General features: G+C 66.5%; 108 protein-coding genes, 1 pseudogene and 1 riboswitch (1 of these 110 only partly in view). Of the genes and pseudogenes, 64 read left to right on the top strand and 45 right to left on the bottom strand.

The features are described from left to right. From tolA to BUB20358_RS03480, 5 genes are all read right to left on the bottom strand, one after another. A protein-coding gene (gene tolA, locus BUB20358_RS03500; RefSeq protein ID WP_035972983.1) for a cell envelope integrity protein TolA crosses the window boundary here: on the bottom strand, positions 1 to 103 show its start. It extends 944 nt beyond the left edge of the window; the window shows 103 of its 1047 coding nt (coding positions 1-103); its start codon is at positions 101 to 103; its stop codon lies off the left edge, out of view. Continuing rightward, positions 100 to 549, bottom strand: a complete 450-nt coding sequence (gene tolR, locus BUB20358_RS03495) for a protein TolR (protein ID WP_006401570.1) — start codon at positions 547 to 549, stop codon at positions 100 to 102. Before tolR ends, tolA begins: the two co-directional genes overlap by 4 nt. Positions 550 to 559: 10 nt before the next feature. Beyond that, complete coding sequence (gene tolQ / locus BUB20358_RS03490; RefSeq protein ID WP_006401569.1) at positions 560 to 1237, bottom strand: protein TolQ; 678 nt, start codon at positions 1235 to 1237, stop codon at positions 560 to 562. A 129-nt stretch (positions 1238 to 1366) separates the two neighbouring features. Then, on the bottom strand, positions 1367 to 1852 hold the full coding sequence (gene ybgC, locus BUB20358_RS03485) for a tol-pal system-associated acyl-CoA thioesterase (protein WP_006765074.1): 486 nt from the start codon (positions 1850 to 1852) through the stop codon (positions 1367 to 1369). A 108-nt stretch (positions 1853 to 1960) separates the two neighbouring features. After that, positions 1961 to 2707, bottom strand: a complete 747-nt coding sequence (locus tag BUB20358_RS03480; RefSeq protein WP_006765073.1) for an SDR family NAD(P)-dependent oxidoreductase — start codon at positions 2705 to 2707, stop codon at positions 1961 to 1963. A 180-nt stretch (positions 2708 to 2887) separates the two neighbouring features. Further along, positions 2888 to 2988, top strand: a riboswitch (ZMP/ZTP riboswitch). Between the two features lie 137 nt (positions 2989 to 3125). Between BUB20358_RS03480 and glyA the strand changes: the two genes are divergently transcribed. The 7 genes from glyA to BUB20358_RS03445 all read left to right on the top strand — a co-directional run bounded on the left by glyA (position 3126) and on the right by BUB20358_RS03445 (position 7914). Further along, positions 3126 to 4373, top strand: coding sequence for a serine hydroxymethyltransferase (glyA, locus tag BUB20358_RS03475; RefSeq protein ID WP_035972982.1), 1248 nt, complete (start codon positions 3126 to 3128; stop codon positions 4371 to 4373). Positions 4374 to 4379: 6 nt separating this feature from the next. After that, on the top strand, positions 4380 to 4859 hold the full coding sequence (gene nrdR / locus BUB20358_RS03470) for a transcriptional regulator NrdR (protein WP_006765071.1): 480 nt from the start codon (positions 4380 to 4382) through the stop codon (positions 4857 to 4859). Positions 4860 to 5012: 153 nt separating this feature from the next. Further along, a complete protein-coding gene (locus tag BUB20358_RS03465) occupies positions 5013 to 5576 on the top strand; it encodes a GspH/FimT family pseudopilin (RefSeq protein WP_035972980.1) in 564 nt (187 codons plus the stop codon). A gap of 5 nt (positions 5577 to 5581) precedes the next feature. After that, positions 5582 to 5989: a type IV pilus modification PilV family protein gene (locus tag BUB20358_RS03460; RefSeq protein WP_035972978.1), complete on the top strand. Its 408-nt coding sequence runs from the start codon at positions 5582 to 5584 to the stop codon at positions 5987 to 5989. Then, a complete protein-coding gene (locus BUB20358_RS03455) occupies positions 5979 to 6815 on the top strand; it encodes a PilW family protein (RefSeq protein ID WP_035972977.1) in 837 nt (278 codons plus the stop codon). The genes BUB20358_RS03460 and BUB20358_RS03455 overlap by 11 nt, the downstream gene beginning before the upstream one ends. 194 nt (positions 6816 to 7009) lie before the next feature. After that, complete coding sequence (locus BUB20358_RS03450; protein ID WP_035973417.1) at positions 7010 to 7468, top strand: pilus assembly protein; 459 nt, start codon at positions 7010 to 7012, stop codon at positions 7466 to 7468. Then, the gene (locus tag BUB20358_RS03445; protein WP_006765067.1) at positions 7468 to 7914 is read left to right on the top strand and encodes a type IV pilin protein; all 447 of its coding nucleotides are present in this window, start codon (positions 7468 to 7470) and stop codon (positions 7912 to 7914) included. Before BUB20358_RS03450 ends, BUB20358_RS03445 begins: the two co-directional genes overlap by 1 nt. Positions 7915 to 7976: 62 nt before the next feature. Here the strand turns inward: BUB20358_RS03445 and BUB20358_RS03440 are convergent, their stop codons facing one another. The 3 genes from BUB20358_RS03440 to BUB20358_RS03430 form a co-directional block, all read right to left on the bottom strand. Further along, the gene (locus tag BUB20358_RS03440) at positions 7977 to 8420 is read right to left on the bottom strand and encodes a DUF3318 domain-containing protein (RefSeq protein ID WP_006765066.1); all 444 of its coding nucleotides are present in this window, start codon (positions 8418 to 8420) and stop codon (positions 7977 to 7979) included. Between the two features lie 43 nt (positions 8421 to 8463). Then, positions 8464 to 8853: a phage holin family protein gene (locus BUB20358_RS03435; protein ID WP_006765065.1), complete on the bottom strand. Its 390-nt coding sequence runs from the start codon at positions 8851 to 8853 to the stop codon at positions 8464 to 8466. A 119-nt stretch (positions 8854 to 8972) separates the two neighbouring features. Then, positions 8973 to 9275 (bottom strand): ElaB/YgaM/YqjD family protein, encoded by a 303-nt coding sequence (locus BUB20358_RS03430; RefSeq protein WP_035973416.1) that lies wholly within the window; start codon positions 9273 to 9275, stop codon positions 8973 to 8975. Between the two features lie 315 nt (positions 9276 to 9590). Here BUB20358_RS03430 and BUB20358_RS03425 point away from each other — a divergent pair, with 315 nt between their 5' ends. Beyond that, the gene (locus BUB20358_RS03425) at positions 9591 to 10229 is read left to right on the top strand and encodes a peroxiredoxin (protein WP_006765063.1); all 639 of its coding nucleotides are present in this window, start codon (positions 9591 to 9593) and stop codon (positions 10227 to 10229) included. Between the two features lie 111 nt (positions 10230 to 10340). Here the strand turns inward: BUB20358_RS03425 and BUB20358_RS03420 are convergent, their stop codons facing one another. After that, the gene (locus BUB20358_RS03420; RefSeq protein WP_006765062.1) at positions 10341 to 11528 is read right to left on the bottom strand and encodes an acyl-CoA dehydrogenase; all 1188 of its coding nucleotides are present in this window, start codon (positions 11526 to 11528) and stop codon (positions 10341 to 10343) included. 125 nt (positions 11529 to 11653) lie between these two features. Here BUB20358_RS03420 and BUB20358_RS03415 point away from each other — a divergent pair, with 125 nt between their 5' ends. Both BUB20358_RS03415 and BUB20358_RS03410 read left to right on the top strand, forming a co-directional pair. Further along, positions 11654 to 12445, top strand: a complete 792-nt coding sequence (locus BUB20358_RS03415) for an IclR family transcriptional regulator (RefSeq protein WP_006765061.1) — start codon at positions 11654 to 11656, stop codon at positions 12443 to 12445. 168 nt (positions 12446 to 12613) lie between these two features. Next, entirely contained in the window at positions 12614 to 13024 is a 411-nt protein-coding gene (locus tag BUB20358_RS03410) for a GFA family protein (RefSeq protein ID WP_006765060.1), read from the top strand. 203 nt (positions 13025 to 13227) lie between these two features. On the opposite strand, the gene BUB20358_RS03405 is transcribed toward BUB20358_RS03410, so the two are convergent. After that, complete coding sequence (locus BUB20358_RS03405) at positions 13228 to 14031, bottom strand: EAL domain-containing protein (protein ID WP_006765059.1); 804 nt, start codon at positions 14029 to 14031, stop codon at positions 13228 to 13230. A gap of 327 nt (positions 14032 to 14358) precedes the next feature. On the opposite strand from BUB20358_RS03405, the gene BUB20358_RS03400 reads away from it, so the two are divergent. Genes BUB20358_RS03400 through fahA form a run of 5 tightly spaced genes read left to right on the top strand, consistent with a single transcriptional unit; the run spans position 14359 to position 20304 of the window. Then, on the top strand, positions 14359 to 16026 hold the full coding sequence (locus BUB20358_RS03400) for an FAD-dependent oxidoreductase (RefSeq protein ID WP_035972974.1): 1668 nt from the start codon (positions 14359 to 14361) through the stop codon (positions 16024 to 16026). 33 nt (positions 16027 to 16059) lie between these two features. After that, positions 16060 to 16290, top strand: coding sequence for a DUF2783 domain-containing protein (locus tag BUB20358_RS03395; protein WP_006765057.1), 231 nt, complete (start codon positions 16060 to 16062; stop codon positions 16288 to 16290). After that, positions 16287 to 17642: an MFS transporter gene (locus tag BUB20358_RS03390; RefSeq protein ID WP_006765056.1), complete on the top strand. Its 1356-nt coding sequence runs from the start codon at positions 16287 to 16289 to the stop codon at positions 17640 to 17642. The genes BUB20358_RS03395 and BUB20358_RS03390 overlap by 4 nt, the downstream gene beginning before the upstream one ends. A 20-nt stretch (positions 17643 to 17662) precedes the next feature. Continuing rightward, entirely contained in the window at positions 17663 to 18997 is a 1335-nt protein-coding gene (hmgA, locus tag BUB20358_RS03385) for a homogentisate 1,2-dioxygenase (RefSeq protein ID WP_006765055.1), read from the top strand. Continuing rightward, entirely contained in the window at positions 18994 to 20304 is a 1311-nt protein-coding gene (gene fahA, locus BUB20358_RS03380) for a fumarylacetoacetase (protein WP_035972973.1), read from the top strand. Before hmgA ends, fahA begins: the two co-directional genes overlap by 4 nt. 126 nt (positions 20305 to 20430) lie before the next feature. Here fahA and BUB20358_RS03375 read toward each other — a convergent pair whose 3' ends face one another. The 5 genes from BUB20358_RS03375 to BUB20358_RS03355 form a co-directional block, all read right to left on the bottom strand. Then, positions 20431 to 21591, bottom strand: a complete 1161-nt coding sequence (locus BUB20358_RS03375) for an MFS transporter (protein WP_006765053.1) — start codon at positions 21589 to 21591, stop codon at positions 20431 to 20433. Positions 21592 to 21694: 103 nt separating this feature from the next. Beyond that, entirely contained in the window at positions 21695 to 22864 is a 1170-nt protein-coding gene (locus tag BUB20358_RS03370; protein WP_006765052.1) for an MFS transporter, read from the bottom strand. Between the two features lie 203 nt (positions 22865 to 23067). Continuing rightward, complete coding sequence (bluB, locus tag BUB20358_RS03365) at positions 23068 to 23772, bottom strand: 5,6-dimethylbenzimidazole synthase (protein ID WP_035972972.1); 705 nt, start codon at positions 23770 to 23772, stop codon at positions 23068 to 23070. Between the two features lie 141 nt (positions 23773 to 23913). Then, a complete protein-coding gene (locus BUB20358_RS03360; protein ID WP_006765050.1) occupies positions 23914 to 24912 on the bottom strand; it encodes a 2-hydroxyacid dehydrogenase in 999 nt (332 codons plus the stop codon). Between the two features lie 31 nt (positions 24913 to 24943). Next, positions 24944 to 25927 (bottom strand): LysR family transcriptional regulator, encoded by a 984-nt coding sequence (locus BUB20358_RS03355; RefSeq protein ID WP_006765049.1) that lies wholly within the window; start codon positions 25925 to 25927, stop codon positions 24944 to 24946. Positions 25928 to 26264: 337 nt separating this feature from the next. On the opposite strand from BUB20358_RS03355, the gene BUB20358_RS03350 reads away from it, so the two are divergent. Together BUB20358_RS03350 and BUB20358_RS03345 are read left to right on the top strand one after the other, a co-directional pair. Continuing rightward, positions 26265 to 26753, top strand: a complete 489-nt coding sequence (locus BUB20358_RS03350) for a hypothetical protein (protein WP_123806793.1) — start codon at positions 26265 to 26267, stop codon at positions 26751 to 26753. Continuing rightward, positions 26675 to 27886 (top strand): pyridoxal-phosphate-dependent aminotransferase family protein, encoded by a 1212-nt coding sequence (locus BUB20358_RS03345; protein WP_006765048.1) that lies wholly within the window; start codon positions 26675 to 26677, stop codon positions 27884 to 27886. Before BUB20358_RS03350 ends, BUB20358_RS03345 begins: the two co-directional genes overlap by 79 nt. Before the next feature lie 111 nt (positions 27887 to 27997). Here BUB20358_RS03345 and BUB20358_RS03340 read toward each other — a convergent pair whose 3' ends face one another. Next, entirely contained in the window at positions 27998 to 28933 is a 936-nt protein-coding gene (locus BUB20358_RS03340) for a helix-turn-helix domain-containing protein (RefSeq protein WP_035972967.1), read from the bottom strand. Between the two features lie 132 nt (positions 28934 to 29065). Between BUB20358_RS03340 and BUB20358_RS03335 the strand changes: the two genes are divergently transcribed. Then, positions 29066 to 29956, top strand: a complete 891-nt coding sequence (locus tag BUB20358_RS03335; protein WP_006765046.1) for a DMT family transporter — start codon at positions 29066 to 29068, stop codon at positions 29954 to 29956. A 131-nt stretch (positions 29957 to 30087) separates the two neighbouring features. Here the strand turns inward: BUB20358_RS03335 and BUB20358_RS03330 are convergent, their stop codons facing one another. Beyond that, positions 30088 to 31302 carry an MFS transporter gene (locus tag BUB20358_RS03330; RefSeq protein ID WP_006765045.1) on the bottom strand — a complete coding sequence of 405 codons (1215 nt, stop codon included), beginning with the start codon at positions 31300 to 31302 and terminating at the stop codon, positions 30088 to 30090. 326 nt (positions 31303 to 31628) lie between these two features. Here BUB20358_RS03330 and xdhA point away from each other — a divergent pair, with 326 nt between their 5' ends. From xdhA to BUB20358_RS03310, 4 genes are all read left to right on the top strand, one after another. After that, positions 31629 to 33227: a xanthine dehydrogenase small subunit gene (gene xdhA, locus BUB20358_RS03325; RefSeq protein WP_006765044.1), complete on the top strand. Its 1599-nt coding sequence runs from the start codon at positions 31629 to 31631 to the stop codon at positions 33225 to 33227. Positions 33228 to 33244: 17 nt separating this feature from the next. Beyond that, entirely contained in the window at positions 33245 to 35599 is a 2355-nt protein-coding gene (xdhB, locus tag BUB20358_RS03320; protein ID WP_006765043.1) for a xanthine dehydrogenase molybdopterin binding subunit, read from the top strand. Between the two features lies 1 nt (position 35600). Beyond that, positions 35601 to 36308 (top strand): xanthine dehydrogenase accessory protein XdhC, encoded by a 708-nt coding sequence (gene xdhC, locus BUB20358_RS03315; RefSeq protein WP_045552537.1) that lies wholly within the window; start codon positions 35601 to 35603, stop codon positions 36306 to 36308. A 90-nt stretch (positions 36309 to 36398) separates the two neighbouring features. Continuing rightward, positions 36399 to 36809, top strand: coding sequence for a hypothetical protein (locus tag BUB20358_RS03310; protein ID WP_006765042.1), 411 nt, complete (start codon positions 36399 to 36401; stop codon positions 36807 to 36809). Positions 36810 to 36855: 46 nt separating this feature from the next. Here the strand turns inward: BUB20358_RS03310 and BUB20358_RS03305 are convergent, their stop codons facing one another. From BUB20358_RS03305 to BUB20358_RS03295, 3 genes are all read right to left on the bottom strand, one after another. Then, complete coding sequence (locus BUB20358_RS03305; RefSeq protein WP_006765041.1) at positions 36856 to 37803, bottom strand: LysR family transcriptional regulator; 948 nt, start codon at positions 37801 to 37803, stop codon at positions 36856 to 36858. Between the two features lie 141 nt (positions 37804 to 37944). After that, positions 37945 to 38583 carry a DsbA family protein gene (locus BUB20358_RS03300; protein ID WP_035972964.1) on the bottom strand — a complete coding sequence of 213 codons (639 nt, stop codon included), beginning with the start codon at positions 38581 to 38583 and terminating at the stop codon, positions 37945 to 37947. 94 nt (positions 38584 to 38677) lie between these two features. Further along, positions 38678 to 40132 (bottom strand): TAXI family TRAP transporter solute-binding subunit, encoded by a 1455-nt coding sequence (locus BUB20358_RS03295; RefSeq protein ID WP_006765039.1) that lies wholly within the window; start codon positions 40130 to 40132, stop codon positions 38678 to 38680. Positions 40133 to 40552: 420 nt separating this feature from the next. On the opposite strand from BUB20358_RS03295, the gene BUB20358_RS03290 reads away from it, so the two are divergent. Next, on the top strand, positions 40553 to 40912 hold the full coding sequence (locus BUB20358_RS03290; protein WP_035972963.1) for a BON domain-containing protein: 360 nt from the start codon (positions 40553 to 40555) through the stop codon (positions 40910 to 40912). Between the two features lie 145 nt (positions 40913 to 41057). Next, positions 41058 to 43148 (top strand): D-(-)-3-hydroxybutyrate oligomer hydrolase, encoded by a 2091-nt coding sequence (locus BUB20358_RS03285; RefSeq protein ID WP_035972961.1) that lies wholly within the window; start codon positions 41058 to 41060, stop codon positions 43146 to 43148. A 217-nt stretch (positions 43149 to 43365) separates the two neighbouring features. Here the strand turns inward: BUB20358_RS03285 and BUB20358_RS03280 are convergent, their stop codons facing one another. The 5 genes from BUB20358_RS03280 to BUB20358_RS03260 all read right to left on the bottom strand — a co-directional run bounded on the left by BUB20358_RS03280 (position 43366) and on the right by BUB20358_RS03260 (position 48690). Then, on the bottom strand, positions 43366 to 44154 hold the full coding sequence (locus tag BUB20358_RS03280) for a sulfite exporter TauE/SafE family protein (RefSeq protein WP_006765036.1): 789 nt from the start codon (positions 44152 to 44154) through the stop codon (positions 43366 to 43368). A gap of 291 nt (positions 44155 to 44445) precedes the next feature. Continuing rightward, complete coding sequence (locus BUB20358_RS03275; protein WP_006765035.1) at positions 44446 to 45885, bottom strand: DHA2 family efflux MFS transporter permease subunit; 1440 nt, start codon at positions 45883 to 45885, stop codon at positions 44446 to 44448. 174 nt (positions 45886 to 46059) lie between these two features. Further along, positions 46060 to 46803 carry a DsbA family oxidoreductase gene (locus BUB20358_RS03270; protein ID WP_006765034.1) on the bottom strand — a complete coding sequence of 248 codons (744 nt, stop codon included), beginning with the start codon at positions 46801 to 46803 and terminating at the stop codon, positions 46060 to 46062. Positions 46804 to 46924: 121 nt separating this feature from the next. Then, positions 46925 to 47719: a helix-turn-helix transcriptional regulator gene (locus tag BUB20358_RS03265; protein WP_006765033.1), complete on the bottom strand. Its 795-nt coding sequence runs from the start codon at positions 47717 to 47719 to the stop codon at positions 46925 to 46927. Next, positions 47716 to 48690, bottom strand: a complete 975-nt coding sequence (locus tag BUB20358_RS03260; RefSeq protein ID WP_006765032.1) for an ornithine cyclodeaminase family protein — start codon at positions 48688 to 48690, stop codon at positions 47716 to 47718. Before BUB20358_RS03260 ends, BUB20358_RS03265 begins: the two co-directional genes overlap by 4 nt. 326 nt (positions 48691 to 49016) lie before the next feature. Here BUB20358_RS03260 and BUB20358_RS03255 point away from each other — a divergent pair, with 326 nt between their 5' ends. The 11 genes from BUB20358_RS03255 (at position 49017) to groL (ending at position 57113) form a co-directional block, all read left to right on the top strand. Then, the gene (locus BUB20358_RS03255) at positions 49017 to 49796 is read left to right on the top strand and encodes an ABC transporter substrate-binding protein (RefSeq protein WP_006765031.1); all 780 of its coding nucleotides are present in this window, start codon (positions 49017 to 49019) and stop codon (positions 49794 to 49796) included. A gap of 75 nt (positions 49797 to 49871) precedes the next feature. Beyond that, the gene (locus BUB20358_RS03250) at positions 49872 to 51116 is read left to right on the top strand and encodes an NAD(P)/FAD-dependent oxidoreductase (RefSeq protein ID WP_006765030.1); all 1245 of its coding nucleotides are present in this window, start codon (positions 49872 to 49874) and stop codon (positions 51114 to 51116) included. Between the two features lie 20 nt (positions 51117 to 51136). Next, positions 51137 to 51445, top strand: a complete 309-nt coding sequence (locus BUB20358_RS03245) for a hypothetical protein (RefSeq protein ID WP_123806792.1) — start codon at positions 51137 to 51139, stop codon at positions 51443 to 51445. After that, complete coding sequence (locus BUB20358_RS03240) at positions 51442 to 51801, top strand: COG4315 family predicted lipoprotein (protein WP_006765029.1); 360 nt, start codon at positions 51442 to 51444, stop codon at positions 51799 to 51801. The genes BUB20358_RS03245 and BUB20358_RS03240 overlap by 4 nt, the downstream gene beginning before the upstream one ends. 27 nt (positions 51802 to 51828) lie before the next feature. Beyond that, positions 51829 to 52344 (top strand): sigma-70 family RNA polymerase sigma factor, encoded by a 516-nt coding sequence (locus BUB20358_RS03235; protein WP_006765028.1) that lies wholly within the window; start codon positions 51829 to 51831, stop codon positions 52342 to 52344. After that, the gene (locus BUB20358_RS03230) at positions 52341 to 53123 is read left to right on the top strand and encodes an anti-sigma factor family protein (protein WP_035972959.1); all 783 of its coding nucleotides are present in this window, start codon (positions 52341 to 52343) and stop codon (positions 53121 to 53123) included. Before BUB20358_RS03235 ends, BUB20358_RS03230 begins: the two co-directional genes overlap by 4 nt. Before the next feature lie 45 nt (positions 53124 to 53168). Continuing rightward, the gene (locus tag BUB20358_RS03225) at positions 53169 to 53582 is read left to right on the top strand and encodes a quinol oxidase (protein WP_035972958.1); all 414 of its coding nucleotides are present in this window, start codon (positions 53169 to 53171) and stop codon (positions 53580 to 53582) included. After that, on the top strand, positions 53579 to 54211 hold the full coding sequence (locus BUB20358_RS03220; protein WP_035972957.1) for a LolA family protein: 633 nt from the start codon (positions 53579 to 53581) through the stop codon (positions 54209 to 54211). The genes BUB20358_RS03225 and BUB20358_RS03220 overlap by 4 nt, the downstream gene beginning before the upstream one ends. 33 nt (positions 54212 to 54244) lie before the next feature. Next, complete coding sequence (locus tag BUB20358_RS03215; protein ID WP_006765024.1) at positions 54245 to 54754, top strand: SRPBCC family protein; 510 nt, start codon at positions 54245 to 54247, stop codon at positions 54752 to 54754. 378 nt (positions 54755 to 55132) lie between these two features. Next, a complete protein-coding gene (groES, locus tag BUB20358_RS03210; RefSeq protein WP_006400974.1) occupies positions 55133 to 55426 on the top strand; it encodes a co-chaperone GroES in 294 nt (97 codons plus the stop codon). A gap of 46 nt (positions 55427 to 55472) precedes the next feature. Next, positions 55473 to 57113 (top strand): chaperonin GroEL, encoded by a 1641-nt coding sequence (gene groL / locus BUB20358_RS03205; RefSeq protein WP_006400973.1) that lies wholly within the window; start codon positions 55473 to 55475, stop codon positions 57111 to 57113. Between the two features lie 250 nt (positions 57114 to 57363). Here groL and BUB20358_RS03200 read toward each other — a convergent pair whose 3' ends face one another. Next, complete coding sequence (locus BUB20358_RS03200; RefSeq protein WP_035972956.1) at positions 57364 to 58230, bottom strand: hydroxymethylpyrimidine/phosphomethylpyrimidine kinase; 867 nt, start codon at positions 58228 to 58230, stop codon at positions 57364 to 57366. Between the two features lie 255 nt (positions 58231 to 58485). Here BUB20358_RS03200 and BUB20358_RS03195 point away from each other — a divergent pair, with 255 nt between their 5' ends. The 8 genes from BUB20358_RS03195 to BUB20358_RS03160 all read left to right on the top strand — a co-directional run bounded on the left by BUB20358_RS03195 (position 58486) and on the right by BUB20358_RS03160 (position 65087). Further along, on the top strand, positions 58486 to 58656 hold the full coding sequence (locus tag BUB20358_RS03195; RefSeq protein ID WP_006765022.1) for a rubredoxin: 171 nt from the start codon (positions 58486 to 58488) through the stop codon (positions 58654 to 58656). A 101-nt stretch (positions 58657 to 58757) separates the two neighbouring features. After that, a complete protein-coding gene (locus BUB20358_RS03190) occupies positions 58758 to 60059 on the top strand; it encodes a FimL-related protein (RefSeq protein WP_035972955.1) in 1302 nt (433 codons plus the stop codon). Positions 60060 to 60243: 184 nt separating this feature from the next. Beyond that, complete coding sequence (locus BUB20358_RS03185; protein ID WP_035972954.1) at positions 60244 to 60822, top strand: YqgE/AlgH family protein; 579 nt, start codon at positions 60244 to 60246, stop codon at positions 60820 to 60822. Beyond that, entirely contained in the window at positions 60819 to 61268 is a 450-nt protein-coding gene (gene ruvX, locus BUB20358_RS03180) for a Holliday junction resolvase RuvX (RefSeq protein WP_006765020.1), read from the top strand. The genes BUB20358_RS03185 and ruvX overlap by 4 nt, the downstream gene beginning before the upstream one ends. Next, complete coding sequence (gene pyrR, locus BUB20358_RS03175) at positions 61255 to 61767, top strand: bifunctional pyr operon transcriptional regulator/uracil phosphoribosyltransferase PyrR (RefSeq protein ID WP_006765019.1); 513 nt, start codon at positions 61255 to 61257, stop codon at positions 61765 to 61767. Before ruvX ends, pyrR begins: the two co-directional genes overlap by 14 nt. 73 nt (positions 61768 to 61840) lie before the next feature. Then, a complete protein-coding gene (locus tag BUB20358_RS03170; RefSeq protein ID WP_006765018.1) occupies positions 61841 to 62872 on the top strand; it encodes an aspartate carbamoyltransferase catalytic subunit in 1032 nt (343 codons plus the stop codon). A 49-nt stretch (positions 62873 to 62921) separates the two neighbouring features. Beyond that, positions 62922 to 64211 (top strand): dihydroorotase, encoded by a 1290-nt coding sequence (locus BUB20358_RS03165; protein ID WP_006765017.1) that lies wholly within the window; start codon positions 62922 to 62924, stop codon positions 64209 to 64211. An 18-nt stretch (positions 64212 to 64229) separates the two neighbouring features. Next, entirely contained in the window at positions 64230 to 65087 is an 858-nt protein-coding gene (locus tag BUB20358_RS03160) for a lysophospholipid acyltransferase family protein (RefSeq protein WP_006765016.1), read from the top strand. Positions 65088 to 65145: 58 nt separating this feature from the next. Here the strand turns inward: BUB20358_RS03160 and BUB20358_RS03155 are convergent, their stop codons facing one another. Beyond that, on the bottom strand, positions 65146 to 65985 hold the full coding sequence (locus BUB20358_RS03155; RefSeq protein ID WP_006765015.1) for a symmetrical bis(5'-nucleosyl)-tetraphosphatase: 840 nt from the start codon (positions 65983 to 65985) through the stop codon (positions 65146 to 65148). Positions 65986 to 66471: 486 nt separating this feature from the next. Here BUB20358_RS03155 and BUB20358_RS03150 point away from each other — a divergent pair, with 486 nt between their 5' ends. Then, entirely contained in the window at positions 66472 to 67254 is a 783-nt protein-coding gene (locus tag BUB20358_RS03150; protein ID WP_035972952.1) for an ABC transporter permease, read from the top strand. A 10-nt stretch (positions 67255 to 67264) separates the two neighbouring features. Continuing rightward, positions 67265 to 68014 carry an ABC transporter ATP-binding protein gene (locus BUB20358_RS03145; RefSeq protein ID WP_006765013.1) on the top strand — a complete coding sequence of 250 codons (750 nt, stop codon included), beginning with the start codon at positions 67265 to 67267 and terminating at the stop codon, positions 68012 to 68014. A 63-nt stretch (positions 68015 to 68077) separates the two neighbouring features. On the opposite strand, the gene BUB20358_RS03140 is transcribed toward BUB20358_RS03145, so the two are convergent. From BUB20358_RS03140 to BUB20358_RS03115, 6 genes are read right to left on the bottom strand one after another with little or no spacing between them, the layout of a single operon-like run. Beyond that, complete coding sequence (locus BUB20358_RS03140; RefSeq protein ID WP_035972950.1) at positions 68078 to 69382, bottom strand: glycosyltransferase; 1305 nt, start codon at positions 69380 to 69382, stop codon at positions 68078 to 68080. Between the two features lie 47 nt (positions 69383 to 69429). Next, positions 69430 to 70467, bottom strand: a complete 1038-nt coding sequence (locus BUB20358_RS03135; protein WP_006765011.1) for a glycosyltransferase family 4 protein — start codon at positions 70465 to 70467, stop codon at positions 69430 to 69432. Then, positions 70464 to 71498 carry a glycosyltransferase family 4 protein gene (locus BUB20358_RS03130; RefSeq protein ID WP_035972948.1) on the bottom strand — a complete coding sequence of 345 codons (1035 nt, stop codon included), beginning with the start codon at positions 71496 to 71498 and terminating at the stop codon, positions 70464 to 70466. Before BUB20358_RS03130 ends, BUB20358_RS03135 begins: the two co-directional genes overlap by 4 nt. After that, complete coding sequence (locus BUB20358_RS03125) at positions 71498 to 72589, bottom strand: DegT/DnrJ/EryC1/StrS family aminotransferase (protein ID WP_223473313.1); 1092 nt, start codon at positions 72587 to 72589, stop codon at positions 71498 to 71500. Before BUB20358_RS03125 ends, BUB20358_RS03130 begins: the two co-directional genes overlap by 1 nt. Positions 72590 to 72615: 26 nt before the next feature. Beyond that, the gene (locus BUB20358_RS03120; protein ID WP_035973415.1) at positions 72616 to 73239 is read right to left on the bottom strand and encodes an acetyltransferase; all 624 of its coding nucleotides are present in this window, start codon (positions 73237 to 73239) and stop codon (positions 72616 to 72618) included. After that, complete coding sequence (locus BUB20358_RS03115; protein WP_081293608.1) at positions 73236 to 74588, bottom strand: FkbM family methyltransferase; 1353 nt, start codon at positions 74586 to 74588, stop codon at positions 73236 to 73238. Before BUB20358_RS03115 ends, BUB20358_RS03120 begins: the two co-directional genes overlap by 4 nt. 496 nt (positions 74589 to 75084) lie before the next feature. On the opposite strand from BUB20358_RS03115, the gene rfbB reads away from it, so the two are divergent. The 12 genes from rfbB (at position 75085) to BUB20358_RS28180 (ending at position 89845) form a co-directional block, all read left to right on the top strand. After that, positions 75085 to 76146, top strand: a complete 1062-nt coding sequence (rfbB, locus tag BUB20358_RS03110; RefSeq protein ID WP_006765010.1) for a dTDP-glucose 4,6-dehydratase — start codon at positions 75085 to 75087, stop codon at positions 76144 to 76146. Positions 76147 to 76157: 11 nt separating this feature from the next. Then, positions 76158 to 77051, top strand: coding sequence for a glucose-1-phosphate thymidylyltransferase RfbA (rfbA, locus tag BUB20358_RS03105; RefSeq protein ID WP_035972943.1), 894 nt, complete (start codon positions 76158 to 76160; stop codon positions 77049 to 77051). Then, the gene (gene rfbC, locus BUB20358_RS03100; RefSeq protein ID WP_035972942.1) at positions 77036 to 77587 is read left to right on the top strand and encodes a dTDP-4-dehydrorhamnose 3,5-epimerase; all 552 of its coding nucleotides are present in this window, start codon (positions 77036 to 77038) and stop codon (positions 77585 to 77587) included. Before rfbA ends, rfbC begins: the two co-directional genes overlap by 16 nt. Beyond that, positions 77584 to 78474 (top strand): dTDP-4-dehydrorhamnose reductase, encoded by an 891-nt coding sequence (rfbD, locus tag BUB20358_RS03095; protein WP_035972940.1) that lies wholly within the window; start codon positions 77584 to 77586, stop codon positions 78472 to 78474. The genes rfbC and rfbD overlap by 4 nt, the downstream gene beginning before the upstream one ends. A 222-nt stretch (positions 78475 to 78696) precedes the next feature. Further along, on the top strand, positions 78697 to 80142 hold the full coding sequence (locus tag BUB20358_RS03090) for a mannose-1-phosphate guanylyltransferase/mannose-6-phosphate isomerase (RefSeq protein WP_006765006.1): 1446 nt from the start codon (positions 78697 to 78699) through the stop codon (positions 80140 to 80142). Positions 80143 to 80484: 342 nt separating this feature from the next. Next, entirely contained in the window at positions 80485 to 81813 is a 1329-nt protein-coding gene (locus tag BUB20358_RS03085; protein WP_045552536.1) for a class I SAM-dependent methyltransferase, read from the top strand. Beyond that, complete coding sequence (locus BUB20358_RS03080; protein WP_035972937.1) at positions 81814 to 85539, top strand: glycosyltransferase; 3726 nt, start codon at positions 81814 to 81816, stop codon at positions 85537 to 85539. A 12-nt stretch (positions 85540 to 85551) separates the two neighbouring features. After that, complete coding sequence (gene gmd / locus BUB20358_RS03075) at positions 85552 to 86592, top strand: GDP-mannose 4,6-dehydratase (protein WP_006765003.1); 1041 nt, start codon at positions 85552 to 85554, stop codon at positions 86590 to 86592. Next, the gene (locus BUB20358_RS03070; protein WP_006765002.1) at positions 86570 to 87487 is read left to right on the top strand and encodes an NAD-dependent epimerase/dehydratase family protein; all 918 of its coding nucleotides are present in this window, start codon (positions 86570 to 86572) and stop codon (positions 87485 to 87487) included. Before gmd ends, BUB20358_RS03070 begins: the two co-directional genes overlap by 23 nt. A gap of 67 nt (positions 87488 to 87554) precedes the next feature. Further along, entirely contained in the window at positions 87555 to 88631 is a 1077-nt protein-coding gene (locus BUB20358_RS03065; protein WP_035973413.1) for a glycosyltransferase family 4 protein, read from the top strand. Next, positions 88628 to 89338, top strand: coding sequence for a hypothetical protein (locus BUB20358_RS28185; protein ID WP_223473314.1), 711 nt, complete (start codon positions 88628 to 88630; stop codon positions 89336 to 89338). The genes BUB20358_RS03065 and BUB20358_RS28185 overlap by 4 nt, the downstream gene beginning before the upstream one ends. Positions 89339 to 89341: 3 nt before the next feature. Then, entirely contained in the window at positions 89342 to 89845 is a 504-nt protein-coding gene (locus tag BUB20358_RS28180) for a glycosyltransferase family 4 protein (protein ID WP_223473315.1), read from the top strand. A gap of 17 nt (positions 89846 to 89862) precedes the next feature. Here BUB20358_RS28180 and BUB20358_RS03055 read toward each other — a convergent pair whose 3' ends face one another. From BUB20358_RS03055 to BUB20358_RS03025, 7 genes and pseudogenes are all read right to left on the bottom strand, one after another. Next, a complete protein-coding gene (locus BUB20358_RS03055; protein WP_035972935.1) occupies positions 89863 to 90297 on the bottom strand; it encodes a GtrA family protein in 435 nt (144 codons plus the stop codon). Continuing rightward, positions 90294 to 91577, bottom strand: a complete 1284-nt coding sequence (locus tag BUB20358_RS03050; RefSeq protein ID WP_006764998.1) for an NAD(P)/FAD-dependent oxidoreductase — start codon at positions 91575 to 91577, stop codon at positions 90294 to 90296. The genes BUB20358_RS03055 and BUB20358_RS03050 overlap by 4 nt, the downstream gene beginning before the upstream one ends. 3 nt (positions 91578 to 91580) lie before the next feature. After that, positions 91581 to 92519: an NAD-dependent epimerase/dehydratase family protein gene (locus BUB20358_RS03045; RefSeq protein WP_006764997.1), complete on the bottom strand. Its 939-nt coding sequence runs from the start codon at positions 92517 to 92519 to the stop codon at positions 91581 to 91583. A 44-nt stretch (positions 92520 to 92563) separates the two neighbouring features. Next, a complete protein-coding gene (locus BUB20358_RS03040; RefSeq protein WP_006764996.1) occupies positions 92564 to 93319 on the bottom strand; it encodes an SDR family oxidoreductase in 756 nt (251 codons plus the stop codon). Next, a complete protein-coding gene (locus tag BUB20358_RS03035; RefSeq protein WP_006764995.1) occupies positions 93316 to 94632 on the bottom strand; it encodes an FAD-binding oxidoreductase in 1317 nt (438 codons plus the stop codon). Before BUB20358_RS03035 ends, BUB20358_RS03040 begins: the two co-directional genes overlap by 4 nt. 3 nt (positions 94633 to 94635) lie before the next feature. After that, positions 94636 to 96097: pseudogene (locus tag BUB20358_RS03030) on the bottom strand (UbiA family prenyltransferase). A 33-nt stretch (positions 96098 to 96130) separates the two neighbouring features. Continuing rightward, a complete protein-coding gene (locus BUB20358_RS03025) occupies positions 96131 to 98134 on the bottom strand; it encodes a hypothetical protein (RefSeq protein WP_123806790.1) in 2004 nt (667 codons plus the stop codon). A gap of 326 nt (positions 98135 to 98460) precedes the next feature. On the opposite strand from BUB20358_RS03025, the gene BUB20358_RS03020 reads away from it, so the two are divergent. From BUB20358_RS03020 to BUB20358_RS03010, 3 genes are read left to right on the top strand one after another with little or no spacing between them, the layout of a single operon-like run. Next, entirely contained in the window at positions 98461 to 99429 is a 969-nt protein-coding gene (locus BUB20358_RS03020; RefSeq protein WP_035973410.1) for a UDP-glucose 4-epimerase family protein, read from the top strand. A gap of 5 nt (positions 99430 to 99434) precedes the next feature. Beyond that, complete coding sequence (locus BUB20358_RS03015; RefSeq protein ID WP_006764992.1) at positions 99435 to 100451, top strand: MraY family glycosyltransferase; 1017 nt, start codon at positions 99435 to 99437, stop codon at positions 100449 to 100451. Positions 100452 to 100463: 12 nt separating this feature from the next. Then, positions 100464 to 102350, top strand: coding sequence for a polysaccharide biosynthesis protein (locus tag BUB20358_RS03010; RefSeq protein ID WP_006764991.1), 1887 nt, complete (start codon positions 100464 to 100466; stop codon positions 102348 to 102350). Positions 102351 to 102435: 85 nt separating this feature from the next. On the opposite strand, the gene BUB20358_RS03005 is transcribed toward BUB20358_RS03010, so the two are convergent. From BUB20358_RS03005 to BUB20358_RS02985, 5 genes are read right to left on the bottom strand one after another with little or no spacing between them, the layout of a single operon-like run. Then, positions 102436 to 103542 carry an MraY family glycosyltransferase gene (locus BUB20358_RS03005; RefSeq protein WP_006764990.1) on the bottom strand — a complete coding sequence of 369 codons (1107 nt, stop codon included), beginning with the start codon at positions 103540 to 103542 and terminating at the stop codon, positions 102436 to 102438. A 27-nt stretch (positions 103543 to 103569) separates the two neighbouring features. Next, complete coding sequence (gene galE / locus BUB20358_RS03000; RefSeq protein ID WP_006764989.1) at positions 103570 to 104592, bottom strand: UDP-glucose 4-epimerase GalE; 1023 nt, start codon at positions 104590 to 104592, stop codon at positions 103570 to 103572. A gap of 15 nt (positions 104593 to 104607) precedes the next feature. Further along, positions 104608 to 105744, bottom strand: coding sequence for a glycosyltransferase family 4 protein (locus BUB20358_RS02995; RefSeq protein ID WP_006764988.1), 1137 nt, complete (start codon positions 105742 to 105744; stop codon positions 104608 to 104610). Between the two features lie 40 nt (positions 105745 to 105784). Next, entirely contained in the window at positions 105785 to 106609 is an 825-nt protein-coding gene (locus BUB20358_RS02990) for a glycosyltransferase (RefSeq protein WP_035972928.1), read from the bottom strand. Beyond that, on the bottom strand, positions 106606 to 107862 hold the full coding sequence (locus tag BUB20358_RS02985) for an oligosaccharide flippase family protein (protein ID WP_035973409.1): 1257 nt from the start codon (positions 107860 to 107862) through the stop codon (positions 106606 to 106608). Before BUB20358_RS02985 ends, BUB20358_RS02990 begins: the two co-directional genes overlap by 4 nt. A gap of 243 nt (positions 107863 to 108105) precedes the next feature. Here BUB20358_RS02985 and BUB20358_RS02980 point away from each other — a divergent pair, with 243 nt between their 5' ends. From BUB20358_RS02980 to waaA, 4 genes are all read left to right on the top strand, one after another. Continuing rightward, on the top strand, positions 108106 to 109500 hold the full coding sequence (locus tag BUB20358_RS02980; protein WP_006764985.1) for a phosphomannomutase/phosphoglucomutase: 1395 nt from the start codon (positions 108106 to 108108) through the stop codon (positions 109498 to 109500). Positions 109501 to 109672: 172 nt separating this feature from the next. Continuing rightward, positions 109673 to 110668, top strand: coding sequence for a lipopolysaccharide heptosyltransferase I (waaC, locus tag BUB20358_RS02975; RefSeq protein WP_035972926.1), 996 nt, complete (start codon positions 109673 to 109675; stop codon positions 110666 to 110668). Between the two features lie 25 nt (positions 110669 to 110693). Further along, positions 110694 to 111578: a Kdo hydroxylase KdoO gene (gene kdoO, locus BUB20358_RS02970; protein ID WP_006764983.1), complete on the top strand. Its 885-nt coding sequence runs from the start codon at positions 110694 to 110696 to the stop codon at positions 111576 to 111578. A 37-nt stretch (positions 111579 to 111615) separates the two neighbouring features. Continuing rightward, the coding region (gene waaA, locus BUB20358_RS02965) for a lipid IV(A) 3-deoxy-D-manno-octulosonic acid transferase (RefSeq protein WP_174905057.1) at positions 111616 to 112911 on the top strand (1296 nt) is incomplete at its 3' end.

The raw sequence follows: 112911 nt of genomic DNA, 5'->3' as shown, positions 1-112911 counted from the left end.
GCAGCACGTGCATCAGCGCGGCGAGCGCAAATGCGCGCCACGTGCCGCGTTCGCGAGGCGGCCGGGGCGGATAGGCGGTGCTGCGCGGGGATTGCCGGTTCATTGCGATTTGACGAGGAGGCCGACGCGCTTGACGCCGCGCGCTTTCAGGTCGGACATCACGGTCATGACTGCATCGTACTGCACGGTCTTGTCGGCCGCGATCACGACCGGCTGGTCGGGATGGTCGGCCTGCCGGGCCGAGATGAAGCTGTCGAGCTCGGCCTTCGTCATCGTGTCTTCCTGCGTCGCGCCCGAGTCGCCCTTGTACTTGACGCTCATCGTGCGGTCGGCCTTGATGTTGACGACGACAGGCGGCGTCTGCTCCTGCGGTGCGGCGTTGCCGACGGTCGGCAGGTTGATGATCGACGGCGCGACGAGCGGCGCCGTCACCATGAAGATCACGAGCAGCACCAGCATCACGTCGATGTACGGCACGACGTTGATGTCGGCCATCGCGCGCCGCGAGCGGCCGCCGCGCATGCTGGATCGGATGGGGGTTCCTGCCATGGCGCGCTCCTTACTGGGCCTGACGCTGCAGGATGTTCGAGAATTCCTCGATGAAGGTCTCGAAGCGGATCGCGAGGCGATCGATGTCGTGCGCGTAGCGGTTGTACGCGACCACGGCCGGAATCGCGGCGAACAGGCCGATCGCGGTGGCGACGAGCGCCTCGGCAATGCCCGGGGCGACGTTGGCGAGCGTGGCCTGCTGCACGTTCGCGAGCCCGCGGAACGAGTTCATGATCCCCCACACCGTGCCGAACAGACCGATATACGGGCTCACCGAGCCGACCGATGCGAGGAACGCGAGGTTCGATTCGAGTACGTCCATCTCGCGCTGGAACGACGCGCGCATCGCGCGCCGTGCGCCGTCGAGCACGAGGCCCGGATCGCTGAGACGCTTTTCCTTCGCCTTCAGGAACTCGCGCATCCCCGATTCGAAAATCCGCTCGAGTGCGCCGATCGTGTGGCGGTTGTTGGCCGCGCTCTGGTAAAGCGCCTGCAGATCGCCGCCCGACCAGAAATCCCGCTCAAAGCGCTCGGTCTGGGCGCGCGCGCGGCGGATCGCGAACCACTTGCGGAAGATGAAGGTCCACGACATCAGCGACAGCAACAGCAGCAGCCCCATCACCGCCTGGGCCAGCACGCTCGCGTTGAGAACGAGGGAAATGATCGACAGGTCTTGAGAAGTATTCATAGAGGTTTGAGTAACGTCCCTTCGGGGCGCCGGCATGCGTGTGGCGCGGTGCGCCGGTGCTGCCTGGCGCTGAACCTTGCTTAGTATCGATTCAGGAAGGCAAGTTCATGGGCTTCGTCTAAACGGTGCTCACGCGAGCTTCGTTGACAACACGGCACGCGCAGCGTCGCCGGCAGGCCCGCGTTGCAGCGCGTCCAGCACGGCCGGCGGGATCGCCGCGGGCCGGATGCCGGTCCGGTCGACGCAGCCGATGCGGATATGGCCGGCGACGAGCAGCGTGTCGCCCCGCCACGCTTCCTGCAAGAACTCCACCGATGCGCGGCCGATGCGTACGGGCCGGCTCGTGATCGTCAGCGTATCGTCGAGTCGCGCCGGCGCGCGGTAGTCGACGGACGTGCTGCGGACGATGAAGATCGTGCCTGTGTCGTCGGCGAGCCGACGCTGGTCGACCCCGCACGCGCGAAGCCACTCGGTCCGGGCGCGCTCGAAGAATTTCAGGTAGTTCGCGTAGAAGACGATGCCGCCTGCATCGGTATCCTCGTAGTACACGCGAACCGGCCACGTAAAGCCGGCGGGCGCTTCCGGGGAGCGGGTAGGCTGAGTCATGGCGCGCATTCTACCGGAAGGCCGGAGCCGGGTTCGTAACCGATTCGTAACGGAATGTAGTACGCGAACGCATGCCGCCGGCCTGCGCGACGCGGGCCGGCGGCTGCGCCGGGCGCGTCAGCCGCGATGGACCGCGAGGCCTGCCGGCGCCTGCGCGACCGGCATCATCTCGATCGTGTTGATGTTGACGTGCGCGGGCCGCGTCGCGATCCAGTAGATCGTGTCGGCGATGTCCTCGGGCGTGAGCGGCTGGACGTTCTGGTACACGTTCGCGGCCTTCGCGTCGTCGCCGCGGTAGCGGACGTTCGAGAATTCGGTGCCGCCGCACAGGCCCGGCTCGATGTCGGTGACGCGCAGCGGCGTGCCGATCAGGTCGGCGCGCAGGTTCAGACTGAATTGTCTGACGAACGCTTTGGTTGCGCCGTAGACGTTTCCGCCCGGGTACGGATAGGTGCCGGCCACCGAACCGAGATTGAAGATATGGCCGCGGCCGCGCGCGATCATCCCGGGCAGCAACGTGTGCGTGACGGTTACGAGGCCCGAGCAGTTCGTATCGATCATGGTCTGCCACTCGTCCAGGCTCGCCTTGTGCGCCGGCTCGACGCCGAGCGCGAGCCCGGCGTTGTTGACGAGCACGTCGAGCGCCGCAAACTCGGCAGGCAGCGAGGCAGGCACGGCCTCCACGGCCGCGCGGTCGCGCACGTCGAGTTCGAGCGGCAGCAGCGCGTCGCCGAGCTCGGCCGCGAGTGCGTCGAGACGATCCTTGCGACGCGCGGTCGCGACGACGCGGTGGCCGCCCTTCACGAATACACGGGCGATGGCGGCGCCGAAGCCGGCGGACGCGCCTGTGACGAACACGATCATTGCTGCTCCTGGTCGGTAACAAAGTGGCGGATAGTATCCCGCAAGCCTACTGAGATTGCCGCACCGCGGCAAGGTCGCGGAACGCCTCGGCGCGGGCGCGTACAATCCGGCCCTGATTATCGCCGCGCGGCGGCCGCGCGGTTGCCTATTCATGACGCATCCAATAAACTAACGCGCTCATCACCCCTGCGTGACTGGCGATAGAACCCTTCGGGTTCAAGGTGGAGCATCCCACCGTGAAGCGCAGGGCGCCGTTTTTGCCGTTCGCCTGGGCAGCCGTTGTGCGCCGTCGCGTGCATTGCCGGTGGCTGTCCTGCCTCGCGTCACACGGATTCTTCCGCCACGTCGAGCTGGTTCCGCCAGCAGCGCAATGTACTCGGCCACTCCGGTCAACCTGTACACACTTAACGGAAACCGTATGTTTGACAGAGCCCAAAGCACCATCGCGAACGTCGATCCCGAAGTCTTTGCAGCGATCGAGCAGGAAAACCGCCGCCAGGAAGATCACATCGAGCTGATCGCATCGGAAAACTACACGAGCCCGGCCGTGATGGCTGCCCAGGGCTCGCAACTCACGAACAAGTACGCGGAAGGCTATCCGGGCAAGCGCTACTACGGCGGCTGCGAATACGTCGACGTCGTCGAGCAACTGGCGATCGACCGCGTGAAGCAGTTGTTCGGCGCGGAAAGCGCGAACGTGCAGCCGAACTCCGGTTCGCAGGCGAACCAGGGCGTGTTCTTCGCGATGCTCAAGCCCGGCGACACGATCATGGGCATGAGCCTCGCGCACGGCGGCCACCTCACGCACGGCTCGCCGGTGAACATGTCGGGCAAGTGGTTCAACGTGGTCAGCTACGGGCTGAACGACAACGAAGACATCGACTACGAAGCGGCCGAGAAGCTCGCGCAGGAACACAAGCCGAAGCTGATCGTCGCGGGCGCTTCGGCGTTTTCGCTGAAGATCGACTTCGAGCGTCTTGCGAAGATCGCGAAGTCGGTCGGCGCGTACCTGATGGTCGACATGGCGCACTACGCGGGCCTGATCGCGGCTGGCGTGTATCCGAACCCGGTGCCGCACGCCGACTTCGTCACGACGACGACGCACAAGAGCCTGCGCGGCCCGCGCGGCGGCGTGATCCTGATGAAGGCCGAGTACGAGAAGCCGATCAATTCGGCGATCTTCCCGGGCATCCAGGGCGGCCCGCTGATGCACGTGATCGCGGCGAAGGCCGTCGCGTTCAAGGAAGCGCTGTCGCCCGAATTCAAGGCATATCAGCAGAAGGTGGTCGAGAACGCGCGCGTGCTGGCCGAGACGCTGGTCAAGCGCGGGCTGCGGATCGTGTCGGGCCGCACGGAAAGCCACGTGATGCTGGTCGACCTGCGCGCGAAGAACATCACCGGCAAGGCAGCGGAAGCCGCACTGGGCGCCGCGCACATCACGGTGAACAAGAACGCGATTCCGAACGACCCGGAAAAGCCGTTCGTGACGAGCGGTATCCGTCTCGGCTCGCCGGCGATGACGACGCGCGGCTTCGGCCCTGCCGAAGCGGAGCAGGTCGGCAACCTGATCGCCGACGTGCTCGAGAATCCGGAAGATGCGGCGACGCTCGAGCGCGTGCGCGCGCAAGTGGCCGAGCTGACCAAGCGCTTCCCGGTCTATCGTTGATCGGCCATGCGCTGCCCGTTCTGCCGGCACGACGACACGCAGGTCGTTGACTCGCGTGTGTCCGAAGATGGCGCCGCGATTCGCCGGCGCCGTCGCTGCTCGGCTTGCGACAAGCGTTTCACGACGTACGAGCGGGTCGAGCTGGCCCTGCCGTCCGTCGTGAAGAAGGACGGCAGCCGCACCGAATTCGACCGTCGCAAGATAGTCGCCAGCATGCAACTCGCGCTGCGCAAGCGGCCGGTTGCAGCGGACGCGATCGACGCGGCGGTCGCCCGCATCGAATATCAACTGCTTGCAACCGGCGAGCGCGAAGTGCGAAGCGACAAGCTCGGCGAACTCGTGATGAACGAGTTGCGCGGCCTCGATACGATCGCTTATGTGCGCTTCGCATCGGTGTATCGGCAGTTCGAGGATGTATCCGAATTCGCCGACGTGATCGAAGAGTTCCGTCGCGCGTCGCCGTCCAAACCTCCCCGCAAGCGCTGACGTACAGCGTCCGTTCATTGCCTTCTCCGTCGATCCAGTTCGCGCCGATTGTGTCGGGCGCGGCCGCATGTCGCCAGTCGGCCGTTCGGCTAATGGTGCGTGACGGCTCGCGTCGCTACAGTCGTCCCGTTATGTTGGCGGAGGACGTTTGCGATGACATTGCATTGGTTCGCTCTGAAGAACGTGGCGCGACGCGCCGGCGGGTTCACGCTCGTCGAACTGATGGTCGCCATTGCGCTGGCGGCCGGACTTGCGTTGTACGCGGCGCCCGTGTTCGATCGGTGGCGGATGCGCGAGCGTGTGGACGCGCGCTCGCACGCGTTGCTCGGTGCGTTGGCGTTTGCGCGTACCGAAGCGACGCGTCTGGGCACGCGCGTCACGATGTGCCGCGCCGGCAACGATGGCGCATGCGTGCGTGCCGGTGAGCGTTGCGATGCGGGCGAATGGTCGTGCGGATGGATCGTCGTCGGGCACGTGGACGGGCAGTCGCGCGTTCTGCGGCGATATCCGCGCGATGCCGAGATTGCCGTCGCCGGCGCGCCGCACGATCTGGCATTTTCGCCGCCGGCCGGGCAGGCGATCGGCGGAATCCGGCGCTTCGAACTGCGTCCGCGGCGGCAGGTGCCCGGTACCGACGAAGCGCGCATGTCGCGCTGCGTGAGAATTGCGGCGAGCGGTCGCGCACGCGTGGCTGCCGGTCGTTGCGACACGGCGTAACGGCAATGCGCAAGTCGATACGCGGCACATCGTTACTGGAGGCGACGCTGGCCGTCGCGCTCCTCGCGACCGTCATGCTCGCGGTTGCCGGCAGCCAGCTGACGATGGCGCGCACGCAGCGCGCGACCGTCTGGCGTGAACGTGCGTTGTGGCTCGCCGATGCGCGTATCGAGCGTCTGCGCGTTGCCGCCGGCGCCGACGACGCGCTCGCGGGCGTGGCCGCTGCATCGTTGCCCGGCGGCGTGATCGCTGTCGAGGACGGAGCAGGTGGAATGCGATACGTGGTTGTCCGATGGCGTGACGACGACGGCGCGATTCCACCGCGATGCGAAGGCGCGCGGAGGTCGACGAAGCCGCCGTCATGCGTGCGCATTCCTTTTCGCGGTCTGCGGGAGGTCTCCGATGCACGTTGACCGTCGTGCGCTGCGCGCTCATACGCTGCTCGAAGTACTGATCGCAATGGCGATCGGTTTCCTCGTGCTGACGGCAGCCGGCGCGCTGTACCACGCACAGCGCGTCGCGCAGCGGCGAGCGGAAGACGGATTCCGCATGCGCGATGCAGCAGGCACCGCATTGATGTTGATCGGCCAGCAGCTTCAGATGGCGGGGTTTCGGCCGCTCGATGTCGCGGGATCGTCGCCGCTGCCGCCGGTGTTCGGCTGTACGGCGGCGCGTGTACGCGACGATGGCGCGCACGCGCGCTGCGAGCCGGCCGCTGCGGCGTCGGACGCGCTGCTGATCCGATATGTCGGCGACGCAGTGTCGACGTGGCCGACCGTAAGCGGCCAGGTATCGGACTGTCTCGGACAGGGCGTCGGCGCACCCGGCGAGCGGCCGCTCGTCGAAAACCGCTTCGATGCACATGTCAGTCCGTCGACCGGCGAGCCGGAACTGTACTGCGAAGGAAACGGCCGCCGCGGCACGCCGCAACCCGTTGTGTCGGGAATCGATCAACTGCGCGTGCGTTATCTGCATCGTCGCGGCGCTCAGTTTGTCGGTGCCGCCGCACTGCCCGCCGACGGCTGGCGCGACGTCGTTGCCGTGCACGTCTGCGTGCGAGCACGGGGCGAGCCGACGCGCGATCGCGGACGCCACATCGACTGCGACGGCCGTGTCGTCGCGATGGCGGACGGCCGCGCGCGTCTGGTATTGCATCGTGTCGTCGCGCTGAGGAATGCGGCGATCGCGTCGGACCAAATCGCGGGCGGCGCCGCACGCACACGTGGGGTGCCACGATGATCGAGAAAGTACGGCGTACGTCGAACCGAATCGCGCGACGCACTGCGGGCCGCATGATGGTCGGTCTACTCGCACACTTCGGACGCGTCGGACGCACGCGAGTTATTTCAATGACCCGCCGCGACGAGCGTCCGCGCCACCGATCGTCCGGTCGCGATCGGCGTCGTGACGCGGGCTTTGCGTTGCCGGCCGTGATTGCGGTCGGTGCAGCCGTCGCGGCATTGACCGGCACGTGGTTCGAATCCGCATTGACTGAATCGCGCCGCACGCGCGCGTGGTCCGATCAGTTGATTGCGTTCCATGCCGCCGATGCCGCGCTTGCCGCGTGCACAGCCCGCTTGCTCGCCGGCTCGGCGCCATATCGGAGCGAGGCCGACACCGCGGGCGAGCCCGATGCGTGGCGACGCACACCGACGCTGGCAACGGCCGAAGCGTTCGAGCCGTTTGCTCAATGGCCGATGGCCGCACAGCCGCCGCGCTGCCTGATCGAGGCGTGGCGCGGGGCCGGTCCCGCGGACAGCCGAGCTTATGTCGTCACCGCGCGTGGCGTCGGCGCTCGTGCATCGAGTGCCGTGTGGCTGCAAAGCCAGATCGCGGTACGCGACGCCCGCATCGTCGCGCAACGCTGGCGTCGCATCGCGGCGGCGCACTGATGAGAAGGCACGTACTTATGCGCGATACGCCAGGATTTACGTTGCTCGAATTGATGATCGTGCTGGCGATCGTTGCCGTGCTGGCAGGATGGGGAATCCCGTCGTATCGCGAGCATGTCGCGCGCGCCCATCGTGCGTCGGCGGTTGCGGCGCTATACAAGGCCGCTCACTATCTGGAGGCGCTGGACGGTGTGCCGCCTGCTGCGTTACCGGACGCGCTTGCGCAGGCACCGCCGGACGGGCAACCGATCTACCAGGTGCGCTTGCGGCGTCAGCCCGACGACGGTCTGTCGATCGCGTACGAACTGGAAGCGCGTCCGCTCGACGCAGGTCCGATGCGCGACGACACGTGCGGCACATTCACACTGCGATCGGATGGAACGAAAGGCAATGCACGACGGGACGGTACGGATGAAGAAGAACCGGCATGCTGGGGCGTGCGCTAATCGCCAGGCGGGAAGGACACGCCACGCGGCATGACACGCGACGCGTTCGTCGTCGGCGCGTATCAGCCGCCGCGCGCGTCGGCGCTGCGCTCGTCGCGCGCCTGTTTCCAGATCCGGTAGACCTCCCACACGGCGAAGCCGAGCGTCCCCCACTTCAGCGCGGGCCCAGTGCTCGCGCGCAGCAATGAGCGGACCGGTTTCGCCAGCACGAGCGACGCGAGCGAGCTGAGCATTGGATACTGGTTCACGAGGTGGCCGAGGCTCGCATTCAGGTTCTTCGCCGACTGGCCGAACCTGCCGCCGGAGAGCCCCGGAATGAAGACCTTCAGCCAGCTGAAGCGCGTGACGGCGTCGCGCATGTCGGCCGCGGCTTCCGCAAACTCGAGCCGCTCGACCTCCGATCGAAGGATCAGCAATTCCTTGCGCAGCGCGCGTTGTTGCGATGCACTCCAGTTCGATCGCGGCGAATGGGACGGATGTGAATTGCGCGTGGCGTTCTGGCTCATGGCACGTCGGCGAAGTTGATGGCAGGAACGAACGCGGTTGCGTTCACGACTTGCCGCGGAACAGTTCGCGGTCTTTCTCGAGTTCGGTCAGCGTCGCGGCGAACACGGTCGGCGCGTCGCGCAGCCCCGCGCGTGCCTTCAACCCGCACAGGATGCCGCCGATCGCGTACAGCGCGGTGATCCCCGCGAGCGATTGCCAGCGATAGGTGTCCCAGAAAGCGATCGCGATCAATACGGTCAGGCTGATCAGCGCCATCGTCGCGAGCATCATCGCGGCCAGCCCGAGGAACAGCACGCCCATCAGGCGTTCCTTCTCCTCGGCCAGCTCGATGCCTACGAGTTCGAGGCGCGTTTGCAGAAGTCCGATCGCCGAGCCGACGAGGCGGCGCAGCGGCCCGTGGCCGGAAGGCTGCGTATTGGTGTCTGTCGTCATGGATAAGGCGCTTGCGCGTGCAGTGAGCGGCTAGGGCAAGCCGGCCGGCGGCGAACCGCCGGCCGGCTGCGGCCACCCGCGGGGATTCGACTCCGCGGGGACGAACGACGCAGGCTGCGTTACTTCCGGTTGATCAGCAGACCGATCAGCACGCCGACACCGGCTGCGATGCCGATCGACGTCCACGGATGCTCGTGCACGTAATCGTCGGTTGCACGCGCGGCCTTCTTGCCTTTTTCGACCACCACGACCTGGACGTCGGCAGCCTTTTCCCTTGCCTGCTTCAGCCGCGACATGGCCTTCTCGCGCAGCTCGGCAGCACGGTCGCCCGTGGTGCTCGCGGCTTGCTTGAGCAGATCCTCGGCGTCCGCGAGAACGGTTTTGATATCCGACATCAGTTTCTCCTTGTTGATTTCCGACATTGCAACTCCCTTCGTGCTGTCATGCTGCAGGTTCACATCGTAGCGAAACGCCTGCCTGCTGGCGAGCCGGGAAGACGCACGGCGGCCGCGCCAGATCGCATGGTAAACGACTCGTAATCATCAACAGAGCAGCAAACGCCGCGAAAAGTTTCCTTTGCGCATCGCCTGCCGGCCGACCCCGGGTAAAAATGACAAAAAAGCATGAATATCAAACGTAATAATCGTTCGCATGTCCCACGGCTTCCCGTAAGCTGACGGACTGTCCCGCGCCGACCACGCGCGGTTTCAACTTGCATCGATCGAGGAGGGAACACCATGAGTCTGCGTCTTGGCGACATCGCACCGGATTTCGAGCAGGAATCGAGCCTGGGCCGCATCAAGTTTCACGAGTGGCTCGGCGACAGCTGGGGCGTTCTGTTTTCCCATCCGGCCGACTACACGCCGGTGTGCACGACCGAGCTCGGGCTGACCGCGAAGCTGAAGGGCGAGTTCGAGAAACGCAACGTCAAGGTAATCGCGCTGTCGGTCGACAGCGTCGACTCGCACAAAGGCTGGATCAACGACATCAACGAAACGCAGCAGACGGTCGTCGGCTTCCCGATCATCGCCGATGCGGACCGCAAGGTCTCGCAGCTGTACGACATGATCCATCCGAACGCGAACGAAACGCTGACGGTGCGCTCGCTGTTCGTGATCGATCCGAACAAGAAGGTGCGGCTGATCATCACGTACCCGGCGAGCACCGGGCGCAACTTCGACGAAGTGCTGCGCGTGATCGATTCGCTGCAGCTCACCGACAATTACAAGGTCGCGACGCCCGGCAACTGGAAGGACGGCGACGACGTCGTGATCGTGCCGTCGCTGCAGGATCCGGAAGAGCTGAAGAAACGTTTCCCGAAGGGCTTCAATGCGGTGCGTCCGTATCTGCGTCTGACGCCGCAGCCGAACAAGTGACACGCGCGCATCGCGATCGCGAGCGCCGATGACGACGGGCCGCCCGGCGAGCATGCCGCGCGGCCCGTGTCTTTTTTGCGCGCGGCGTGCAAACGCCGCGCGTTCGAACGATCAGAAGAAAGCCTGGATGCCGGTCTGCGCACGGCCGAGGATCAGCGCGTGGATGTCGTGCGTACCTTCATACGTATTGACGACCTCGAGATTCACGAGGTGGCGCGCGACGCCGAATTCGTCCGAGATGCCGTTGCCGCCGAGCATGTCGCGCGCGAGCCGCGCGATGTCGAGCGCCTTGCCGCACGAATTGCGCTTCATGATCGACGTGACCTCGACGGCGGCCGTACCTTCGTCCTTCATCCGCCCGAGGCGCAGCACGCCTTGCAGGCCGAGCGTGATTTCGGTCTGCATGTCGGCGAGCTTCTTCTGGATCAGCTGGTTTGCCGCGAGCGGCCGGCCGAATTGCTTGCGGTCCAGCACGTACTGGCGCGCGGTGTGCCAGCACGACTCGGCCGCGCCGAGCGCGCCCCAGGCGATTCCGTAGCGTGCGGAATTCAGACACGTGAACGGGCCGCGCAGACCGTTCACGTTCGGCATCAGGTTCTCTTCGGGGACGAACACGTCGTCGAGGACGATCTCGCCGGTGATCGACGCGCGCAGCCCGACCTTGCCGTGGATCGCGGGCGCCGACAGACCCTTCCAGCCCTTTTCGAGGATGAAGCCGCGGATCGTATCGTTGCCGTCGTCGTTCAGCTTCGCCCATACGACGAACACATCGGCGATCGGCGAGTTCGTGATCCACATCTTCGCGCCGGACAGCGAATAGCCGCCCGGCACTTTCTTCGCGCGCGTGACCATGCTGCCCGGATCGGAGCCGTGATTCGGCTCGGTCAGCCCGAAGCAGCCGATCCATTCGCCGCTCGCGAGCTTCGGCAGATATTTCTGCTTTTGCGCGTCCGAGCCGAATTCGTGGATCGGCACCATCACGAGCGACGATTGCACGGACATCATCGACCGGTAGCCGGAATCGACGCGTTCGACTTCGCGCGCGATCAGGCCGTAGCTCACGTAATTGAGGCCGGGGCCGCCGTATTCGTCGGGAATCGTCGGGCCGAGCAGGCCGACTTCGCCCATCTCGCGGAAGATTTCGATGTCGGTGCGCTCGTGACGAAACGCGTCGGTTACGCGCGGCGCGAGCTTGTCCTGCGCATACGCGCGTGCGGCGTCGCGCACCATCCGCTCGTCCTCGGTCAATTGCTGATCGAGCAGCAGCGGATCGTCCCAATGAAAAGTTGCAGCGCTCATCGTGTCATCTCCTGTCGGCGCGGCTTCGCGTTCGCGACTCGTCCGACGCCATGTCTCGGGTCCACTTGACTGAAGTTCCGCTATGCGGAACAATGTTTTGCAAATTGACCTGAGTGTAGCACCGGATGACGCTTTCAACCATCGACGACGCGGCGATCGACGAGCGCAAGTTCGTCGTCGCGCTCGCGCGCGGGCTCGACCTGCTGCGCGCGTTCCGGCCCGGCGAAACGATGCTCGGCAATCGCGACTTCGTCGAGCGCACCGGGCTGCCGAAGGCGACGGTGAACCGGCTCGCGTACACGCTCACCGTGCTCGGCTACCTGCGCTACGACGACACGCTCGGCAAGTACGCGCTCGATGCCGGCGTGCTGTCGCTCGGCTACGCGCTGCTCGCGGGCTCGAGCACGATCGACGTCGCGCGTCCTCACATGCGGGCGCTCGCGCGCGAGATCGGCGCGGCGGTGTCGCTCGGCTGCCGCGACGGCCTCGACATGATCTATCTGGAGACGATCCGCAGCGAGACCGCGCTCACGCTCGGGCTCGCGCCCGGCTCGCGGCTGTCGATGCTGACGAGCTCGATGGGACGCGCGTACCTGGCCGTTCAGCCCGACGACGCGCGGCGCGCGCTGTACGCGGAATTGCATCGGGCGGCCGGCGCCGGGGCGGACGCGGATGCGCTGGTCGCCGCTGCGCAGCAGGCGGTGGCCGAGTTCGCGTCAGGCGGTTGCTGCTATTCGTTTCGCGCGTGGCATGCCGACGTGAACGCGGCGGCCGTGCCGTTTCGCGAGCCGCGCGAGGGGCGCTGGCTGATCCTGAGCTGCAGCGGCCCCGCATCGTCGATGGACGAGGACGTATTCCGCACGCACGTCGGCCCGAAGCTGAAGGCGCTCGCGCAGCGGCTCGGGCAGACGGCTTGACGCGGCCTGCCGCACGCGCGATCGGCTGGGCGACATGAAAGGCGCGTGCCCGCCGTTCGCCGCCGCGCCGGTTCGAACGGCATCGCGCTGCATCGCCGATGCCGGTTGCGCGCGCCGCGCGTCGCGCTCATCATCGTCGCCAGCTTCCCGACGACGGCGAGGTTTGCGATGTCAAACACGGAAACGATGGACGGCGGTTGCGCGTGCGGCGCGATTCGCTATCGGATCGCGGTCGTCCCGACCGATGCCGGCTTCTGTCATTGCCGGCTCTGCCAGCGCACGACCGGTGCGGCGGTCGTCGCGTCGGCGTCGGTGCCGATCGATGCGTTCGAGTATCTGCAGGGCGAGCCGACCGTCTATGCGTCGAGCGCGTGGGGCGAGCGGCGCTTCTGCGGCCGCTGCGGCGCGCAGCTCGAGTATCGGCGGGCCGACGCGCCCAAAACGGTGGAAATCAATTCGGCGACGCTCGACGATCCTTCGCGGCTGCGTCCGGCGTGGCACGTCTGGTATGCGGACCGGTTTCCGGGCATCGAAATCGCCGACGATCTGCCGAAGTACCGCGACGGCGGCCCGGCGTGAATGCGGCGTCGCCGCCTGCGTCCGATGACGATCGAGCGCGGGTCGCAGCGCGTGCCGCGTACCGCACATAAACCGATACGACGATCGCGGGCAAGCGGCGGCGCGCGCAGCCGAGCTGCGGCGTTCGGATCCGCGACATTCACGACATCCGGTCGTCGGTCAGGCGATCCGCTCGCTCGCCGCCGACGTCGAACGCCCGCCGCTCAGACCGTCATCACCTTCGCGAACACCGGCCCCTGCATGAACCGCACGTCGTGCTGGCGCAGCAGCTCGCACTGCGTCTCGTCCACGACGCCGTCGAAGATCAGCGGAATCCGCACGCGCTGCGCGTAAGCGACGAGCGCCTTCACCATCCCGCCGCGCAACGCGATGCCCGCATCGATCTTGATGTAGTCGGGCCGCGCCATCTCGGACTCGACCGCGAGGATGCGTCCCGGGTCGGGCAGCTTGTCCGCGACGCGGAAGCCGTAGTGCTGATAGCTGCGCGTCAGATAGCCGAGAAACGTCTTGTGCGCGACCGCGACGGCCGGCAGCTCGATCACGATGCGCTCCGTCGGCAGCCCGAAGCGCTGCAGCACCGACGAGAAATGCTTGCCGTGGTCGTATTTCACGCTCTTGAGCAGCCGTTCGTGCACGCGCAGAAACAGCAGCCCGTGACGCTGCGCGCCGAAGAAGTTGATCGCATGCAGCGCGCGCGACAGGCGATCGATCGCGACGAGCGTCTGATCGTCGACCGCCGAGTCGACCGGGTCGTGCGGATCGCCGGTCACGACCGTGACGGCCTGAAAGCCGAGTTCGTCGCCGTAGCGCTCGATCGCGTCGGCGAACGACGTCGATTGCGGCGCGCCGGGCATCGTCACGTCGTAGATCGGCTCGTACGTGCTGCCGAGCGTGCGCTGCGGCAGGTTCGCGCACGCGGTCCCGCCTTCGGCGAGCGCGAGGTGATCCCGCAGATACGGCAGCTGCCCCGCACGGGCGACCAGCTCGGGAATGGTGGGCGGAATCATCGGCGTATCAAGGAAAAACGGCGGCCGAACGGGCCGCCTCGTATCCCGATATTAGCAGTGCGCGCGGCGCTCGGCTCGGCGTTTCGCTCATATCGTTATCCCGTCCCCGAACCGATGCCTAGGGTTTACGTTGATTTCACTATACGTAATTGGTTTTACTATTCGTAAATCCGAAAGTTGTCGTGGATCAGGAAACGGCAGCCGGCGTCGGCAGCGGCGCCGGCCGAACAACAGGAGCAAGGAGCGAGACGTGGCGGTGGACAGGAAATGGATCGACGAGGGCAGGCCGGCGCGCCGCCCCGCAGCAGCGACGAGCGGACGGCGGCCATGAGCATCGATTACCAGACGCTGAAATTCGCGTACCGGCCGCGTGCCGAGCGTGCGACCGCCGACGACGCGGCCGTCCATCCGGTGATCGTCGTCGGCGCGGGCCCGGTCGGACTGACCGCCGCGATCGACCTGGCGCAGCGGCGCGTGCCGGTCGTGCTGCTGGACGACGACGACACGCTGTCGACCGGCTCCCGCGCGATCTGCTTCGCGAAGCGCACGCTCGAGATCTTCGACCGGCTCGGCTGCGGGCAGCGCTTCGTCGACAAGGGCGTCAGCTGGAACGTCGGCAAGGTATTCCTGCAGGACGAGCAGCTGTACGCATTCGATCTGCTGCCCGAGCAAGGGCATGCGCGCCCCGCGTTCATCAACCTGCAGCAGTACTACGTCGAAGGCTATCTGACCGACCGCGCGCTCGAGTTGCCGAACCTCGACATCCGCTGGAAGCACAAGGTCACGGGCATCGAGCAGACCGCCGAGCACGCGATGCTGACGGTCGAGACGCCGGAAGGCATCGACACGCTGCGCGCGCAGTACGTGATCGCGGCCGACGGCGCGCGCAGTCCGATGCGCACGATGATGGGCCTCGAAAGCCGCGGCCGCACGTTCAAGGATCGCTTCCTGATCGCCGACGTGAAGATGAAGGCCGATTTCCCGACCGAGCGCTGGTTCTGGTTCGATCCGCCGTTTCACCGCAACCAGTCGGTGCTGCTGCACCGGCAGCCGGACAACGTGTGGCGCATCGACTTCCAGCTCGGCTGGGATGCCGATCCGGTCGCCGAAAAACAACCGGAGCGCGTGATCCCGCGCGTGCGTGCGCTGCTCGGGCCGGATGTCGAGTTCGAGCTCGAATGGGTGAGCATCTACACGTTCCGCTGCCAGCGGATGGACACGTTCCGCCACGGCCGCGTGCTGTTCGCGGGTGATTCCGCGCACGGCGTGTCGCCGTTCGGCGCGCGCGGCGCGAACAGCGGCGTGCAGGACGCCGACAACCTCGGATGGAAGCTGAAGCTCGTGCTCGACGGTCACGCGTCCGATCGCCTGCTCGACACGTATGCGAGCGAACGCGAGTTCGCGGCCGACGAGAACATCCGCAACTCGACGCGCTCGACCGACTTCATCACGCCGAAGAGCGTGGTGTCGCGCGTGTTCCGCGACGCGGCGCTGAAGCTCGCGCGCGACTGCGAATTCGCACGCAAGCTCGTGAACAGCGGGCGTCTGTCGGTGCCGGCCGTCCTCGCCGATTCGCCGCTCAATACGCCCGATCGCCGCGGCGACACGTTCGCGGGCGCGATGCGGCCCGGTGCGCCGGCTGCCGACGCGCCGGTGCGCGCGCAGCGCGAGGCAAGCTGGCTGCTCCGGCGTCTGCACGGCGGCTTCACCGGCATGCTGTTCGGCTTGCCCGGCGATGCGGACGCGCTCGCGCAGGCGCTCGACGGGCTCGCGCTGCCGGTGCGGCCGGTGCTCGTGGTGCCGGCCGGGCACGGCCGGCCGGCGGCGGGCGTCGACGTCGTCGAGGATATCGACGGCCTCGCCGCGCAGCGCTACGACGCGCAGCCCGGCACGTTCTACCTGCTGCGTCCCGACCAGCACGTATGCGCGCGGATGCGCGCGCTCGACCGTCAGGCAATCGCCAACGCACTGGCGCGCGCGAGCTGCGCGCGCTGAACGCCGAATACCAACGATACGGAGACACCCGTCATGCCGCCTCTCGACACCCGCCCGCGTCTGGCCGACCCGGACGCGTTCTACGAAGCGCTGATCGACATGCATCGCGATCTGTCCGACAGCGACAGCCAGCTCGTCAACGCGAAGCTGATCCTGCTGCTCGCGAACCACATCGGCGACGCCGACGTACTGCGCGAAGCGATGGCGCTCGCGCGCGACGGCGTCGCGCCGCACGCGCATCCGGCCGCGGAGGCCGTGCAATGAGCGCGGCGCCGGCGAATGCTCGCGTGGTCGAAGTCGAGCGCGTGATCGACGAGACCCACCGTCCCGGCTTTCACTGGATGCTGCTCGCGCTGTGCGGGCTGTGCCTCGTGATCGACGGCTTCGACGCGCAGGCGATGGGCTACGTCGCGCCGAGCGTGATCGCCGAATGGGGCGTGCCGAAGCAGGCACTCGGGCCGGTGTTCAGCGCGAGCCTGTTCGGGATGCTGCTCGGCGCGCTCGCGCTGTCGGTGCTGGCCGACCGGATCGGACGGCGCCCGGTGCTGATCGGCGCGACGCTGTTCTTCGCGGTGACGATGCTCGCGACGCCGTTCGTGCAGACGATTCCGGTGCTGATGGCGCTGCGCTTCGTCACGGGGCTCGGCCTCGGCTGCATCATGCCGAACGCGATGGCGCTGGTCGGCGAGTTCAGTCCGGGCGCGCATCGCGTGAAGCGGATGATGATCGTGTCGTGCGGCTTCACGCTGGGCGCGGCGATCGGCGGCTTCATCAGCGCCGCGCTGATTCCGGCGCTCGGCTGGCGCTCGGTATTCTTCGTCGGCGGCGCGGTGCCGCTCGTGCTGACGATCGCGATGGTCGCGCGGCTGCCGGAGTCGCTGCAGTTTCTCGTGCTGAAAGGGCGCGACGCGCAGGCGCGCGACTGGCTCGCGCGCTTCGCGCCGCACGCGGGCGTCGACGCGAATACGCGGCTCGCGGTGCGCGAGCGTGCGGATGGCGGTGCGCCGGTCGCCGAGCTGTTCCGCCACGGCCGGCTGCCGGTCACGCTGCTGCTATGGTCGATCAGCTTCATGAACCTGATCGATCTGTATTTCCTGTCGAACTGGCTGCCGACCGTGATGCGCGACGCCGGTCATTCGCCGGGCGCGGCCGTGATCGTCGGCACGGTGCTGCAGACCGGCGGCGTGATCGGCACGCTGTCGCTCGGCTGGTTCATCGAGCGCTACGGCTTCGTGCGCGTGCTGTTCGCTTGCTTCGCGTGCGCGGCCGTGTCGGTCGGGCTGATCGGCTCGGTCGCGCATGCGCTGCCGTGGCTGCTGCTCGTCGTGTTCGCGGGCGGATTCTGCGTGGTCGGCGGACAGCCGGCCGTCAATGCGCTCGCGGGCCAGTATTACCCGACGTCGCTGCGCTCGACCGGCATCGGCTGGAGCCTCGGCATCGGCCGGATCGGCTCGGTGATCGGCCCGCTCGTCGGCGGGCAGCTGATCGCGCTCAACTGGACCCACGGCGAGCTGTTCCACGCGGCCGCCGTGCCCGTGCTGTGCTCGGCGCTGTTCGTGCTCGCGCTCGCGGGCGTGACGCGGCGCAGCGGCGCGCAGGCGCCGCACGCCGCCTGAATTGATGGAGAAAGGAAACGATGACGCTTGACCTGTCGAAACCGGCGAGTGCCGGCTACATGAGCGGTTTCGCGAACGAATTCGCGACCGAGGCGCTGCCCGGCGCGCTGCCGCACGGCCGCAATTCGCCGCAGCGCGCGCCGTACGGGCTCTATGCGGAGCAGCTGTCGGGCACTGCGTTCACCGCGCCGCGCGGCCACAACCGCCGCTCGTGGCTGTACCGCATCCGGCCGGCCGCCGTGCACCGGCCGTTCGAGCCGTTCGCGGGCCCGCAGCGGCTCGTCGCGGAGTTCGGCGACTCGGCCGACGTACCGCCGACGCCGCCGAACCAGCTGCGCTGGAATCCGCTGCCGATGCCGACGGAGCCGACCGATTTCGTCGAAGGCCTCGTCACGATGGCCGGCAACGGGTCGGCGGCCGCGATGAGCGGCTGCGCGATTCATCTGTACGCGGCGAACCGGTCGATGCAGGACCGCTTCTTCTACAGCGCGGACGGCGAAATGCTGATCGTCCCGCAGCATGGGCGGCTGTTCATCGCGACGGAATTCGGCCGGCTCGACGTCGCGCCGTTCGAGATCGCGGTGATTCCGCGCGGCATGCGCTTTTGCGTCGCGCTGCCCGACGGCGACGCACGCGGCTACATCTGCGAGAACTTCGGCGCGCTGCTGCGGCTCCCCGATCTCGGCCCGATCGGCTCGAACGGGCTCGCGAACCCGCGCGATTTCCTGACGCCGCAGGCCGCGTACGAAGACCGCGAAGGCGCGTTCGAGCTCGTCGCGAAGCTCAACGGCCGGCTGTGGCGTGCGGACATCGGCCATTCGCCGCTCGACGTCGTCGCATGGCACGGCAACTATGCACCGTACAAATACGATCTGCGCCTGTTCAACACGATCGGCTCGATCAGCTACGACCATCCCGATCCGTCGATCTTCCTCGTGCTGCATTCGCAGACCGACACGCCGGGCGTCGACGCGATCGACTTCGTGATCTTCCCGCCGCGCTGGCTCGCGGCCGAGGACACGTTCCGCCCGCCGTGGTTCCACCGCAACGTCGCGAGCGAATTCATGGGGCTCGTGCACGGCGCATATGACGCGAAGGCGGAAGGCTTCGTGCCGGGCGGCGCGAGCCTGCACAACTGCATGTCGGGCCACGGCCCCGACGCGGACACGTTCGAGAAGGCGTCGGCCAGCGATACGACGAAGCCGCACAAGGTCGACAACACGATGGCGTTCATGTTCGAAACCCGCACGCTGATCCGGCCGACGCGTCATGCGCTCGACACCGCACAGCTGCAGGCGAACTACTTCGAATGCTGGCAACGCATCAAGAAACACTTCAACCCGGAGCAACGATGAGCGATACCCACGACTGGCGCGCGACGCTCGACCCGGCCCGCAAGAGCTGGGTCGATACCGCGAACGACCCGGCCGGCGATTTCCCGATCCAGAACCTGCCGTTCGGCATCTTCAGCGACGCGAAGCACGCGGCGCGCCGCGCCGGCGTCGCGCTCGGCGATCGGATCGTCGATCTCGCGGCGCTCGCGCGTGCGGGGCTCGTCACGCTGCCGGCCGGCGCCGACGCGGGCGTGTTCGCCGCGCCGACGTTGAACGCGTTCATCGCGCTCGGCCGCGACGCGTGGCGCAGCGTACGCGTGCAGCTGTCGGCGCTGTTCGCGCGCGACAACGCGCGGCTGCGCGACGACGCGGCGCTGCGCGCGCAGGTGCTCGTCGCGCAGCGCGACGCGACGCTGCATCTGCCGGTCGACATCCCCGGCTATACCGATTTCTATTCGTCGAAGGAGCATGCGACCAACGTCGGCTCGATGTTCCGCGATCCGAAGAACGCGCTGCTGCCGAACTGGTCGGAAATGCCGATCGGCTACAACGGCCGCGCGTCGTCGGTGGTCGTGAGCGGCACGCCGGTGCGGCGCCCGAACGGTCAGCTGAAGCTGCCCGATCGCGAGCGGCCGGTGTTCGGCGCCTGCCGCAAGCTCGACATCGAACTCGAGACCGGCTTCATCGTCGGCAAGGGCAACGCGCTCGGCGAGCCGATCGCGTGCGAGGACGCCGAAGCGCACATCTTCGGAATGGTGCTGCTGAACGACTGGAGCGCGCGCGACATCCAGCAGTGGGAATATGTGCCGCTCGGCCCGTTCAACGCGAAGACGTTCGCGACGACGATCTCGCCGTGGATCGTCACGCTCGATGCGCTCGAGCCGTTCCGCACCGCGCAGCCCGAGCAGACGCCGCAGCCGCTCGCGTATCTGCAGCACGCGGGCAAGCATGCGTTCGACATCGCGCTCGAAGTGACGCTGCGTCCGGACGGCGCCGAGCACGCGACGACGATCTGCCGCACCAACTTCAAGCACATGTACTGGACGATGGCGCAGCAGCTCGCGCATCACACGGTCGCAGGCTGCAATACGCGCGTCGGCGATCTGATGGGCTCGGGCACGATCAGCGGCCCGACCAAGGATTCGTTCGGCAGCCTGCTGGAGCTCACGTGGAACGGCAAGGAGCCGATCGCGCTGGACGGCGGCGGCACGCGCACGTTCATCGAGGATGGCGACGAGCTCACGCTCGCGGGCTGGTGCGAGGGCGACGGCTATCGGATCGGGTTCGGCACGTGCGTCGGCAAGATCCTGCCGGCAAGAAGCGCGTAATACGTGCGGCGCGTCGCGCGACATGCGCGCCGAGTGCGTGGCGTGCGTGGCGGCGTCGATCACGGCCCGCGTCGCGCGGGCCGCGGTCGTTCTGTCATGCGGCGCCGGACGGGTGAGGTAATCGAATCACACCGCGCGCTGCACCGTGGCGCGCCGCTCCCACAGCGCGGCTGCGACGAAGGCCGCGACGCAGACGAACAGCACGCCGACGAGCGCGTGGCTGCCGAGCTGCTCCATCAACGCGCCCGCGACGATCGGCCCGCCGAAGCTCGCGACGCTCCATGACGCCGACACGAGCGAGCTCGCGGTGACGAGCGCCGCGCCGCGAAAGCGCTCGCCGCACGCGACGAGCGACAGCGTATAGATGCTGCCGGCCGCCGCGCCGAGCACGAACAGCAGCGGCCAGCACAGCCACGGATTCGCGATCGCGAACGGCAGCAGCGGCAGCCCCGCGAGCACGATCGCGCCCGCGCCGAGATGGACGCGCTCGCGCCCGAGCCGGTCTGCGAGCCAGCCGATCGGGAATTGCATCGCGGTGTCGCCGAACAGCATGATCGACGCGAGCAGGACCGCGGTCTCGCTCGCGACGCCGCGATCCATCGCGTACAGCGGCAGCAGCGACAGCGCGAGCGTATCGAACAGCGCGAAGAAGCCGGTGCCGATGATCAGTGCCGGCATGCGCGGCAGCACCGCGAGCCAGCGATCGTGCGGCTCGCGATGCGAGTCGTCGCCGGCGAGCGGTGCGCGGCGGATCGTCGCGAGCGTCGGCAGCGCGAGCAGGAACAGCGCGCCGCACACCGCGAAGCGCACGCCGGTCGCGCCCGCGATCTGGCTGACGAGCACGGGGCCGGCCATTTGAAACAGCGTGAAGTTCGTCGCGTAGAGCGCGACGACGCGGCCGCGCGTCGAATCGTCGGCGAGCTGGTTGACCCACGCCTCGCCGATCGTGAACAGCAGCATCAGCGCCGCGCCGCACAGCACGCGCAGCGCGCCCCAGACGACGAGATTCGACGTGAACTGCATCAGCGCGGTGGCGGCGGCGAGCAGCACGACCGACACGACGATCGCGCGGCGCGCGCCGATCGCTTGCGCGAGTGCGGTGACGAACGGGACGATCGCGAGGCCGCCGCCCGCCTGTGCGGCGGTCAGCATGCCGACGACGTGGGTGCCGTGTCCGGCTTCGGTCAGTGCGAGCGCGGTGAGGGGCAGCGTTGCCCCGGTGCCGAGGCCGACGACGGCGACGCTCAGGATCAGCGCGAGAAAATCGCGATCGAGAATGGCTTTCATCGGCCGAGATGCTACACCGCGGGCCTTGCACGGTCCATGACGCGCGTCGCGTTCGACCGGTTGCGCGAGCAACGAAGCGGCGCCGCGTCGCGCGGCTCGCGCGTCACACGTATTCGGTCGGCGCGGCGAGCGGGCGGCGTTCGAGCGACGCCGACCACAGCGTGAGCGCGAGCGCGGCGACGGCCATCGCCGCGCCGACCCACGGCAGGTTCACGAGCGATACGCCGGAGCCGATCGCCATCCCGCCGAGCCACGCGCCCGTCGCATTGCCGAGGTTGAATGCACCCTGGTTCAGCGTCGACGCGAGATTCGGCGCGTCGCTCGCGCGGTCGACGATCAGGATCTGCAGCGGCGGCACGATCGCGAACGCGAGGATGCCCCATACGAAGATCGTCGCGAGCGCGGCGAACGGAATGTGCATCGTGCCCGCGAACAGCGCGAGGATCACGCCGATCAGCGCGAGCGTCGCGATCAGCGACGGCATCCGGCGCCAGTCGGCGAGCTTGCCGCCGAGCGTGCCGCCGACGGTCAGCCCGAGCCCGAACAGCAGCAGCACGTACGTGACCTGGCGCGGCGAGAAGCCGGTGACGTCCTCGAGGATCGGCGTGATGTACGTGAACACGCTGAACAGGCTCGCGGATGCGAGCACGCTGATGCCGAGCACCATCAGCACCTGCGGATGCTTGAGCACGCTGAATTCGCGTGTGATGCTGGTGTCGGGCATCGCGAGATGCTTCGGCAGGCACACCGCGAGCGCGGCGGCCGCGGCGATGCCGATGCCGGTCACCGCCCAGAACGTCGCGCGCCAGCCGTAGGCCTGGCCGAGCGCGGTGCCGAGCGGCACGCCGAGCACGTTCGCGAGCGTGAGGCCGGTAAACATCAGCGCGATCGCCTGCGCGCAGCGGTTCGGTGCGACGAGGCTGCTGGCGACCACCGAGCCGATTCCGAAGAACGCGCCGTGGCAGAACGCGGTTACCACGCGCGCGGCCATCAGCACCGCATAGCCGGGCGCGATCGCGCAGAACAGGTTGCCGGCGATGAAGAGGCCGATCAGTCCCATCAGCGCGCGCTTGCGCGGCATCTTCGCGGTGACGATCGCGAGGATCGGCGCGCCGATCGTCACGCCGAGCGCGTAGCCGGATACGAGCATCCCGGCGGCGGGAATCGACACGCCGAGATCGCGCGCGACGTTCGGCAGCAGCCCCATGATCACGAATTCGGTGGTACCGATTCCAAATGCGGCGACGGCGAGGGCGAAAAGAGGTAAAGGCATCGCGGTAGGCTCGGGGAAAAGCCGCCGCTCGGGCAGGGCGCGGAATGCGCGGGGCAGGGCGGACGGTGAGACGACAGCCGCGATTCTACTTCAGTAAAAACCCTGATGCTTGGGGCCAAAACGGGTGTTGCCGGCGTGCGACGGCCGCGCGAACGTCGAAGCGCGTCGCGGCCGTCGCGCGCATGCACGCGCGGGCGTGCCGCTCAATTTGGGGGCTGGACTGTGCCGGTCGACGAAAGCGCGTCGTCGGCCGACAGCGGCTCTTCCGCCGCCGGCGCGCTCCAGCCGTTCTCGAACACGCATGCTTCGATCGGCATCCGCGCGGCCCAGCGCTCTTCCTCGAGCATCGGCTTCGCGTAGAACGCGTCGACGTGCCCGACGCACAGCACGGCGATCGGCTTCGCGCCGGCAGGCATTCCGAGCAGCGTGCGCAGCGCGTCGACGTCGAACAGCGACACCCAGCCCATCCCGAGCCCTTCCGCGCGTGCCGCGAGCCACATGTTCTGGATCGCGCACGCGGCGGACGCGAGATCCATCTCCGGCAGCGTGCGGCGCCCGAATACGTGCCGGTCGCGGTCGTCGGTCAGCGCGACGACGAGCAGTTCGCCGCATTCGCGTACGCCTTCGACCTTCAGCCGCATGAATTCGTCCTGCCGTTCGCCGAGCGCCGCGGCGGTCGCGCGGCGCTCGGCTTCGACCAGCGCGTGGATCGCGCTGCGCAGCGCGGGATCGGTGATGCGGATGAAGCGCCACGGCTGCATGAAGCCGACGCTGGGCGCGTGATGCGCCGCGCGCAGCAGCCGCGCGAGGATCGCCGGATCGACGGGCGCCGGCGTGAAATGGCGCATGTCGCGCCGTTCGAAGATGGCGCGGTAGACGGCGGCGATGGCGGAATCATCGAAACGCATGGCTGGCGGCGGCATGGAGGAAGGTGGGCGAACGATAGCAGACGAACAGCGCGTCGCGTTCCGTCGGCGGAACCGAGCGGGGCGCCGCCGGCGCGCCATACAGCAGTCGCGCAGCGGCGCGCGCGCTGTTCGCCGGCCGCGTCAGCGGTTCTGCGTGACGACGTTCCGCGGTGCGCCCGCGTGCCACGCTTCGATATTGGCGAGCGTCGTATGCGCGATCTCGGCAAGCGCCTCGCGCGTGAAGAACGCCTGATGCGACGTGACGATCACGTTCGGGAACGTCAGCAGGCGCGCGAGCACGTCATCCTGCAGCGGCAGGTCGGAATGATCCTCGAAGAACAGGCCGCTTTCTTCCTCGTACACGTCGAGCCCGAGATGGCCGAGCTGGCCGCTCTTCAGCGCATCGACGAGCGCCTGCGCGTCGACGAGACCGCCGCGGCCGGTGTTGATCAGCATTGCGCCGTGCTTCATCTGCGCGAGCGTTCGCGCGTTGATCAGATGGTGCGTCGACGGCAGCAGCGGGCAGTGCAGGCTCACGATGTCCGCGTGGCGCAGCAGTTCGTCGAGTTCGACGTAGCGCACGCCGAACGCGATCAGTTCGTCGTCGTACGGCGGCATCGAGTGCGCGAGCACGTGCATTCCGAAGCCGAGCATGATCTTCGCGAATACGCGGCCGATCAGACCGGTGCCGATCACGCCGACGGTCTTGCCGTGCAGGTCGAAGCCGAGCAGCCCGTTCAGCGAGAAGTCGCCTTCGCGCGTACGGGCGACCGCACGCGGCAGCCGGCGGTTGAGCGCGAGGATCAGCGCGACCGCGTGCTCGGCAACCGCGTGCGGCGAATAGGCCGGCACGCGCACGACCGCGACGCCGAGCCGGTCGGCCGCGGCCAGATCGACGTGGTTGAAGCCGGCCGAGCGCAGCGCGATCAGCCGCGTGCCGCCGTCGGCGAGCCGTTCGAGCACGGCCGCATCGACCGTATCGTTGACGAACGGGCAGACGACGTCATAGCCGTGCGCGAGGATCGCGGTTTCCGCGTCGAGGTGCGACGGCTGGAAGTGCAGCCGGTAGCCGAACGCGCGGTTGGCGGCCGTGAACGAATCGTCGTCGTATTGCCGGCTGCTGAACAGGATCACGCGCACGCTGCACCTCCGGGGCTGGGTCGCCCGAAGTTTACTGCAGGCCGGTGACGATGTCGGCGTGTCCCGGTGTGCGCGGCTGCCGCAGGAAACCGTACTCGGAGCGCTCGCGCGCGGCGTGCGCGCCGAAATGCTCGAGCGCGTGCTCGACGAAGCTGCGCGTGCGCGCCGGCACGAACTGGCGATTCGGGTAGACGAGCGACAACTGTGCGTCCGGATCGTCGATCCGGTACGCGGGCAGCAGCCGCACGACCGTGCCGCCGGCCAGCGCGTCGGCGATGCAATGTTCGGGCAGCGCGGCGATGCCGGAGCCGGCGATCGCGGCCGCCTGCACGAGCGCGAGCTGATTGAACGTGCAGGCCGGGCGTACGTTGACGGTATGCGCGATGCCGTCGTGGCCGACGAGCCGCCACGCCGCCGCATGCTGATGCGGCGCGAGCGCGATCCAGTCGTGGCCGGGCAGATCGTCCGGCGAACGCGGTTCGCCGCGCCGGTCGAGATACGCGGGCGCCGCGCACGCGACGAACGGATTCGGCGCGAGCGCGTGACCGACCAGCGCCGGATTGCCGTCGAGCCGGTTGCCGGTGACGATGCCGACGTCGTAGCCGGAATCGAGCACGTCGAGCGGCCCTTCGGCGACGGTCAACTGCACGCGCAGCTGCGGATAGCGTTGCCGGAAGCTGCTGACGAGCGGCGTCAGCGCGAGCGGCGACAGCAGCCCCGACGCGACGACGCGCAGCGTGCCGGCCGGCTCGCGCACCGCATGCGCGACCGATGCCTCGAGGTGGTCGAATTCCTCGAGCAGCGCGCGGCAGCCGTCGAGGTAGCGCGCGCCGGCTTCGGTCAGCGACAGGTTGCGCGTCGTGCGGTGGATCAGCCGTGTGTTCAGATGGCCCTCGAGCATCGCGATCGAACGCGTGACGAGCGCATTGGACACGCCGAGATGGTGTGCCGCGCGCCGAAAGCTCTGCTGTTCGGCGACGCAGACGAATACACGCATGGTCTGAATCTGGTTCATGGCTCGGTGTATTTTTGGCCCGGTTGATTGATTATCGTTGCGATTTTTCGCTGCGCAGCGCCGAAAACATTGCGCGCCGCACGCCGTCCTTCCTCGTATCGAAAAATCGGTTTTTCATTCCGCAGACGATTGTTCAATATGAATGCGGGATCGTCAACCTGAGAAAAGGGGCGGGTTGCGGAAAATCGAAATCGCGGCTAGCGGTTAAAGCGGCTCGATCTCCGAATAGTGCCGTTCAGGCTGGCGGAGATGCGTTCGAATAGGTGTCCGAGAGGCGAACATTGTCCTTGAGAATCAGTGTGTTGCAATGTTCTGCCGAATCCCGGCCGGCAAATGGATGAAATCGCCCGCCAATACATGCGACGATAATGAATCTATTCTGGAATGCGCAATTTTCGGGTATCGATTCTCCGCGAACGATTTTTATCGTGCCGGCGCGTATTTTTGTCGACTGGGTGGCGTGCCGAACGGCGGGCGCGGACGAATCGTCGCATTATTGGCGGAGAAAATCGCGGACATGGAACCGTTTCACGTGCGCCGCGAAAAACCCGTGCCGATCCAGTGCGCGCTCGCGCGAAGCGCTCGCGCCCGGCTGGCCCGGTCCGCACGCCGGGCCAGCCGGGCGCTGTCAGGCCGCGTGTGCCTCTTGCGCGCCGCGCCGGAACGCGGAATGATCGACCAGTTCGATTCGCCGCCCGGCGCGGCGCTCGCCGGTGCGTTTCATTCCTTCATCTCGACCATTCGTCCATGTCCATCGATTACTCGCCGATTCCCTGTCCCGTCGTCGTGCCGCTCGACGCGATCCTGCCCGAAGAACCGCTGCTGATGATGGGGGCCGGCCCGGTCCCGATCCCGGCCGCGGTCGCGAAGGCGAACACGATCGTGATCAACCACCTCGGCGCGACGATGGCGAAGATCATCGAGCAGGTGAAGGAGATGGCGCGCTACGTGTTCCAGACGCGTACGAAGTGGGTGCTCGGCGTCGCCGGGCCGGGTTCCGCCGCGATGGAGATGGCGATCTCGAATCTCGCGTGGCGCGGCACGCGCGTGCTGTCGATCCGCAACGGCTTCTTCAGCGCGCGGATGGCCGAGATGGCGACGCGCGTCGGCGCCGACGTCGCGACGCTCGAAGTCGCCGACCGCTCGGTCGCGAGCCTGGACGAGATCGCCGACGCGATCGCGCGCGAGCGGCCGGAAATCGTGACGATCGTCCAGGGCGAGACGTCGAACACCGTGTGGAACCGCGACCTGCGCGACATCGCGGCGCTCGCGAAGGCGGCCGGCGCGCTGGTCGTCGTCGACGCGGTGTGCACGCTGTCGACGATGCCGCTCGAGATGGACGCGTGGGGCATCGATGCGGTGATCACGGGCGGCCAGAAGGGGCTGTCGTCGATTCCCGGCGTGTCGCTGATCGCGTTCTCCGACGCCGCGTGGGAGCGGATGAAGCAGCGTCCGGAACCGAACGCGCACTGGTGCCTCGACATGGCGCTCGCGGAGAACTTCTGGCACAACGCCGGCTATCACTACACCGCGCCGGTGTCCGGCGTGCTCGCGCTGCACGAGGCGTTGCGGCTCGTCTGCGCGGAGACGCTCGAAAGCCGCTTCGCGCGCCATCTGCGTTGCTCGCTCGCGCTGCAGGCCGGTATCGAGGCGATGGGGCTCACGCTGTATGCGCCGAAGGACTGCCGGCTCAACTCGGTCGTCGGAATCGAGACGCCCGACGGGCTGACGCCGGGAATGGTGTGCGGCCACATCTCGAAGCAGTACCAGGTCGAGATCTCCGGCTCGTTCGGGCTGCCGATCGTGCGGATCGGCCAGATGGGCGAGCAGTGCCGCGAACACAATCTGTTCCGCACGCTGCATGCGTTCGGCCGCACGATGGTCGATCTGAAGGTGCCGGTCGATCTGCCGGCCGGCGTGGCGGCGCTCGAGCAGGAGCTGTCGCGGCGCGGCGTGTAGGCCGACGCGGTGCCGGCGTGCGGTGCGCGGCGGTACGTGGGCGGTACGTGGGCGGTATGCGGGTGATGTGCGGTGCGCCGCGCCGGCGGCGCCCGCGTGCTGTGCGGTCGTTCAGCCGCGCTGCATCGCGCGCCGGTACGCGTTCGGCGTCGTGCCGTGCGCGTCGCGGAAGCGGTGGCTGAAGTGCGCGGCGTTCGCGTATCCGCAGTCAGCCGCGATCTGCGCGAGCGGCAGCGACGTCGTGCGCAGCAGCAGACGCGCGCGGGCGAGCCGCTGCTCGGCGACCCACGCGTGCGGCGCGCGGCCGAACGACAGCCGGAACATCCGCGAGAAGTGGTACTCGGACAGTGCGGCGACGTCCGCCAGTTCACCGAGCGTCAGCGGCTGCGTCAGGTACGTGTCGATGTAGTCGCGCACGCGGCGGCGCACGGCCGGCGCGAGCCCGCCGCGGAACGGCGCGTCGGTGCGCGTCATGCTCTGGCCGCGCAGCAGCAGGCTCAGCATGTCGTGTGCGGTTTCGTTGACGCGCAGCCGCCCGTCGGCGTCGTCCCAGCGCTCGAGCGCGAGCGAGCGGAACAGCGCGGCAACACGCGCTTCCTCGAAGTACGTGCGATCGGCGAGCTTCAGCTCGCGCGGCTCGCGATCGAGCTCGCGGATCGCGCGCTGCGTGAAGTGCTCGGGCAGGAAGTACAGGTGGATGAAATGCATGTCGCCGCGCACCCACCAGCGCGATTCATGGTCGCCCGGCAGCGCGCAGAGCAGGCTCGGCGCGCCGTAGCGCGGCACGCGCTCGCGTTCGGTGCGGTAGCCGCCGTCGAGATAGCACGACAGCGTGTGGTGGCCGGGCTGCTCGTAGACGGTTTCGCTTTCGTCGGTGATGCGCGTCCATTCGGCAATCGCGAGATGGTCGCCGAGCCACGCGAAGCGCTCGAGCGTCGCGTTCGCGTCGGCGAGCGTGCGGCATACCGATTGCAGGCCGAACGGGATGTCGTCGCCGGCCAACGCGGCGGCGCGATCGACGGGCGGGGCGCAGAGAGAGGGGCTCATGATGCGACGAGTATAAGTCGACGAGCGCTGCGCAGCGCGACGCCGCGAAAAAGACCGCAATTCCGGACAATCGGCGCGCGCCACGCGGCGGCATAGTCGACGTTCGTCTTACTCACCGGTCTTCCTGCCGCCATGAATCTGTCGCTCTATATCGTCACCGTGCTGATCTGGGGCACCACCTGGATCGCGATCAAATGGCAGCTCGGCGCCGTGCCGCCGCCCGTGTCGATCGCGTGGCGCTTCTGGCTCGCGGCCGCCGTGATGTTCGTGCTGCTGCGCGCGATGCGCCGCCCGGTCCGGCCGCCGCGCGAAGCGTGGCGCTACCTCGCCGCGCAGGGCGTCGCGCTGTTCTGCGTGAACTTCCTGTGCTTTTACTATGCGGAGCGCGTCGTGCCGAGCGGCCTCGTCGCGGTGATCTTCTCGACCGCGCCGCTGCTGAACTCGATCAACGGCCGGCTGTTCATGGGCCGCCCGCTGCGGCCGTCGGCAATCGCCGGCGCGCTGCTCGGACTGACCGGCATTGGCTGCCTGTTCTGGCAGCAGATGGCCGGCCATCTCGACGATCATGCGACGTGGGTCGGTTTGGCGATCGCGTTCGCGGGCACGATGTGCTTCTCGGCCGGCAACCTGCTGTCGAGCCGCATGCAATCGATGGGACTGCATCCGCTCGCGACGAACGGGTGGGCGATGCTGATCGGCGCGGCGATTTTGACCGTCGGCAGCGTGGCGGCCGGACTGTCGTTCTCGCTCGAAATGGAGCCGCGCTATCTGGGCGCGCTCGTCTATCTGGCCGTGCCGGGCTCGGTGATCGGCTTCACCGCGTATCTGACGCTCGTCGGCCGGATCGGGCCGGAACGCGCCGCGTACTGCACGGTGCTGTTTCCGATCGTCGCGCTGGCCGTGTCGACGGTGTTCGAGGGATATCGGTGGTCGCCGCTCGCGGTCGTCGGTCTGCTGCTCGTCCTGGCCGGCAATCTCGTCGCGTTCGATCTCGCGCGACGGCTGTTTCTGCGGCCGGCGTGACGTCGATCGCTGCCGTTATGCGACGCCGATAAAAAACTGCCCGCGCGATGCGGGCAGCGTCGTTTCGATACGGCGGCGGCGTGGTGCGACCCGCACCGCCCGCCGGTTCGCCGTTCGCCGGCGGACTGCGCTCACGCAGCCGCGCTGCTTCCGGCGACGCGCGCCTGCCGCTGGTACAGCACCATCGACAGCGCGACGCCCGCGGCGGCGGCCACCGCCGCGAACAAGAACACCTGCGGATAGCCGAACGCGCCTGCGACGTAGCCGGCCAGCGGCCCCGTGATGCCGAGCGACAGGTCGAGAAACACCGAATACGCGGACAGCGCCGCGCCGCGGCTCGCGGGCGGCACGAGCGCGACCGCCTCGACGCCGAGCGCCGGAAAGATCAGCGCGAAGCCGAAGCCCGTCAGCGCCGCGCCGACGAGCGCGACGTGCGGCACCGGCGCGAGCCACAGCAGCACGAGGCCCGAGCATTCGAACGCGAACGACACGATCGCGACGCGGAAGCCGCCGTAGGTCTTGATCGTGTTCGCGAACAGCAGCCGTGCGCCGATGAACAGCGTGCCGAACACGGTCAGCGACAGCGCGGCGTTCGGCCAGTGGCGCGCCGCGTAGTACAGCGTGACGAACGTCGCGATCGAGCCGAAGCCGGCCGAGCCGAGCGCGAGGCCGAGCCCGTGCGGCAGCACACGCGTGAACACGCTCGCGTACGACATCCGTTCGCCATGCACGACCGGCACCGCATCGATCAGCCGCGCCAGGTAGTAGCCGAGCGCGGCGAGCGCGATCACGATCACGCCGATCAGCGCCGGGTTCAGCGCATGCGCGATCGCGACGCCGACCGGCGCGCCGAGCGCGAGCGCGCCGTAGGTCGCGATGCCGTTCCACGAAATCACCTTCGCGTTGTGCGCGACACCGACGCGGCCGATCCCCCACAGGATCGCGCCGGTGCCGCACAGGCTCTCGCCGACGCCGAGCACGAGCCGGCTCGCGACCAGCAGCACGAGGCTCGCGGCCGGCCAGCGCGCAAGCAGCAGCGCGACGAGCAGCAGCACGCCCGACGCGCCGCAGCCGATCAGCCCGCGCAGTACCGTCTGCTTCGGGCCGAGCGTGTCCGCGAACCGCCCGGCGAGCGGCCGCGACGCGAGCGTCGCGAAGTACTGCACGCTGATCGCCGCGCCCGCGACGATCGCCGAGAAGCCGAGCTCGTCGTGGACGAACCCCGGCAGCACCGCGAGCGGCAGGCCGATGGTCAGGTAGCAGATGAACGTGAAGCAGACGACGGACACGATTTGCAGCGTGACGGCAAATCCGCTGCGCGGCGTGGAGGGAGAATCGGTGGACATGGGGTCGGAACGGGTGAGCGAAACGGAACGGATTGCGGCGAAAAACGGAATCGGGATTTTCCCATGGAACCGGTTTTCCCGCAGGTACCATTTAGTTCATCGGAACCCGATTTCGCCGCGGCGGCGCGGCGTCCGCCGCCTGCCGACGTCCGCCGATAAAGGCGGTCCGCGCCGGCGCGCCCATATCGCCGCAGTTATATGGGCCGCATGCGCGATCGGCTATGGGTTGCAAAAATTGACGGTGATAGCGTGCAAACTGTCAGAGAAACGTCGGCCGTGCGCGCGTTCGCAGGCTGCCTTGCCCCCACTTGAAGAATGACAGAGACATGAGTGAGCCGATCCGCTTCTATCATCGTCACGCGATCCGCGAAGTCAGCGGCGCGGACGTCACCCGCACCGTGCTGCAGTATCTGCGCGAGGATGCGCATTGCACCGGCACCAAGGAGGGCTGTGCGGAAGGCGACTGCGGCGCGTGCACGGTCGTCGTCGGCGAGCTGACCGACGCCGGCACCGTCGCGTTCAAGGCGGTCAACGCGTGCATCCAGTTCCTGCCGACGCTCGACAGCAAGGCGCTGCTGACGGTCGAGGACCTGCGCCAGCCGGACGGCTCGCTGCATCCGGTGCAGCAGGCGATGGTCGACTGCCACGGGTCGCAATGCGGGTTCTGCACGCCAGGCTTCGTGATGTCGATGTGGGCGCTGTACGAGAAACATGGCCACGAGCGCTGCGGCAGCGGATGCGCGAACGCGAAGCACGTGCCGACGCGCACCGAGATCGCCGATGCGCTGACGGGCAATCTGTGCCGCTGCACCGGCTATCGGCCGATCGTCGACGCGGCGGTGCGGATGTTCGATGGCACCGGCGAAGGCGCTGCCGCCCAACGCGCGGCTGCCGAACCCGCCCCGTCGCACGTGCCGGCGGTCGATGCCGCCGCGCTTGCCCGCACGCTCGCGTCGCTCAAGCGCGACGACACGTTCGACTATACGGTCGGCGACGCGCGCTTCGCGGCGCCGCGCACGCTCGACGCGCTCGCCGCGCTGAAGGTCGCCCGCCCGGACGCGCGGCTTCTCGCCGGCAGCACCGACATCGGCCTGTGGGTCACGAAGCAGATGCGTCGGCTCGACGACCTGATCTACGTCGGCCAGATCGCCGAACTGCAGCGCATCGCGCGCAGCGACGACTGGATCGAGATCGGCGCGGGCGTGACCGTCGAGAACGCGTATGCGGCGCTCGTCGACGTCTATCCGGAACTGACCGAAATGTGGAAGCGCTTCGCGTCGCTGCCGATCCGCAATGCCGGCACGATCGGCGGCAACGTCGCGAACGGTTCGCCGATCGGCGATTCGATGCCGGGGCTGATCGCGCTCGGCGCGCGCGTCGTGCTGCGCGGCGGCGACACCGTGCGCGAGCTGCCGCTCGAAGCGCTCTACACCGGCTACCAGCAGAAGGACATGGCGCCGCACGAATTCGTCGTCGGCCTGAAGGTGCCGACTCGCAGCGGCGCGCGTGCGAACCTGCGGTTTCGCACATACAAGCTGTCGAAGCGCTTCGACTCCGACATCTCGGCCGTGTGCGCGGCGTTCGCGTTCATCGCGGACGGCGACACGGTACGCGAGCCGCGCATCGCGTTCGGCGGGATGGCCGCGACGCCGAAGCGCGCGACGCAAGCGGAAGCCGTGCTCGACGGCGCGCGCTGGGACGACGCGAGCGCGCAGGCTGCGATGCAGGCGCTCGAGCGCGACTATCAGCCGCTCACCGACATGCGCGCGACGAGCGCATATCGGCTCGATACCGCGAAGAACCTGATGTACCGCTTCTGGCTCGAGACGCGACCGCACGACCCGCTGCCGCCGCACGCGCTGAACGTGCGCGAAGTGGCTGCCGAAGCGGCGACCGGCGCGGCAACCGACGCGGCGCGCGTCTGACGACGGAGAACCCGAACATGAACCAGCAAGCAGAACCGTTCCTGAGCACCCTCGATCCGCAGGCCGACGCCGCGCAAGTCCACGTGTCGCGCGCGCACGAATCCGCGCACCTGCACGTGAGCGGGCGCGCGACCTACACCGACGACATTCCGCTCGTCGCCGGCACGCTGCACGCGGCGCTCGGATTGTCGGCGAAGCCGCACGCGCGGATCGTGTCGATGAACTTCGACGCGGTGCGCGCGACACCGGGCGTGGTCGCCGTGTTCACGGCCGACGACATCCCGGGCGTCAACGATTGCGGGCCGATCGTCCATGACGATCCGGTGCTCGCGCCGGGCATCGTCCAGTATGTCGGGCAGCCGATGTTCATCGTCGTCGCGACGTCGCACGACGTCGCGCGGCTCGCCGCGCGCCGTGCGCACGTCGAATACGAGGAACTGCCGGCGATCCTCACCGCGCAGGACGCGCGTCGCGCCGAGTCGTACGTGATCCCGCCGCTGAAGCTCGCGCGCGGCGACGCGGCCGCGCGGCTCGCCGCGGCGCCGCACCGCGAATCGGGCGAGATGCGGCTCGGCGGCCAGGAGCAGTTCTATCTCGAAGGGCAGATCGCGTATGCGGTGCCGAAGGACGACGACGGGATGCACGTGTACTGCTCGACGCAGCATCCGAGCGAGATGCAGCACGTCGTCGCGCACGTGCTCGGCGTCGCGTCGCACGACGTGCTGGTCGAATGCCGGCGGATGGGCGGCGGGTTCGGCGGCAAGGAATCGCAGTCGGGGCTGTTCGCGTGCTGCGCGGCGCTCGCCGCGTGGAAGCTGCTGTGTCCGGTGAAGCTGCGTCCGGACCGCGACGACGACATGATGATCACCGGCAAGCGGCACGACTTTCATTACCGCTTCGACGTCGGCTACGACGACGACGGCCGCATCGACGGCGTGTCGGTCGACATGACGTCGCGCTGCGGTTTTTCCGCCGACCTGTCGGGCCCGGTGATGACGCGCGCGGTATGCCATTTCGACAACGCGTACTGGCTGCCGGACGTCGCGATCGCCGGCTACTGCGGGAAGACGAACACGCAGTCGAACACAGCGTTTCGCGGCTTCGGCGGCCCGCAGGGCGCATTCGCGATCGAATACATCATCGACGACATCGCGCGCGCGCTCGGCCGCGATCCGCTCGACGTGCGCTACGCGAATCTGTACGGGAAGACGCAGCGCAACGTGACGCCTTACGGGCAGACGATCGAAGACAACGTGCTGCCCGAACTGCTCGCCGAGCTCGAGACGACGAGCGACTACCGCGCACGGCGCGAACGCGTGCGCGCATTCAACGCACGCAACGCGGTGCTGAAGAAGGGCATTGCGCTCACGCCGGTCAAGTTCGGCATCGCGTTCAACGTCACGCACTTCAACCAGGCCGGCGCGCTCGTGCACATCTACACCGACGGCTCGGTGCTCGTGAACCACGGCGGTACCGAGATGGGGCAGGGGCTGAACACGAAGGTCGCGCAGGTCGTCGCGCACGAGCTCGGCATCCGCTTCGACAGGATCCGCGTGACGGCGACCGACACGAGCAAGGTCGCGAACACGTCCGCGACCGCCGCGTCGACAGGCTCGGACCTGAACGGCAAGGCCGCGCAGGATGCTGCACGCCAGTTGCGCGAGCGGCTCGCGGCGTTCGCGGCGCAGCAGTTCGGCGACGGCAGCGTCGGCGCGGCCGACGTGAAGTTCGGTAACGACTTCGTGTGGATCGGCGCGAACGCGGTGCCGTTCGGCGAAGTCGTCGCGAAAGCGTATCTCGCGCGCGTGCAGCTGTGGTCCGACGGCTTCTACGCGACGCCGAAGCTGCACTGGGACCAGTCGAAGCTGCAGGGCCGGCCGTTCTACTACTACTCGTACGGCGCGGCCGTGTCGGAAGTCGTGATCGACACGCTGACGGGCGAGATGCGCACGCTGCGCGTCGATGCGCTGCACGATGTCGGCGCGTCGCTGAATCCGGCACTCGACATCGGGCAGGTCGAAGGCGCGTTCATCCAGGGGATGGGCTGGCTGACGACCGAGGAGCTGTGGTGGAACGCGGGCGGCAAGCTGATGACGCACGCGCCGTCCACGTACAAGATCCCGACCGTCAACGACACGCCGCCCGAGTTCAACGTGCGGCTGTTCGAGAACCGCAACGTCGAGGACAGCATCCATCGTTCGAAGGCGGTCGGCGAGCCGCCGCTGCTGCTGCCGTTCTCGGTGTTCTTCGCGGTGCGCGACGCGATCGCGGCGGTCGGCGACTATCGGGTCAATCCGCCGCTCGACGCGCCGGCCACCGGCGAGTCGATCCTGCGCGCGGTGCATGCGGTGCGCGCGGCGCGGGCAGGCTGACATGAGCGCGCGCGCCCGTTCGTCGACGCAATCTCCACGCGATCGCGCATCGTCCGCGCCATCCGCGCGTGCGGCTTCGCATGCGGAAGACGCCGGCGCGTACTGCGGCGAATGCGCGCCGGCCGACGCCGCGCCGTTCCCGCAAGGCACCGGCCGGCGCAACCGCGCGAGCGGCGCGGCCGCGCCGATGCACGTCGTGCTGTTCGGCGCGGGCCATGTCGGCCACGCGCTCGTCGCGCTGCTCGGCGCGCTGCCGTGCGTCGTGCAGTGGGTCGACACGCGCGACGAGCTGTTCCCGGACGAATGTCCGCCGAACGTGCAGCCGGAGCCGACCGACACGCCGGAGGCCGTCGTCGACGCGGCGCCGCCCGGCGCGTATTTCCTCGTGATGACGCACAACCATGCGCTCGACTTCGCGCTCGCCGCACGGATCATGCGGCGCCGCGACTTCGCGTACTTCGGAATGATCGGCTCGCGCACCAAGCGCGTGAAGTTCGAGCGCCGGCTCGTCGCGCGCGGCGTCGATCCGGCGCGGCTCGTCGACATGGTGTGCCCGATCGGCATCGCCGGTATCGTCGACAAGGCGCCGGCGTCGATCGCGGTGGCCGTCTGCGCGGAACTGCTGCAGGCGCGTTCCGGCATGCCGGTGGCCGGCGCGAAGGCGGTTGCTGCCGGACGCGCGCACGACGCCGTGCATGACGGGCGGTGACCGCACGAGCGGCTTGCGATCGCGGATTTCCGTTCTTGCGTACACTGCCCGGCATTGCGGCGTCGGGCCGCGCGTCTACGTGTACCCATCATGTCCGATCACCAGGTCTATCTCGACGCGCTCGATGCGAGCCTCGTCGCCATCGAGCGCTGGCTGTCCGGCGTCGACGCGACGCCCGCGACGCCCGCGGCGCTCGACGCGCTGCTCGCGCCTTTCTCCGCACACTTCACAATGATCGCGACCGACGGCCGCGCGCTCGATCGCGGCGGCCTGCATGCGCTGTTTGCGGCGCTCGCCGGCGCGAAGCCGGGGCTGCGCATCCTGCTGTCGGAGCGGCGCGTGATCGCGGCCGATGCGTCGCATGCGGTGCTCACCTATCGCGAAGCGCAGCATGCGGCACACGGCGAGCTGCCCGCGCGGCGCTCGACCGCGGTGTTCGAGCGCGACGCGCACGGGATCGTGCGCTGGGTTCATCTGCAGGAAACGTTCTGCGCCGCATGAGCGCGGTCGCGTCGCGCTCGTGCGCCGCGCGCCGTGTCGTAGCGCGTCAGCGCGTGCGGCGGCGTGCGGCCGTCAGTTCGTCCGACACGCTGCGCATCAGCGCGCACAGCCATGCGATGTCGGTCGGACGATCGGGCTGCGGATGCGTGAGCAGGTAGCTGCGGATACGTGGAAACGGCACCGGCGGCGGCACGACGACGAGCGGCAGCAATTGCGCGTAGTGCGTCGCGAAGCGGCGCGTCGTCGTGAAGATCAGGTCCGACTGCAGCAGCACCTGCGGGACGATCCCGAAGTACGGCAGCGTCGTCACGACGCGCCGCGCGACGCGTGCGCGCGCGAGCCCGATCTCGATCGCGTTGCGCTTGTCGCCGGTGTACGGCGTCGGCGCGACGTGCGCGGCCGACGCATACGCTTCGCGCGTGAGCGGCGCGTGCGCGAGCGGATGCGCGGCGCGCATCAGGCACACGACCGTGTCGGAGAACAGGTCCTGACGCGCGAACCGCGGATCGGGCTTCGGCCAGTTGCCGATCACGAGATCGAGCGCGCCCGATTCGAGCGCGCCTGCGTGGTCGAGCGCAGGATTCAGCGAATCGATTTCCAGATGCGCATGCGGCGCCGCGTCGCGAAAGCGCGCGATCAGCGTCGGCATGAAGAAATCGTTCAGATAGTCGGGCGCCGCGACGCGAAACGTGCGCCGCGCGGACGACGGGTCGAAGTCGCCGTGCGGCGTCGCGATGAAGTCGACTTCGCGCAGCGCGCGCGATGCGGCATCGAGCAGCGACGCGCCGTATTCGGTCGGCACCATGCCGGACTTGCCGCGCACGAGGATCGGGTCGTTCAGCATCTCGCGCAGCTTGCGCAGCGCGGTGCTGATGGCCGGCTGCGTCTGGTTCAGCCGCAGCGCGGTCTGCGTGACGCTGCGCTCGAGCAGCAGCGTGCGCAGCACGCGCACGAGCCAGATGTCGAGCGAGGCGGTACGGTCGTCGTCTTCCATCGATGCGGGGCGATTCGGGCGGAGTCGAGGGCGCGCTTGCGATTCGCAAACGGCCCTAACCTTACCGCAGCCGCGCGTTCGCGTGCGTGATACCGGCCATTACAGCGCGGCCATCACTGCGCGACCGTCACTGCGCCGTCATCACGCGCGGCCCTTCGGCAACGTGCTGATCCGCCTGACCTCGCTCGATTCGAGCCAGTTCGGCGTGCGCGCGCAGTACAGCACCATCGGCAGCGCATCCTCGCCCCAGAACAGCTGCCGGTTCATCCAGAACGTCGGTACGCCGAACACGCCGAGCGCGATCGCGTCGTCGGTGTTGCGGCGCAACTGCGCACTGGTTTCCTCGAACTCGATCAGCTCGTCGCCATGGCCGACGCCGACGCGTTCGCACAGCGCGGCGAAACCGTCGGGCGTCGACGGATCGTTGCCCTCGCGCCAGATGAAGCGGAACATCTCGAGCACGGTCGCGATGTCGGCGCGCGCCGCGATTGCGAGGCGCAGCGCCTTGTCAGAGTCGAACGGGTGCGCGGGCGGCATCTTGAAGCGAATGCCGAGCTGCTCCGCGCGAAACAGCGCATGGCGATACGTGAACACGCGCTTGGCCGGCACGTCGGCGGTCGGTCGCTGCCCCCAGTGGCGCTGCAGATCCGCGAGCGACACGGCGACGGGATTGAACGGCACGTCCGGCCATTTGTCGTGCTGCTCGAGCAGCAGGTAAGAGAACGGCGACACGAAGTCGAAGAACCAGGCGGGCTGGGCGGTATCGAGGCCGGTTGTCATGGCGATCTCCAGAGGGTGGGGCGTGCGGCGCCTGACGGCGGCCTCCATGTTACGCGGCGGCGCGCGCATGCAGCAATGATCGCGGATCGTCCGCTCACGCGGAACCGGGAGTCGCCCGAGTGGCGTCGTCGTCGGGCGCGGGCGTGGCTCCGGTGCGCACGGGTGCCGCCGCGCCTGCGCCGGGCCGGCCCGACGATCCGGCCGGCGCGGGTTGATCGTACGCGGTCAGCCGCTCGCGCACGAAACCGATGTGCTCGCGCAGCACGTAGAACTGTCCCGCATACGCGAGCGGCATCTTCATCCGGTTCACCGCTTCCTCGATGTCGTCGAGTTCGTCGAGCAGCTTCACGCGTTCGTCGGCCGTGTGTTCGCCGAGCGCGCGGCGCTCGAGCGCGATCAGCGCACCGTACCAGCGGTAGATGCGCGAGCGCACGCGCCAGCCGTACAGCGACGGCACGAGCCGCAGCCCGGGGATCAGTACGACGATCAGCGGCACGACCACGACCAGCAGCCGGTCGACGAGGCTCGCGACCCAGAACGGCAGCCGGCGGTACAGGAACGTCTTGCCCGACTTGTAGTAGCGCGCCGCGTCGTCGGACAGCGGGAAGCCGCGCGTGACCGGCGACGGGAATTCGCCCGCATGCTGCAGGATCGTCGCGTGACCGTGCACTTCGCGCGCGGCTTCGATCAGCAGGTCGGACAGCGCCGGATGCAGCGTGTCGCGCGCGACGAGTTCGATCGTCGGCGCGACCGTATGGATATCGGCCGGCGGCAGGTTGCGGCCGAGGTCGTAGACGCCCATCGGCAGCGTGATCGCGGTCAGGTACGGAAAGCGCCGCGCATATGCCTCGGCCTGCGTGAACGAGTACACGTGCACGCCCGGTGCGCGGAACAGCTTCGCCATCACCGGGATCTGCGTCGAGTCGCCGGACAGGAACGCCGCGTCGATCCGGCCGTCGAGCAGCGCGGTCGCGGCGTCCTCGCCGGCGGTCGGCAGCAGTGCGGTCGGGCCGCCCGGCACGATCCCGTTCATCTTCAGCAGCGCGAGGCTGAGCTCGCGCGCGCCGCTGCCCTCCGCGCCGAGCGCGAGCCGCTTGCCCTTGAAGTCGGACAGCCGCGCGACGACCGGCCCGCGGTACATGATCGCGAGCGGCACGTAGCCGATGCTGCCGAGCGACACGAGCGCGTCGTCGCGCTCTTTCGGGCCGATGCCGCTCTGCACGAAGCCGACGTCGACCGGCGCGTTCGGGTTCGACAGTCGCGCGAGGTTCTGTGCGGAGCCTTCCGACGATTCGACGTCGAGCGTCACGCCGTTCTTCGCGAGAATCGCCTTGTATTTCTGCGCGGCGTTCCAGTACGTGCTGCCCGGCGGGCCGGCCGAAATCACGAGCGTCGACGGCGGCGCGGGCTGGATCAGCTTGACCGCGATCCACACGGCCGCGCCGGCGAGCAGCACCGTCGGACCGATCGACAGTGCGAGGTCGCGCCACGACACCGCGACGAAGCGGGCGAGGATACGGCGCGGCGGGCGGGGACGGGCAGGTTTCATCGGGGGCGGCAGGTGACGCGGGCGTGACGCATCGACGACCGTCGCCGGCGCCGATGCGCGTTCTCGCGGCGATGGTAACCGGTTTCGCCGCGCATGCGCGAGCCGCGCGGCACGGCGCGAGCGTGGCGGGAAGGCCGCCGCTTCAAAAGCTTTGCGCTTCGGCGGGCGCTGGATTACATTGTGCGACGCAGCCGCGCCCGACTCGCGCGACCCGGCACCCGATCAGACCGGGCGCGTCCGGCCGGCGGCTGTCCGGCTAGGCCGGCCCGCTTTCGCGTGCGCCGGCTGCCGGCCCGTCTCGCCTCTCTCGCATCGCCGTGGAAATCATCGGCCGTTCCGCCCGTTCGCGCGCGGGCCGGCCGCCTTTGGGGGTTTGCGGCCGTACTGTGCACGGCCGTTCAGAAGTTACAAGGAGATAGCATGAAGTCGATCGTGTTGAGAGCGTTGGGTGTGGCGGCCGTCGCAGCTTGTCTGTCCGGCAGCGTGTATGCGCAGTCGAGCGAGCCGGCAGCGGCCGAGGCGCCGGCCGCCAGCACGCCGAAGGCCGCCGCGAAAAGCGCGAAGAAGGCGAACCGCAAGCTCGGCTACGCGGTGCGCAAGGCGATTACGAAGGCGGGCGGCATCGACGTGTCGAACCTCGTCGTGCGCTCGAAGGGCGGCGCGATCACGCTGGAGGGCACGGTGCCCGATCAGGCTCAGATCGACAAGGCGGAAGAGGCGGCGAAGAGCGTGAAGGGCGTGACGTCGGTCTCGAACAAGCTGACGGTCCAGCAGCAATGATGCCGGGCGGCGGCGCGTGAGCGCCGCCCGTGCCCGTACCCGCGCGGGCCCCGGCATGCCGGGGCCCGTTTGCGCTTCAGAGGCCGCATGCCGTGCGCGACACGGCCGCGGACCGATAACGATAGATCGAGACGGAGGGGCGGCAATGACGACGCACGGATGGGGCAGTCGGATTCTTCTCGGGATGGCGCTCACCGGGCTCGCGGTGCTCGGCGCCTGTAACGGCGACGAGTCGAGCGAGCACAACCGGTTGCCGGCTTTCGTGTCCGGCAGCGTGCGCACGACCGCCTACGACGGCGCGAGCGACGATCTGCTGACGGCCGGCCTCGGCAAGACCGGCCTCGCGAGTGCGACCGCGCCGGCCTTTGCGAATCCGTCGCGGCCGACGAGCGCCGAGCTGCGCCGTCTGGCGATCTGGTCGAACTACCGCGCGCTCGTCGACATGAGCGTGAATGGCGGCTACGGCCGCTTCTGGGGGCCGAACGTCGATCTCGACGGCAACGACACGCTCGGCGAAGGCAAGATCGCCGGCACCGAATATCTCGCGTACGCCGACGACGGCAGCGGCCGCAAGAACGTGACGCTGCTCGTGCAGGTGCCGGCCAGCTTCGATCCTGCGCAGCCGTGCATCGTCACCGCGACGTCGTCCGGTTCGCGCGGCGTGTACGGCGCGATCTCGGCGGCCGGCGAATGGGGGCTCAAGCGCGGCTGCGCGGTCGCCTACAACGACAAGGGCGGCGGCAACGGCGCGCAGGAGCTCGGCTCCGACACCGTCACGCTGATCGACGGCACGCTCGCGAACGCCGTGCTCGCCGGCAACGCGAGCCTCTTCACCGCCAACCTGACGAGCGGCGATCTCGCCGCGTTCAACAGCCGTTTCCCGAACCGCTACGCGTTCAAGCACGCGCATTCGCAGCAGAATCCGGAACAGGACTGGGGGCGCGCGACGCTGCAGGCCGTCGAATTCGCGTACTGGGCGCTGAACGAGCAGTTCGCGCCGCGCGTCGACGGCTCGCAGCGCGGCGTGCGCTATCGTGCGGGCGACATCACGACGATCGCCGCGTCGGTCAGCAACGGCGGCGGCGCGGCGCTCGCGGCGGCCGAGCAGGACACGCGCCGCTGGATCACGGCGGTCGTGGTCGGCGAGCCGCAGGTCAACGTGCGGATGGCGCCGAACGCTGTCGTGCGCACCGGCGGGCAGCCGGTGCCGTCGTTCGGCCGGCCGCTCGCCGACTACGCGACGCTCGCGAACCTGCTGCAGCCGTGCGCGGCCGCGGCGGCATCGCTTGCCGGCGAGCCTTATCTGAGCGCGCTGCCGGCCGCGACCACGCAGTCGATCCGGACGCAGCGCTGCGCGACGCTCGCCGCGGCCGGGCTCGTATCGGGTGCCGACACGCAAAGCCAGGCCGCGGACGCGCTCGCGCAACTGCATGCGGCCGGCTATCTGGCCGATTCCGACCTGCTGCACGCGGCGATGTGGGATTCGCAGGCGATTCCGGCGATTGCCGTCACTTATGCGAACGCTTACACGCGCTCGCGCGTGATCGACAACCTGTGCAATTTCAGCTTCGCGACGACGAACGCGGCCACCGGCGACGTCGCGCCGCCGGCCGCGTCGCCGATGCCGGCCGTGTTCGGTCTCGGCAACGGCGTGCCGCCGACGGCCGGCATCAACCTCGTGTTCAATACGGGCAACGGTGTCGATCACCGGCTCGCGACGCCGGACGCGAGCTTCGCGGGCGCGCTGTGTCTGCGGCAGCTGTGGACCAACGCCATGCTCGACATGCCGGCGAACGTCGACGCGGTGCGCGTGAACGCAAACCTGCAGGGCAAGCCCGCGATCATCGTGCAAGGCCGCAGCGACGCGCTGGTGCCGGTCAACCATGCGTCGCGCGCGTATGTCGCGCAGAACAGCATCAGCGAAGGCGTGCGCAGCCAGCTCGTGTTCTACGAGGTGACGAACGGACAGCACTTCGATGCGTTCCTGTCGGTTGCCGGTTTCGATACGCGCTACGTGCCGGTTCACTACTACGATCTGCAGGCGCTGAACCTGATGTGGCGCCACCTGAAGAACGGCGCGCCGCTGCCGCCGTCGCAGGTGATCCGCACGGTGGCGCGCGGCGGTACGCCGGGCGCCGCTCCGGCGCTGACGAGCGCGAACCTGCCGCCGATCTCGGCGTCGCCCGGCGCGAATGCGATCACCGTCGGCGCCGGCGCGATCGACGTGCCGCTCTGATCGCGCGCGACGTCTGTCCCGACAGCCGGACTTTTCGTCCGGCTTTTTTTGTTGCATGAAGGGGGGGATCCGGCCGCACTCGGCAGGCCGGCCGTGCCGTCGTCGGCTGACAGCCGCATCGCTGAGGCCGGTCGGACCGCTGCTTCGCCGCGCCGCGCGCAGGGCAGAGCGACGGAGCAACGTCGCGGGCGCGGCGCCGCAGCGCCGCCGGGCGCGCTTATGCGAGCACGAGCCGTACGCCGACCGCGACGAGCGTCGCGGCGAGCAGATTGCGCAGCAGCCGCTCCGGCGCGCGCGCCGACAGCACGCTGCCGAGCACGATGCCCGGCAGCGAGCCGAGCAGCAGCGACAGCAGCATCGACCAGTCGACCGAGCCGAGCAGCCAGTGACCCATCCCCGCGACGAGCGTGAGCGGCACCGCGTGCGCGATGTCGGAGCCGACGATGCGCGTCGTCGCGAGCGCCGGATACAGCAGCAGGAGCACGGTGACGCCGATCGCGCCGGCACCGACCGACGTCATCGACACCAGCACGCCGAGCACCGCGCCGGTCAGCACGGTCGACCACAGCGTGCGCGCGCGGCTCGGCGCGAGCGGATTGCGTGCGGCGAACGCGGCGAGCTGCGGGCGGAAGATCAGCGCGACCGACGTGAGCAGCAGCGCGACGCCGAGCACGAGCTGGATCAGCCGCGCAGTGCCCGGTGCGTTCAGCCCGTGCGAGTGCAGCACCCACAGCGTGACGGCCGCGGCCGGCACGCTGCCCGCCGCGAGCCGGCCCGTGATGCGCCAGTCGACCGAGCCTTTCAGCCCGTGCACGAGCGTGCCGGTCGCCTTGGTCGCCGCTGCGTACAGCAGGTCGGTGCCGACCGCCGTCGCCGGATGGACGCCGAACAGCAGCACGAGGATCGGCGTCATCAGCGAACCGCCGCCGACGCCGGTCAGGCCGACGAGGATGCCGACGAACAGGCCGGACAGGGAGTACAGCAGATCGATATGGGGAAGCGACATCGGAAGCGGACGGTTGTGCGGCGTTCGGCGGCGGCGCGTGGGTCAAAGTCCGACATTGTCGCAAAAGTGGCGGGTCGGTGTACGACTGCGTTAAAAATCGGCCGCAACGGCGCACCGGCCGGGCCGCGCGCCGGGTGAGACGGTCGTTCGAACTGGGACGCGACCCGCGACCTGCGACCGGCAACCGGCAACCGGCAACCGGCAACCGGCAACCGGCAACCCGCAACCCGCAACCCGCAACCCGCAACCCGCAACCCGCAACCCGCAACCCGCAACCCGCAACCCGCGCAATCAGTGCATCGCCTGCCCGACGCCCTCGACCGCGTTCTGCCGCCGGATGCGCAACGCGGCGGCGATCAGCGCGGCTGCCGCCGCAAACACGGCGCCGAACGCGAATGCGACGTGATAGCCGCCGTTCAGCGCGTCGACCGGTGCCGCCTGCGCGGCCGCGAGCGCATCGGTGCGCGCGGCCGCGAGGCTCGCGAGCACCGCGAGCCCGAGCGCGCCGCCCATCATGAACGCGGTGTTGACGATCCCCGACGCCAGCCCCGAGTCGGCCGGATCGACGTCGCTCATCGCGGCGAGCAGCACCGGATTGAACGCGACGCCCGCGCCGATTCCGAGCAGCGTCATGCCGGGCAGCACGTGCCACACGAAGCTGCCGTCGAGCGGCGCGCGCGAGAACAGCGCGAGCCCGCATGCGGCGATCAGCAGCCCGGCCGCGATCGGGCCGCGGATCCCGAAGCGCATCACGATCCGCGCGGACAGCCCGAGCGAGAACGCGGCCATGATCAGGTTCGCCGGCAGGAACGCGAGGCCGACCTGCAGCGGCCCGTAGCCCAGCACGCGCTGCATGTACAGCGCGGACAGAAAGAACCACGCGAACATCGCCGCTGCCCACAGCACGCCGATCGCGTTCGCGAGCGCGACGTTGCGCGCGGCGAACAGCGTGAGCGGCATCAGCGGATGCGCGACGCGCGACTCGATCGCGATGAACAGCGCAAGCAGCGCGGCGGCCGCGCCGAGCAGCGCGAGCGTTTGCGTCGACAGCCAGCCGGCCTCGTTGCCGCCGACGATTCCGTAGACCGCGAGCATCAGCGACGCGGTGACCGCGATCGCGCCCGCGACGTCGAGCCGTGCGGTGCCGGCCGGCGCGCGCATGCGCGGCAGCAGCGCGACGCACAGCGCGTAGACCGCGATGCCGATCGGCAGATTGACGAGGAAGATCCAGTGCCACGACAGCGTACTCGTCAGCAGCCCGCCGAGCAGTACGCCGATGCTGCCGCCGCCTGCGCAGACGAAGCCGTAGACGCCCATCGCGCGTGCGCGCTCGCCGGGCTCGGTGAACAGGTTCATGATCAGCGACAGCGACACGGCCGACACGATCGCGCCGCCGAAGCCCTGCGTCGCGCGCGCGGCGATCAGCATCGTCTGCGACTGCGCGACGCCGCATGCAAGCGACGCGAGCGTGAACAATACGAGACCCGCGAGGAACATGCGCCGCTGTCCGTACAGGTCGCCGAGCCGGCCGCCGAGCAGCAGGCAGCCGCCGAACGTCAGCAGATACGCGTTGACGACCCATACGAGGGCCGTTTCGCTGAAGTGGAGATCGGTGCCGATCGACGGAAGCGCGACGTTCACGATCGTGCTGTCGAGCACGATCATCAGCACGCCGAGGCAGAGGACCAGCAACGCGTACCAGCGCTTTTCGCCGTGAATGCCGTGGGTCATGGGCTTGCAGCCTTCTGATAGTTATTTGAAAGGCTGCATTGTAGACGGCAACCGCGCGCGCTTCCTGCCGGTTTGTGGCAGCAGCGTCGCGTAGTGGCGGCGTGCGTGGCGCGCGATGGGCGTGACGCCGGTTGTCGCGGTGAGGGCGGTGCGTGGGTGCTGCCGCGCAGCCGCTCAGTTCCCCGGCCGATGCGTCGGCAGTTCGCACCCGTCGGGACCGCAGGCCGCCGCGTCGCTGCCCGCGATGTCGACGATGCCGCCGTCGCGCCACGCGCGATCGAGCGCCTGCGCGAACACGTCGGCCGGCTGCGCGCCCGACACCGCGTAGCGGCCGCCGAACACGAACAGCGGCACGCCGCGTCCGCCGATCCGTTCGGCCTGCGCGATGTCGGCTTCGACGTCGTCGCGATACGCGTCGCTGCTCAGCACCGCTTCGACTGCCGAGCGCTCGAGGCCGGCCTCGAGCGCGAAACCGGTCAATGCGGCGCGATCGAACAGCGACCCGTGTTCGCTGAAATACGCGCGATACAGGCGCTCGGTCAGCGCATGCGCGCGGCCCGTCGTTTGCGCGAGCTTCACGAGCCGGTGGCCGTCGAGCGTATCGCCGACCAGCGTGCCGGGCAGATCGTAGTGCAGCCCGACGCTCGCGGCCGCATCGGTCGCCTGGCTCAGCATCTGCGCGACCTGTGCGGCGGACATCCGGTACTTGTGCGCGAGCATCGCCTCGACCGGCTCGACGGGCTGGCCGGGCATCAATCGGTACGCGCGCAGCACGACATCGACGTGGTCCGCGTGCGCGAACGCGGCAAGCGCTTCGTCGAAGCGACGCTTGCCGATCCAGCACCACGGACAGATCAGGTCGGACCAGATTTCGACGGTCAGCGTCGGGCGGGCGGTCTGGGCAGAAGTAGTCGGCATCGGAACGCGCGATCAGGCTCGGGAAAAATGTAACCGCGACTATATCACTTCGCCGCGCTCCGCCGCGCCGTGCCGCTCTTCAAGCGCGTATCTCGCGGTGCCCGCCGCCGTCGAGAACGGCTTACGCGTCGCCCCGCGTCTCCTTCAACTGCTTCAGATGCTTGTAGACCGTCGCGCGTCCCATCCCGAGCACGTTCGCGACGTAGTTCGCCGCGCTCTTGCCGCGAAACGCGCCTTCCGCGTACAGCGCTTCGACGAGCTCGCGCCGATGCTCGCGCGTGAGCCCGTTCAGCCCCACCTGCCGCTCGCGCAGCCAGCCGTGCAGGAACGTGTTGATGCGCTCCTGCCAGTCGTCGCGGAACAGCTCGTCCGGCTGCGCGACGACGCCCGCGCCCTTGATGAACAGATCGAGCGTCGCACGCACGTCGTCGAACACCGCGATGTTGAAGTTGATGCACATCATCCCGGCCGGACGGCCTTCGTCGTCGAACAGCACGTTGCTCACGCAACGCATCCGGCGGCCGTCCCAGTTCAGCTTCTCGTACGGGCCGATCACGCGCTCGCGCGCCGAATGGTCGATTTCCTCGAGCGCGGAATCGTCGCCGACCTCGCGCTTCGACAGGTTGTTTGCGAGATACAGCACGGTCTGGTCGTGCAGATCGTGGATCACGACTTCCGCATACGGAAAGAACAGCGCCGCGATGCCGTCGGCGATCGGCGCATAGCGGGTGAGCAGCAGGTCTTTGACGGGGGATTGCTTCTTGCGCATCGGAATCGCCATCTCGGGTGAACGGATGCCGGGCCGCGCATCGGCGCGCCGCGCCGGTGTCCCGGCGGCCGGCATGTCCGCGCGCCTGCGCGCGGCTGCCGCGGCAGTTGCGCCATTGTATCGGCCCCGCGTGCGCGCGCCGTTCATGCGCGACTCAGATGCGTGTACAGCGCGTATGCGATTGCGATGTCCTCGAGCCCGAGGCCGATCGAGCGGAAGAACGCGTGACGCGTGCGCGACGGCGCGGCGCACGTGCCGGCGACGAGCGCGGGCAGATCGCCGACGATCCGCTCGGGCGTCCAGCCGTGCTCGGCCGCGGCGATCAGCATGTCGCCGGCGCTTGCCGGCGTCGTGTGCCGGTAGTCGCAGTACACGTCCATGTCGGGCAGCCACGCGGGCGGGATTTCGTGTGCGCGCGCAACGTTCGTGCTGATCGACGTGACGAGCGCCGGCCGCGTCAGCATTCCGTCGTCGAGCACGGGCGTGCCCGACGACGTGCACAGCATCACGACGTCCGCGTCGCGCACGCATGCTTCGACGCTGTCGGCCGGCCGCGCGCGCGAGTCGATTCGTGCGAGCGTCGCCTGCAGCGCCGCATCGCCGGCGAGCGCGGGCGAATGAACGCTGATCGACGCCCAGTCGCGCAGCGCCGCCGCGTGTCGCAGATGCGCGAGCCCGACCGCGCCCGTGCCGACGATCGCGAGACGACGCGCGTCGCGACGCGCGAGGCAGTCGACGGCGAGCGCCGTCGTGCCGGCCGTTCGTTCGACCGTCAGCAGGCCCGCGTCGCACCACATCAGCGGCTGGCCGGTGTGCATCGACATCAGTGCGGTCCACGCGGTGACGATCGGCTTTGCGTCGGGCCGGCCGCTGTGCGCGATGTAGGGCGACAGCTTCGCGCCGAACACCTGCTCGTCGGCGAGCGCGCCGAGATACGTGATGAAGTCGCCGGCCTGGTCGGGGAACAGCGTGAGCGTTTGCGGCGGCTGCACCGCGCGCGCCGACGCGAGCGACGCGAACATGCGACGCAGCGTGCCGAGCACGTCGAGCGACGGCAGCGCCGCGCGCACCGCGGCTTCATCGACGGTGAGCGGCAGCAGCGGGGCGGGTTGGGTCATGAGGACATCTCCGGTCGAGGGCGGGACGCGACGGTCTCGCGACGCGGCGTCCGGCAGTGTTTGGATAGTGGACTGAAAGTCTAATATAGACAAAGAAAGTTCTGTCGGTTTTTATTTTTGGGGCGCGATAACGTCGCCGCGAATTCAGGATTTGTCGATAAATCAGCGGGTTATATGGCTTTTACTAACCTCTGACGCACGGCAACGGTGCAGACATTATCGTATCCCCTATAGTCCATCGTAGACTTTGAGTCTATATTTTCGCGTGCCGGCTCACGCGTCGCCGTGCGGCCGCTCTTCATCGCCTCAACCGGGAAGGACCCGTCATGAACTGGAAGCTTTCTTTGTGCGCCGCTGCGGCGCTCGCATGCGCGGCCGTCACGGCCCACGCGGAACAGACCACGTTGCGCTTCGGGATCGAAGCCGCCTATCCGCCGTTCGAGAGCAAGACGCCGGCCGGTCAGCTGCAGGGCTTCGACGTCGACATCGGCAACGCGGTGTGCGCGAAGCTGAACATGAAATGCGTGTGGGTGGAGAACGCGTTCGACGGCCTGATCCCGGCGCTGCAGGCCCGCAAGTTCGACGTGATCAACTCGGCGATGAACATCACCGCGAAGCGCAAGCAGAGCATCGATTTCACGCCGGCCATCTACGTCGTGCCGATCGTGATGATCGCGCGGCGCGGCTCGCCGCTGCGCCCCGATGCCGCGAGCCTGCGCGGCAAGCACGTCGGCGTGCTGCAGGGGGCGTCGCAGGAGGATTTCCTGAAGGCGCACTGGGCGAATGCGGGTGTGTCGGTCGTGTCGTATCAGGATCAGGACCAGATCTATGCCGATCTCGTCGCGGGCCGGCTCGATGCGGCCGTGCAGGAAGCACAGACCGCGCAGGACGGCTTCCTCGACAAGCCGGCCGGCCGCGACTATCAGATCGTCGGCGAGCCGCTGAAGGATCCGGCGACGCTCGGCGAAGGCACCGGCTTTGGCCTGCGCAAGGGCGACGGCGCGCTGCGCGCGAAGGTCGTCGGCGCACTCGACGCGCTGAAGAAGGACGGCACGCTGAGCGCGCTGTCGCAGAAGTACTTCAAGCGCGACATCATCGCGAAGTAACTACGGACGCGATTGCGCGCCGGCCGTGCGCGGCCGGCATGCGTCGCGTCGACTCTCGACGCAGTACGGGCAAGCATGGATTTCGACGTCATCGTTCTGGGAGCCGGCATCGTCGGCGTATCGTCGGCGCTGCATCTGCAGGATCGCGGGCTGCGCGTCGCGCTCGTCGACCGGCGCGGGCCCGGCGAGGAAACCAGCCACGGCAACGCGGGGCTGATCGAGCGCTCGTCGGTCGTGCCGTACGCATTTCCGCGCCGGTTCGGCACGCTGCTGCGCTACGCGCGCAATCGCTCGGTCGATCTCTATTGGGACTACCGCGCGTTGCCCGCGTACGCGGGCTGGCTCGCCCGGTTCTGGCGGGAATCGTCGCCGCAGCGGCTCGCGGCCGCGGCGCGCGACATGCTGCCGCTCGTCGCGGCGAGCGTCGTCGAGCACGACGCGCTGCTCGCGCGCACCGACGCGCAGCCGCTCGTGCACGACGGCGGCTGGATCGAGGCGTTTCGTTCGCCGGCGCTGTTCGACGCGGAAGCGCGCGCGCAGCAGCGCGTCGCCGACGCGCACGGACTGCGGATGACCGTGCTCGACGCGCGCGCGCTGCGCGAGCGCGAACCCGGCATCGGCGACGCGTTTTGCGGCGCGTTCCACTGGCAGGACCCGAAGACCGTGTCGAATCCCGGTGGACTGACGAAGGCGTACGCGCGGCTCTTCGAGCGCGAAGGCGGCGCGTTCGCGCATGGCGACGCGACGACGCTCGCGCAGGTGCGCGACGGCTGGCAGGTCGTCACCGAGCACGGGCCGATTGCCGCACGCGCGGCCGTCGTCGCGCTCGGGCCGTGGTCCGATCGCGCGTTCGCGCCGCTCGGCTACCGGATTCCGCTGCGCGTGAAGCGCGGCTATCACATGCACTACCGGCCGACGCGCACGCCGCTGAACGTGCCCGTGTGCGATACCGAGCAGGGGTTCGTCGTCGCGCCGATGGACGGCGGGCGACTGCGATTGACGACCGGCGTCGAGATCGCGCTGCGCGACGCGCCGCCGACCGGCGTGCAGCTCGCGCGCGCGGAGCCGCTGGCACGCGATGCGTTCGGGATCGGCGAACGGCTCGACGCGGCGCCGTGGCTCGGGATGCGGCCGTGCACGCCGGACATGCGGCCGGTAATCGGACCCGCGCCGCGCCATCGCGGGCTGTGGTTCGCATTCGGCCATTGCCATCACGGGCTGACGCTCGGCCCCGTGACCGGGCGCCTGCTCGCCGAAATGATGACCGGCGCGCCGACCTGCATCGATCCTCACCCTTATCGTCCGGCGCGATTCAGCTGAGCGGCCGGGCCGCGATGCGCGTGGAGAGCGGTCTGGCGGGCGGCGGCAATCCGGCCGGTGCGCTCGCCGTTGTGCTGGGCTCGGTGACGAGGGCGCTCGGCGGCGCGGTCGCCGCTGTCGCCGCTGTCGCCGAACGAACGGCTCGCTCGCAGCCTTCGCCGAACACGGCGATGCGGCATTCATCATTCAAATGGAATAACGGCCGGTTCCCGCTCGTTTACGTGCCGAGTCGCGGCAATGCAGCGCGGCGGGATCGCGGTCGCGGCGAAACCGGCCATCCCGTCTCGCGGCAGTCGATCGCGATGCCACGAAACGGAGAACGGGAATGAAAAGAATCGCATTCGCTGCAGCGCTGCTGGCGGCCATCGCGCGTCCGGCGGCCGCGGAGCCGCCGCAAATCGCCGACGGCAAGCTGGTCGACGAGCACCACATGACGTTGTACGTGTTCGACCGCGATGCGCCGGGCAAGAGCGCGTGCAGCGGCACGTGCGCGACGAACTGGCCGCCGGCGCTCGCCGATGCGTACGACAAGCCGTCGGGCGCATGGAGCGTCGTCACGCGCGACGACGGCAAGTTGCAATGGGCGTACCGTGAACGTCCGCTGTATCGTTGGAAGATGGATCAGAAGGCCGGCGACGCGGGCGGCGACGGAGTCGGCGGCATCTGGCACGTCGCGCGCCCGTGAAGCGGCGACGATGCGCGAGGCATCCGGATGAGCTACGAATCGGACCTGCTGGTGTGGCTGCCGCATCTGACGCGGTATGCGCGCGCGTTGACGGGTGACCGGGCGTGGGCGGACGACCTCGTGCAGGATACGCTCGAGCGCGCGCTGAACCGTCCGCCGCGCGACCGCGGCAATCTGCGCGCGTGGCTGTTGACGCTGCTGCGTCATCGCTTCGTCGACCAGCTGCGTGCGCGTCGCGAGATCGCGGTCGACGACGCGACGGCGCCGTGGCAGACGATGGCCGCGCCGGCGGGCGAAGTCGGCGGGCTGACGTTGCGCGACGTGCAGCGCGCGCTGTACCGGCTGCCCGTCGAGCAGCGCGAGGTGCTGCTGCTCGTCGCGCTCGAGGAGCTGAGCTACCGCGACGCCGCGCAGGTACTCGGCGTGCCGGTCGGAACGGTGATGTCGCGGCTGTCGCGGGCACGCGAGCAGATGCGCGCGCTACTGTCCGGCGAGCCGTCCGCGCACGGCACGGCCGCGCTACGGGTGATCGGGAAGACATGATGAACGATCCGCGCAAACCTTCGGACGACCGGAACGACGACGCGTCGGCGCAGTTGCTGTCCGCGCTGCTCGACGGCGAGCTGTCCGGGCACGAGCAGTGCGAAGTGCACGAGCGGCTCGCGGCCGATCCGCGCGAAGCCGAGCGGCTCGCGCACTACCGCGCGCAGCGCGACGCGCTGCGCGCATTGTTCCCGTTGCCGGGCGCCGCGCCGGCACTGTTCGTGCAGCCGCGCGCGCCGCGCCGGCGCGGCTTCGCGTACGCGCTCGCGGGGCTCGCGGCCGGGCTGCTGATCGGCGTCGCGCTGCACGCGGGATGGACGGCGCTCGCCGGCGAACCGGCGTTCGCCGAGCGCGCCGATGCCGCGTATGCGGTGTACGCGGCCGAGCGCGAGCATCCGGTCGACGTCGACGCGCGCGATCCCGAGCGCCTCGCCGCATGGCTGTCGTCGCGTATCGGCCGCCCGGTGCGTGCGCCGTCGCTCGACGAATACGGCTACGCGCTGATCGGCGGCCGGCTGCTGCCCGGCGATGCGGGCCCGGCCGCGCAGCTGATGTACCAGCGCGCCAACGGCGAGCGCGTGACGCTCTACATGACCGCGTACGACGCGCGCCGCCTCGCGCCGCGGTCGATGTCGGCCGACGGCCGTTACACGTACTTCTGGTCGGATCGCGGCATGGGTTATGCGCTGTCCGGTCGCGGCGACGAGCGGCGCTTGCGCGAGCTCGCGATCGACGCATGCGGCGCGCTCGGCGGACCGGCCGACGCGTGGAAGGGATGACGCGTGGAAGGGGATCACGCGCGCGGCTTGCACACGGAGCGGACGATGAAGACGATGGCGATGATCGCGGCGACCCTCGTCGCAACGGGCACCGGTCTTGCGCAGACGGACGACGGCGCGGCGCTGCGCGTGCCGATCGACGCGGACGGCGTGCAACGCGTGACGATCGTCGGCGGCAGCTACTTTTTTCGTCCGAACCATGTCGTCGTGACGGCGCACGCGCCGGTCGAGCTGACGGTATCGTCGCAGCCGGGGATCGTGCCGCACAGTTTCGAGATCGATGCGCCGCAGGCCGGCATCGACGTGCGCACCGAGCTCGGCACGACGCCGAAGACGTTCCGCTTCACGCCGTCGCAGCCGGGCCGGTTCGCCTACTATTGCACGCATCGGCTGCCGTTCTTCGGCAGCCATCGCGAACGCGGGATGGAAGGCGTGCTCGACGTCGAGGCCGCGCCGTGATTGCCGCGTTGCTGGCCGCGAGCCTGATAGGAGCGAGCATGACAGCCGACCCCGTGACCGTCGCGCAGACGCACTTCGACCAGGTCCGCTCGTATCGCGCGACGATCCGCTCGTCGGCGAGGAGCGGCGAGCGCACTGAGATCCGCTACGCGTACCTGAAACCGGGCTTCGTGCGAATGGATTTCGTGTCGCCGCATCGCGGCGCGGTGCTCGCGTACGATCCCGGCGACGGCAAGGTGCGGCTGCGTCCGTTCGGCGTGCACGCGCCGCCCGCGCTGACGCTGTCGCCGACGAATCCGCTCGTGCGCGACCGCAGCGGCCATCGCGTCGACCGCTCGGACGTCGGCGAGCTGCTGCGCAACGTCCATGCGTTGCAGCAGGGCGGCGCGACGGTGACCGAAGGCGAGGAGACCGTCGGCGGCCGGACCGCGCTGCGCGTGTCGGTGACGGGCGCGCCCGCGCACGCGATCGACGGCGTGCATCGCTACCGGCTGTGGCTGGACGCCGAGGACGGCTTCCCGTTGAAAGTAGTGAGCTTCTCGGACGACAACGACGAGCCGCTCGAAACCGTGACGCTCGACGACATCGAGATCGACGTCACGTTTCCCGAGCGTTTTTTTGCCCCCTGATTTCACGCTGCCGACTGGCGCGCCGGAGGCTGCATGGCGGAATACCGGTTCTCGACGATCTGGCGCGTCGACGCGCCGCTCGCGGCCGTCTGGGACGCGATCTATCAGGTCGACCGCTGGCCCGACTGGTGGAAAGGCTCGGTGCGAACCGTCGAGCTCGAGCCCGGCGATGCGCGCGGCGTCGGCGCGCTGCACCGGTATACATGGAAGGGCGCGCTGCCGTACCGGCTGACGTTCGACATGCGCGTGCTGCGCGTCGACCCGCCGCACGTACTCGAAGGCCGCGCGCTCGGCGCGATCGAAGGCGACGGATGCTGGTCGTTCGTCGCGCAAGGCGCACGCACGGTCGTGCGTTACGACTGGGACATCCGCACGCGCGAGCGCTGGATGAACTGGCTGGAGCCGGTCGCGCGCCCGCTGTTCAAATGGAATCACGACGTCGTGATGCGCGACGGCGCCAAAGGGCTCGCGCGCCTGCTCGGCGCGACGGTCGAGACGGACGGCCGCGTGTTCCAGCCGCTCGACGGCTGCGCGGAGACGTGACGGCTGCTATCGGAACGCGCCGGACAGCCCGCGGCGTATGCGTGCGCGTTTTTTGACCCGATGACGAATGTTGCGGAACTCGCCACACGTGTCGTGTCAAACCGGGCTACGGCGATCGGGAAATCCCGTATCGCGTCGGTCGCTGTTCGACGAGTGGCGCCCATATCACATTGTTTTTAAACGATTTGTGTCTTGTCTTCCCGCCTTTTTCGTCCGTTCGGCCAGCCGAAAAAACGCGCCGATTCCCTTCTTGAATTTGTCAAAACCCGTCCATATAATTAGCACTCGCTGCACGAGAGTGCTAACAATTCTCTGCCGGGCGACCCGCCGGGCAGATTCCCTAAGCGTTCTTCAATCTCAGTCAAGAGAGGAGTGAATATGAACCTTCGTCCTTTGCACGATCGCGTGATCGTCAAGCGCCTGGATCAGGAAACCAAGACCGCCTCGGGCATTGTTATCCCCGACGCGGCTGCCGAGAAGCCGGATCAAGGCGAAGTCCTGGCCGTGGGCCCGGGCAAGCGCGACGACAAGGGCGCCCCGATCGCACTCGACGTGAAGGTCGGCGATCGCGTGCTGTTCGGCAAGTATGCGGGCCAGACCGTGAAGGTCGACGGTCAGGAACTGCTGGTCATGCGCGAAGAAGACATCATGGCCGTGGTCAACGCCAAGTAAGCGTCCACTGACGGTACATATTCCCAAGAATTCAAGGAGTTAGAAGATGGCAGCTAAAGACGTCGTATTCGGCGATTCCGCCCGCGCGAAGATGGTCGAAGGCGTGAACATTCTCGCCAACGCAGTGAAGGTCACGCTGGGTCCGAAGGGCCGCAACGTGGTGCTCGAGCGCAGCTTCGGCGGCCCGACGGTCACGAAGGACGGTGTGTCGGTCGCGAAGGAAATCGAGCTGAAGGACAAGCTCCAGAACATGGGCGCGCAAATGGTCAAGGAAGTCGCTTCCAAGACCAGCGACAACGCAGGCGACGGCACGACGACGGCAACCGTCCTCGCGCAATCGATCGTCCGCGAAGGCATGAAGTACGTCGCATCGGGCATGAACCCGATGGACCTGAAGCGCGGTATCGACAAGGCCGTTGCAGCTGCCGTCGAAGAGCTGAAGAAGATCAGCAAGCCGTGCACGACGAACAAGGAAATCGCGCAAGTCGGCGCGATCTCGGCGAACAGCGATTCGTCGATCGGCGATCGCATCGCTGAAGCGATGGACAAGGTCGGCAAGGAAGGCGTGATCACCGTCGAAGACGGCAAGTCGCTCGCCGACGAGCTCGACGTCGTCGAAGGTATGCAGTTCGACCGCGGCTACCTGTCGCCGTACTTCATCAACAATCCGGACAAGCAAGTCGCCGTCCTCGAGAACCCGTTCGTGCTGCTGCACGACAAGAAGGTGTCGAACATCCGCGATCTGCTGCCGGTGCTCGAACAAGTCGCGAAGGCCGGCCGCCCGCTGCTGATCATCGCTGAAGACGTCGAAGGCGAAGCGCTCGCGACGCTGGTCGTCAACAACATCCGCGGCATCCTGAAGACCGTTGCGGTCAAGGCGCCGGGCTTCGGCGATCGTCGCAAGGCGATGCTGGAAGACATCGCGATCCTGACCGGCGGCCAGGTCATCGCGGAAGAAACCGGCCTGACGCTCGAGAAGGCGACGCTGGCAGAACTGGGCCAGGCGAAGCGCATCGAAGTGGGCAAGGAAAACACGACGATCATCGACGGCGCAGGCGAAGCTGCGAACATCGAAGCGCGCGTGAAGCAGATCCGCACGCAGATCGAGGAAGCGACGTCGGACTACGACCGCGAAAAGCTGCAGGAGCGCGTGGCGAAGCTGGCCGGCGGCGTGGCAGTGATCAAGGTCGGCGCTGCGACCGAAGTCGAAATGAAGGAAAAGAAGGCACGCGTCGAAGACGCGCTGCACGCAACCCGCGCTGCCGTTGAAGAAGGCATCGTCCCGGGCGGCGGCGTCGCGCTGATCCGTGCACGCACCGCAATCGCGTCGCTGACCGGCGCGAACGCCGACCAGAACGCCGGCATCAAGATCGTGCTGCGCGCAATGGAAGAGCCGCTGCGCCAGATCGTCACGAACGGCGGCGAAGAAGCGAGCGTCGTGGTCGCGGCAGTTGCTGCAGGCAAGGGCAACTACGGCTACAACGCAGCGACCGGCGAGTACGTCGACATGGTCGAAGCCGGCGTGGTCGATCCGACGAAGGTCACGCGTACCGCGCTGCAGAACGCAGCTTCGGTTGCAGGCCTGCTGCTGACGACGGACGCAGCCGTTGCAGAACTGCCGAAGGAAGATGCACCGATGCCGGGCGGCATGCCGGGCGGCATGGGCGGCATGGGCATGGACATGTAATCGACTTCGGTCGATGAGGTCCGGAACGCGCAGCGATGCGCGTTCCAGCCAAAGAAAAAGACCCGCAGCGATGCGGGTCTTTTTTATTTGCGCGCGACCACGTGCGAGATCGGCTTCTACTTCAGTGCAGTGGCAAATCCGATACTGCATTGCGCAATTTACGCATCGACATCCGACGCGGGCCATCGCCGATGACCGGCAACGACAAGGCGACGCGATGTACTGCCTTCGATATGGTCTCCGCCGCGCTTCAATGCCGACGCGACGTCCTCGGCACCGGTTCGGCCGCCACGGCCGGCGGCGCGTCGCGATCGTCGTTGCTGCGCGCCCAGAAGAACCGATCCGGCAGATACGCACCCATTCCGGGCCGGAACGCGTCGCGTGCCGCCTGATACAGATACTCCTGCGCTTCGCGCACCGCCTCGGGCGGCTCCTGGCCGTTCGCGAGCAGCGCGGCGATCGCCGCGCCGAGCGTGTCGGTGATGCCCATCAGCCGATGCGGCGAGCGATCCCACATGTCTTCGCGCAACTGGCCTTCCTCGCCGTACAGCGTGTTCACGAGCCGATGCGAGCCCGTCTCCGACGACAAGATGTACTCGCAACCCTGCGACAGCAGGTGCGACACGGCGGCGTCGAGATTCGGCGCCTCGGCGTCGCCGTCCGGCTGCGCGAGCGCGATCAGCGTCGCGTGGTCGGCGACGAGCAGCGTCGTCTGCGGCGCGAGCAGGTCGGCGATCGATTCGCGCAAGTCGTCGGCGGCGAGCACGTGCTCGTCGTCCAGCGTGAAATCCGGCGCGAGCACGAGCGGCACGCCGTCGTAGTCGGCGACGACTTCGGCGATCGCGCTGACGACTTCCGCGCGCGTGGCCGCGCCGATCTTGAACGCGGCGACCGGCATGTCCTCGAGCAGCATGCGCGCCTGGGCCGCGACGACGTCGGGATCGAGGCCGGTGACCTCGTCGCACGCGGCCGAGTCGCGCACGGTGTAGCCCGTCAAGACGGACACGCCGTGGCAGCCCATGCTCGCCAGGGTCATCAGATCGGCTTGGAGGCCGGAGCCGCCGGTGGGATCGGACAGGCCGAAGGTGAGGACGATCGGAGGGGCGTTGCTGGACATGTGGAAATGGGGCAAGAAAAAACGGGAAAACGACGAAAAGGCGGACGACGAGGCGAAATGGGCGTTTTTTGGCTCCGTGTTGCCCCGCAGGCCGCACTTTGCAGCCATTATGCGGCGGAATTCCGGGCGGCACGACGGATTTTTTAGCGCGGCGCAACGTAGTTGCCGCCCTCCAGCGCGATTGCTAGGCAGTCCGGCCCCGACACGGTACCATCATGGCTCCCGAATCTACCGACTTTCCCGACGCGGCTTAAGATGGAATACAAGAGCTGGATGTGCCTGATTTGTGGCTGGATTTACGACGAAGAAGCCGGGCTGCCCGACGAAGGCATCGCCGCGGGCACGCGCTGGGAAGACGTCCCGATCAATTGGACGTGTCCGGAATGCGGCGCTCGCAAGGAAGACTTCGAGATGGTCCAGATCTGATCCACTTTGCCCACGGACACTCCGCTTCGGCCTCGCGTTTGCCCGGCGCTCTCCAGCCGCGGCCCGCGCGAGCGGTTTCACGATGACAGGCGCGCGTGTCCATGACGCCCGATCCGGCGACCGTTCCCCACCCTGACGCATTGCCGAACCCGCGCGGCGGCGCCGTTCGCGCCGCCGATGCGCGGCTTGCCGCGGCAGTCGACGCAGTCGAGCGGCACGACGATGCAGCCGCGCCGCTGTCGGCAGCGGCGGCCGTGCTGGCCGAGGCCGGCTGGCTGTCGGCCGCGCGTTTTGCCGGGCAACTCGCCGCCGCCGCGCCGCGCGCTGTCGCCGGCCCGGTTTCCGCCGGCTGGCGTGCAGCACTCGACGATTTCCGCTCGGCCGTCGGGCGCCACAATCTGCGCGAGCTCGCGTGCTCGCCGGTTCTCTTTGCACACTTCCGCACGCTGCGCGCGCAAAGCGCGGCGCACCCGCAGGCGGACGTGCCGTTCGATACGCTGGCGCTCGTCGGGCGCGCGGTGCCGCCGGCATCGCTGCGCGCGTTGCCGGACGCGTTCGCGGCTCGCGTGCGCGCCCGCTACGAACAGGCGCTGCTCGGCGTGCTGCGTGCGCCGAACGGCGCGCCGGATGCGGCGCTCGATGCGCTCGACGCCGTGTTCGACGCGCTCGCCGACGAATCGCCTTACGACTACTGGCGTCTTGCGGCCGCGTGCATGCGCGCGCTTCGCGCGAGCGCGGCGCCGGAACTGAAGCGTTTTCTCGCACGAACGAACCTGCTGCTCGGCGAGCATGCAGGCGGCCGGCGCGTCGCGCCGCCCGAACTCGTACGCGAGACGGTCGCGCTGCTATGGCGCGATTTCGCGCTGTTCGGTGCCGCTGCCGAAGACGTCGCGCTCGTCGACGTGCTGCACGACTATGGGCTGACCGTCGACTGGCACGTCGCAGGCACGCCGGCGTCCGAAGCGCTGTGGGAAGCCGGTGCCGCGCGCGCGGAGCACGACGCGGTAGCGGCCGCGCCGACCCGCACGCTGGGCGTCGTGACGGTCAACGCGCATGCATACGAGGATTTCCTGCAGACGGCCGATGCATCGATGGCCGATCTTGCGGTCGACCCTGCAGCGGCGGACGCCAGCACCGCCTGGCGCGCATCCGACGCCGCATACCGCGTCGGCACCGCCGCATGCGCGCTCGGCCTCGGCCATGCGGCGCTGCTGGCCGACACGCTGGGCCTCGCGTGGCGCCGTGCCGCGCACGGCATGCCGCTGGCCGACGGCGGTCGCGACGCGCACCGCCATGCGTCCGACATGCTGCGCGGCGCGCTGCTGAAGATCGCGGCCGGCGTCGCGCCGCCGGATCTGACCGCGGCGTCCGAAGCGCTCGGCGCGGCGCTCGGCCGGGCCTGACGCACAACGACGCGAGCATCCGGCGCCGCCCTTGTCGGACCGGCGTTCAACGTGCTCCCGACAGCCGCCGCGCGCATGTTAGAGTGCCGTGTAATCCGCGCGTGCCGTTGCCAGCGCGGCGCGGCGTTGCTTGTTGATGATCGCGGCCCGGTCAGGCCGCGGCGTCTTTGCTAAAATTCAAATCATGTCAAAGCCTTCCGATCGCATCAATCTCACCAACCAGTTCCTGATCGCCATGCCGAACATGGCCGATCCGACGTTCTCGGGAACGGTGGTCTACCTTTGCGATCACAGCGAGCGCGGCGCGCTCGGCCTCGTCATCAACCGCCCCACCGACATCGACCTCGAATCGCTGTTCAACCGCATCGACCTGAAGCTCGAGATTGAGCCGCTACTGCACATCCCCGTGTATTTCGGCGGCCCGGTGCAGACCGAGCGCGGCTTCGTGCTGCACGAGCCGGTCGAGGGCGCGAACTACAACTCGTCGATGTCCGTCGAGGGCGGGCTCGCGATGACGACGTCGAAGGACGTGCTCGAGGCGGTCGCCACGGGCACCGGCCCCAAACGCTTCCTGCTGACGCTCGGCCATGCGGGCTGGGGTGCCGGGCAGCTCGAGGAAGAAATTTCCCGCAACGGCTGGCTTACCGTGGCCGCCGATCCGCGCATCGTGTTCGACACGCCGGCCGAGGAGCGCTTCGAAGCCGCGCTCGGGCTGCTCGGCGTCAGCTCGTCGATGCTGTCCGGCGAAGCAGGGCACGCATGAGCGGCGCGGGCGCGCGCGATGCGACGCTCCTGGCGTTCGACTATGGCGAAAAGCGGATCGGCGTCGCGATCGGCAACGCGCTGACGCGTTCGGCCCGCGCACTCGTCGTGATTCCCAATCTGAACCGCGAACACCGCTTCAAGGCAGTCGGCGACTTGCTCGCCGAATGGCGGCCGGACGCGCTCGTCGTCGGTCTGCCGATGCATCCGGACGGCACACCGCACGACATGACGCAGCAAGCGAAGCGCTTCGGCAATCAGCTGAACGGCCGCTTCGGGCTGCCCGTCGCGTGGGTCGACGAGCGCTATTCGTCGGTCGAGGCCGAAGCCGGGCTGCGCGAGCGCAACGTGCGCGGGCGCGCGCGTGTCGACATGCTCGATGCCGAAGCGGCGCGCGTGATCCTTCAACAGTATCTCGATCAATTGTCCGACCATGAGCACCATTGACGCCGAGGCGCTTTACCGCGCGCTGCTCGACCAGATCCGCGCCGCGTACGGCAGCGCGTTCGCCGAGCCGGGCGGCCCGCGGCTCGCCGGCATTCACAGCGGCGGCGCGTGGCTCGCCGAGCGTCTCGCGCGCGATCTCGGCGCGCCGGCATTCGGCGTCGTCAACGTCGCGCTGCATCGCGACGATTACGCGAAGAAGGGGCTGCACAGCCAGGCGAGCCCGACGTCGCTGCCGTTCGACGTCGACGGCGCGCGCATCGTGCTCGTCGACGACGTGCTGTATACCGGCCGCACCGTGCGCGCGGCGCTGAACGAACTGTTCGACTACGGCCGCCCGGCTGCGGTCGAGCTCGCGGTGCTGGCCGATCGCGGCGGCCGCGAACTGCCGGTTGCCGCGCGCTTCGCCGGCGGCACGCTCGACGTGCCGGACGGCGCGACGCTCGTGCTCGCCCGCGACGACGCGCAATTCACGCTGAGCGTCGACGCGCACGGCAGCTGAGCGAGCCGCGAAACCGTATCCCGGGCCGCCGGTTTTCCCGCGGCCCGTTTGCATAGTTGGAATCACGCACATCATGACCACCGACACCACTGGCCGCACCGGCAATCCCGCTGCGGCCGCGAGCCCCGAACGGTTCCGCTACGGTTTCCTGAAGGGCAACCCGCAGCTCACGAAAAACGGCGAGCTCAAGCATCTGCTGTCGATCGAGGGCCTGCCGCGCTCGATCGTCAACCACATCCTCGACACCGCCGAGCAGTTCGTCAGCGTGACCGACCGCGAGGTGAAGAAGGTGCCGCTGCTGCGCGGCAAGTCCGTGTTCAACCTGTTCTTCGAGAACTCGACGCGCACGCGCACCACGTTCGAAATCGCCGCGACGCGCCTGTCGGCGGACGTGCTGAACCTGAACATCAACGCGTCGTCGACGAGCAAGGGCGAATCGCTGCTCGACACGATCAACAATCTGTCGGCGATGCATGCCGACCTGTTCGTCGTGCGCCACGCGTCGAGCGGTGCGCCGTACCTGATCGCCGAGCACTGCGCGCCGCACGTGCACGTGATCAACGCCGGTGACGGCCGCCATGCGCACCCGACGCAGGGCCTGCTCGACATGTACACGATCCGCCATTACAAGCGCGACTTCACGAAGCTGCGCGTCGCGATCGTCGGCGACATCCTGCATTCGCGCGTCGCGCGCTCCGACATCCACGCGCTCACCACGCTCGGCGTGCCCGAAGTGCGCGCCGTCGGCCCGCGCACGCTGCTGCCCGGCGGCCTCGAGCAGATGGGCGTGAAGGTGTTCCACAACCTCGACGAAGGGCTGAAGGGCGTCGACGTGATCATCATGCTGCGCCTGCAGAACGAGCGGATGAGCGGCGCGCTGCTGCCGTCCGCGCAGGAGTACTTCAAGACCTGGGGGCTCACGCCCGAGCGCCTCGCGCTCGCCGCGCCCGACGCGATCGTCATGCATCCGGGCCCGATGAACCGCGGCGTCGAGATCGACTCGCAGGTCGCCGACGGGCCGCAGTCGGTGATCCTCAACCAGGTCACGTTCGGCATCGCCGTGCGGATGGCGGTGATGGGCATCGTCGCCGGCAACAACGGCTGAACCCCGTCGCGCATCCCTTTCACGCAATCCACGTATTCAAAGACAGCGCATGAAGATTCATATCCAGGGCGGCACGCTGATCGATCCGGTCGCCGGCACCGAGCGCCGCGCCGACGTGTTCGTCGCCGACGGCAAGATTGCCGCGATCGCCGACGCCGGCACGGCCGCGCCGGCCGGTTTCAACGCAGACAAGACGATCGACGCGTCGGGCCAGACCGTCGCGCCCGGCCTCGTCGATCTGTGCGCGCGGCTGCGCGAGCCCGGCTACGAACACAAGGCGACGCTCGCGTCCGAGATGGCCGCGGCCGTCGCGGGCGGCGTGACGACGCTCGTATGCCCGCCCGACACCGATCCCGTGCTCGACGAGCCGGGCTTGGTCGAGATGCTCAAGTTTCGCGCGCGCAACCTGCGCCAGGCGAACGTGCATCCGCTCGGCGCATTGACCGTCGGCCTGAAGGGCGAAGTGATCACCGAGATGGTCGCGTTGACCGAGTCGGGCTGCGTCGGCTTCACGCATGCGAACGTGCCCGTGCGCGACACGCAGGTGCTGCTGCGCGCGTTGCAGTACGCGAGCACGTACGGCTACACGACGTGGCTGCGCCCGCAGGATGCGTTCATCGGCCGCGGCGGCGTGGCCGCGAGCGGCGCGGTCGCGTCGCGGCTCGGCTTGTCCGGCGTGCCCGTCGCAGCCGAGACGATCGCGCTGCACACCATCTTCGAACTGATGCGCGTGACCGGCGCGCGCGTGCATCTCGCGCGGCTGTCGTCCGCGGCCGGCCTCGCGCTCGTCCGCGCGGCGAAGGCCGAGGGCTTGCCGGTGACGTGCGATGTCGGCGTGAACCATCTGCATCTGATCGACGTCGACATCGGCTACTTCGATTCGCAGTTCCGGCTCGATCCGCCGCTGCGCAGCGAGCGCGACCGCGAAGCGATCAGCGCGGCGCTCGCCGACGGCACGATCGACGCGATCTGCTCGGACCACACGCCCGTCGACGACGACGAGAAGCTGCTGCCGTTCGGCGAAGCGACGCCGGGCGCGACGGGGCTCGAGCTGCTGCTGTCGCTGACGGTGAAGTGGGCCGATGAAACACGCACGCCGCTGGCGCAGGCACTGCGCCGCATCACCGCAGCGCCGGCCGACGTGCTGCAGCTGCCGGCCGGCCGGATCGCCGAAGGCGCCGCCGCGGACCTGTGCGTATTCGACCCGCGCGCGCACTGGCGCGTCGAGCCGCGCGCGCTGAAGAGCCAGGGCCACAACTCGCCGTTCCTCGGCTACGAACTGCCGGCCTGCGTGCGTACGACGCTCGTGGCCGGACAGGTCGCGTTCGAGCGCCACTGAACCACGCGGACCTTCGCCATGAACGCTCTCCGCAAGCTGCGTCTCGTCTTTCATCTGCTGCGCGGCATGGCGATCGTCGCGCTGCGTTTTTCTCGCGTCACGCCCGCGCGCCGCGCCGAGCTGACGCGCCGCTGGTCGCTGAAGATGCTGCGCATCTGCGGGATGCGGCTCGTCGTCCACAACGACGGCGCGCGGCTCGATGCGAGCGCGCTCGTCGTGGGCAACCACGTGTCGTGGCTCGACATCTACGCGATCAATGCGTGGCGGCCGACGCCGTTCGTGTCGAAGGCCGAGGTGCGGCAGTGGCCGGTGGTCGGCTGGCTCGCCGAGAAGCTCGACACCGTGTTCCTGCAGCGCGAGAAGCGGACCGAGGCGATGCGGATCATGCACGAGATGGCCGAGCGGCTGAGCAACGGCGGCGTGATGTGCGTGTTTCCGGAAGGGACCACGTCGGACGGGCAGGGGCTGCTGCCGTTTCACGCGAATCTGTTCCAGGCCGCGGTGTCGGCCGGGTGCGCGGTGCAGCCGATTTGCCTGATGTACGAGGATGCGCACGGACGGCAGTCCGTCGCGCCGGCATACACCGGCGAGCTGTCGCTCGGCACGTCGCTCGACATGGTGCTGCGCGGCGGACCGCTCGTCGCGCATCTGTACGTCTGCGATCCGATCGCACCGGGCGGCGATCGGCGTGCGATGTCGGCGGCCGCGCGCGACGCGATCGCCGCCGCGCTCGAGAAGATGCAGGCGAAGGTCGGCAAGCCGTCGCCGGCGTCGCTTGCCGAGCTCGCGAAGCATGCGTATCCGGTCGCGGAAGCCGGCCCGGATGCGGCCGGCGACGGCGCCGCCGACGAGCCGGTGCCGGGTCGCGAAGGCTGAGGTTGGCGCGGTCCGTTCGCGCGGGCCGAGGCGTCTATGTCTACGGTTTAGGTCGCGATCACTCGCCGCCGGGCGTGCGGCACGCTTCGCATTGCACCTGCGTGATCGTGCGCTGCGACGGATCGGCCGTGAGCCGAACGGCCGACAGCTGATTTCCCCATACGCATCCGGAATCGAGCGCGACGACGTTGTCGCGCAGCATCAGGCCGAGCGCCGCCCAGTGGCCGAACACGACCGTCACGTCCGCGGTGCGGCGGCCCGGCGCGTCGAACCACGGCAGGTAGCCGGGCGGCGCGCTGTCGGGGCCGCCGTTCGCCTTGAACTCCATCGCGCCTTCCGGCGTGCAGAAGCGCAGACGCGTGAATGCGTTGAACGCGACGCGCATCCGGTCGCGTTTTTTCAGGTTCGGGCTCCATTGGTTCGGCTCGTTGCCGTACAGGTTCTGCAGCGTGTCCCGCCAGTCGGGCGCGCGTAGTGCGCGCTGCAGTTCGTCCGCGAGTTCGAGCGCGAGCGTGACGTCCCATTGCGGCAGCACGCCGGCGTGGACCAGCAGTTTTCCGTCCTCGAAGTGCGCGAACGGGCGATGCCGGACCCAGTCGAGCAGCGCGTCCGCGTCCGGCGCGTCGAGGATTTCGCCGATCGTGTCGCCGGGGCGCTCGGTGCGGATGCCGGCCGAGACGGCGAGCAGATGGAGGTCGTGGTTGCCGAGGACGGCTGTGGCGCGCGGGCCCAGGTCGATCAGTGCACGCAGCGCGGCGAGCGAGCCGGGGCCGCGGTTGACGATGTCGCCGGCGATCCATAGCGGGGTGTCGGCAGGAGGGGAGAGCTTTTTCAGCAGCGAATCGAAAGCTGAATGACAGCCTTGGATGTCGCCGATGGCGATGGGGGAGTGAGTCATGAGAGCGTCAGTGCTGCCGGATATCTGATAGGCGGAAAAATCGTTGGGCGGGGACGGCGTTTCGCAATTGTTGTTCCCCGGATGTCGTTGATTGGGTGGAAATTTTCATCGCGAACACAGGTTCGGAGCGCTGTATCAAGTTGTTAGCGGCATGGCCCGCGCACCCGCAAGCTTCCTATAATCATCGGCTTCGTGCGCGAAAATTGCTATGCGCGGGCGCTGGCGGGCGTGGCAACCGAGTAAAATACCGGGCCCCGAGGCGACTCGGATGATGCTGCCCCTTTGCAATATCCGCGTGGCAGCGTTCGCGGTCGGCTTGCCGTGCGCCAACACCGGCGGCCCCCATCCTCGATGACGTGCTGCTTCCGGGCCCGTTGCCGCCGGCGCTGCCGCGGCCGACGTGGCCCCATCGACTGCACCGGAGCGCTCCGACATGGTTGGCTATATTTGTCTCGTGATCCCTATTCCTACATTTTGAAAGCTTGCATGCTGACCCTCTCACTTGCTGACCTGAAGAAAAGCATCACGGCGTGGCGGTTGTGGACACTGCTGGGCTGGCTCGAAATCCGGCAACGCTATGCGCGTTCCCGCTTGGGGCCGTTCTGGCTCACCATCAGTATGGGCGTGATGATTACGTCGCTGGGCGTTGTCTACGGCACGCTGTTCGGGCAGAAGATAAACGAATATCTGCCGTTTCTTGCCGCCAGCATCGTGCTGTGGGGTTTGTTCTCGACGACTATCGTCGAAGGCAGCGTTGCCTACATCAGCAGCGCGCCCTATATCCGGCAAATGGCGACGCCGAAACTGATCTACATCCTGCAGGTCGTGTGGCGAAACCTGATCGTGCTTGCCCACAACTTCGTGATCGTCGTTGGACTGCTCGCGATCTTCGGTGTGAAGCGCTGGGACACGCTGCCGGTGTTCATTCCGGCACTGGCCGTGTATGTGCTGAACGCGATGTGGATTGCGATGATGGTGGGCCTGCTGTCGGCGCGCTTTCGCGATCTGCCGCAGATCGTGAGCGCATTGCTCCAGGTGGCGTTCTACGTGACGCCGATCATCTTTCGCCCCGACGCGTTGAATCGCTTTTCGTTCATTGTCGAGTGGAACCCGCTCGCATATCTGATCGATCTCGTGCGCAGCCCGCTGATCGGGCAGATGCCCAGCGAATTGACCTGGGCGGTGACGATAGGAATGGCGGCGGTCGGGTGGCCTCTCGCCTTGTTGATGACCGGGCGTTATCTGAAGCGCATCCCGTACTGGGTCTGAGAGAGACGATATGGCTTTTATCGAATTGCAGAGCGTGACGCTCGATTTGCCGATCTTCGACGTGCAGGGGCGCTCGCTCAAGAAGCAGGTGCTCAGCATGGGCCGGCGCAACAGAATCGCGGAGGGCAACGACGGCGTGATCGTCGTGCGCGCGCTCGACGAAGTGAGTTTCCGTTTCGAACGGGGCGACCGCGTTGGCCTGATCGGGCATAACGGCGCGGGGAAATCGACACTGCTGCGCGCGATGGCGGGCATCTATCCGCCGTCGGCGGGCCAGTTGTTGCGTGAGGGAAAGGTGGTGCCGCTGCTCGATATCGGCCTCGGCATGGACGAGAACTCGACCGGCATGCAGAACATCAGGCTCCGAGGGCTGTTGCTCGGCATGTCCGATGCGGAGATACGGTCGAAGCAGAGCGAAATCGCGGAATTCTGCGAACTCGGCGATTATCTGGACCTGCCGATTCGGACGTATTCGAGCGGGATGAAAGTGCGGCTCGCGTTTGCCGTATCGACGGCGGTCGACGCCGAAATCCTGCTGCTCGACGAAGTGATGGGCGTCGGCGACGCATCGTTCATGCACAAGGCCGAAGCGCGCTTGGCGGACCTGCACAGCCGGGCTGAAATCGTCGTCCTCGCGATGCACTCGAACGCGGAGATCCGCAAGGTGTGCAACAAGGTGCTCTGGATGGAGCGTGGCCGTGTACGCGCTTTCGGGCCGACGGAAGAGGTCGTATCGGCGTACGAGGCGGCGACGGCCTGACGCGCACGCGATGTGCCGTTCGTTGCGGGCCGGTGCCCGCAACGAACGGTTGCAGCGAACGATTCAGGTGAGCTGCAGATCGTCGGCCTGCGGCGCTGCCGAGGCCGGCGCGACCTTTGCGTCGCGGCCCCCGCTGAAGATCTCCAGCGCCGCGAGGTCTTCTTCGCGAAGCGGATTCGCGATCGTCGCGGACCAACTCGCCGCAATTGCGGACAGCGAACGGCATGCGTCGATCACGGGTTTCGCGATAAGCGCGCGTTGCGCGATGTCCGTCAACGATCGCGCGTAGACGGCGGCCGAGAAGGTATCGGTCGCCCAACGCTGCGCCTTTTCACCGATCTCCGTGATTTTTTCCCGGTCGGCGATCAACGCCAGCAAGCTCGACGCGATATCGTCAATTTCATTGTCGCTCGATACCTTCAGCACGCATTCGTCGGGGATCTCGGAATAAAAGCCCGCGTCGGTGCAGATGACGGCCTTTCCATAGAGCATCGCCTCGATCGCGGACGCGGACGCCGCTTCGAGCGTCGGCCAGCGCAGGCAACTGACGACGTCGCTTTCGGCGATCGCTTGCGCAAGCGCGGTATCGTCGACTTCTCCGGCGATCACCAGGTTCACGCCATAGCTTCGCGCCATGTGAGACAGCGACAGCACCATCTGCGGCGCGACGTGACCCACGAGCTTGTAAGTGACGTTGTTTCGCAGCGTGGTCTTCGTGCCGATCGCCTTGATCACGCTTTCGACGCGCTTGTTCGAATTGACGTGTCCGATGGTCAGGACCTGCATGCAGCCGGCTTCGGTGTGGACGGGCGGCCGTTGGCTACGAGCGGCCGGTGCATCATACGGAAGCGGGACCACACTGACGGGACCCGCACACGACTTCAGTACGCGATCGCATCCCCACGAACTGTGGGTAACGACGCCAAGCGCCATCGCACCGATCCATTCGGTCATTGGCGCGGCATCGCGCGTCTTGTCGATGAACGTGTTACCGCTGGTGTACGAGAAGAAGCGCTCCGCGATCGCGTCGCCGTACCAATGCCGCAGGATCGCGTTGGCTTCGCCCGGACGCGACTGAGCCCAGCCGCAAAACAGGTGACCGATAAAAAAGTCGTGAAGGCACACGATGCCGCGCGCTGCGGGCATCCAGTGCAGACAGCCTTCATGAAATTCGTAGTTGTCGCCGATCTGGTAAATGCAAAGATCCGCGGTCGTCACCCGTTGCCCGACGTGTTCGAATTCGTTCCACGCGATGACGGGCGTGTCGAACCGGTGCGTCTCCTCATCCCGAAACCGGGGCGATTCGGTTCCGATGACCGTAACGTCGTGACCTTGCGCGACCAGTTCCGGCACGACCAGCGACGCCATGCGACCGATTGCCGAACGTTTGCTGACGGGGGTAAAAAACAAGAGCCTCATCGCAGGAGCGCCTCCACTGTTTGCGGCCAATTCACGCCCAGGCTTTCCCATAGTGCCTTGGCTGCAACGCCGTAAGCCCGTGTGCGGGCGGCGTTCGCAAAGGCGGCGCTCATGACGCTTGCCAGAGCGTCCGCGTCGGGCCGCGCAACCCATCCGGTCTCGCCATGCTTGACCAGCCCCAGAATCCCGCCGCTGTCGTCGGTCGTGATCAGCGCCTTGCCGGCGGTCGCCGCTTCCATCGCGACGTAACCCAGTGAATCTTCATCGAAGGGCAAATACGCAACGGCCGACGCATGGTTCACGTAGTCGGCGTACTCGGTGCGCGGCAGGAACCGCAAATCGAGCTTGACGCGGTCCGCCAGACCGAACTGCTCGACCAGCCGATGCAGACGCTCGGCGTCGTCCGCGGTGTCCGGCGGGCCGGCAATGATCAGCCGTACTGACGGGTCCGCTTTGGCCAGCGCCTCCAGCAGCAGGTGTTGACGCTTCATGCCGTTGATACGGCCGCCCGCAAACACGTAGCCGTCGGGTTCGTGTCCCGGAAAGAGCTCCGGGTCGTTGACCGGTGGCAGCAGAACCTCCGCGTCGAAGCCGTTGTATTGCTTGAGCCGACGCTGCGTGACCACCGAATTCGTGAAGATGTGGCGGCTTTCCGAGAAGGTCTCGTTGTCCGCGTTGCGGATCATGTCGCGCAACGCTTCGCCTTCGGCGCCGGGCGGCAGATTGGTCTGCCCGGCATCGAACAGGTCGTATGCCTGCCGGTATTGATGCAGCAGCCAGAGCGACTTGCGGTGATGGCGAATCAGATACGCGGGAAATTTGAGCGCAATGACGTGGTCTACGTTCCACAGTTCGAACACGCGGACCATCAGCATCTGCGATGGAATGCGCGTTGCCGGCTCCCATTGGAACGGGATGCGCATCACTTCGGCTTCATGGCCGGCAATGACCAGATTCCTTTGCAGATGCGCGGCGAGCTCTTCGGCGCCGCCCCAAACGAACGGCGCCATGTTGTTGACGACAAGCACCTTCATGCGAGCAACCTTTGAAGCACATGCTCCCAGGAGATGTTGAGGGATTTCAGGCGTTCGGGCGCGGCGTTACCCATTTGAATCGTCTTGTTTCGATCGAGGTAAAGCCGGTCCATTGCCGCGGCCAACGACTTGGGGTCGGCCTCGGCGACATAACCGTTGACGCCGTCCTCGACGAGTTCCAGCACACCGCCGGAATCCGACGTGGTCAGAATCGGCTTGGACGCGTGACTGGCCTCGACACTGGGATAGCCATAGGAATCCTCATCGAGCGGAACGTAGGCCGCAGCGAGGCAACGCGACAGCTGCTCGACCTTTTCTTCCTCGGATATCCAGCGATTTTCCAGGACCACCTTATCCTGCAGATTCAGATCGGCGATCCTTTTCCGGATGTCGCGCTCGTAGTCCGGCGATGCGGTCCGGCCGAACAACGCGAGCCGCACCGGGGTCGTCACATACTGCATCGCTTCCACCAGCAGGTGCTGCCGCTTGTGATGTTCGATCCGGCAGATGCACGCGATCTCGTCCGAATAGCCGGCGCAGTGGAAGCGCTCCGGCTGAAACACCGGCGGGTAAAGAATTTCGCTGTCGATGTCGTTGTACGCGGCGAGTCGATCCTTTACGACGCGGCTGTTCGTGAAGATCGCCTTGGCCTCGCGCAGGCCGGCGTCGTCCGCCTGGCGGAGCGCATCGCGTATCCCTTGATGCTTGGGGTCATCCGGAAAACCGCGGTAAGGGCTGTCCCACAGATCGTAGAACGCGCGGATGTGATGGATGAACCACAGGATCTTGTGGCGATGAGGAATCAGATGCGCCTGTGGGCGGAAGCAGATGATGCGGTCCGCCGCCTCCAGATCCACCCACCGGTAGGCCATCATCTGCCGGAACAGCAGGTCGGGGGCATCGATCTCGGGCAGGTAGACCCGTTCGACATGATGCCCTTCCTTTTCGAGCATGACCTGAAGCCATTCGACGATATTTCTGGCGCCACCGTTGATGAATGGCACAAACGATGAAACAAGCGCGATTTTCATTAGCCGGCCAGGATCCGATGTAGGCTGTCGGCGATTCGCTGCACGTCGGCTCGCGTCAGATCCTGATGCGTCGGCAGATTGATGCCGCGCTGCGACCATAGATCCGCGACCGGATAGGTCGACTCCTCCAGGTACGGCGGCAGCACGTGCATCGGATAAAACACCGGACGCGTTTCGATGCCCATTTCGTCGAGGCTTCGCATCACGTCATCGCGCTTGCGTTCGTCGCCTTCGCGCAGGAACACGTTGTACATCCAGAACACCTGCTTGGCCCACGAAGCTTCGGACGGCAGAACGAGTTTGTCGCGCAGGTTGTTCAGCGCTTCGTTGTACCAGCCGGCCAGACGTTCGCGCTCGGCGAGCGCATTGTCGATGCCTTCCATTTGCGCGAGCCCGATCGCCGCCTGGATGTTCGTCATTCGATAGTTGTAGCCGATGACGGGGAACCAGTAGCGGCGCTTCGGATCCATCCCCTGGCCGCGATACAGGCGCAACTTCGCGGCGAGCTCGTCGTCGTTGGTCGTGACCATCCCGCCTTCGCCGGTCGTGATGATCTTGTTGCCGAAGAAGCTGAAGGTCGCGCAGGTGCCCATGCTGCCGACACGTTTGCCGCGTACTTCGGCGCCGTGGGCTTCGGCGGCGTCCTCGACCACCCACAGGCCATGCCTGTTCGCGATCTCGTTGACCGCATCCATTTCGGCCGGGTGGCCATACAGATGGACGGGGATGATGCCTTTGGTGCGGGGAGTGATCTTGCGCTCGATGTCGGCCGGATCGATGTTCATCGTGTCGGCGTTGACGTCGACCAGTACCGGGGTCGCGCCGCAATAGCGAACGGCATTTGCAGTGGCGATATAAGTGACCGTCGGAATGATCACTTCGTCGCCGGGCTGCAGGCCGAGCGCGACCAGCGCGAGGTGAAGGGCGGTCGTGCCGTTGTTCGTCGCAATCGCATGTTTGACGCCGCAAAATTTCGCAAACGTTTCTTCGAAGGCCGGAATGTACTTTCCGTTCGAGGAAATCCAGTTCGTATCGAGGCAATCGAGAACGTATTTGCGCTCGTTTCCGGCCATCTTCGGCTGGGCTACCATGATTCGCTGCATATTCGCTGTTCCTCTTACTTTATTTGCCTGGCAGGCACGCCGACGGCGGTGCACCCATCCGCAATATTGCTGACCACAACGCCGCCGGCGCCGATGATCGCTTGCTCACCAATGACCATTTCGGGAATGACTTTCGTACCGATGCCGAGAAATGCGCGGTCTCCGACGACGACATTGCCGGCGAGAGCACTTTGCGGCGCGATATGTACCGCGCGCCCGATCCGGCAATCGTGATCGACCGTGGCGCCGGTATTGATGATCGACAGGTCGCCAATGCTCGCCTCTGCGTTGATCACGGCTCCGGCCATGATCGCGACACCCGAACCGATCGTTGCGCTCGGAGAAATCGTCGCCGACGGGCTGATCGCGTTGACGAGCGTGTAACCGTGGCTCAGCGCGAGCGTCGCGAGCTTGTCGCGGAGTTTGTTGGCGCCAATGGCGATGAACGCACGCGCGTACCCTTCGCGGCTCAGGGCTTCGAGATTTTCGTCACCGTTGAGCACCGGCACGCCGACGCATTGCTTCGGACTGTCCTCTCCGCCAATGCAATAAGCGACGCGTTCGCCCATTGCCTGAAGCAACTCGATGCAGACCTTCGCGTGTCCGCCGGCGCCAACGACAACAATTTCCTGTGTCATGCGTCCAACCTTCTCCAAACGCCCGCATCTTTCCGACCGAAAAGCAAATTGATCGAATCGCATGCAAGCAGTTTTTCCATGTCCCAGTGCTCCAGCTTGCCGGAGACGCTGTCGATCGCCCGATATTGCAGACCCCGTGCCGCGAACGCTTTCAACCAGTCGCCGGGCGCGACGCCGGTTCGCTCGAGGTGCGCGGGGCCGAACTCGACGATGATCGCGAGTTCGGCATTGCGCTCGATGAGGCCCGCTGCGGATTCCATGACTTGAAGTTCGGCGCCTTCCGCGTCGATTTTCAGAAGGTCGACCTTCTGGGTTGCCGGAACGACGTCGTCAATTCTGACCACGGACACTTCGACCGGCTCGGTGTGGGTACTCGTGCTCCCGTCCAGCGGAAAAAGAGAGTGGTGGCCGCTCGTCGCGCCCAGAAACAGCTTGTGATGGCCGGTCTCGTTCGAGACGGCGGCCTGATGAATCTCTACCAGCGACGAGAAGCCGTTCATCCAGACGGACCGTTCGAGCAGCGCCTTCGTCGGCCCGAACGGTTCGAATGCGATGATCTTCCCTTGACCTTGCATCGATCGCGCGGCCGCAAGCGTATGCAGTCCGATATTCGCGCCGACGTCGATGAAGCAATCCCCCGGCCGAAGAAACTTCTCGATCAGCAGCCGCGTGCCGCGCTCCAGCTCGCCGGTGTCGACGAGGCAGGCCAGCAGCGCGTGATCGTTCTCCCCGCAAAGCACGAAGCCGGCTTCCGTCTTGACGAGCACGGCGCCATTGCCGCAGTTCACCGCGACGCGGCGGGCGGTCGCATGGCTGTAAGTCTCGATGCGGCTCAGGGCGGGACCGATTTCGCGGACCAGCTCCCGGGCAGTCGAACCATCTCCGTGAAGCGACGGCCGTACCTTCTGCAGCTCCTGCACCATATGAGCTGTCGCTTGCTGCAGTTCCTGATGGAGGGCCGCCCGCGACGCGAGCACGTCCTGACGGAGCAGGTGGTGGACCTCCTGCAGCTTGTTCAGGTTGGCTGCCAGCGAGTGTTGAATTTCCTGACGGATCTCCTGCTGCAATTCTGCGATCAGATACCGTCGCGCCCTGAGCGCGATTGGCCGGATGCCCGGTTTCAGAAGCCTGTATGCGGTTTGCGCCAGCGGGCGCAGCAGCGCCTTCACGCGTTGCCGGATGCCGGGATGCGCCGCGTGCGTCGACTCGATCGTGCCGCCGTCGCCCGTGCGCGCGGCGTGCGGGGGCGTACCTTCTGCCGCTGCCGCGTAATGGATGGCAGCGCCTCGTTCCGGCGTTGATGCAAAGGCGACGTCGACGTCAACGCCAAGCCTCAGATTTTTTCTCATTAGGGAAATCCTGATCCGGCGTGTCTGGACCTTCGAACTTCAAACGAGGTCGTCCCAGCATGCCTGTGTCTGAAATGCGTCGACGATGTCCGATGGACAGCGGTGCGGCTCGGCGCATCCTCGAACCCGCAAGTATCTCATTATGTTTGCGGAAACTCCAAACGCGTTTGCCACGGCTGACGTCACGATGGTGTCATACGGTTGCGCGTATCTCGATATGGGGCGCTATGACGATCCGTCCCCGAGATGTATCCGATTCGGCCAACGCTCCGGCCGGTTCCGGCCAGCGCTGTTTCGAGTTGTTAACGGCATGGCTCTCGCCCCCTGCGATTCTTATAATTCCATGTTGCGTCGCAAAATTCGCATTCTTGACTTTGATCCCTGCGGCGACCGGTTAAAATCCGGGCCTGACGTGGCTCCCCGGGGCGTTGCTACCCGCATGTGCCATGCGGCGAACGCCCGAGCGGGCGTCGCGCATATTTCGAGAGAGAGTTTCATGATCCTGGTGACGGGCGGTGCGGGTTTTATCGGCGCCAACTTCGTACTCGACTGGCTGCATCACAACGACGAGCCCGTGCTCAATGTCGACAAGCTGACCTATGCGGGCAATCTGCGCACGCTGCAGTCGCTGAACGATGATCGGAGGCATGTGTTTGTGCGTGCCGACATTTGCGATCGTGCGGCGCTCGACGCGCTGTTTGCCGAGCACACGCCGCGCGCCGTCGTGCACTTCGCCGCCGAAAGCCACGTCGATCGTTCGATCCACGGTCCGGCCGATTTCGTGCAGACCAATGTCGTCGGTACGTTCACGCTGCTAGAAGCCGCGCGCGCGCACTGGAACGGGCTCGGCGATGCCGACAAGGGCGGATTCCGCTTCCTGCATGTGTCGACCGACGAGGTGTTCGGCTCGCTGTCCGCGACGGATCCGCAATTTTCCGAAACGACGCCGTACGCGCCGAACAGCCCGTACTCGGCGACGAAGGCCGGCTCCGATCATCTGGTGCGCGCCTATCACCATACGTACGGGCTGCCGACCCTTACGACGAACTGCTCGAACAACTACGGCCCCTATCAGTTTCCCGAGAAGCTGATTCCGCTGATGATCGCGAACGCGCTTGCGGGCAAACCGCTGCCGGTCTACGGCGACGGCCAGAACGTGCGCGACTGGCTGTACGTCGGCGACCATTGCAGCGCCATTCGCGAGGTGCTTGCGCGCGGCGTGCCGGGCGAGACGTACAACGTCGGCGGCTGGAACGAGAAGAAGAACCTCGACGTCGTGCATACGCTATGCGATCTGCTCGACAGCACGCGTCCGAAGGCGACGGGCTCCTATCGCGACCAGATTACCTACGTGACGGATCGTCCCGGCCATGATCGCCGCTACGCGATCGATGCGCGCAAGCTCGAGCGCGAACTGGGATGGAAGCCCGTGGAGACGTTCGAGACGGGGCTGGCCAAGACTGTCCGCTGGTATCTCGACAATCAGGCGTGGGTCGACGACGTCGTGTCGGGCGAATATCGGAAGTGGGTCGAGACGAACTACGCGCAACGCGCTTGAGGGCATGGTCGATGGCACGTAAAGGCATCATTCTCGCGGGCGGCTCGGGCACGCGGCTGTATCCGATCACGCATGTCGTATCGAAGCAGCTGCTGCCGGTATACGACAAGCCGATGATCTACTATCCGCTATCCACGCTGATGGTGGCCGGCATCCGCGACATCTTGATCATTTCGACGCCGCAGGATACGCCGCGCTTCGAGGCGATGCTCGGCGACGGCAGCCAGTGGGGGATGAATATCCGCTATGCGGTGCAGCCGTCGCCGGACGGGCTCGCGCAGGCGTTCATCATCGGCAAGGATTTCATCGGGAACGATCCGTCGGCGCTGATCCTCGGCGACAACATCTTCTACGGGCACGATCTGGCGAAACAGCTGGAGCGCGCGAACGCGAAGGAGTCCGGCGCGACCGTGTTCGCGTATCACGTGCAGGATCCCGAGCGTTACGGCGTCGTCGAATTCGACGAGAAATTTCGCGCGGTGTCGATCGAGGAAAAGCCGGCCGTGCCGCGCTCGAACTATGCGGTGACCGGCCTGTACTTCTACGACAACCAGGTGTGCGGGATCGCCGCCGACATCAAGCCGTCCGCGCGCGGCGAACTCGAGATCACCGACGTGAATTCGCGCTATCTCGCCGACGGCAAGCTCGATGTCGAGATCATGGGGCGCGGCTATGCATGGCTCGATACCGGCACGCACGATTCGCTGATCGACGCGGCGACGTTCATCGCGACGTTGCAGAAGCGTCAGGGGCTCGTCGTTGCGTGTCCTGAAGAAATCGCGTACCGCAGGCAGTGGATCGACGCGGATCAACTGCGCAAGCTTGCCGTGCCGCTGGCCAAGAACAGCTACGGACGCTATCTCGAACACGTTCTTTCGGATCAGGTCGCATGGCAATTCAAGTAACGGCGACGGCGCTGCCGGAAGTCAAGATCATCGAGCCGAAGGTGTTCGGCGATGCACGCGGCTATTTCTACGAGAGCTTCAATGCGCGCGAGTTCGCCGAGCACGTGGCGGCCGGCGTCGAGTTCGTGCAGGACAATCATTCGCTGTCGGCGAAGGGCGTGCTGCGCGGCTTGCACTACCAGGTTCGGCATGCACAGGGGAAACTCGTGCGCGTCGTGCAGGGCGAGGTCTTCGACGTCGCGGTCGACATCCGCAAGCGTTCGCCGAATTTCGGCCAGTGGGTCGGCGTCGTGCTGTCGGAGGAGAATCATCGGCAGCTGTGGATTCCACCCGGTTTCGCGCACGGCTTCGTCGTGTTGTCCGACGCTGCGCAGTTCCTGTACAAGACGACCGACTACTGGTATCCCGAATACGAGCGCTGTATCGTGTGGAACGATCCGGAGATCGGGATCGAGTGGCCGGTCGATGTGGAACCGTTACTGGCCGCCAAAGACGCCGCGGGCGTCCGACTCAGTGAAGCCGAGGTCTACGCTTGAGACAGGATGCAAGCCGGAAGTCGACGATTCTCGTGACCGGCGTGACCGGCCAGGTCGGCTTCGAATTGTTGCGCGCGCTGCAGGGGCTCGGCCGAGTGGTGCCGTGCGACCGGTCGATGCTCGATCTTTCCGATCTCGACCGTGTGCGCGCTTTCGTCAGGGATCTGAAGCCGTCGCTGATCGTGAATCCGGCCGCCTATACGGCGGTGGACAAGGCCGAGAGCGAAATCGAACTCGCGCGACGCCTGAACGTCGACGTGCCGCGCGTCTTCGCCGAAGAGGCGGCGCGCAGCGGCAGCACGCTGATTCACTATTCGACCGATTATGTGTTCGACGGTACGAAAGCTGAACCGTACGTTGAAACCGATGCGACGAATCCGCTGAATGCGTACGGCGCGACGAAGCTCGACGGCGAACACGCGATCGCCGCGACGGGCTGCGCGCATTTGATCTTGCGAACGAGTTGGGTATATGGGCGGCGTGGCAGAAACTTCCTGCTGACGATGCTGAAGCTCGGCGCCGAGCGTCCCGAATTGCGGGTCGTCGCGGATCAGATCGGCGCGCCGACGTGGGCCAGGACCATTGCCGCCGCGACGTCGCACATCGTCGCCCAGCGCGCGGCATCGGCCGACACCGACTGGTGGGCGCGCCGGTCCGGTGTCTACCACTTGACTGCTGCCGGGGCGACCTCCTGGTGCGGCTTTGCCGAGGCGATATTCGCGATGGCCCCGCATCGGCCGAGCGTCGTGCCGATTTCGTCGGACGATTATCCGACGCCCGCGAAGCGGCCGGCCAATTCGAGGCTGGCATTGGAGAAGCTGACGGAAACATTCGGCTTGCAAATGCCGGATTGGCGCAGTGCGCTGCAGCTGTGCCTGAGCGAATGACGAATCGTCGCGACGTGCGCGTCGGGCGATATGCGCGGCGGTTGCCCGTGCGAGCGTCCGTGCCTTCTGCGGCGGTCGTTCCGGCCGCCCCGGGTCGTTCGGCGGCTATAATTTCCGGTTTCGGTCCGGTACGAGTGCAGTGACCGATGCCGGCGGTGTATTGATGCAAATGGCGAAGGCCTCGACCTTGCCGACGGATACTCAATCTCTGGAGTGAATGTGATGTTAATCCCCGTCATCCTGTCCGGTGGTGCTGGCACCCGACTCTGGCCGGTGTCCCGCGAAGGGCATCCCAAGCCGTTCATGAAGCTTGCCGATGGCGACAGCCTGCTCGTGAAGACCTATCGTCGCGCGGCAGCGGTCGTTGCCGACGATGCCGAGTCGCAACGCGGGGAACTGCTGACGGTCACGAACCGCGACTACTACTTCATGAGCAAGGACGAGTTCGGTTATGCCGCGCTCGGCAATCAGCAGTCCGGTGTATTCATGCTCGAGCCGACCGGTCGCAACACCGCGCCTGCGGTGGCGATGGCGGCGCATCATGTGGCGCAGAAGTACGGCCGCGATGCGCTGATGCTGGTGCTGGCAGCCGATCATCTGGTGCAGGATCAGCAAGGTTTCTCGGCCGCCGTCGCGAGCGCGGTCGAACTGGCGAAGCAGGACAAGCTCGTCACGTTCGGCATCGTACCGACGAGCCCGGATACGGGCTTCGGGTACATCGAGGCCGGCGAGCGAGTCGGAGACGGCCGCGTTGCGCTGCGCTTCGTCGAGAAGCCCGATGCGGCGAAGGCCGCCGAGTATGTTGCGGCGGGCAACTACCTGTGGAATTCGGGCATGTTCTGCTTCAAGGCGGGCGTCATTCTCGACGAGATGGCGCGTCACGCGCCGGACGTCGCGGCGGCCGCCGACGCATGTTGGGCGTCGCTGCAATCGGACAACGGATCCGCGCAGATGCTCGAGCTCCCGGCCGAGTCGTTCCAGAAGATGCCCGACATCTCGATCGACTATGCAGTGATGGAGCGCTCGTCGAAAGTGGTGGTGGTGCCGTCGAGTTTCGGCTGGAGCGACATCGGGTCGTGGGGTGCCGTACGCGAACTGGTCGCGCCGGACCAGGACAGCAACCGGGCCGTCGGCGAAGCGATCTTCGTCGATAGCCGCAATACCTACGTGCAGAGCCCGGATCGCGTCGTGGCGGCAGTCGGCGTGGCCGATCTGATGATCATCGATACGCCGGACGCGCTGCTGGTTGCGCATCCGGATCGCGCGCAGGACGTGAAGCAGGTCGTCGCACGGCTGAAGAAGCAGAATCACGATGCGTACAAGCTGCATCGCACCGTGAGCCGCCCGTGGGGCACCTACACGGTGCTGGAGGAAGGGCCGCGCTTCAAGATCAAGCGCATCGAAGTCAAGCCGGGTGCGAGTCTCAGCCTGCAGATGCACCATCATCGCAGCGAGCACTGGATCGTCGTGTGCGGGATGGCGAAGGTCGTCAACGGCGATCAGGAGATCTTCGTTCGAACGAATGAATCGACGTACATTCCGGCCGGTCACAAGCATCGTCTCGAGAACCCCGGCGTGCTGGACCTCGTGATGATCGAGGTGCAGAGCGGCGAATATCTCGGAGAAGACGACATCGTTCGCTTCCAGGACGTGTACGGGCGGGCTTGATGCCTGGAATGCCGAGCATCCTTTGGAGCTATCGATACTTCATCGCGGGAAGCGTCAAGCGGGATTTCCTGCTTGGCGCGGCCCGGGCCGTCCGCAATCGATGATGATCTTGTCGCGTGTCATGCATGCGCGGCTGTCTGGTATCGGCAACAGCTTTGCGTACAGCATCCACCGGTATGTACGTAGGTTGCCGTGGAGGTTCATGGAAATCGCCAGCCGCGCCCGGAACGCGTCCATCGATATCCGTGGCACGCGGCCGGGCCGTCCCCGGCTCCGCCTGCCACGGATGGCCAATTTCGTCGGTGTGGCGTGGCTGCAGACGACGGTGAGGAGTTTGCCGTAGTGGATAGCTTTTATCGCGCGTTCGAAGATCAGCACCGAGGCGCAAGGGAGCTGATCAAAAGCCGACTGGCGAAATACCAGCCGTTCATTGCGCCTCTGGCGACGCTCCACCCGGGCGGGAAGACGCTCGACCTGGGCTGCGGTCGCGGCGAATGGCTGGAGTTGATGGTCGAAGCGGGGTTCAGCCCGATCGGCGTGGATCTCGATGCCGATATGCTCGAAGCCTGTCGGGAGCGAGGTCTGCCGGCATTTCAGGGTGACGCTATCGCGCACCTTGCCGCGCTCGATTCGAATAGTCATGTCCTTGTTTCGGCTTTTCATGTTGTCGAGCACGTGTCGTTCGAACAGGTTCGAACGATCGTCGGCGAAGCGTTGCGCGTGCTCAAGCCGGGCGGGCTGTTGATTCTCGAAACGCCGAACCCGGAAAACATTGTCGTCGCAGGCTGCAATTTCTATCTGGACCCGAGCCACCAACACCCGATTCCTTCGGAATTGCTGAGTTTTGTCGCCGAGCATGCCGGATTTGCAAGGGTCAAGTTGCTTCGGCTGCAACAAAACCCTGCGTTGCAGGACGCCGGCGCGCGGGTTCAGCTTCTCGATGTGCTGGGCGGCGTAAGTCCGGATTACGCGATTGTTGCCCAGAAATCGGGCAGCGAAGAACAGGCTGCCCTTTTCGACGAAGCGTTCGCTGCCGATTACGGGCTGTCCCTGGTCGAGCTTGCTGCGCGTTTCGAGGAAGGCGGCGCGCGCGAACATGAGATGGTTGCCGAACAGGTCCAGCACACGCAGCACGAAATGGCGCGACTTCACAGCGAACTGGGTGCGGTCCACGACGAATTGACACGCACGCGCGGCGAGCTGACGCAAGTCCGTGACGAACTGGGGCGAGCGCAGGGCGAACTCGGGCAGCTTCGGCGCGACTTGTCGAAAGTGAACGGCGAGCTGACGCGAGCCCACGACGCAGCCCGGGCCACGGCCGAGCAATTGCAGGCCGTCTACGGCAGCACATCCTGGCGTGTCACCGCGCCCATGCGCAATGCGATAACGTACGCGCGTGGCGCGAAGGGCGCGTGCAAATCCGGCATCAGGCGCGTGCTTTTCACGAGCGTCGCGTACGTCAATCGCAATCCCCGCCTGCGACGATTGGCAGTGCGACTGCTGGGCTCGATGCCCGGCGTGAAGCAGCGGCTCGTTCGGATCATCGTTGGCGCGCCGATGCAGTCGATGCGAAGAAAGCCCGTCGACGATGACGGTTTGACGCCCCGCGCGCGCGAAGCATACATGGCACTGAAGTCCGTCTTCGCGCATGAAAATGGGGATATCGAATAAATGCGTATCGTTGTCGACATGCAGGGGGCGCAGAGCCTCAATTCGCGTAACCGGGGCGTGGGCCGCTACACCGAGTCCATCGTCAAGGCGATGATCCGGAATCGCGGCGACCATGAAATCGTACTCGCGCTGAACGGGCTGTTCGAGGAGTCCGCCCGAATCCTGCGCGAGCAGTTCGAAGCATTGCTTCCGAAGCAGAACATCCGCGTCTGGTATGCCGCCGGGCCCGTCGCTCACGCCGACCGCGCCAACCTGTGGCGCCGCCAGGCGAGCGAACTGACCTATGAAGCGTTTCTGACGAGCCTGCGGCCGGATTTCATTTATATCGCGAGCCACTTCGAAGGCTTCGGCGACGATTCGGTCACCAGCATCCACGCGCTTCAGAAGAATGTTCCGGTCGCGGTCACGCTGTACGACCTGATCCCGTACCTCTATGCGAAGCCGTATCTCGAGAACCCTGTCTTCAAGGACTGGTACCTCGGGAAAATCGAACAGCTTCGACGCGCCGATTTGTGGTTGGCCATATCCGAGTCGTCTCGCTCCGAGGGAATCGAGCATCTCGGTCTCGCACCGGAGTGGTCGGTCAACATGTCCGCCGATGTCGACGCGTGGTTTCGTCCGGAGCAGATCGCTGCCGAGCGCGAAGCGGCATTGCGGAACAAGTACGGGCTGACGAAACCGTTCGTGCTCTATACCGGTGGCATCGACCATCGGAAGAACGTCGAGGGCATGATTCGCGCTTTTGCGCTGTTGCCGCCCGCATTGCGCAAGTCGCACCAGTTGGCGATCGTTTGCTCGATTCAGCCGGCGAGCCGTGACGCGTTGACGCGTCTGGCGCGGCAGGTCGGACTGGACGCGACGGACGTCGTATGCACGGGATTCGTGCCCGACGAGGATCTGCTGTCACTTTACAACCTGTGCCGCTTGTTCGTTTTTCCTTCGTGGCACGAAGGTTTCGGTTTGCCGGTGCTGGAGGCGATGCGCTGCGGCGCGCCCGTGATCGGCGCGAATACGTCGAGCGTTCCGGAGGTGATCGGCTGGGACGACGCTTTGTTCGATCCCCGCTCCGATGAAGCGATTGCGCAGCATATGCAGCGCGGTCTGACGGACGACGACTATCGTCACGCACTGGTCGAACACGGTAAGCGTCAGGCCGCGAAGTTCTCATGGGACCGCAGCGGGCGCTGCGCGCTCGACGCGATGGAGCGACGACGCGACGCGTGGCTCGCCGAGTCGCGCGAGCCGGAAGTCGAGCCGCGGCGGCCAAGGCTGGCCTACGTGTCGCCATTGCCGCCGGCTCGCACCGGGATTGCCGATTACAGCGCGGAATTGCTGCCGGAACTGGCGCGCTTTTACGAAATCGACGTGATCGTCGACTCGAATGAAGCGGAAGAAGCTCAGTCCGTCCAGCTCGAGCACGTTTCGATCAAAACGCCGGCGTGGCTGCGCAAGCATGCGGGTTCCTACGATCGCGTGCTCTATCATTTCGGGAACTCGGCGTTTCACGAGTACATGTTCCCGTTGCTGGAAACCGTGCCGGGTGTGGTCGTGCTGCACGATTTCTTTCTGTCGGGCATCCTCGCGCACATGGCGATTCACGGAAATCGTCCCGACGGTTGGTCCAGGGCGCTGTATGACGCACATGGGTATGTCGGTCTGACGGCGCGGCACCTGAAAGAGGATATCGCCGACGCCATCTGGGAGTATCCGTGCAGCCTCGGCGTGATCCAGAAAGCCTTGGGTCTGATCGTTCACTCGCCGAATTCGCTGCGATTGGCGCGTCATTGGTACGGCGGGGACACGACCGACTGGACCGTGATTCCGCTTATGCGCGGTGCGGCCACCGTGTCGGGCAGCGAAGACGCCCGCGAGGCGCTGGGAATCGGCAAGAACGACTTCCTGGTATGCGCGTTCGGCGCGCTCGGGCCGTCCAAGCTCAATCATCGGTTGCTGCGTGCATGGAGCCGATCGTCGCTCGCGCGCGATCCGGCTTGCCAACTGGTCTTTGTCGGCGAAAATCAGCCGACCGAATATGGCGAGGAACTTGCGCGCAGTATTCGGCAGATGGGTCAGAAGGGGCGTGTCCGCATCACCGGATGGGCCGACGCGCAGTTGTTCCGCCAGTACCTCGCGGCTGTGGATGTCGGCGTCCAGTTGCGCACGCTGTCGCGCGGCGAGACGTCGGCAGCCGTGCTCGACTGCATGAATTACGGCAAGGCGACGATCGCCAATGCCAACGGAAGCATGGCGGATCTGGATCCCGAGGCCGTGTGGATGCTGCCGGACGAGTTCACCGACGAGCAACTGATCGAAGCACTGGAAACGTTGCGTTCGGATTCGGCGCGACGCGAACGGATGGGCGCGCGCGCACGGGACATCATCGTAAGCGCCCATGCCGCCGACGTCTGCGCGGAACAGTATCGCGAGGCGATCGAGCGGTTCTATCTCCAGGCCGCCGCGAATCCGCTCGTACTGACGCGCGCGATCGCGCAGCGGGCCGGCCGGACCAGCGACGACGAGTCGCGCACGTGGGCGTTGACCGTCGCGAAGAGTTTCGTTCCGCGTAACAACAAGCGGCAATTGCTCGTCGATATCTCCGAGCTCGTGCAGGTGGATGCCCGCAGTGGGATTCAGCGCGTGGTGCGCAACCTGCTGAAGGAGTGGCTGGACTCTCCGCCCGACGGTTTTCGCGTGGAGCCGGTATATGCGACGACCACGGATTCCTATCGCTATGCGCGTGAATTTACGATGCGGATGATGGGATTCGACGATGGCTGGCTGCAGGACGAGCCGATCGACTATGCGGCAGGAGACGTGTTCGTCGGTCTGGATCTGCAGCCGCGCGTCGTCCCCGCGCAGCGGGCGTTTTATCAAAACCTGCGATTGCAGGGCGTGCAGGTCAAGTTCGTCGTCTACGATTTGCTGTGCGTGCTGCTTCCGCAGTATTTTGTTCCTGGCGCCGCCGACGGCTTTACGGGCTGGCTGGACGTCGTGGCGGAAAGCGACGGAGCATTGTGCATTTCGCAGGCGGTGGCCACGGATCTGTCGTCATGGATCGAGAAGCACGCACCCGAGCGCGCGCGCTCGTTCGAGATCGACTGGTTCCACCTGGGTGCGGATATCGAGAACTTCCCGGCGTCTTCGGAAATTCCGCGCGACGGCGGCAAGGTGCTTCAGCAACTGCGTAGTTGCCCGACGTTTCTGATGGTGGGCACCCTGGAGCCGCGCAAGGGACATGCGCAGGTGCTGGACGCGTTCGAGCATCTGTGGCGCGACAATCAGAACGTCAACCTCGTCTTCGTGGGACGGCAAGGATGGATGGTCGAGGATCTGGTCGGGCGGTTGCGGGCGCACGCGCAACAGGGGCGTCGCTTGTTCTGGCTGGAAAACGCGTCGGACGATTATCTGGAGAAAATCTACGACGCAAGTTCGTGCCTGATCGCGGCGTCCTATGGCGAAGGTTTCGGCTTGCCGCTGATCGAGGCTGCACAGCATGGACTGGCGATCATTGCGCGCGATCTGCCGGTATTTCGTGAAGTAGCGCGCGAGCATGCATTTTATTTTTCCGCGCAACAAGGGCATGATCTGGCCACCGAGATCAACGCATGGCTGGAGCTTCGGGCGAAACAGCAGGAGCCTTCGTCTCGCGGCATGCCGTTTCTGACGTGGGCGCAGAGTGCGCGCCACCTGGCAAAAATTCTCACGCGCAATAAAGCGTATTCTTAAAGCAGGGCGATTATGTCTGACAAAACTTCCATCATCACCGGCATCACCGGACAAGACGGTGCTTATTTGGCCCAGTTGCTGCTCGACAAAGGCTACACGGTCTACGGCACCTACCGCCGTACCAGTTCGGTGAATTTCTGGCGCATCGAAGAGCTGGGCATCGCCAAGCACCCGAACCTGCATCTGGTCGAATACGACCTGACCGATCTGTCCGCGAGCATCCGCCTGCTGCAGACGACCGGCGCCACGGAGGTTTACAACCTGGCGGCGCAGAGCTTCGTCGGCGTGTCGTTCGATCAGCCGGTCACCACGGCGGAAATCACCGGCATCGGTCCGCTGAACCTGCTCGAAGCGATTCGCATCGTCAACCCGAAGATCCGCTTCTACCAGGCGAGCACGTCGGAAATGTTCGGCAAAGTGCAGGCGATCCCGCAGATCGAATCGACGCCGTTCTATCCGCGCAGCCCGTATGGCGTGGCGAAGCTGTACGCGCACTGGATCACGGTGAACTACCGCGAAAGCTACGACATCTTCGGTTGCAGCGGGATCCTCTTCAACCACGAGTCGCCGCTGCGCGGCCGTGAATTCGTCACGCGCAAGATCACCGACTCGGTTGCGAAGATCAAGCTCGGTCAGCTCGACGTGCTCGAACTCGGCAACATGGATGCGAAGCGCGACTGGGGCTTCGCGAAGGAATACGTCGAAGGCATGTGGCGCATGCTGCAGGCCGACGAGCCGGATACCTACGTGCTTGCGACCAACCGTACCGAGACCGTGCGCGATTTCGTCAGCATGGCGTTCAAGGCGGCCGGCGTCGACCTCGAGTTCAAGGGCAGCAACGAGCAGGAAATCGCGGTGGATGTCGCGACCGGCAAGACCGTCGTCCGCGTCAATCCGAAGTTCCATCGGCCGGCTGAAGTCGATCTGCTGATCGGCAATCCGGAAAAAGCGAAGCAGAAGCTCGGCTGGGAGCCGCAGACGACGCTCGAGCAGCTGTGCGCGATGATGGTTGAAGCGGATTTGCGACGCAATGAACGCGGCTTCTCGTTCTGACGTCCCGCGTGCCCTGGTGACGGGGCTCGGCGGCTTTACCGGCGACTATCTCGCGAAGTCGCTGCAAGCGGCCGGCTATCGCGTGTTCGGCACGACGCACGGTTCCGAGACGACAGGCGCTGGCATGTACCGGGTCGACCTGTGCGACCGCGCGGAGCTGGCAAAGGTCGTCGCGGACGTGCAGCCGGACGTCGTCGTGCATCTCGCCGCGGTTTCGTTCGTCGCGCACGGCGATGCGGACGCGATCTATCGCACCAATGTGGTCGGCTCGCGGAACCTGCTGGCAGCGCTCGCGGATCTGGAGAATCGTCCGCGCGCCGTTTTGCTGACGAGCAGCGCCAACATCTACGGCAATGCGGCGGTCGAGATCATCGACGAATCGGTCGAGCCGAATCCCGCGAACGACTACGCGGTGAGCAAGCTGGCAATGGAGTACATGGCGCGCCTCTGGTGCGACAAGTTGCCGATCGTCGTGGCGCGTCCGTTCAACTACACCGGTGTCGGGCAGTCGCCGCAATTCCTGCTGCCGAAGATCGTCGATCATTTTCAGCGCGGCGAGCGCGTGATCGAACTCGGCAATATCGACGTCGAACGCGATTTTTCGGACGTGCGCCGCGTGGTGGATGCGTATTGCCGCCTGCTGCAGCTTGCGCCGGCCGGCGGTGTGTTCAACGTGTGCTCCGGTCGCGCGGTGTCGCTCAGGGCAGTGATCGCGATGATGGGGCAGATCGCCGGCTACCAGATCGAAGTGCGCGTGAATCCTGCTTTCGTGCGCGCGAACGAGGTGCGCCGATTGCAGGGCAATTGCGCGCGGCTGCAGGCCGCCATTGGGCCGCTCGACGATATTCCGCTGGAAAGCACGCTGCGCTGGATGTTTGGCGGAGGGCGTGCGTGAAGGTTGGTTTCGGCTCGGATGCGCGGATCCCGTCGTCGGCGATCGGTCTCGCATCGAGGAGCGCAGCGTGAAGCTCGGTGTGGACATCACATGGATGGTCGGCAACTACCGCGGCATGGGACGATTCGCGCGCCAATTGGTCGCGCCGGTCGGTACATCGATGCTCGGTCTCGCGCCGAGCGGCGTGACCACGGACGAATGGCCGTGCATCAGCGAAGGGAGCGGCTTCTTTCCGTGGTGGGAGCAGGTCGAATTGCCGCGCCTGTGTCGCGAGCAGAAGCTCGACTATCTGCTGTGCCCGTACAACACCGGGCCCGTACGGTCCACGGGCAGTACACGGCTGATCACGGTGATTCACGACCTGATCTACATGAAGCCGTGGAGCGAGCTGCCGCCGGCGAGATCGTTGTATCAGACCGCCGGGCGCGTCTACCGCAGGCATGTGGTGCCGCAGCTTGCACGCCGGGCCGACGTCGTGTTGACCGTGTCGCGCTTCACGCAACGGGAGCTGGTGCAGACGTTCGGGCTGCGCGAAGCCGAGGTGCATGTCATTCCATGCACGATTTCCGACGACTGGTTTGTGGCGCCGTTGAGCCGCGCACAGCGTCGGCCGTACCTGTTCACGGTCGCCGGCGAAGTGCCGAGCAAAAACGTCGATCGGCTGTTGCAGGCGTTCGCGATCGCCAAGCCGGCGCTCGGCGATGACGCGTCGTTGAGAATTGCCGGAATCAAGCCCGAGCATCACGCACATTTTCTTGCACGCGCCGATGCGCTCGGCGTGGCTGGCGCCGTCGAATTGCTCGGTTATGTTTCGCGCGACGAATTGCGCGAGCAGTATCGGCATGCCAAGGCGTTTGTGTTTGCTTCGTTGTTCGAAGGGTTCGGCATTCCGCTGCTGGAAGCGATGGCGTCATGCACGCCGGTCGCATGCAGCAATACGACGTCGATGCCGGAGATCGTCGGCGAGTGCGCACTGCAGTTCGATCCGTATTCGGTGGAAGACATCGCGGAACAGATCCGCAACGTATGGCGCGACGACGCACGGTTTCAGATCGCCGCCGGCGCGGGCATGGACCGCGCGCGTACTTACTCGGAATCGGCGGTTCGTCCGTCGATTCAGGATTTCTGGGCACGTCTGGCATGAGTCGCGACAAGAAGAAGCTGCTGGTGCTGACTCCGCGGTTTCCATACCCGGTGATCGGCGGCGACAAGTTGCGGATCTATCACCTCTGCAAGGAGCTGTCCCGCCATTACTCGCTGACGTTGCTGAGCCTGTGCGATACGCCGGAAGACATGCACGCAGCGTTGCCTGACGACGGTGTATTCGATCGCGTCGAACGGATCTATTTGTCGCGAGCGCGTTCGTACGTCAACACGTTGCTCGCGTTGCCCACGCGCACGCCGCTGCAGGTCGCGTACTACCGCAGTCGTGCGTTTGCGGCCGCCGTTTCCCGGCTGCTGCCGTCGCACGACGGCGTGTTCGTGCATCTCGTGCGCTGCGCCGAGTACGTGCGCAAGTCGGACAAGCCGCGCGTGCTCGAAATGACCGATGCGATCTCGCTGAACTACAGCCGCGTCAAGCAGCTCAGGAACGCGCGCGGAATCAAGTCGCGCGTGTTCGCGATCGAGGCGAAACGTCTACTCGACTACGAGCGTACGATCGTCGACGACTTCGATCTGTCGGTGCTGGTATCGAAGGCCGATCGCGATTACCTGTTTCCCGGCGAATCGGGCAAGAACGTGATGGTGTGCTCGAATGGCGTCGACTTGTCGGGCCTGCCGTATGTCGCGCGCAGCATGGCGAGCCGCCTGCTGATTTTCATCGGCGACATGCGCACGGTACAGAACTAGGACATGTGCCATTTCTTTGCCGAAGCGGTGCTGCCGTTGCTGCGCAAACGCGCCGACTATCGCTTCAGGATCGTCGGCTCCATCGCGCCCGCGCTCGCCGAACAATTCCGTGCGTACGACGGCGTCGAAGTGACCGGCCGCGTCGCGTCGGTCGCGCAGGCCGCGGCCGACGGCGCGATCGGCGTGTGTCCGATGCGCATCGGTGCGGGCGTGCAGAACAAGATTCTCGAATATATGGCGCTGGGGCTGCCGGTCGTGACGACGTCGCTCGGGCACGAGGGTCTGGGCGCGAAGAGCGGGCACGATCTGCTGATCGCCGATACGCCGGACGCGTTTGTCGAGCGCATCGAATGGCTCGTTGCGCACGAAGCGGCGGCCGTGGAGATGGCTAGCCATGCGCGGCGATTCGTCGAGCGGGAGCATGGCTGGAGCGAGATGACGCGCGTGCTGGTCGAGCGGGTGGGGGAGTTGCTGGCGGCGCGCCCCGGTGTGCGCGCCGAGGGTTGAGACTCCGGAGCGACGGGTCAGCTTTCGTGATGGCGGAAGCTGAACTTCTTGTGCCCGATGTAGCTCGAGAAAACCGGAACGATCACGCCGACCAGGTGCGCAATGTCCCGGTCATGCCAGTGCAGGCCGATCGCGGGAAACACGTAGTACGCGAGTCCGACGCTGACGACCCACGTCTGGAACACCGCGACGACGTTCACCAGCGTAAAGAAGAACGCCGAGCGCCCGGTGGATTGCGTGCTTTCCGTGAACACGAACAGCTTCGCCAGCACGAAAGCCGTGATCATGCCTGTCACGTATGCGACGACGATCGCGGCCGAATAGGGCATCCAGAGGTTGTACAGCATTCGGCTGCCCCAGTTGACGGCCGCGGCAAAGCCGCCCGTCAGCAGGAACAGCAGGAATTTTCTGGAGACGAGGCCGCGCTTCGCAGCGGGAGCAATGTCGGTCATACCATTCGCGCCATTTCTCGTGCCAGTCCGATACTTTCGGAAATGCCACGATCTTCCGGGTAGTAGTACGACGTGTCGGCGACGAGCAGCCCCTGAACCGGCAACTGAATCGGCGGCAGACGGTCGGCAAAGCCGGGCTCGCATACCGGTTGCGCGAAGCGGTAACGGCTCGCGCGAATATCGATGAAATCGTCCGGCGTGATCGCAGGATTGATTTTCATCAGGTACCGCTTCACCTTGTCGATGAACACGGAATCCGGCTGCTGATACACAGGGTGCTCGCCCGGCACGTAGAACGGCACGTACACGACGTGCGCATCGAGTGGGCGCAGGTTCGTGTATTCGACGATACCGGGAATGTCCATGTCCGGATCGTTCGTGTTCAACCAGAAATTTTCGGTGACCGGCTTTCGAAGCTTGGCGATCACGCAAACGACCGCGACGTTCTTCACGCTGGCGAACCTGGCGAGGATGTCTTCCGGCAGATCCGGCATCACGCGCGGCACGTACGGCAACGGAATGGTGCTGATGACCTTGTCGAACGCGTGTACCTGGCCGCCCGCTTCGACGCCCGTGACCTTGCCGCCGTCGATCGACACCTTGGTGACGGGCGTCCCGAGCCGGAATTCGCCGCCGTTCTCTTCGATATAGCGGCGCATGCCCTCGAGCAGCGTCTCGGAGCCGCCATCGAGATAGCCGAGCTTTTCCTTGAAAAGGTTGTAGCGAGACCGCCCGATTCGGCGAACGCGGCTCCAGATCCACGCGGCGGAAAGGCTGCGCGCGTAGTCGTAGAACTTATAGTCGAACAGTCTGCGCCACAACACTTCCCACGCTTCTTCTCCGACCCAGCGACGAATCCACCCGGTCGCTTCGAGCTTGTCCAGCGGCTTCCAGTCGTCGCGGCGCGTGCAGAGGAACGCATGCAGTCCGTAGCGGATCTTCGCGGTCAGGCTGAGTCCCTTGAACTTCAGCAACGCGATCGGGTTGCCCCAGGGCTGCACGCGATTCTGGTAGAAGTAGCCCATCTTCGTCTCGCGCCAGTGCATCTTGTCCTCGAGGCCGAGCTCTTGCAGCACCTTCAGGAATGCGTGATCGGAAATGGCGTGAAAGTGATAGTAGCGTTCGATCGACAGGCCGCCGAAATCGAAGCATGCGGCCATGCCGCCGACACGATCGTCTGCTTCGAAAATGACGGGCTTGCGCCCGTCCTTGACGAGCTGGTAGGCAACGCCGAGACCCATCGGGCCGGCGCCGAGAACGGCAATGCGGTCTGCGCTCATGGATTAGAACTCTAGTGCGATATGGCTGTAGGTCGGGTCGTTGAAGGTCTCGGTCATGGCCTTGTCCAGCGGGGTCGCCTTGATGCCGAAGATGCCTTCCCAGTCGATGACCTCGAATTCATCGCCGGCGGTGAGCGCCTTCAGTTGATCCGCGGTGAACGGCGGATTGCGGTCGAAGAGCGCGTAGACCTTGAGCAGCACATAGAACAGGCTGTACGGAATCTTGACGATCGCGCAGCGTGCATGGGTCGCGCGCTTGATATGGCGGATCAGGTCGATGTAGTCCACACGCTCCAGGCCCGTGATGTTGAATGCCTCACCGGCTTTTCCTGACCGAATGCAACTGATGATGACGTTGCAGAAATCGCCGACGTACAGCGGCTGCCGCATGTAGCGGCCGCTGCCAGGAATCGGGAACACGGGCACACGGTGCATGAATCGCGACAGCCAGCCGAGATGCTTGCGGTCGAACCAGCCGAACATCAGCGTCGGCCTGAGGATCACGCAGTTGATGCCGGACGCCGCGACGATTTCTTCCTGCTCGCGCTTGGTTTCCGTGTACCAGTCGTCGCCGACGGAATTGACCACCGACGAACTGATGTGGACCGTATGGGGAACGGCGTAGCGCTTGATTGCGTCGAGCACGCGCTTCGTCGACGTGATGTTGTTGCGAACGAACGGCTCGCGGGTCGGTGCGCCGATCTGCGCTTGCAGCATGACGACCGTACTCGCGTGTTCGAAATGCTTTTCCCAGTCGCCGGGTTCGGCGAGATCGGCAAGCACGGCCGTGACGTCCGGATGGACGCGCCGCAGCACGTTCAGGTTCGCCTCGTGCTTGTCCAGCACGACGATATTCGTGTACCCGTGCTGCTTCAGACGTGCGACGAGATTCTGGCCGACGAGGCCGGCGCCACCGGGGAGGACGATACGCGTTTGATTCATGATGTCGTGTTTCTGCATGGAAGGAGAGGATTCGTCGTGAATCCTCACAGCGACAGGCGCTTGAAGACGAACTGCGGTATCGAGCGAATGATCCGCATGATCGGCGACCAGAAGCACGGTGTGTAGAGCACGTTCTTCTTTTTGTCGATTGCGCGGACGATTTCGTTGGCAACCTTGTCGGGCGACGCGACCAGCGGGCCGGGCAGCGGAAGTCCCGCCGTCATCGCCGTGGCCACGAAGCCGGGCTTGATCGTGACGACGTGCACGCCGGCCTTGTAGAGCCGCGCGCGCAGCCCTTCGCAGAAGGCGGCAAGCGCGGCCTTCGCGCTTCCGTAAAGATAATTGGACGGACGACCGCGATCGCCGGCCACCGAGCCGATCACACCGATTGCACCGTGCCTTGCCGTTTCGAGCATGTTGGCAATGAGCGTCAGCAATGCGATCACGGAAGTGGCATTGGTGTTGAACTCCCGCACCGCAACAGCCGGGTCGGCCTGGCACTGCGCCTGATCGGGCAGCGTGCCCGGCGCAATCAGCACGACGTCGGGCGGGCCGCCGAACGCGCGTTTGCACTCGTCGAGCATCGCCGCGTGCGGCTCGCCGAGCGCGTTGATATCCAGCACGTGTGTCATCGCGAGCGCGGCGCCGCGCGCCTGCAGATCGTCAGCCACCTGCTGCAGGCGCTCGCCGTTGCGCGCGACCAGGAACAGCCCGGCGCCTTGACTGGCCCAGATGCGCGCACAGGCCATCGCAATGCCGGAGGTTGCTCCTACTATCAATATCTTTTTCTGCATGATCATGTACGGGTGACGCGTTCCCAAAAACGGGAAAGCAGCGCGGGATCGCGCAGGGTTTCGACTTGTTCCCAATCCGGGTAGGCCGCACGAAAGTCTTCGCCGGACATGTGCGCGTCTTTCGCCGGATAGATTCGCCCCGCAGCGTCGCGGACGATCGTATCCAGTACGGAGAACAGCCGCCGGTTCTGCTCGTCTCTCTGCGGGAAGTCGAGCGCGAGCGACGTGCCGTCCATCGGAAAGGACAGCAGCCCGGGCGAGCGGATCTCCCCGCAGCGCTTCAATACGGCGAGAAACGATCCGGTTCCGCTTCCTGCAATCGCGCGGAGCATTTCGCGCGTGGCGTCGAGTGCAACCGCGCGCGGCACGACGCACTGGTATTGCTGGAACCCGCGGCGCCCGTAGATCCGGTTCCATTCGAGCAGACCATCCAGCGGATAGAAGTATTGGTCGTAGCTGACGGTGGAGCGGACCTCGCGTGCCTGCTGGCGGTGATAATACAGGCCGTTGAACGCGCGAAGGGTCGCGTTGTTGAAAATCGGCACCGGGAACGTGAAAGGCACGGTGCGCTTCACGCGCCGATCGACGTCCAGCGGGCCGACGTCGGCATGGTCGCCCACCATGAAGATACCGCGCCCGAGATGCTTGCCGCTGCCGAGGCAATCGACCCACGCGACGCTGTATTCATGCGCGCGATCGAACGCGTCCGACAGCGTGAAGAACTCGTCCAGGTCGCCGAAGCGGATGCTGGTCACGTCGATCCGGCTGGACTTGATCGGCATCAGCTGGATCTCCGCCCACACGATGAGTCCGGTGAGGCCCAGGCCGCCGATCGTCGCGGCATAGAGCGCGGGATTCTCGCCCGGTGCGCATTCGAGCTGCACGCCGTCGCTGCGGGCCAGCATGAAGCGGCGCACATGGCGGCCGAACGTGCCGCGCACGTGATGGTTCTTGCCATGTACGTCGTTCGCGATGGCGCCGCCCAGCGTTGCATACTTGGTCCCGGGCGTGACGGGCAGCATCCAGCCTCGCGGTATCGCGACTTCCAGAATCTGCTCCAGCGTGATTCCCGGCTCGGCTCGCAGCACGCCGGTTTCCCAGTTCGCCGAAATCAGCCGGTCCAGTGTGCGGGTTCGCACGACATGGTCCGAGCTCGCGAGGCAACTGTCGCCATAGCTTCTGCCGTTGCCGAAGGCGAGTGTCGTTCGATGGGCATCGGCGACAGTCGACCAGACGCGCGGCAAGTCGCCGCGCCACGCAATATCGTGCGGCGTTTGCGGCTGAACGGGGTAGCGCCCCCACGAAAGGACAGTACGCATCGCTCAGATCGCGGCCCAGAAGACGAGGCCGCACAATCCGATCACGGAAGGCTCAGCCGGTCGCGGTAGCGAAGATGATCGGATCGTCATGCATGTGGCCGCGATGCGCGATGATCCACGTGCGGCTGATCCAGTAGAGCAGAAGCGGACAAGCCAGCCATATCAATTGCGGGCGGCTATAAAGGTGTGCGGTCTTCGGGTCCTGGATGTACATCGCGAGCACCAGCACGGACAGATATCCGGACGCGCAGCCGAGCGACGACACCAGTTCGAGGTCGCTCGCCATGTAGCCGCGTCCACGAGACTGATTCAGTCCGCGTTTTTTCATCGACTGTAGCTCCGCATAGCGCTTGATGAGGGCGAGGCTGAGAAAGATGAACATCGAGAACGCGAGCAGCCAGAAAGTCAGGTGTGTCGCGATTGCGGTTGTGCCCGCAACGATACGCACCGTATACAGCATCGCAAGGACGACGACATCGACCATCACCAGCCGCTTCAGCACCGTCGAATAAGCGAGCGTCAGTGCGTAGTAGCCGAGCAGCACGACCGAGAAGCGCCACGGCAGTGTGGCGAGCGCCAGCGCGAACGCGCCGACGAGCAAGACGGGAAAGGCGGCCAGCCCGTGCATCAGTGGCAACGCGCCGGACGCGAGCGGTCGCCGGCATTTGGACGGATGGTGCCGGTCGTCCTCGAGATCGAGCAGATCGTTAAGCAGGTAGACGCTCGATGCGCATAGACCGAAGGCCACGAAAGCCAATACCGCATTGGCGAGCAGTTGCAGAGACCCGAGCATGTGTCCGGCCAGCAGCGGCAGAAAGATCAGCAGATTCTTCAGCCACTGATGCATGCGCAGCGACCTGGCCCACGTTTTCAGCGCGGGCGCACGCGATTCGAACACGCGTTCGACGTTGCCGGCTTTTTCTGCCGCGCGCCGCACGGCGGCGGGGGCGTTGACCACATAGGCGCGCTCGGCGGACTTCCATACCGGGAGATCGTCGCGCGAATTGCCGGCATAGTCGAAGCCGCGCTCGCCGAACCGCGCCACGAGCCGATCTTTTTTCCGATGCGACGACAAGTTGACCTGATCGTTGGTCGCCAGGACTTCGTCGAACAGTTCGAGATGCTCGGCAATCGCGTGTGCGTACTTCTCGTGGCTCGCTGTTGCGAGCACGATCGTGCGCCCGTTGGCCCGCTCCTCGTTGATCCACTCGACGATCTGCGGGTCGTACGGCAGCACGCTGACGTCGAGGTCCGTTTCCGCAGCGAGCCTCGACTTGAGCGCCGGCTTCCCGCCGCGAAGCAACCATACGAGCGGCGTCAGGAATCGAGACGGCGTCGACTTCAGGTAACAGAAACCCGACTCGATCAGGACGTCGGAACGAAGCAGCGTCCCATCGAGGTCAACAACGAGCGGTCTGCTGATCGTAGGGGTGTGCTGCGAGGGGCGTGTCGAATCTAACAGCATGAGCAGACGGTCGAAAGCGCGTTCGAAATCACTTTAATGGACGAGGCCGAGTCCATATAACGAGACGCCCAGCGTTCGCGGGTCGTCCGATATGCCGAGGGACTTCGGGGACACCACGTCGAGATCGACGAGCTTGACGTCGAGTGGACCCTGATCGACTCGCTCGATCGGTATGCGGATCGTTTGACGCGGGGCACTCGCGTCAAACGTGGTGCGGTAAACCGCGGCGTCGTTGACATAGATCGTCAGACGTTGAGCGGACTCCGGACGGGGCAGGAACGCGCCGACATCGAGCTGCAGCACGCCGGAGAAACCTTTGCGCACCTTGAGCAGCAGATGGGCTTCCTTCGCTTCCATCCACACGGAATGCGACTCCACGGGCGACCAGCCGCCGTTGAGGACCGATCCGAACAGCGCCGGATTTTTCTCGGCCGAAATGAATCCTGCCTCCGAGTAATCGTCCGGGTATTTTCTGAGAACGAGGCCGGCGCCTTCAATATCCGTCGACATCCGATCGGCCACCGGCGCGGCGGACACCTCGTATCCCGGATTATTTTTTACCTCGCCGGGCGTGCATTGCGCGTCCTTCGTGTAGCTGATGTGCCAGTTCTGATTGACACAAACCAGATCGTTGCCCGCCCGCTTCGCGTAAATCAATAGCCCGAGCGTCGTTTCCCATATTTTTCCGGGATCCGGCTTGCTGTCGAGGTTGAGCACGATCCGACCTTCCGGCTTGATGCGCGCGAGCGCATCGTACAGGTCCGCGATGCCCGGTTGATTATAAAAATGTGCGTAATTGGGCGTGTTGTCTATTTTCCTTGCGCTCGCGATCAGCAGCACCGCGATTGCGATCGCGACGACGATCGGGGAAAGCTTGCTCAGATAGGCGCGAAGCGTCGCTGCGACGAGCAGCGCTGCCGCCAGTGCCGGAACGGAATAGTAGAAGTAACCGATGTATCTGTGCTGAAGCTGGTCGACACCGAACTTCGAATAAAAAAGCATGGCCGCCGTTGCCGAAACGAGCGTGGCGAGCAGCGCGAGGGTGCTGCCTTGAATGGCACGGCGTGCACTCGACATGCCGGAAGCAAGCACGGCGCTCATGACGACAATGGCCGACACTAATACCGCAGTGCCTCCCCAGTACTGCCCCGAGTATCGAAGTGCGGCGCCCAGCGTATTGGCATGGTGTTGTCTGCCGAAAGAAGCGTAGCTCGCGACGGGGCCGGGGAAATGGCGAATGGTCTCGATGATCAGCGGCACGAAAAAAAGAAACAGGACGCCCGCCGCGCGTGCGATCGCGCCGCCATTCGCCTGCCAGTATTCCGATCCGAACATATATTCGCTGCGCTCGAGCCTGTCGCGTTGAAGGCGGTTGTAGAGCAGAAGCAGCGCAAATATGATCCCGAGGGTCGAAACGAACGATACATGCCCGTTGATCAGAAACCCCGCACTCAATGCAAGCGGCAGCAACGTGTCGCTTTTGCCGGCGGCAAACCGGGATGCGGCCACCAGCGCGGTTGCAAACGGGAAGAAATACAGCTCCGGAAACCACATCCCGGCAAAGAACTGGAAGTTCTGATAGGCGACGATGCACAGAAATACGGACAGCATCAGCCCGGCGTCAATCGACGAGCCGACAATTTTTCGAAGTATCCGAAAAATGGCGGTGATCCAGGCGGCGTTATATAGAATCACCGCGACCATTTGGCCGGAAAACGCCGACGGCAGAAGGTGCGTCCAGTCGTAAAAAACCAGCTCGCCGAGCGCCAGCACGTAAAGAATGGCCGGCCCGGGGTGATAAAACCCGACTCTCGAATAGTTGCCGACAAAAAGATCCAGATGTTTGGCTTTCTGAATCAACAGGCTGTTGGCCGCGAAATCGGTGGCCTCGACATTGTGCACGTTGATCAGATGCCAATTGATCACCAACAACGTGAGCGCAACGATGAGGAAAATCAACGCATCAAGAGCGCAGGCACTGCTTGCGAGCCCATTCCTGATTTGCTGATTTTCATTTGAGTTTGGTATGGATCCCATGGAGCAGCGTTATTGTGAAACTGGTCTCGACGTCTGGCCGTGCCGGATTGGCCGTCATATAGTGAAGCCGGCGTATCATGCAGTAAAAACAATGACTTTTCAAGCACTTGCGCGCTCATTGACAGTGTTCGGCAGCTGCTGTAGGTGTCGGCGGTTTTGCCGCGGATAGCAGCCTTTGCGGGTCCGGCGCGAGCGGAGCGACGACGTTGAGCCGGTATACTGCGCCGCAAGGCTTGGCCGTCGAGCATCGGCCAGACGGCGCGCGCAGCCGGCCATTCGCGCCTTCATGCCGCTCCCCTTCTTCAACCGCTCCACCGGAAACATCGCTGATGCATGTCGTAGTAACAGGTGCAAGCGGCTTTGTCGGCCGCGCCCTCTGTCGCGTTCTCGTCGAGCGCGGCCATCGGGTGACCGGTATCGTCCGCCGTCGCGGCGCCGTCCCGGCCGGCATCGACGAATACGTCTATACGGGCCGCGAATTTTCCGATATCGGCACACACTGGCCGGCTGCGCGCGGCGCCGTCGATTGCGTCGTCCATCTCGCCGCGCGCGTCCATGTGATGAACGACTCGGCTTCGGATCCGGACGCCGCGTTTCGCGCAATGAACGTCGACGGCACGTTGCGTGTTGCCGAGGCCGCTCAGCAGCACGGCGCGCGCCGAGTCGTGTATGTCAGCAGCATCAAAGCCGTTGCCGAGACCGATGATGGTCAACCGCTGCGCGAAGATTGTCCGGCTCACCCCGAAGATCCGTACGGACGTTCGAAGCGCGATGCAGAAGTGCTGCTGCGGCAGTTCGGCGAGTCGGCAGGCGTCGAGACGGTAATCGTCCGTCCGCCGCTGGTCTACGGCCCCGAGGTCCGCGCGAACTTCCTGCGGATGATGGACGCCGTCGCGCGCGGGATACCGCTGCCGCTCGGTTCAATCGCGGCGCGGCGCAGCATTCTGTACGTCGAGAACCTCGCCGACGCGCTGCTGCAATGCGCCAGCGCCCCACGCGCCGCCGGCGAATGCTTCCACGTGGCCGACGACGATCCGCCGTCGGTCACGGACCTGCTGCGTCTGGTCGGCGACGCCGTCGGCAAGCCGGCGCGCCTGCTGCCGGTTCCGGCAGCCGCGCTGCACGCGATCGGCAAACTGACCGGCCGCGGCGCCGCCGTCGACCGCCTGACGGGCAGCCTGCAACTGGACACGAGCCGCATCAAGCGCGTACTGGGCTGGCAGCCGCGTTATACGACCCGGGAAGGCCTCGAAGCGACCGCCGCGTGGTATCGTTCGCGCGATATCCGAAAATAAGCAACATGCTTCTCGCGAACTCTACTTGGCTTACCGCGGCCGCGGTGGCCGTGGCCGCCGCATTCGCTTCGACGATGATCCTGCGCTCGCTGCTTGCCACCGGGCTGGCCTGGCGGCTGGCCACCGATATTCCGAACGATCGTTCGCTCCATACGCTGCCGACGCCGCGCGTCGGCGGGTGGGGCATCGTGCCGGTCGGTGTCGTCGCGCTCGCAGCGCTTGCGCCGCACCTTTGGCTCATTGCCGCGGCGGCGGCGGGGCTGGCCGCGATGTCCCAGATCGACGACCGGCGCGGGCTGCCGGCCCGTGTGCGCTTCTCCGCGCATCTCGCAGCGGTCGTTGCACTGATCGCCGTATATCCGGCCGATGCTCCGTGGTGGCTGCTCGCCGGCGTCGGCTTTGCGATGGTGTGGCTGACGAATCTCTATAACTTCATGGATGGCGCGGACGGTCTCGCCGGCGGGATGGCGCTGTTCGGTTTCGGCGCGTATGCGGCAGCCGCGTTGCTGCGCGTGCATCCGTCCACCGAACTGGCGCTCGGCGCAGCAGCGATCGCCGGTGCGGCGCTCGGCTTTCTTCTGCTGAATTTCCATCCGGCCCGGCTGTTCCTTGGCGATGCAGGCTCGATTCCACTCGGCTTCATGGCCGGCGCGCTCGGCTACTGGGGCTGGCGAACGGGTGTGTGGCCGATCTGGTTCCCCGCTCTGGTGTTCTCGCCCTTTATTGCCGACGCATCTGTAACACTTTTGAGACGTCTGTTACGCGGCGAAAAGTTCTGGCAAGCGCATCGCGAGCATTACTATCAGCGGATGGTCCGCTCGGGCATGGGTCATGGCCGGACCGCGCTTTATTGGTACCTCATCATGCTCGCAGGCATAATTGTCGCCTTGTGGGCGAAGGGCCGCCCGGAACTGCAGCAATGGCTGTCATTTTTCGCATGGTACGGCGTCCTGGCATGTATCGGATTGGTGATCGACATGCGTTGGCGCCGGTTTCAGTCGGCCGCCGAAAACAATTCGTGAGGTTTCCCGCCGATGTTGCGATCCAAAGCATCGTGGCTGTCGCTAAGTGCTTTTCTGTTCGACCTGACGGCGGTCGTTGCCGCATGGTTGTTCGCGTATCTCGTCCGCTTCAACGGCAGCATTCCGCCTGATTTCACGAGCGGCGGCCTGACCGCCCTCATGTGGGTGCTACCGGTCTACGCGCTGATGTTCCATGTGTTCGGGCTCTATCGCGGCCTGTGGGTGTTCGCGAGCTTGCCCGACCTGATGCGCATCTCGAAGGCGGTGATCGGCGGCGGCGTGATCGTGATGATCGGCGCCGTGATGTTCCAGCCGTCGCCGATCATTCCGCGCTCGGTGCTGCTCGTGTCGCCGCTGATGCTGTTTCTGATGATGGGCGGCGCACGAGCGTTGTACCGCGCGACGAAGGAGTTCTACCTGTACGGGGGGCTCGTTGGGCAGGGCAAGCCGGTGCTCGTGCTGGGCGCCGGTACGGCTGGCGCGAGCCTCGCGCGTGAGCTGTCGCGTTCGGGCGAATGGCGTCTGGTCGGCCTGCTCGACGACGACGTCACCAAGCAGGGCAGGGAAATCTACGGCTACAAGGTGCTCGGCTCGTTCAACGACCTGAAGCACTGGACTGACGCGATGAAGGTCGAGTACGCGATCATCGCGATTCCGTCGGCGTCCGTCGAAACACAGCGTCGCGTCGCGACGTTATGCGTGCGAGCCGGCGTGAAGGCGATGGTGCTGCCGTCGCTGACCGCGCTGATGCCGGGGCAGGGTTTCCTGTCGCAGGTGCGGAACATCGATCTCGAAGATCTGCTCGGCCGCGAGGCCGTGACGATCGACACGCCGCACGTCGAGGCGCTGCTGCGCGGGCGCGTCGTGATGGTGACGGGAGCGGGCGGCTCCATCGGTTCGGAGCTTTGCCGGCAGATTCTCCGCTTCGCGCCGGCGCAACTCGTTGCGTTCGACCTGTCCGAATACGCGATGTACCGGCTCACCGAGGAACTGCGCGAGCGTTTTCCCGATCAGCCGGTCGTGCCGATCATCGGCGACGCGAAGGATTCGCTGCTGCTCGATCAGGTGATGTCGCGCTACGCGCCACACATCGTATTCCACGCGGCCGCCTACAAACACGTGCCGCTGATGGAAGAGCACAACGCGTGGCAGGCGCTGCGCAACAACGTGCTCGGCACGTACCGCGTTGCACGTGCGGCGATCCGCCACGAGGTGCGGCATTTCGTGCTGATCTCGACGGACAAGGCCGTCAACCCGACCAACGTGATGGGTGCGAGCAAGCGTCTGGCCGAAATGGCGTGTCAGGCGCTGCAGCAGACGAGTCAGCGCACGCAGTTCGAGACGGTGCGTTTCGGCAACGTGCTCGGCAGTGCGGGCAGCGTGATTCCGAAGTTCCAGCAGCAGATCGCGAAGGGCGGGCCGGTCACGGTGACGCATCCGGAGATCACGCGGTTCTTCATGACGACCCCGGAGGCGTCGCAGCTCGTGCTGCAGGCGTCGAGCATGGGGCGCGGCGGCGAGATCTTCATCCTCGACATGGGCGAGCCGGTGAAGATCGTCGATCTCGCGCGCGATCTGATCCGTCTGTACGGCTTTTCCGAAGACCAGATCCGCATCGAATTCACGGGTCTGCGTCCGGGCGAAAAACTCTACGAGGAATTGCTCGCGGACGACGAAACGACGACACGTACGCCGCATCCGAAGCTGCGGATCGCGCGCGCGCGGGAAGTGCCGGACCATCTGCTGGACGAACTGCTGCCGTGGCTGATGCAGCATCGCGTGTTGAGCGACGACGAAGTGCGACGCGATTTGCGGCGCTGGGTGCCGGAGTATCAGACGGCGGTTGCGCCCGTGTTGCAGAGCGTGTCGAGGGCGGTGCGCGCGGCATCGAACGAGTAGCGTAACGCTGCTGGTCGGACCCCAGACGAAAAAGCGCCCCGCAGGGCGCTTTTGTCTTTCCGGGGCTGAGGCTGATGCGTCGCCGTCAATGCCCGCGCCGCTCCTTCCTCACCACCATCCACCTGGGCACCCTGAACCTCACGATGCTGAGATAAAGCCAAACATAGGTAAGCGCAAACAGCACGACAAAGACGAACAGATGCACCGTATGCCGCCAGAACAGCGTCGCCGGAATCACCGCAACGAGACACAGCAGCCAAAGATAAGGCGAAGTCAGCGAATTCCGCCGCGTCAGGTCATGCGCGTGCTTCGTCCCCACCGCCCACCGCATCAAGCGCTTGTACACGAGCATATGCAGATGCACGCCATCCGGAATCCCCGGCGACATCCCGCGGATGAACTTCTTCCGATAGATCGAGAAGCACGTCTCGAAGATCGGATACATGAATAGCAGCACCGGATACCACGCCGACACTTCGCGATTGCGCATCACGAGCATGATCGCGAGCTCGGCGAGCATGAAGCCGATGAAATACGCGCCGCCGTCGCCGAGAAAGATCAGCCCGGCCGGAAAATTCCACAGGAAAAAACCGAGCACCGCGCCCATCATGATGATCGACGCGGACATCACGACCGGATCGTTCACGTGGAACGCGACATACGCGAGCGACGCGAACATCATGAAGCTGACCATCGACGCGAGCCCGTTGAAGCCGTCGATGATGTTGATCGCATTCGCGAGCGCGGCAACGGCGAGCACCGTAATGAACGCCGAGATCGCGACGTAGCCGAGCAGGAAATCGAGCGGCGGCACGCTGATGCGCTTGACCGCGATCCCCATCAGCCAGAACGCGAGCGCCGCGGCGCCCATCGTGCAGAGCAGCCGCGCACGCGGCGACACGCGCTTCGTGAGGTCTTCGACGAGCCCCGACAGGAACGCCGGCAGCCCGCACGCGGCGATGCCGAGAATGCTGCCGGCGATCGTCGGATAACGCCGCGACAGAATCAATGCAGCCACGACGACGCCGGCGAGGATCCCGATGCCGCCGACGCGCGGCACGGGCCGCACGTGGAATTTCTGCACGCCGGCCAGATCGCTGTCGATCGAGAATTTCTCGTGCAGATGCGCATAGCGCACGATGAACAGCGTAACGAGCAGGGAGACGATGAAGCCGGACGCGAAGCTGAGCATGGGATCGCTCGAAAAATGGACAGCGGATTATACAAAACCGCGCGGGTTGCCCTCCTGCCATCGCCAGTGGTCCGCACACATCTCGTCGATCCCGCGCGTCGCGCGCCAGCCGATGATCTCGGCGGCGGCCTGCGGATTCGCATAGCATTCGGCGACGTCGCCCGGGCGGCGCGCGACGATTTCGTACGGCACCGGCCGGCCCGACGCCTTCTCGAACGCGCGCACGACCTCGAGCACGCTGTAGCCCCGGCCGGTGCCGAGGTTCACGACGAAGCTCGCGTCGCGCTTCGCGAGCGCGTCGAGCGCGGCAATATGGCCCTTCGCGAGATCGACGACGTGGATGTAGTCGCGCACGCCGGTGCCGTCCGGCGTCGGATAGTCGGCGCCGAACACGCGCAGCTTCTCGAGCTTGCCGACGGCCACCTGCGCGACGTACGGCATCAGGTTGTTCGGGATGCCGGCCGGATCCTCGCCGATGAGCCCGCTCGAATGCGCGCCGACCGGATTGAAATAGCGCAGCGTCGCGATTCGCCACGACGAGTCGGATACCTCGAGATCGCGCAGGATCTGCTCGGCGATCAGCTTCGTCTGTCCGTACGGATTGGTCGCGGACAACGGGAACGATTCGTCGATCGGCGAACGCTCGGGCACGCCGTACACGGTCGCCGACGAACTGAACACGAACTGCTTGACGTTGCGCTCGCGCATGACTTTCAGGACCGCGAGCAGGCCGCCGAGGTTGTTCCGGTAGTACTCGAGCGGCTTCGCGACCGATTCGCCGACGGCCTTCAGCGCCGCAAAGTGGATCGTGCCGGTGATCGGATGCGCGTCGAACACTTTCGCGAGCGCGGCTTCGTCGCACACGTCGACCTGATGGAACGCGGGCGTCTTGCCGGTGATCCGCTCGATGCGGCGCACGGCTTCGGCCTTGCTGTTGACGAGGTTGTCGACGATCACGACGTCGTAGCCGTTGTCGAGCAGCTCGACGGCGGTGTGCGAGCCGATGTAGCCTGCGCCGCCGGTGACGAGGATGGTGCCTTTAGCGGTCATTGCTGATGCGCTCCTTCAGAGTGTGATGCCTGTCAACGAATGGATGGTCTGCCGGTAGCGGTCGACGACCTGCTGCTCGTCGAACTCGGCCGCGACCTTCGACCGTCCGCGCGCGCCCATCGCGTCGCGTCCGGCCGTGCCGAGCTCGATCATCCGGATCAGTTGCTCCGCGAGGCTCGCGCTGTCGCGCACGCGGCACAGGAAGCCGGTCTCGCCGTCGGCGACGACGTCGCGGCAGCCGGGCACGTCGGTCGCGACGATCGGGCGGCCCATCGCGGACGCTTCCATCAGCGTGCGCGGCACGCCTTCGCGGTACGACGGCAGCACGACGCAGTCGGCTGCCGCGATATGCGGACGTACGTCGTGCGCTTCGCCGAGATATTCGACGATGCCTTCGGCGACCCATGCATCGACGTCGGCGCGGCCGATCGCGCTCGGGTTGTCGACGCCGAGCGGCCCGAGCAGCTGAAAGCGCGCGCTCGGATGACGCGCGCGCACGATGCGCACGGCGTCGACGTATTCGCGCACGCCCTTGTCCCACAGCAGCCGGCCGATCAGGATGAACACGGGCGCGTCGCCGCCGGGCAGCGGCACCGGCGCGAACTGTTCGAGATCGACGCCTTCGCCATGCAGCAGCCGCGCGCGTTCCGGATGCGCAAGCAACCGTTCATTGGTGAAGGTTGCAAGGTCGTCGCGATTCAAGAACCACACCTCGCGCGGAAAGCGAAACGCGAACCGGTACAGCCGCTTCGCGATGCTCGCCGCGCGGCTTTTCTGGATGAACACGTAGCCGAGGCCGGTCGTCACCGCGATCGACGGCACGCGCGCGAGCCACGCGGCGACCGAGCCGTAGATGTTCGGCTTGATCGTGTAATGGAACACGAGATGGGGCTGCAGCGCGCGATAGTGACGCACCAGCGCGGCGAGCGTGCCGAGATCCTCGCGCGGGCTCGTGCCCTTCGATGCGATGGCGAGCGCGACGTAGCGGCAGCCCATCTGTTCGAGCAGCGGCACGGTGCGGTCGTGCGGCGCGATCACGATCACCTCGGCGCCGCGCGCGACGAGCGCACGGATCAGCCCGTGCCGATACGTATAGATCGCCCAGGCCGTGTTGCAGACAAGCGCGATGCGCAGCGAAGAGGTGGCGGACATGAAAAAAAGAAAAAATAAAGCGTCGAAAATGCCGAGCGCGCTAAGCGGACGGCCGCGCGGCGAACAGCATCTGCTTGATCCGCTGCAGCGTGCGGTACGGCGTCACGAAGTGCAGCAGGTTCTTGGCGAGGCCGGCCCAGTCGTACGGGTTCAGCGCGTCGAAGTGGCGCAGCAGCAGCGACAGGGTCGACATCAGCTGGCGGCGGCGCTTGGTCGCGCTGATTCCGCCCTCGTTGAGCTCGTAATAGAGGCCGAGCTCGGGCAGGTTCGCGCAATCGTAGCGTTGCATTAACCGTAAAAAAAGATCGAGATCCTCGGCCGCGCGGTACTTCGCGCGATAGTTGCCGACTTCGCGCACGGCATCGACGCGCAGCATCACCGACGGATGCACGAGCGGCGAGCGCAGGAAGCGCGTGCGGCGCAGCGCACGCGGATCGGCGGGCGGCGTCAGCATGAAGCGCGGTTCGCCGGCGCGCGACACGACCTGCGTCCACATGCCGACGCACGCGACGCGCGGATGCGCGTCGAGATACGCGCGCTGCTTCGCGAGCCGCCGCGGCGCGGCGAGGTCGCCGGCGTCGATGCGCGCCGCATAGCGGAACCCGCGTGCGGCAAGCGCGTCGATGCCGGCCTCGAGCGCGCGCTCGATGCCGCCGTTCTGCGGCATGCGCAGCACGTCGATCGCCAGGCCGGGCAGGTCGGGGGCGACGATCGGCGGCGTGCTGCCGTCGTCGACGATCAGCACGTGCACGCGCGCGTCCTCGCGAAACGACGCGAGCGTGCGGACGACATCGTCGTGCCCGTTGTAGGCGGGCATCAGCACGGCCACGTCGTCGAGCGCGGGCGCGGAAACGGGAGACGTCATGGGCGCAATTTGAAACGAATGTAATAAAAATTGACGGCCGCGGCGGCGACATAGCCGGCGGCGAGCCCGACGAGCGCGCCGTACAGGCCGAGCCGCGGGATCGCGAACAGGTTCACGAGCGCGGCGAGCGCGAGCGCGAGCACCCACTTCGCGAGCAACACGAATTTTGCTTGATATTTGAGAACGATAAGATTGCCTATCGCCTCGATGCCGGCCGGCACGGACAGCCACACGGCCCAGCGGAAGATGTCGACGGACGCCTCGTAGCCGCGGCCGAACACCTTGCCGACGATCAGCGGCGCGGCGGCGTCGAGCACGAGCGCGCCGGCCGTCATCAGCGCGGCGGTCATCGCGATCAGCCGGACGACGTTGCGGCGCAGCCGCGCGACGTCCTGCACGCGGTAGACGAACGCGGGCGCGATGGTCTGCGCGAGCATCAGCGCGAGCGTGATCCAGTTCTCGTTGAGCTGCTGCGCGGCCGCGTAGCGGCCGAGATCGGCGAACGACACGTGACGCTCGAGCATCAGGCGGTCGAGCTTCAGGAACAGGTACATGCAGATCAGGCCGAGCCAGAACACGGTGCCGGCCGTCGCGAAATGCTTGAACAGCGGCTTGTCGAACGTCCAGCCGAGCGTGCCGCCGTTACGATGCCGGTAGTACAGCAGCAGCGCGACGCCGATCGCGGCCGCCTCGAGCGCCCACAGCCACGCGAAGCGCGCGGGGCCGGCGGCGGCGCGTACGAGCAGCCACACGAGCAGCGCCTTCGCGAGCGCGGTGGCCATGCTGGTCACGAGCTGCGGCTTGCTGTAGGTCATGCTCTGCAGCCACGCGTTGATCACGCCGACGAACGGCTCGCGGAACACCATCGTGACGGCCAGGCCGGCGAGCATCGCGCCGACGAGCGGATCGAACGCGCCCGCGCCGATCGCGATCCAGGTAACGACGAGCGCGGCCGCCGACACCGCGATGCGCAGCACGAACGCGCTGCCGAGCACCGCGCCGAGCTGCGCGGGCGGGCGCTGCACGATGGTCGGAACGAGGATTTCCGCGCCGCACACCCACGTGAGCGGCGCCAGCACGAGGAGAAGCGTATTCGCATACTGCCATTTGCCGAACACGTCCGGCCCGAAATAACGGGCCAGAAGACCGCTGATCGCGATCGCGACGCCGATCTGCGTGAGCCGTTCGAGCCCCAGCCAGACGAGGTTCGCGACGGCTTTCGCGACGTCCGGGTTGCCGAATCGTTTCAGCATGCGCAGCGGCGGCATGCGCGCGAGGCGGCCGGCAGGGCACCGGCGGGCGGCGGGTTGGCGGCGGCGGGGCGGCTAGGCATTAAAATGGGCGGCATGCACGTCATCAAAACCCGCGATTATAAGTGGGATCGGCGCCGCTCCAGCCGGCCCGTTCCTTGCCCGCACGGGCCCGCGCATCGCACGCGCGGCACCGGCGAGAGGCGGCCAGATTAATTTTCCATGCACGCAACCGAGAGAGAATCGATGATCTCCCAATCCATCTTCAAGGCATATGACATTCGCGGCGTGGTCGGCAAGACGCTCGACGCGGAGACGGCGCGCGGCATCGGCCGCGCGTTCGGCAGCGAAGTGCGCGCGCAGGGCGGCGACGCGGTCGTGGTCGCGCGCGACGGCCGCCTGTCCGGGCCGGAGCTCGTCGGCGCGCTCGCCGACGGACTGCGTGCGGCGGGCGTCGACGTCGTCGACGTCGGCATGGTGCCGACGCCGGTCGGCTATTTCGCGGCGAGCGTGCCGCTCGCGCTGACGGGCGGCGAGCGCCGCGTCGATTCGTGCATCGTCGTCACCGGCAGCCACAACCCGCCCGACTACAACGGCTTCAAGATGGTGCTGCGCGGCGCGGCGATCTACGGCGAGCAGATCCAGGCGCTGTACCGCCGCATCGTCGACGAGCGCTTCGAGACGGGCAGCGGCACGTACGAGCAGTTCGACGTGGCCGATCAGTACGTCGCGCGTATCGTCGGCGACGTGAAGCTCGCGCGGCCGCTGAAGCTCGTCGTCGATGCGGGCAACGGCGTCGCCGGCCCGCTCGCGACGCGGCTCTTCAAGGCGCTCGGCTGCGAACTCGTCGAGCGCTTCACCGACATCGACGGCACGTTCCCGAACCATCACCCCGATCCCGCGCACCCGGAAAACCTGCAGGACGTGATCCAGGCGCTGAAGGACACCGACGCGGAGCTCGGCTTCGCGTTCGACGGCGACGGCGACCGTCTCGGCGTCGTCACGAAGGACGGCCAGATCATCTATCCGGATCGCCAGCTGATGCTGTTCGCCGAGGAAGTGCTGTCGCGCAACCCGGGTGCGCAGATCATCTACGACGTGAAGTGCACGCGCCATCTGTCGCAGTGGGTGAAGGAAAAGGGCGGCGAGCCGCTGATGTGGAAGACGGGTCACTCGCTCGTCAAGGCGAAGCTGCGCGAGACCGGCGCGCCGCTCGCGGGCGAGATGAGCGGCCACGTGTTCTTCAAGGATCGCTGGTACGGCTTCGACGACGGCCTGTACACGGGCGCGCGGCTGCTCGAGATTCTCGCGAAGTCGGCCGACCCGAGCGCGGTGCTGAACGCGCTGCCGGACGCGATCAGCACGCCGGAGCTGCAGCTGTGGCTCGACGAAGGCGAGAACTTCCGCCTGATCGAGAAGCTGCAGAAGGAAGCGAAGTTCGACGGCGCGGAGGAAGTCGTGACGATCGACGGCCTGCGCGTCGAATATCCGGACGGCTTCGGCCTCGCGCGCTCGTCGAACACGACGCCGGTCGTCGTGATGCGCTTCGAAGCGGAGACGCAGGAAGGGCTCGCGCGCATCCAGGCGGACTTCCGCCGCGTGCTGACGGCCGCGAAGCCGGACGTGAAGCTGCCGTTCTGATCGCCCGCGGCGTTCGGGCGGCCGCCCACGCGACACCGGGCGATGTGTCGCGCCGGCGTTGAAAAGCGGCGTACGCGCAATGCGTGCGCCGCTTTTGCCAATCTGCCGTCGCGGGCGCGATAAAATCGCGTCTTTATGCCTGTCGCCGGCATTCCGCCGGCATTTCTTCAGCGTGCAAAAGATCCTGATCGTGCGCGTGTCGTCGCTGGGCGACGTCGTGCACAACATGCCGGTGATCGCCGATATCCGGCGTCGCCATCCCGATGCGCAGATCGACTGGCTCGTCGAGGAAAGCTTCGTCGATCTCGTGAAGCTCGTCGACAGCGTGCGCGACGTGCTGCCGTTCTCGCTGCGCCGCTGGCGCAAGAAGCCGTTCGCGCGCGCGACGTGGCGCGAGATCCGCGCATTCCGCAAGCGGCTCGCGGCCGAGCACTACGACCTCGTGATCGACTGTCAGGGGCTGATCAAGACCGCGTGGGTCGCGAGCTGGGCGCGCGGCCCGCTCGTCGGCCTCGGCAACCGGACCGACGGCGCCGGCTACGAATGGCCGGTGCGCTTCTTCTATCGCAAGCGCGTGCCGATCGACGCGCGCACGCACGTCGTCGAGCGCTCGCGCCAGCTCGTCGCGGCCGCGCTCGGCGATCCGGCGCCGACGCCGACCGACCCGGTCGATTTCGGGCTCGACACGCGCGACGCGTCGCGCGCGATCGCGTCGGTCGGACTGAACCTGCCGGTGCCGTACGTCGTGTTCGTGCACGCGACGTCGCGCGCGGACAAGCAGTGGCCGGACGCCGCGTGGATCGAGCTCGGCCAGGCGCTGGTGCGGCGCGGCGCGTCGCTCGTGCTGCCGTGGGGCAACGACGCGGAGCGCGCGACGAGCGAGCGGCTCGCGAACGAGTTCGGCGCGGCGGCGATCGTGCCGCCGAAGCTGTCGCTGCCTGCGGTCGTCGGACTGATCGACGGCGCGGCGGCGACGGTCGGCGTTGATACAGGTCTGGTTCACATCGCGGCCGCGCTGAAACGCCCGACGGTCGAACTGTACAATTTCGCGACGGCCTGGCGGACCGGCGGCTACTGGTCGCCGAACGTCGTCAATCTCGGCACCGCGGGGCAGCCGCCGTCGATCGCGCAGGTGAAGTCGGCGCTCGCGGGCTTCGGTCTCCTGTAATGCCAGTCACGCAAGCGAACCGATCATGAGCGAATCGCAGATCATCGAAGTCCCGTCCGCCGACTGGAGCGGACACAACCTGTCGGCGCCGCGCGAGCAGCTGCTGGCCGCGGTCGAGGAAGGCAAGGTGCTGTACTTTCCGCATCTGCGCTTCGCGATCGAAGGCGGCGAGGAAGCGCTGCTCGATCCGGCGCTCGCCGATCCGAAGCGCAAGAACATCAGCCTCGCGCCGAACGGCGGCGCGTTGGTCGGCGTGCTCGGCGACAGCGTCACGCAGTCGGCGGTGCGCGCGCTGGTCGCGCGCTTCCAGCAGCAGGCCGGCACGCTCGTCGACGGCCTCTTTCCCGAATACCGCGGCAAGCTGCGCGTCGCGCCGACGAGCCTGCGGCTGATGCAGGTCGAGACGCGCCGGACGTCGTGGCGCAAGGACGACAGCCGGCTGCACGTCGACGCGTTCCCGTCGCGGCCGAACTACGGCGAGCGCATCCTGCGCGTGTTCACGAACGTGAATCCGGCCGGCGTGCCGCGCGTGTGGCGCGTCGGCGAACCGTTCGAGGACGTCGCGAAACGCTTCCTGCCGAAGATCCGTCCGCAGCTGCCGGGCTCCGCGTGGCTGCTGAACCTGCTGCACGTGACGAAGTCGCCGCGCAGCGCGTACGACCACCTGATGCTGAACCTGCACGACGGCATGAAGGCCGATCTCGACTATCAGAAAACCTGCCCGCAGCAGACGATGCCGTTTCCGCCGGGTAGCGTGTGGATATGTTTCTCCGATCAGACTTCGCACGCTGTGATGTCCGGCCAGTTCATGCTCGAGCAGACGTTCTTCCTGCCGGTCGATGCGATGGTGCGCCGCGAATGCGCGCCGCTCGGCATTCTCGAGCGCCTGACCGGCAGGGCGCTGGTTTGAGCGCGCATCGTATGCGTCGCTGCCGCGGAGCCGCTTCATGCTGAGGGCGATCTATCGTGCGCTGTGGTGGCTCGTCGCGCCGGCCGCGGTCATGCGGCTCTACGTGCGCTCGCGCAACGAGCGCGGCTATCGCGAGCATATCGGCGAGCGCTTCGGCCGCGTCGCGGGCCGCTCGCCGGACGATCGCGCGCCGCTGATCTGGGTGCATGCGGTGTCGGTCGGCGAGACGCGCGCGGCGCAGCCGCTGATCGACGCGCTGATGCGCGCGCGCCCCGACGCGCGCATCCTGCTCACGCACATGACGCCGAGCGGCCGCGCGACCGGCGAGCAGATCTTCGGCGACCGCGTGCTGCGCTGCTATCTGCCTTACGACATGCCGGGCGCGGTGCGCCGCTTTCTGCGCGCGTGGCGGCCGACGCTCGGCCTCGTGATGGAGACGGAGGTGTGGCCGACGCTGATCGACGAATGCCGCCGCGCGGACGTGCCGCTCGTGCTGACCAACGCGCGGATGTCCGCGCGTTCGTATCGGCGCGCAGCGAAGTTCGGCGCGGCGACGCGCGACGTGTTCGGCGGCTTCTCGCGCGTGCTCGCGCAGAGCCCGGCCGACGCGGAACGGCTGAGCGCGCTCGGCGCACGCAACGTGACGGTGCTCGGCAACCTGAAGTTCGACATGACGACGCCGCCCGAGCTCGCCGCGCGCGGCCATGCGTGGCGCGATGCGATCGGCACTCGGCCGGTGTGGGTGGCGGCCAGCACGCGCGAGAACGAGGAGGCGCTGGTGCTGCAGGCGTTCGCGGCGATGAATACGCCCGACGCGCTGCTCGTGCTCGTGCCGCGTCATCCGCAGCGCTTCGCCGAGGTCGAAGCGCTGGTCGCGCGCAGCGCGCTCAAGTGCGTGCGGCGTTCGGCGTGGGCCGCGGACGCCGCGGCGCTCGCGGCCGGCCAGCCTGCGGCCGCGGAGCCGTTGCCGCGCGACGTGACGGTGCTGCTCGGCGATTCGATGGGCGAACTGGGCGCATATTACGCGGCGGCCGACGTCGCGTTCATCGGCGGCAGCCTGCTGCCGCTCGGCGGGCAGAATCTGATCGAAGCGTGCGCAGTGGGCGTGCCGGTGCTGATCGGGCCGCACGTGTTCAACTTCACGCAGGCGACCGCCGACGCGGTCGCGGCCGGCGCCGCGGTGCAGGTCGAGGATCCGCTCGATCTCGCGCACGTGCTCGATGCGCTGTTCGCCGACAAGCCGCGGCGCATCGCGATGGGCGCGGCCGGCGCCGCGTTCGCCGCGCGCCACCGCGGCGCGACCGCGCGCTCGGTCGACGTGCTGGCCGCCTTG

Source organism: Burkholderia dolosa, assembly GCF_902499135.1.
In the GTDB taxonomy this organism is placed as follows: Bacteria; Pseudomonadota; Gammaproteobacteria; order Burkholderiales; family Burkholderiaceae; genus Burkholderia; species Burkholderia dolosa.
This window is presented reverse-complemented; position numbering and strand designations above follow the sequence as displayed.

Coding starts and splice junctions, on each gene's coding strand:
- BUB20358_RS03190 (WP_035972955.1), top strand. CDS start 58,758: ATGACGCCCGATCCGGCGACCGTTCCCCACCCTGACGCATTGCCGAAC.
- BUB20358_RS03460 (WP_035972978.1), top strand. CDS start 5,582: ATGCGCAAGTCGATACGCGGCACATCGTTACTGGAGGCGACGCTGGCC.
- BUB20358_RS03410 (WP_006765060.1), top strand. CDS start 12,614: ATGTCAAACACGGAAACGATGGACGGCGGTTGCGCGTGCGGCGCGATT.
- BUB20358_RS03135 (WP_006765011.1), bottom strand. CDS start 70,467: ATGAAGGTGCTTGTCGTCAACAACATGGCGCCGTTCGTTTGGGGCGGC.
- BUB20358_RS03370 (WP_006765052.1), bottom strand. CDS start 22,864: ATGCCTTTACCTCTTTTCGCCCTCGCCGTCGCCGCATTTGGAATCGGT.
- BUB20358_RS03050 (WP_006764998.1), bottom strand. CDS start 91,577: ATGAGCGCAGACCGCATTGCCGTTCTCGGCGCCGGCCCGATGGGTCTC.
- BUB20358_RS03345 (WP_006765048.1), top strand. CDS start 26,675: ATGTCCATCGATTACTCGCCGATTCCCTGTCCCGTCGTCGTGCCGCTC.
- xdhB (WP_006765043.1), top strand. CDS start 33,245: ATGAACCAGCAAGCAGAACCGTTCCTGAGCACCCTCGATCCGCAGGCC.
- BUB20358_RS03155 (WP_006765015.1), bottom strand. CDS start 65,985: ATGACTCACTCCCCCATCGCCATCGGCGACATCCAAGGCTGTCATTCA.
- BUB20358_RS03170 (WP_006765018.1), top strand. CDS start 61,841: ATGACCACCGACACCACTGGCCGCACCGGCAATCCCGCTGCGGCCGCG.
- BUB20358_RS03125 (WP_223473313.1), bottom strand. CDS start 72,589: ATGGTAGCCCAGCCGAAGATGGCCGGAAACGAGCGCAAATACGTTCTC.
- BUB20358_RS03215 (WP_006765024.1), top strand. CDS start 54,245: ATGGCGGAATACCGGTTCTCGACGATCTGGCGCGTCGACGCGCCGCTC.
- groL (WP_006400973.1), top strand. CDS start 55,473: ATGGCAGCTAAAGACGTCGTATTCGGCGATTCCGCCCGCGCGAAGATG.
- BUB20358_RS03195 (WP_006765022.1), top strand. CDS start 58,486: ATGGAATACAAGAGCTGGATGTGCCTGATTTGTGGCTGGATTTACGAC.
- BUB20358_RS03415 (WP_006765061.1), top strand. CDS start 11,654: ATGACGCTTTCAACCATCGACGACGCGGCGATCGACGAGCGCAAGTTC.
- BUB20358_RS03435 (WP_006765065.1), bottom strand. CDS start 8,853: ATGACGACAGACACCAATACGCAGCCTTCCGGCCACGGGCCGCTGCGC.
- BUB20358_RS03290 (WP_035972963.1), top strand. CDS start 40,553: ATGAAGTCGATCGTGTTGAGAGCGTTGGGTGTGGCGGCCGTCGCAGCT.
- BUB20358_RS03400 (WP_035972974.1), top strand. CDS start 14,359: ATGAGCATCGATTACCAGACGCTGAAATTCGCGTACCGGCCGCGTGCC.
- BUB20358_RS03130 (WP_035972948.1), bottom strand. CDS start 71,498: ATGAAAATCGCGCTTGTTTCATCGTTTGTGCCATTCATCAACGGTGGC.
- BUB20358_RS03090 (WP_006765006.1), top strand. CDS start 78,697: ATGTTAATCCCCGTCATCCTGTCCGGTGGTGCTGGCACCCGACTCTGG.
- BUB20358_RS03040 (WP_006764996.1), bottom strand. CDS start 93,319: ATGATCATGCAGAAAAAGATATTGATAGTAGGAGCAACCTCCGGCATT.
- fahA (WP_035972973.1), top strand. CDS start 18,994: ATGAGCGATACCCACGACTGGCGCGCGACGCTCGACCCGGCCCGCAAG.
- glyA (WP_035972982.1), top strand. CDS start 3,126: ATGTTTGACAGAGCCCAAAGCACCATCGCGAACGTCGATCCCGAAGTC.
- BUB20358_RS02990 (WP_035972928.1), bottom strand. CDS start 106,609: ATGACGTCTCCCGTTTCCGCGCCCGCGCTCGACGACGTGGCCGTGCTG.
- BUB20358_RS28185 (WP_223473314.1), top strand. CDS start 88,628: ATGAGTCGCGACAAGAAGAAGCTGCTGGTGCTGACTCCGCGGTTTCCA.
- BUB20358_RS02980 (WP_006764985.1), top strand. CDS start 108,106: ATGATCTCCCAATCCATCTTCAAGGCATATGACATTCGCGGCGTGGTC.
- BUB20358_RS02995 (WP_006764988.1), bottom strand. CDS start 105,744: ATGTCCGCCACCTCTTCGCTGCGCATCGCGCTTGTCTGCAACACGGCC.
- nrdR (WP_006765071.1), top strand. CDS start 4,380: ATGCGCTGCCCGTTCTGCCGGCACGACGACACGCAGGTCGTTGACTCG.
- BUB20358_RS03375 (WP_006765053.1), bottom strand. CDS start 21,591: ATGAAAGCCATTCTCGATCGCGATTTTCTCGCGCTGATCCTGAGCGTC.
- BUB20358_RS03465 (WP_035972980.1), top strand. CDS start 5,013: ATGACATTGCATTGGTTCGCTCTGAAGAACGTGGCGCGACGCGCCGGC.
- BUB20358_RS03070 (WP_006765002.1), top strand. CDS start 86,570: ATGAACGCGGCTTCTCGTTCTGACGTCCCGCGTGCCCTGGTGACGGGG.
- BUB20358_RS03300 (WP_035972964.1), bottom strand. CDS start 38,583: ATGACAACCGGCCTCGATACCGCCCAGCCCGCCTGGTTCTTCGACTTC.
- BUB20358_RS03260 (WP_006765032.1), bottom strand. CDS start 48,690: ATGACCCAACCCGCCCCGCTGCTGCCGCTCACCGTCGATGAAGCCGCG.
- BUB20358_RS03230 (WP_035972959.1), top strand. CDS start 52,341: ATGATGAACGATCCGCGCAAACCTTCGGACGACCGGAACGACGACGCG.
- BUB20358_RS03295 (WP_006765039.1), bottom strand. CDS start 40,132: ATGAAACCTGCCCGTCCCCGCCCGCCGCGCCGTATCCTCGCCCGCTTC.
- BUB20358_RS03025 (WP_123806790.1), bottom strand. CDS start 98,134: ATGGGATCCATACCAAACTCAAATGAAAATCAGCAAATCAGGAATGGG.
- BUB20358_RS03425 (WP_006765063.1), top strand. CDS start 9,591: ATGAGTCTGCGTCTTGGCGACATCGCACCGGATTTCGAGCAGGAATCG.
- tolQ (WP_006401569.1), bottom strand. CDS start 1,237: ATGAATACTTCTCAAGACCTGTCGATCATTTCCCTCGTTCTCAACGCG.
- BUB20358_RS02985 (WP_035973409.1), bottom strand. CDS start 107,862: ATGCTGAAACGATTCGGCAACCCGGACGTCGCGAAAGCCGTCGCGAAC.
- BUB20358_RS03005 (WP_006764990.1), bottom strand. CDS start 103,542: ATGCTCAGCTTCGCGTCCGGCTTCATCGTCTCCCTGCTCGTTACGCTG.
- BUB20358_RS03255 (WP_006765031.1), top strand. CDS start 49,017: ATGAACTGGAAGCTTTCTTTGTGCGCCGCTGCGGCGCTCGCATGCGCG.
- BUB20358_RS03420 (WP_006765062.1), bottom strand. CDS start 11,528: ATGAGCGCTGCAACTTTTCATTGGGACGATCCGCTGCTGCTCGATCAG.
- tolR (WP_006401570.1), bottom strand. CDS start 549: ATGGCAGGAACCCCCATCCGATCCAGCATGCGCGGCGGCCGCTCGCGG.
- BUB20358_RS03355 (WP_006765049.1), bottom strand. CDS start 25,927: ATGAACCAGATTCAGACCATGCGTGTATTCGTCTGCGTCGCCGAACAG.
- BUB20358_RS03240 (WP_006765029.1), top strand. CDS start 51,442: ATGAAAAGAATCGCATTCGCTGCAGCGCTGCTGGCGGCCATCGCGCGT.
- BUB20358_RS03390 (WP_006765056.1), top strand. CDS start 16,287: ATGAGCGCGGCGCCGGCGAATGCTCGCGTGGTCGAAGTCGAGCGCGTG.
- rfbC (WP_035972942.1), top strand. CDS start 77,036: ATGGCAATTCAAGTAACGGCGACGGCGCTGCCGGAAGTCAAGATCATC.
- BUB20358_RS03150 (WP_035972952.1), top strand. CDS start 66,472: ATGCTGACCCTCTCACTTGCTGACCTGAAGAAAAGCATCACGGCGTGG.
- BUB20358_RS03335 (WP_006765046.1), top strand. CDS start 29,066: ATGAATCTGTCGCTCTATATCGTCACCGTGCTGATCTGGGGCACCACC.
- BUB20358_RS03275 (WP_006765035.1), bottom strand. CDS start 45,885: ATGACCCACGGCATTCACGGCGAAAAGCGCTGGTACGCGTTGCTGGTC.
- BUB20358_RS03285 (WP_035972961.1), top strand. CDS start 41,058: ATGACGACGCACGGATGGGGCAGTCGGATTCTTCTCGGGATGGCGCTC.
- hmgA (WP_006765055.1), top strand. CDS start 17,663: ATGACGCTTGACCTGTCGAAACCGGCGAGTGCCGGCTACATGAGCGGT.
- BUB20358_RS03310 (WP_006765042.1), top strand. CDS start 36,399: ATGTCCGATCACCAGGTCTATCTCGACGCGCTCGATGCGAGCCTCGTC.
- groES (WP_006400974.1), top strand. CDS start 55,133: ATGAACCTTCGTCCTTTGCACGATCGCGTGATCGTCAAGCGCCTGGAT.
- kdoO (WP_006764983.1), top strand. CDS start 110,694: ATGAGCGAATCGCAGATCATCGAAGTCCCGTCCGCCGACTGGAGCGGA.
- xdhA (WP_006765044.1), top strand. CDS start 31,629: ATGAGTGAGCCGATCCGCTTCTATCATCGTCACGCGATCCGCGAAGTC.
- ruvX (WP_006765020.1), top strand. CDS start 60,819: ATGAGCGGCGCGGGCGCGCGCGATGCGACGCTCCTGGCGTTCGACTAT.
- BUB20358_RS28180 (WP_223473315.1), top strand. CDS start 89,342: ATGTGCCATTTCTTTGCCGAAGCGGTGCTGCCGTTGCTGCGCAAACGC.
- BUB20358_RS03270 (WP_006765034.1), bottom strand. CDS start 46,803: ATGCCGACTACTTCTGCCCAGACCGCCCGCCCGACGCTGACCGTCGAA.
- BUB20358_RS03405 (WP_006765059.1), bottom strand. CDS start 14,031: ATGATTCCGCCCACCATTCCCGAGCTGGTCGCCCGTGCGGGGCAGCTG.
- BUB20358_RS03340 (WP_035972967.1), bottom strand. CDS start 28,933: ATGAGCCCCTCTCTCTGCGCCCCGCCCGTCGATCGCGCCGCCGCGTTG.
- rfbB (WP_006765010.1), top strand. CDS start 75,085: ATGATCCTGGTGACGGGCGGTGCGGGTTTTATCGGCGCCAACTTCGTA.
- BUB20358_RS03280 (WP_006765036.1), bottom strand. CDS start 44,154: ATGTCGCTTCCCCATATCGATCTGCTGTACTCCCTGTCCGGCCTGTTC.
- BUB20358_RS03160 (WP_006765016.1), top strand. CDS start 64,230: ATGAACGCTCTCCGCAAGCTGCGTCTCGTCTTTCATCTGCTGCGCGGC.
- BUB20358_RS03330 (WP_006765045.1), bottom strand. CDS start 31,302: ATGTCCACCGATTCTCCCTCCACGCCGCGCAGCGGATTTGCCGTCACG.
- bluB (WP_035972972.1), bottom strand. CDS start 23,772: ATGCGTTTCGATGATTCCGCCATCGCCGCCGTCTACCGCGCCATCTTC.
- BUB20358_RS03265 (WP_006765033.1), bottom strand. CDS start 47,719: ATGAACGGCGCGCGCACGCGGGGCCGATACAATGGCGCAACTGCCGCG.
- BUB20358_RS03055 (WP_035972935.1), bottom strand. CDS start 90,297: ATGACCGACATTGCTCCCGCTGCGAAGCGCGGCCTCGTCTCCAGAAAA.
- BUB20358_RS03440 (WP_006765066.1), bottom strand. CDS start 8,420: ATGAGCCAGAACGCCACGCGCAATTCACATCCGTCCCATTCGCCGCGA.
- BUB20358_RS03165 (WP_006765017.1), top strand. CDS start 62,922: ATGAAGATTCATATCCAGGGCGGCACGCTGATCGATCCGGTCGCCGGC.
- BUB20358_RS03015 (WP_006764992.1), top strand. CDS start 99,435: ATGCTTCTCGCGAACTCTACTTGGCTTACCGCGGCCGCGGTGGCCGTG.
- BUB20358_RS03445 (WP_006765067.1), top strand. CDS start 7,468: ATGAGAAGGCACGTACTTATGCGCGATACGCCAGGATTTACGTTGCTC.
- BUB20358_RS03200 (WP_035972956.1), bottom strand. CDS start 58,230: ATGTCCAGCAACGCCCCTCCGATCGTCCTCACCTTCGGCCTGTCCGAT.
- BUB20358_RS03145 (WP_006765013.1), top strand. CDS start 67,265: ATGGCTTTTATCGAATTGCAGAGCGTGACGCTCGATTTGCCGATCTTC.
- BUB20358_RS03140 (WP_035972950.1), bottom strand. CDS start 69,382: ATGGCGTCGCTGGTCGTGCCGGAACTGGTCGCGCAAGGTCACGACGTT.
- BUB20358_RS03185 (WP_035972954.1), top strand. CDS start 60,244: ATGTCAAAGCCTTCCGATCGCATCAATCTCACCAACCAGTTCCTGATC.
- BUB20358_RS03350 (WP_123806793.1), top strand. CDS start 26,265: ATGAAATCGCCCGCCAATACATGCGACGATAATGAATCTATTCTGGAA.
- gmd (WP_006765003.1), top strand. CDS start 85,552: ATGTCTGACAAAACTTCCATCATCACCGGCATCACCGGACAAGACGGT.
- BUB20358_RS03115 (WP_081293608.1), bottom strand. CDS start 74,588: ATGAGAAAAAATCTGAGGCTTGGCGTTGACGTCGACGTCGCCTTTGCA.
- pyrR (WP_006765019.1), top strand. CDS start 61,255: ATGAGCACCATTGACGCCGAGGCGCTTTACCGCGCGCTGCTCGACCAG.
- BUB20358_RS03455 (WP_035972977.1), top strand. CDS start 5,979: ATGCACGTTGACCGTCGTGCGCTGCGCGCTCATACGCTGCTCGAAGTA.
- galE (WP_006764989.1), bottom strand. CDS start 104,592: ATGACCGCTAAAGGCACCATCCTCGTCACCGGCGGCGCAGGCTACATC.
- BUB20358_RS03395 (WP_006765057.1), top strand. CDS start 16,060: ATGCCGCCTCTCGACACCCGCCCGCGTCTGGCCGACCCGGACGCGTTC.
- BUB20358_RS03010 (WP_006764991.1), top strand. CDS start 100,464: ATGTTGCGATCCAAAGCATCGTGGCTGTCGCTAAGTGCTTTTCTGTTC.
- BUB20358_RS03305 (WP_006765041.1), bottom strand. CDS start 37,803: ATGGAAGACGACGACCGTACCGCCTCGCTCGACATCTGGCTCGTGCGC.
- rfbA (WP_035972943.1), top strand. CDS start 76,158: ATGGCACGTAAAGGCATCATTCTCGCGGGCGGCTCGGGCACGCGGCTG.
- BUB20358_RS03480 (WP_006765073.1), bottom strand. CDS start 2,707: ATGATCGTGTTCGTCACAGGCGCGTCCGCCGGCTTCGGCGCCGCCATC.
- BUB20358_RS03430 (WP_035973416.1), bottom strand. CDS start 9,275: ATGTCGGAAATCAACAAGGAGAAACTGATGTCGGATATCAAAACCGTT.
- BUB20358_RS03120 (WP_035973415.1), bottom strand. CDS start 73,239: ATGACACAGGAAATTGTTGTCGTTGGCGCCGGCGGACACGCGAAGGTC.
- ybgC (WP_006765074.1), bottom strand. CDS start 1,852: ATGCGCGCCATGACTCAGCCTACCCGCTCCCCGGAAGCGCCCGCCGGC.
- BUB20358_RS03235 (WP_006765028.1), top strand. CDS start 51,829: ATGAGCTACGAATCGGACCTGCTGGTGTGGCTGCCGCATCTGACGCGG.
- BUB20358_RS03250 (WP_006765030.1), top strand. CDS start 49,872: ATGGATTTCGACGTCATCGTTCTGGGAGCCGGCATCGTCGGCGTATCG.
- BUB20358_RS03225 (WP_035972958.1), top strand. CDS start 53,169: ATGAAGACGATGGCGATGATCGCGGCGACCCTCGTCGCAACGGGCACC.
- xdhC (WP_045552537.1), top strand. CDS start 35,601: ATGAGCGCGCGCGCCCGTTCGTCGACGCAATCTCCACGCGATCGCGCA.
- BUB20358_RS03035 (WP_006764995.1), bottom strand. CDS start 94,632: ATGCGTACTGTCCTTTCGTGGGGGCGCTACCCCGTTCAGCCGCAAACG.
- BUB20358_RS03045 (WP_006764997.1), bottom strand. CDS start 92,519: ATGAATCAAACGCGTATCGTCCTCCCCGGTGGCGCCGGCCTCGTCGGC.
- BUB20358_RS03080 (WP_035972937.1), top strand. CDS start 81,814: ATGCGTATCGTTGTCGACATGCAGGGGGCGCAGAGCCTCAATTCGCGT.